We start from the raw sequence: 115,343 nt of genomic DNA on the forward strand, positions 1-115,343 counted from the left end.
GGCGGGAAACTTAACGCGTTTGCTTCGGCACGGCCCGGGTCGATACAGGCCACACCTAGTTTCCATCGTTTACCGCTAGGACTACTGGGGTATCTAATCCCATTCGCTCCCCTAGCTTTCGTCCCTCAGTGTCAGTTATAGCCCAGCAGAGCGCCTTCGCCACCGGTGTTCTTCCTGATCTCTACGCATTTCACCGCTACACCAGGAATTCCCTCTGCCCCTACTACACTCTAGTCTTCCAGTTTCCACTGCCTTTACGAGGTTAAGCCTCGCTCTTTAACAGCAGACTTGGATGACTACCTACGGACTCTTTACGCCCAATCATTCCGGATAACGCTTGCATCCCCCGTATTACCGCGGCTGCTGGCACGGAGTTAGCCGATGCTTTTTCCTCAGGTACCGTCATTGTGTTCTTCCCTGAGAAAAGGGGTTGACAATCCAAGAACCTTCCTCCCCCACGCGGTCTTGCTCCGTCAGGCTTTCGCCCATTGCGGAAAATTCCCCACTGCTGCCTCCCGTAGGAGTCTGGGCCGTGTCTCAGTCCCAGTGTGGCTGATCATCCTCTCAGACCAGCTACTGATCGTCGCCTTGGTGGGCTCTTACCTCACCAACTAGCTAATCAGACGCAAGCCCCTCTCTAGGCGATTAATCTTTTACCTTTCGGCTCATCCGGGTTTAGCAGTCGTTTCCAACTGTTGTCCCCGTCCTAGAGGCAGGTTCTTACGTGTTACTCACCCGTCCGCCACTAAATCCCGAAGGATTCCGTTCGACTTGCATGTGTTAAGCAGACCGCCAGCGTTCATCCTGAGCCAGGATCAAACTCTCCGTTTTGAAGAATCTGTTAGCTCTTCTGTTGACTAATTTAATTAGTCATGTTATTTTTGAGTCATCAACTTTACAGTTGACTCCTCGTTTAGTTTTTTGACTAGGAGTTTGTAAATTCGACTTTCAAACGTATTCTTTTTTCTAGGTTCGGTGCGCTCTCGTCGCTTTCGTTTCTCGAGCGCATTTACTAATTTATCTAATCTGCTCTGGTTTGTCAAGCTTTTTTTTGAGATTTTTTTGTTTTTTTTTGAAATCCTTGTATCATCAGGCTTTCAGACGATTGCTTCTTTCAATATTTATATGGAAAGGATGGAAATTTTTTTGAGACTGGTTTTGGCAGTTGACTTTTATAAGAAATGGTAGGGAGGTAGAGCATCCCCAAGGCTTAACTGCCAATGGTGGGACTGGCTTTGCCATTGGTTGAATTGGTCTTGCAGTTGGAGGGTTTGGGTTTGGTCAATCAATATATAGATGCGTTCTCGGTTGGGTTGGCTGTCGGCGAAACGGTTTTCTGGATAGGTTTGGCTAATGGTGCCAACTAGCTCTTGCCATTCTTGAGCTTGTTGCTGTTGATATTCCAGTTGACGCTGATGGAATTGTTTTTTGCCTAAGAAGTAGTCTCGCCCTCTCTGGGGGGACGAGTTTATGGGGTTGGGTTGAGTAAGAACTGGGGTGGGTTCGAGAGGAATTCCCTGTAAACAATACTCGGTCTTATGTTGGAATTGCTCTAGTTTTTGCAAGTAGTCCTGTTGATGTAGGGCTAAATGCTCGGAAAGTGCTATGTCAGAAGGAAAACAAATGCCAAAGCGTAGCGGTAAGAGGGTGGTTTGTTCGAAAACGGAACGGATAATTTGATCATGAATTAAAATAGCTTGTATTAATTGTTCATCGGTATCTGGGAGGTCTTGAGCTTTTAAATCAGTTTCTACCAAGGCGGATAATCCTTGAAAATTGATAATTTCTAAACAACCTCTGATCCCAGAAGAAAGTTTAAGGGGTGATATGGGTGTTTTGAAAAAAGCATAAGTGTACATTTCAGTCACCAGTTATGAGTGTAAAAGTTTCATTTGAAAGCTAATGACTATAAATTAAGTCTTAACTGTTTCAGGACTTACGCACAAGACCAAAGAAACCGGGTTTCTGACCCTGATTTTACGGATAAAATCGGTGATTTATCGTTCAAAAACCCGGTTTCTGCGTAAGTCCGATGTTTAAGAATCATTGATGATTAGAAATGACTTAAAACTGATTTTTCACTGATGACTGATTGGGAATCCATTCAAAATCAAAGCTGAGTTGGGCAAATCCAGATTTCCAAGGAATAGATAGTGTTAAATTTTCATGGGAATTACCCCAATCTATTTTGACTCCTTTGATCCAACTTTTAAGTTCAGGAGTGGTTTCTAATAAATTAATGATTTGCATTTTTAAAAATTCTAGTGATTGAGGAAATCGACACCATTCATGGTCATCTGACTGGATAATCGAGTTAGAGATAAGGAGATTTATGTCAAATTTCAGAGGTTGGCTGCTGGCAATATCTACTTCCCAAGAATCGTTTAGAAATTCGGCATTTAAAACTGCTAATAATCTCAAGTGTCCGGTTTGCCAAACCAATCCAGGTTGCAGGACTTTGGCTTTAATTCCACTAATAAGTTGCATAATATTATAACTGCTTTTAACCATCTGCCATAGCAATCTTAGGGATAATTCTGTTAGTGGTATTTCAGGTTGAAGACGCATCAAACTGGAAGGAGATTGGGGACTGTAAATAATATCAACTAATTCATCTGCAATTTCAATTAAGTCGATTAAAGAGGAATGTTCGGCTTGAAGATCAAGATTTGAAATGGGTTCGGCAGAAAGGTTCAGATTATAGGATTGTTTTTGTTGTTTAAGCCAGTGTAAACCATGATTTTGGATTTGGTTTTGAATATAAGGTTCAATGATTCCTGGGTCAGTTAGTCGAATTTGTGTTTTGAATAAAGACGCCTGAGAAACGGAAGCTAGGATCGAATATTCAACATTTTGAATGGGTGTATGGATAAAAAGTTCTTCGTCTTTTTGGTCATTTTCTAGCGAATAATAAAAGGGACTGACTTCTGATGTTTCAGGGTCAGCAATAAATTGAAATCCCATTTTTATGTGGATTTGACTTGATTCCCATTGACTTTTTGGATAAATAATTTCAGTGTTGATGGGATCATTAAAAAAATTAATTTGATTAAAACTATCTTGAAGGTTATGGGTAATTTGTGTTAATAAAGATTGAACTTCTAAAGGATGTTGACATAGGGAACAGTCATTAGATTGAACATAGGCTTCAGTCGGAATCAAGGGAGGAGGAAAAAAACTGGTTGCCAGATCGATTGAACTCTCTAGATTTTCTGTTTTAATAATTAAACTGGCAACTAATCTTAATTTTCCAGGTGTCCAATCTTGATTAGGTAATAAAATTTCAGCATTAATTCCGGTTAAAAGTCGCATAAATTGATAGGAAGTCTGGGATAAATTCCATAATAATTGAGGAACTAATGTATTAAGAAATAAAATAACTGGGGGCTGGAGCAGGGGAGCAGGGGAAGTAAAATATTCCCCATTCGTAATTCGTAATTCGCAATTCGTAATTCCCCTATAAGCTGTTAATACTTCAGAAACTTCTTCTATAACATAAGGAATGAGGTTTTCAGGGGTTTGGGGTAAATTGCTTGGCCAGGCTCCATTAGGAGATCGCAAATGAGCAAGAATTTGAATCAATTCTTGCATGGCTTGGACTAAATTAGCGGGAATTTCAGGAGAGTTAGAGATAGAATTAAAGGAAACTAAATCAATAAATTTAATTAGGGTTTGATCGAGAAAATCATCTAGGTTTTGAGGTTGGGTTGTTGATGATTTTTCAATAGTATTTATTGTGATTTCTACGGAATCAATTGATTCTATTAATGGATTGTTATTCATAGGTCTTGCTCAAGATTAATAGATTTTACAAAGTGTAAGTCACCCTGGGGTTCGGAAGCGGTGAGAATTGCTAAACCTGTTTTTCCCCAAGAGGTTATGGCTTGAGGATGAACAGGGCCAAGATAATCTCCTAACAATTTTCCTTCTAAATTAAAGAAGGTATATTTTCCCTGTTTATCTACTATAACATATCCCCAGGAGGTAGCGCAAGCGATGGTGGGCGGAGAGTTTAAGGAGATGCGAATAATACTTAAGGGCTTTAGGTGTAAAAGAATAAGCTGAGGTTGATCATCGCATCCAATACCCAATACAGTATAGGGTTGAGGAGTGGGAATGATTTGTTTTAAAGGAATGAATAATTTAAGGTTGCCAATGGGGGTTCCTCGGCGGGTATAAACCCTGAGCAACGTGCAGTTTTTTTGTTTGAAGTTTAGCCAAACTCCGAGTAAATATCTACGGTCTAAAAATATAAGTTCTGGAATTTGAGGAACAGAAAGAGATAATTTTTTAATAAGTTTTAAAGCGGGAGAACCCTGTTTATCCGTAAGGGAATAAAATCGTAATTGTCCCGAAAAAGCTAAAGCCATATAATGACCCTTTGGTTCAATGGCAACTCTATATAATAAATCTTTATGTGAAGCTATATTTAAAGGATTTAAAGGATGGTTTTTTTCTGCTTTAACTTGATTAGAGTCTTGTGATTCTTGATCATAAGATGTATGAGATTGAATCGCACTTAAATTCAATAAGGATTTAGGATTGTCTTGAAAATTAGTCGCATAATAAATTTTATTTTTGGTCATCACACAACACCCATTTCTCATCATTTGCATGGCTAAAATCGGTTCTGGGAAATGAATTGGATTTTGAGCAATAACCTGAGTTTCTTCAGGAGGGGGAGAAGACCAAATTTTTAATGTTTGACCAAACGCTGTATAAAGATAGGGAAAATTAGTAATACAATTTAGGGGGAATTTGGAATTTCCAACGGAATATAATGGAATAGAATGATCAACTGATAAAGTTAGATTAGAAATCTGAGCTTTGGAGAATTGTTCGTCTTCGGGGGAATCAGGAAATTTCCCCAAAATAATAGAGTTAGCTAGACTTTGAATTTGAGGATTAACTATGGCTGTTTGCAATGCTTCTGCCATCTCTGCTGCGGTTTTATAGCGACGGGCTGGGAGTTTTTCTAAGGCTTTTTGAATGATTGTTTGTAGGGCTTCAGGAATCTCTGTAGACATCTCTAACCGCTGATTTAAGTGGGCTGACATCAACTCACCGGGTAACCCATGAAAGGGGCGATCGCCCACCAATAGTTCAAATAAGACAACCCCCACCGCATAAATATCTGATCGAGGAGAATAAATACCATAAAATCTTTCTGGAGCCATGTAAGCAGGAGATCCTCCAGTAAAAGTGGAGGGCTTTTCTGAAGAGGACAGTTTTCCAGCTATGGGAAGACGGCGAGCAATGCCAAAGTCTGATAATTTTGGATGCCACCCTTGGGATTTGAGGGTGAGTAGGATATTTTCAGGTTTAATATCACAGTGAATAATACCCCGTTGATGGGCGTAGTCTAAACCCTCTAAAACGCCGATGATCAAGTTTAATGCTTCTTGTAGACGTAGAGAATTCTGTTGTTCGACAAGATGACGAAGTGTTCCTCCTTCACAATATTCCATGACTAAATAGCGTCCGGTCTGGATGTGTTCAAGACCTAGACAAGCGGCGATATTAGGATGTTGTAAACTGATAATAAACCATAGTTCTTGTAAAAATTGGTGAGTAGGGGCGCTTTGATGACTCAGTTCTTTGAGAGCTACGAGTTTTCCAGTACGGCGATCGCTGGCACAGTAAACTTTACCAAACTGGCCTTGTCCTACTAACCCTAAAATTCGGTATCGAGAAGCCTGCATGGTGTGTTTTAGACCGCCTCGTTAATGCCCTATCCTATAGTATATGGGTATTACTGACAAATTAACCTTATCCAGTAACCAGGGGTGTTTATGTTTTCGACCGTTGAATCAGACTCTACAACACCAGTTACAGGGCCAGCCCCAACTAAAATCATTCAATCTCAAAATCAGTATCGCACTTGTCGGATCAAGGTGCCGGATTTGGAGCAACCTGTTCCTGCGGTTTGTGTTGATCAGGAATACTACAGTTTTTTTAAGGCGGTAGAGAATGCTGAGAAAACTTTAGAAATCGTTGCTAAACTGGGAAAGGTCGGAGACAGCACTGTCATTACTAAAACTCCAAAAGGTTATGCAATTTGGGTGCAAGAGCCTAATGCTCAACTTCATCGCTCTTAAGGCTTGAATTTGTTATGAAAATAACAGGGGAGATGAAAAACGAGCCTGTCTAATGATACTGAAACTGTTAATGTGCCACAATAATGGGACGTTAATGTCCCTGAAATTTTGAATCTAAATGCTAACTTGTGCAATCTACATTTGATTCTCTAATCTAAACAAATGGCTAAAATACTTCGACTAGAACCGATTGCGGAAGAAATGGCAGTTCAGACTAATTCTAATTTGCTTTCGGCATTGATGACCAAGGAACTTCATGTTCTGAAAGAATGCGGGGGGCGGGGAATGTGTGCCACCTGTCATGTTTTTATTAAGGATGGCATGGATGGTTTATCTAAAGTCAGCCGCCGTGAACAAAGAACCTTAGAAGTGATTACAACGGCTAAACCTAATTCCCGTTTGGCCTGTCAAGCTCATGTTCTTGGGGAGGGTATTGTTGTTGAATTACCCTCTGGGATGTATATTGATGCCATCGAAGATATAGAATCTTTAGTCGGGCGACGAGCAGAACAGGAACTTCTACATCCTATTACTGGGGAAGTGGTTGTGGAAACTGGAAAACTAATCACTCGATCAATTCTGAATCAATTGAAAGAAACTCGTTTACAAGTGGGCGAATATTTAGCTCGAACTCGGAATGCGAAAGATGAGTAATAAACAGTTATAGCAGGGAACAGGGAACAGGCTGCGTCGTGAGCCGTGAGCCAGTCGAACGGTCGAACGAGAACAGGGAACGCCGGATCTGGGAGGAAAAGACTTCACCGTCTAGCTTTGCTGCATCACTCTTTGTCCTAATAGGTCTGGCGACTGCTATATCAGTTATCAGTCAACAGTTATCAGTATAAGATATGTTTACTAATTTAGAACGTTTGAGTGTGGAAGTTGATGGTCGTTATGCAACACCGGAAGAACTGGATTTTTTAAAATCCTATTTTGGTACGTTTAAATATCGGATCAGTGCCTATCAAAAAATCAAAAATAATGAATCGCTTATCATGAATCAAATTCAAGAGAATTTGGAAAAAATGAACCCTGATATTTTCATGCAAGGTTCAGTTAATTTAAAATCAAAATGGCATTTAGATACAGTTAGAGTTTTACGGTATTCAGCCATGGCGTTATTGATCGATGATCCCGAATATTTGCAACAACGCCTATTAATTTGGTTTTCGACAATTTTACAAGCCTTTAAAGTTCAAGCTCTAACTGAATTAACACATCAAACCATGTCCGATGTAATTAAAGGTTATTTAACCTCGGAAGAAAATAATCTATTTTTACCTATAATTGAAATGAATTACAATACTTTATGCAAAAAAAGACCTTCATAAAATTCCTTTACTTTTAAGAGTTATAAACTTTTCCATTCGGTAATGTAGCTCCATGTAACTTTGCACCCTTAATTTCGGCATTGGCTAGAATTGCCCCCTTTAAAATTGCCCCTCTTAAATCAGCCCCGCTCAAATTAGCTCCCATTAAATTCGCATCGGCTAAGTTAGCATTACCCAGATGACTATTTCTTAAATCGGCATTAATTAGACAAGATTTACTCAAATTAGCAGAACTTAAATTACTGGCATTTAAGTTAGCATCCATTAATAAAGCTCCTTCCAAGTTGGCTTCACTTAAATATGCCCCCGCTAAATTAATTCCCGTTAATAATTTTTGTCTTAAATCAATTCCGCCTAAATCAGCCCCACTTAAATTAATTCCACTTAAATGAGACCCATTTAAACAGACATTCCTCAGATAAGTTTTGCTCAAATTGGCTTTACTCAGATTAGCACGAGTTAAGTTAGCTTCATTGAGATCGGCTTCTAATAAAGTTGCAGAATTAAGAAAAGCATCGGTTAAATCAGCGTGTCTTAAATTAGTTTTTAACATTTGGGCCTTGGTTAAATCAGCCCCGGTGCAATTAGCTCCACTTAAATTAGCTCGGACAATAATAGCTTGAGTCAAATCTGCACCGGATAAGTCTACATCTTTCAAATTAGCCTGGGTTAAATCCGTGTTTTTCAAGATCGCTTGATGGAGATTTGCCTTAATTAAATAGGCCTTAACCAGAGAGGATTGAGTCAAAATAGCTTCTAGGAGAATTGCGGAACTAAAATCAGCACCTTTGAGATTGCCATGATTCAGATCCGCCTCTTGCAAATTTGCCCAATTCAGGTGAGAGCCTTCGAGGTTAACCCGACTCAGGTTCGCTCCGGTTAGAATCGTGCCACTGAGACTGGCTCCACTGAGATTAGCCCCGGTTAAATTGGCTCCAGTCAAATTAGCCTTACTGAGATTAACTAGACTGAGATGGGCTTCGCTTAAGTCAGCATTACTTAAATCGACACCAATTAAATGCGGTCGATTTTGGGGTTCTCGAATATTAGCCAAACCCATAGTTGGTATGGTATTGGGTCGATAAGAATTGGTACTTAGAATCATACCTCGCAGACTTACGCCCTTAAAATCCCGTTCTCCATCTCCATATCGACTCAGCAGTTCAATCGCATCCATGGGTTAAACCTAATACGAATTATGAATTACGAATTAATATTCTCGTAATTTGTAACTCTTAATTTTTAATTCTTAATTAATTAATATTTCATGCCAGTGATTTCAGAATAGTGTCATGATCTTTCCCCTGATCTACTAAGGCTTCGACTGATTGTAAACGATTACTCAAACCGAGAATAAATTGGTTAGAATCTGCACCCATGGACTCACAGGTTGTTTGAACACAATGGAGGTCTCGTCCGGTTAATCGACTAAAAAAGGAGCTAAAAATTCCAGCTTCCAAAAAACAAACTGGTCGATTCCAGTCCTTAGCAACACTAGCAAAGGGGGAATTTTTGGTAATCAGGATCAAAAATCCCGTGTTAGTATATTGGGCATCCAAATCAAATGTTCCCCAACCATGGGTTTTCCAACATTGTTGTAAACATTGAATGAATTCGATCATTTCCATTTGCGCCACAGTTTTGTCATAATATTCGCTGATTTCTTCACAAAAACGGACATAAAAATTTTTTCCCCACCAGCGACCACAATTGAATAAGACTAAGCGGGTGGCTTGACCTGTTTCTTGTTCTAATCCAGTGTAAATTGCTTCAAGTAAGGTTGAGGGAAGACCTAGTAAACGACCCCCAAGACGATTTTCTAGTAAGCCCAATTCCAGATCCCCTTTCACATAAGCATCATAAGCAAAATAGTTGCCCGGAAGTTGAGGTTTAATTAGTAAATTGTTGATTTCAATCATGATTTAAACAGGTGATATTGACGGTTGATAGTTAACCGAATCGCGGTTGTGATGAACAGATATTTTTTTACCAGGGTTTCCATAAAAGTGCTAATCAGAATCAATTAACTCTTTTTTATTCAAGGTTTTAGCAAGTAACTTTTAACTTGTTCTAGGAATGGTTGGATAAAAACCATTGCCTTTGCCGAGAGTAATTCATTTAAACGGGTATTAAGCAATTGGTAGACTTGAGTATCAATTGCTTGGGTATTATGGGCTTGAACTATACCTGATAACCAATCAATCACTCGTCGCTGAAGGTATTCTGAATCATTTAATAACATCGCCATTGCACTATGGCGCAAAATCAGAATCCATTGTTGTAAAACCTGTTCTAAGCGTTCTTGTTTTTCCTGGGGAAATATAACTGAAATTTGATCGGCAACAGGCTGAAAAATCACCACTTCTCGATCACGAAGAAATTCATAAATTTTTAATCGTTGGGCTAAAGTTTCTGAATAGCTCTTGAAACCCAGCAATTCTTCGGTTTGAAGATAGCGATTTTCCGCTTTGACTAATAATTGATTTAATTCAGCTTGCATAGTAATCAGTAATCAGTAATCAGTAATCAGTGTAAGAATTGAGTAATGGGTAATGAGTAATGGGTAATGGGTTTAAGAATTGAGTAATGGGTAATGAGTAATGGGTAATGGGTTTAAGAATTGATTGTTTACCTATTGCCGATTACCTACTACCCATTGCCTGTTTCTTTACCCATTACCCATTACCTGTTAAAATAAACCCATTAAATCGTCGATGGTAACATCAAGTTGATCCGGGGTATTAGAAGCAGCAGCAGGTATAATCGGCATAACTCCGACCTGGGGAACTCCTTCCCAATCAATCCGTTGAAAAAAATCAGCGACGGATAGGGTTAAATTTGACTGTGATGAAGTAGTCGGATGACTCTTTTCTACCCTCGCGGGTGTACCTAACCAGTTAAGATTACTGAAAAAGTCTTGAACAGATTCACTGAGCCAAACCGGGGGATTGTTCATCGCAACACCACTCCATCCTGTAATTTTCGCTGAATATCCCTGGCGGTGGCCCCTTCATTCAGCCAAAAACCCGCAGCATCGATCCGATCTGGGTTTCCCAAAAGAAACTTACAATAGGTTTCTCCCATGGAATAACATTGCAGTTCTATACAACTTAGGCTTTTTTTAACTAAATTGCTAAAAAATCCAGCAAATAATCCAGCATAGATATGACAAACGGGTTTGCCCACATCGCCTAACGTCCGGGCAACGGCTGAGTCAAATAGGTTAATAAAGATACAGCCATGTTTGCGATCGCTCATGTCCACTTCCCAGCGTCCCCAACCTTGGGCAGTAAAAGGCCACCACCAAGTTTCTAAGAGAAACATCAGGTTAGACTGTCGAATACTTTGGCCATATTCGGCCTCATACCACTGCTGGAAAAAGATAGCATCCTTAACGCCCCATTCTTTGCCAATGGTATACATGATTACCGAGGAGGCGCTACCGACTTCTTCCTCTAATCCTTCGACCAAACCGATGATAAAATCTTCACTGGTAAAGATATTTCGCATTTGATTCCAGTCTGTGACCGTACCCATAGACGGATCAAAGCTGAAAAAATCTTGAAATCGATAATGATTATGGGCTTTAGGATTACTTATTTTGAGTTTGGATTGATGCTCAACAGGATGTTGAGGGGCGGCGCTTGAAGCCATTAGCTGCATACTCCTTTTTAATCGACAGGGTTTAAAACTGGGGTCAAATTTCTCAACCTAGGACTGACAAATACTAGGAAACAGGGAACACCGGATCTGGGAATAGGGGGAAAAGACTTCATCTTTTGCCTCTTACCTCTTGCCCCTTTCTTCGGTCAATTCAAGTTATAGGGGATTAATTCTCCTGGCGGCGGTTCTGAGTCAATTTGATTAATGCACCTGTTGTATCTAATTTAACTCGATTCTTTGCCATGAAGCACTACATTTTTTGAAACTCACTGACAGATAGGGAAATCAACACCACTTTTGAGGGGAGTGGGTATCAGATTTTGGAATTGATTTTTGTTTAAGTCGCCTTATGTTCAAAAATTAAATCAAGAGGAAGTTGGCGATCGCTCACCCACTTCCTCTGAGCAATTAAACGTTGACATCCACCCCGCCGTAAACGGACGGGGATTCCTCACCACGCCACCTTTTTAGGATGGTCGCTGAATGGGGATAAGGTAGATTGCTATCAAGATATTGTAGTTGATACTCCCCAGGGCTGAAGCCACGGGGATTCTTGAATGAATCCGAAAACTCTCAAAGGCGCTATCAAATCACCTCTACACGCTCAAAACAACTACCCTTATAAAAGATATTGCAATTGCGCTTACTTTTAAATTGTGTTTGTTTTCATAGACCATCACAACGCCAGATAGGTACGCTTCACACTCTGCCATTACTTGTCAGTTATACAGGCTTACTACTCCTCAAGGAGTGTGGTGGCTCACTGTGCCGGGATTTCTCCGATACTAGAGTGTTTCAACACGCAGATGGTTGTTTTACTTACGATCTATTCTAACTCAACTTTTCAATCAGTTAGATCAGGAAATATTGAAGGCGGTTGAAACCGCAGCCACTTTCCTCCCCATGTCTAAAGCCAGGGGCTTCTCGCTCGTTTTTTGGTGAGCATCCCCAAAACTACTTGATCAGAACTGTCAATATCTTGCGATCGCGGTTGACAAGCCAATCCCAAAGCAAACAAACCAAAGCCAGCTACCCGACCTACCACAGTCCCGATACCAGAAACCCCATCCCCTAACAACAACATAGCGACATCCGAAGGAGCGATGATTAGGGCTAAACCTGTGAGTATTTCGAGAGCAGATGCTAGACCGAGCAGCTTTTTGATCATGATTTTTCTTGCTGATTAACGACTTGCAATACCAGAGGTAATTTTCTCCATCACCTGATCAACCGTAAAACTGGCTGCTTTTTGACGTGGGGGAAACTCTTGGAAAGTGGCGATAAATTTGGCAACGATAGGCTGGGCTGCTAATACTAAAGGAATGTGATCAAACATCCAATCCCAATAGGTATTTGAGGTAATATCTGCACGCTCATAGGGATCGGTACGGAGATTGAACAGTTTTGGAACCCGCAACACAACAAAGGGTTCTGCCCAAATCTGGCAAGTACCTGTTACCCGTTGTTCCATGAAAACCGTCTTCCAGTGGTCATAGCGCAGTGCCATCAAGTTGCCATCATCACTGAAGTAGAAATATTCCAGTCGTGGGCTTTTTTCCACCTCGCCTTTTAGGTAAGGCACTAGGTTATAGCCATCCAGATGTACCTTGAAGGTTTTATTACCCGCCTGATAGCCTGTGAGTAGTTTTTCCTTAATATCTGGATCACCTGCCATCGCCACAAAAGTTGGCAACCAATCCATGTGACTGACAATTTCATTCGAGATACTACCCGGTTCAATCACACCAGGCCAGCGCACCAACTTTGGTACACGGAATGCGCCTTCCCAGTTAGTATTCTTTTCACTCCGAAAAGGGGTCATCCCCGCATCGGGCCAGGAATTCATGTGGGGGCCGTTATCGGTGCTATACATGACAAAAGTATTATCCGTGATCCCAAGGGCATCCAGATAATTGAGTAATTCCCCAACGCACTTGTCGTGGTCAATCATAACGTCGTGGTATTCCGACTGCCAGCGTCCCGACTGCCCTAAACTCCCAGGCTTGGCGTGGGTACGGAAGTGCATGTGGGTCGTATTAAACCACAGAAAGAAGGGAATACCTGCCTTTACCTGACGATCAATAAAATCCTTGGCTTTGGCCAGCACTTCATCATCAATGGTTTCCATCCGCTTCTTGGTCAGCGCACCCGTATCGACAATAGTTTGAGTCCCGTCTGGGTTGGCTTTACAGTCGAGGACACCGCGCGGGCCAAACATTTTCTTGTAATTAGGAAAATCTGCTGCGGGAGGATAGTCTCGTAATTCGGGTTCTTCTTCTGCGTTGAGGTGATAGAGATTACCAAAAAACTCATCAAAGCCGTGGTTGGTGGGCAGCATTTCGTCTTTGTCGCCCAGGTGGTTTTTACCAAATTGTCCGGTGGCGTAACCCAAGGGCTTCAGGAGTTCGGCAATAGTCGGATCTTCAGCACGCATTCCTAGATTAGCTCCAGGCATCCCGACTTTACTTAAGCCTGTGCGAAAAACACATTGACCCGTGATAAATGCCGATCTCCCTGCTGTACAACTCTGCTCGGCGTAGGAGTCGGTAAATAGCATCCCCTCTTTGGCAATCCGATCAATATTAGGGGTTTTATAGCCCATTAAACCGTGAGTATAACAACTGAGGTTAGATTGACCAATATCATCACCCCAAATGATGACAATATTTGGTTTTTTATCGGTCATTTTTAATTTCTCCTAAAAGTTTAAAAAAGGGGTATAGACACCTGCTATTTTACAGCAATCTTAATTATTATGGTAGTATTTTTAAAATAATGTTATACTAAATTTGCAATCTTAATATATTGACATATATCCATTATTCAATTAGCTAGGTTTAAAAATTCCTCTATTGTAATTATTTTTACTCCTTGAAATAAATTTAAAATAAGTAAGTCCTGATCGCCAGTGATAATATATTCTGCTTTTCCACTCAAAGCTAAAGACAATATTTTATCATCTTTGGGATCACGACACATTTTAATTATTTCTCTGACTTCTACAAATTCAACAGTTTTTTAGACAGAACCGCACTGACTAGAATATTGGTATCTAAAACTAAATATTGTCTAGGTTTCATTAATAATTGATTCTAAAATTTCTGGTGTTAAGCCTCTCGCCATTGCCCTCAATTAGTCTATCAACGGCCTCTGTTTTAACCAACCAAAAATTTGAGAGACCGTTAAATTAATATCAATTGATTCTAAAATGGGTAACTTTTCTGCTGAATCAATCTTATAATTCTTCAAAATTTGATTGGGTTGAAATACAAAAATTGATCGTTCATCTGGATCAATTAACCATCCCAATTTACAACCATATTCTAAACAATGCAGAATATTATCGATGACTTTTGTTGGTTTTTGATTGGGTGATAAAATCTCAATAGTCCAGTCAGGGAAAGAATCAAATTGATTAGCAATTTCTTCTTCTGGGGTTAGGGGTATTCTATTCCATAAAAAGACAGCAATATCAGGTACAATGGAACGCCCGCCAAAAGTACAACGGAGTTCCGGTAAAGCATAAGCGATTTTAGAAGGTTCTGCTATTTGGTTAATCGTTTCACAGAATTTATATTGTAGTTTACTATGTTGTCCTTGAGGCATTGGTTTTTGTCTGATTTTACCATCAATATATTCCCAGGCAGGAGATTCATCAATATAATATTGTTGAAGAAAAGATTCTAGACTTAAGGATTTAAGTTGGGTAGTAGTCATGGCAAATTTAAGGTATTATTTTACATTTTATAGCAATTTTAGGATATTATCGGATAGTCTGATTATATCAAACCGTCTGCCTCAGTACGGGAAAGCATGGATTAAAATTTTAAAATTCCAATCCATAAGCTAAACTTTTAATCAGTTTCAGTGGGTTTGTGTTTAAACTAGAAAGACCAAGCTAATCCTAAACGCATTCCTTGTGCAGTCATCTTAACCGTTGAGGTGCCAATATTCCCGGCTTGTTCTACTTTTAATTGATATAAACGATAGCCTGTAGATAAGGTTAAATCCCGCGATATTTGCCAATCCAAAGCTACTAATAAATCCCAATTGGCTAGGGCTTCACTTCCCCCTGTGATTGCGGTTCCGCCTCTGGTTTTAATTTTAAGATTATCGGCTAAATTGAGTGTAATTTGCGCTCCGAAGGAAGGATCAAACCAATCCGGTCGATAGTTGATTTTGGGGCCAGGATTAAAATCAAAATCCGTATCGAGATAACCAAAACGAGTCCCACCATAGACTTCAAAATCAAGGGAAGGATAGACACTATTCGGTTTTGAGGTATCTTTAACCGTAGTTAAGGGAAGGGTTCCTAAATGCCATGCAAGTAAGACTTCTGCGACTAATAATTGAGTATTAAAATCAATATCAATCTCTGAACCTTTGTTAGTTAAACCGATTTCAGTATATGACCCCTGAAAGATTAATCCAATATCCCCATTCCATGCTTCTAAACGGGTTCCTAACTGTAAAATTTTGGTAAAATTAAGATCGAGAAGTTTTCCTATACCCAAATTAAAATCAACTTGAATCGGAACTTGACCGTAGGGAACTCGATTTACTATTGTTTGTACTCCTTCTCGAATTTGAGTTTCTAAGCGTGCTGTTAGGTCTTGTCCCCGTTCTTTTAAACGGTCTCTTACTCCTTGAGCAATGCGGTCTTCTAACCGAGTATTACTGCGATCAAAAGGCAGACGTTCCAAGACTCGATTAACGGTTTGTTCAATTATATCTTTGGGTAATTGATTTAAGATTCTATTCGTTATTTCAGCCGTAATTAAGTCAACTAAAACCACTCGATTTACACTTGCACCTTCTCCGACAATGGCATAACCCTGAATATTAAAAGGCACAAATAACATCGGTTCAACTTTAAATCTCCATCGGGATTTCTGTTCAGATGCTTCAACATCTGGAGTAGAATTAGGTATATCTTCAGCTAAGAATTCATTGACAATATTATTGGGATTTTGGCTGAGTGTATTTCCCTCAATATTAGGTTGAGTTAGAATAGTTGTTTCTGGGGCGATCGCATAATTAATTATTCCCTGTTGGGAGAATTGCAAATCAGCAGCATTAATGCTAGGATTTAAGAAGGTTGAAGTTAGTTGAGAGAGTTTATAATCTTCAGCATTTTTTTCAGTTAATTGTTCTGATGGAGAAGGAGCGATCGCAATTTTTTCAACGGAAATCGGATTAATTTCAACCGAATATTTATCTACGGGAAAATGCAGATCAGAATTAATCAAAAACTGACCTTGATCTTCAGAAAAAGCTGAGGATACTGTCGGTTCAGAATCCAGATTAACAGCACTAGCCCAAGCGGGAGCAGCGACCAGAAATGTTAATATACTTAAACCAGAACTTAAAGTTGATTTCATTTGATAATTGTTATTTATTTGAACGAGTTTCCTAAATTTAGATTATATCAAAAATTTATGGATTTAACTATCACTCCAATAAAACTAACTAACCCAATTACAAGCAAAGCAATTCCGATAATTTCCGCACTGTAAGAGGTTTCGTATGTATAGCGATCACTTTCAATTCGTTGAAGTAACCGACGGTGTTCTCTTAACCCTAAAGCCATTCCTACCATTCCCGTACTAAGAAAAGACAGTCCAACGATAACAGAAAATCTTACGGGGTCAATCTTAGGATGAAGGTGGGTTTGTTCAATTGTTCTAACAATAGTTGGAATCCCAAAACCAAAACCAATCAACGAGAGAGAGGTGCGTATCCAAGCCATTAAAGTGCGATCGGCGGCGGCTCGACTGCGGTATTTAGCCATTTCGGTACGATCTGTGGCTAATTCATCATTAGAAAGATGTTTAGGAGGTTCTGAATTGACGGGTGGCTGATTCATAATTGTTTAGTTTTCCTGGGGTAATGTAGCTAATTTGCGCTTATTCCAAATGGAGTAAGGAATACCTAAAATAGCTCCCAAAATTAAATAAGCTATCAGTGTCGGAATCACTTGCTGTTGTACATTATTCAAAATAGCAATAAATAGGGCTAAACCGACATTACGAGCAATACAGGAAATCGCTAGAATTGAACGATTATGATCATCTGGCCCCCCTAAAGTGTGTCCAATACCTAGAGATGTAATTACCATAATAGCGATCGCAATCATCGGTAATCCCCAAACTTTCAACAATAAAGGGAATCCCAATACACATAGTAATATGGCTAATACAAAAAACAAACCATTCGACATAAAAGTTAAAAATTTAGCGATAGCATCTACATATTTAGCCCCATATTTTTGTAATAAAAGACCAATAGTAACAGGTAAAAATTGCGCCACTGTTACTTGTTTAGCGACTTCTAAAATTGTTGTTCTTTCTGGAATTTCTTTAAATAAAATAGCGAAAATAGCTAAGGTTATAGGAGTAATGAAGACCGCCAGTAAAGCTAGGGTTAGCTGAAGACTCGCTGAGTAGGGAAATCTGGCTCCAGCCATTTGGGCTCGCATTGTGGTTAGAGGTGCGCCAGGAGATGCTGCTAACAGGACTAATCCTATTATTACTCCCGGCGGTAAATTAAACAGTTTGATCAGGATAATAACAACTAGGGGAACCAAGACAACAACGGCTAGAAGCGCACGGAATAGTAAAGCAGGTTTGCGCCAAAAGGAGAGCATTTTCTCAAAAGAAAGATTGAGTCCGATGGCTAACATCAGAGCAAAAATCGTGACTTTGACGAAAATCAGTAATAAAGGATATTGCATAACTTTAAAAGCTTACTTTTTGTGATGATTTGTGGCTATAAAAGATGCGCGATCGCAATTTAACAAAAACTTAACTAAAAATCCTGTCCCCTCCCCTTACCAAGAGGAGGGTTAGGGTAGGGTTTTATTATGTTTTAGAAGCAGAAACAGTAGTTTCTTTTTCGGAATTTGATCCCTGAGTTCCTAACTGAATTAACTCAATTTTATAACCATCGGGATCTTCCACAAACGCAATTACAGTGTTTCCATGTTTCATTGGGCCGGGTTCACGGGTAATTTTACCCCCGGCGGCTCTAATTTGTTCACAAGTGGCGTAAATATCATCAACACCGAGGGCTATATGACCATAACCTGTACCAATTTCATATTGTTCGACGCCCCAGTTATAGGTTAACTCAATCACGCTATGATCGGATTCATCACCATAACCGACAAAGGCTAAGGTAAATTCACCCCCTGGATAGTCTTTCTGGCGCAGTAGTTTCATTCCTAAAATATCACAGTAAAATTTTAAGGAATGGTCTAGGTTTCCCACCCGTAACATTGTGTGAAGTAGTCTCATTGTTGTTTTTTTTGGTGATGTATTTATATTAATATAACCCATTAAATCGTAGTAAGCCCTTTAGGGCTTTATCCTAGAAAGAGAGTCCTAAAGGACTCACTACGAGTTTTGTAGTAAGCCCTTTAGGGCTTTATCCTAGAAAGAGAGTCCTAAAGGACTCACTACGAGTTTTGTAGTAAGCCCTTTAGGGCTTTATCCTAGAAAGAGAGTCCTAAAGGACTCACTACTAGGCGCCCATTCCTGAATATTGTTTTAATCCCCGTTTCCATAGCCAACGGTTGATAATTAAAAACAAAATTCCCCAAAAGAACATGATCAATAAACCTCGAAATAAATCAACGGGAAATCCCACAATAATAGAAGCGGGAAAATAAATTAGGTAGGGAAAGGGAGTCCATAATGTTATTTCCCGAATCAAGGGAGGAAAGACTGTTAAAGGGGCAATTATTCCTGATAAAAATATATAGGGTAAATACCAAATTTTTTCAATAGCACTAGCTCTTTCTATCCAAAATGACAATAAAGCAAAGGTATATTGAATAATAAACCGTAGCATAAAAGCTAAAATTAATACTAATAAAAATAATAAGGTTTGTCCTAAACTGGGTATCCAAAAAGATTCAGGATAGAGGGCAAAAAATAAAAGAATTAGCCCAACAATAAAGGGAAAACGGGCAAATCGTTCGGCAATATGGCTAAGAAAATGATGCCAAACTGGATCAATGGGTTGTAATAATCGAGGGGAAAGTTTTCCTTGAATTACTTCTTTTTCAAACTCCCAAATTACCCAAACCACATTACTTTGTCGGACAATAAAAGCAGCCAAAAAATATCGAGCAAATTCAATAGAACTGAGTCCAATATTACCTGTTTCGGAGGCTTTTATCCAAATTCCCATTAAAATAAAAGGTAAGGAGCCAGACAATACCCAGAAAAATAATTCGGCTCGATATTCAACCATATAAGCATAGTAGGTTGATAGGAAAGTTCGAGCTATTTTTAAAATATGTTTCATAATATTATTCAATTAAAATTATTTTTTTGACGAAAAGTTCTGAAGTTTTATCTATTTTTAACATTTGTTTTAATTTTGACCATTGTTGTCTTCTATTTAAAAGAGAGGATATTAATAATTTCCAGCCTTGAGCAGAAAACAAAGATTTTGAGGAAAAACAAATAGCGTTTTTAACTTTAGCTCTTTTTAATGCCACCAGACTCCAATGCAGTTTCAGATAATCCCTAATATGTTCAAGTCTAGGGAGTTGGATCTGATATTTTTGATTAACCAATTTATAGATTTTTTCCTTAATTAAAATATTAGTATCTAATCGCTTTTTTAGGGATATTTTTTGATTAAAAGCTCCTGGCCAAATTGTACGATAGGCTAAACACTGATTAATAAAAATTGCATCTCCAAATTGAGAAATTTTAATCCAAGAATCAATATCATCACAATTAGTATCCAAACTCGAATCCCAGCCACCGGATTTGATAAATGCTTCTTTGGAATAGGCAACTTGAACAGGGGTTCCAAATGGCACTTGTTCCAATAACATTCCATAGTGAATATCTTCCTGGGGAATATAATAAACTTTGCCAGGGCCGGTTAAGCGAGTCCGACTTAATTCTGTACCATTCGGGTCTATTTGACTCGCTTGACAAGAACAAATTACCGCCTGGGAGGATGAATTTTGATTGACTTTAGTTTGATAGGTTTCAATAGCTTTATTCATTTCCTCGATGCAATTTAACGCCAAATAATCATCATCATCTACGGGTTTAATCCAGTCTCCAGAAGCGGCTTTAACTCCAGCATTCATTGTGGCAGAATGGCCGAGATTACTGGGGTTACGATGATAAACTAAACGGTGATCTCCCTGTTGAATTAAGGAGGAAGATAAACTACGAACATAGTCTTCTGTTTGATCAGAGGAAGCATCATCAGCAACAACAACTTCACAAGGAATTGTTTGTTTCAATGCGGAATCAATTGCCCGTTTCAGTAAAGCAATGCGGTTATAGGTTGTAATCACGATGCTAAACTTCATCGGACTTCCTCGCTTAATGGTCTGCTAATTCTGTTATTATTAGCCTAACATATTTAGGGATCTCCTATATTGTTGTTTTTAGGATCGTCGGAGGCTGAATATTAAAAGCTCACAAAGTTTCCATGCAAACCGTAGGGAATATGATGTTTTAAGTGTAATCGAGCGATCGCACCTTTGCTCAAATCACGACTATCCAAAATCACAATCTCGGAACGATGATTTTGGGAATCATACACCACCGTTAATACCCATCCATCATCTTCGGCGATCGCATTTTTACGCGGAACAAATATGGGTTCACTCACAAATCCTTCCGGTGCTGCACTCCATAATTGACGCTGATTTGTGTTTAAATCCACTTTCAAAATTGCCTGTAAGGGGGCATTTACTTCGGCGTCGTGGGCGGCTGCTAAATATAAATAACGATAGGGTCTACCGACATAATTCGGATGTAAAGTCGGAAATTCACAACAGCGAGATTCAATCAGTTGACGTTCTACTTTTCCCGTAGTTAAACCCAAGGAAAAACGCCATAATTGTCCGGGGTCTAATAGACTAAAATCCGTTTCTCGATAATCTTGATTTGGGCTAATTTGGGATAAGGATTTATAACAAATAGAATCCACAAAAATAGTATCATCTTGTTCATAAGCATTGGCATGATGAAACACAAATCCCAAGGGCATTTCAAAATATTGAATTTTGCCATTTTTACCCCTGGGAATTACAATAATTTTAGTCGGTTTTTTGGTTTGAAAGTTAATACATTCTCCCGCTCCCGATAATCCTAATAAATAGGGAATGGGATTAAACTGGACTGGATTTTGGAAGAAAATACAATAATTAGGAGTAATAGCAAAATCGTGAATAAAAGCAAATCCAGGTACAGAATGAACCTGTTTTCTGAGTAACTTTCCTTGAGTAGAAATTTCATAAATTGTAATGGTGGTTGATAACATCGGTTTAATCGAAAAATTGACTAAACAGGGTTCACCGCCATTCCATTCACAATTAGGATCAATTCGAGGATGGGCTGAAAAGGCATCTCCGGGTTCTAAAATTCCCTCTAAATTATCAATTCCAATGGTTTCTAAGGTATTTGCATCCAGATGATAGGGTTGGGCAGCTTCCCATAATGCTAATAGTTTTCCCGCCCAATAAATGACGCTTGTATTAGCAATATTTTTGATTTTTAAATCCATAAAATTTGCTAACCATCCCCCAGCTTTTTGGGTTCCAAATACACCTCGATAGAGAATTTTTCCGGCTTTTTGTTCTTCTAAATAACCTTGAGTTTTGACAAATTTATTACAATAGTGGGCAGTACCTTTGGTAAAGCGAATCGCAGAAATCATGCCATCACCATCAAAGGGATGACGAAAACTTTGTCCATTAACATCTAATAAGCCTGGGCCATTTCGATAGAGGGTTCCTTCTAGTTCAGTCGGAATTTCTCCTTCAATATCTTCAATCCAATAGTCGTATTCATTAGGTTGAGAAAGATATCCTTTTGCCCAATCTTGGGGACTATAGGATAAGGTTTTTGTGGAATTTTCTGGCTGAGAAATTATATTTTTCATGTCTCTTAATTAAGGATTTACGGTTAATTGATCAAGTTCTGAGGGTTGAATGCTGACCATTGGAGGTTCGATTTCTGCATTACTATTGGGCAACCAATGAATTAGGGGAATAGGTAATAAGCTACTTAGGTTAGTAATCATCACCAGTAACCATAATTGGTCAAAATTGGTTTCCGTAATTCCTAAATAATAGGTAAGGATACCACCTAATTGATAAGAAATTAAACCTGCTAAATTAGAAACCGACATTAATAGGGCAAATAATGTGGCTTCTACCCCGGGAGGACAGAGGCGAGCAGCTAATATCAAAACAGGCATATAGGCAATTTGTCCCATCACGGTTAGGATTAAACTATCCCCCAAACTAAACCAATGATCATCAATTCCTAGGGTTCGGTTAGTGTGGGTGACTAATAGTAACATGGTCATCCCTAATAAGGTGGAAATAATTGTTGACCAAAAAAAGATTGTCCGAAAGGGAACGGACTTAAAAAATCTTTGAAATAGCCAAATTCCGAGTAAGGAGGCAATACTTGTAACTAAACGAACTCGCCCTAAAAATTCGGGTTGAAATCCTAATTCATTAGTGGTAAAAAAGAAAAATGCAGAATCAGCCGTGGGTGTGGCTTGCCAAAGAAAAATAAAGGCTGTAGGCAACCAAATTGATTTTTGGGTGATGGCTTGACGCAGATTTTTAATTTGAGATTTAACCGTTTGCCAATTGGAGGGTTGACCCTGAAATTCTTCTGCAATTAATCCCGCCACCATGGAAGTAATTAAGGGAAAAGTTGCCGTAATTAAAAATATGGTTTGCGGGGGAAATTGCTCTAATAAAAACCCCCCTAAATAGGCGGTAATTAATCCGCCAATAGCCGACGCTCCCCAGGAAGCGGATTGCAGCGAACCAATATTATTAATTGATTCGTGACGGGCTCTTTCAACAACTAAGGAATCGACAATTACATCGCCAATGGCCACGGAAAGGGAACTCAAGGCAATCGCCCCCGTAGCGGCTAAAGGAGTATGAACAATTGTGGCCATAGCCACCCAGGATAAGGCCCCCAATATTCCTGATAGGATTAAATAGGGACGACGGCGATAACCGAAAATCGGCAGACCGTCGGAAATAAAGCCAAATAGGGGTTTAATAATCCAGGGAATCGCCACAATTCCCAGTAATATTGACACTTCCGCCGGACTCATTCCCAGTTCATCCTTGAGGAAAAAACTCACCCCTAAACGGGCCAGTCCTAAAATTCCCTGGACAAAGTACACCAGTAAAATGGCTATCAGTTCTGGGGTTGGCTCGTTGTCAAAAAATATGGTTTTCTTAAAGAATTGCTTGGTTTTGGCGATGCTTGTTGCAGTCATCAGGATTTTGTAAACAAAAATTAAGAAATATGAATATATTTATCATAACCTACGGATCTACACTCCTAATCAGTTAACAGTTAACAGTCATCAGTCATCAGTCATCAGTCATCAGTCATCAGTGAACAGTCATCAGTTAACAGTCATCTCTTTACTGTTAACTGACAACCGATAAATTTTTCGGTGATAACTGATAACTCTTGCACTGATAACTGATAACTGTTTACTGATAACTGATTTACAGTACCCTTAAAATACTAGGAATACTGTCAATTTCATCAAAACCTTTAATTTCACTTAAAGCTTGATTAAAATTACCCTCCAAAACATCATGGGTAACTACAACAATTTCTGCTAAATTTTCATGAAATCCCGTTTGTACAATTGATTCTATACTGACATGATGCTGACCAAAACAAGTTCCTAATTTTCCAATTACCCCAGGAGAATCCTTGGTTAGAAACCGAGTATAAAAACGGGTGACTAAATCCTCCATCGGCGCAATTTTACAGTAATGTTGATGGGTACAATTCATCATTTCATGGGGAATAATCGGATTAACAACTTCTGCTTCTTGCATTTGTAAAACAGCAACAATATTTAAAATATCAGAAACTACAGCACTCGCCGTAGGCCCCGATCCGGCTCCCCTGCCAAAAAACATCACCTGTCCAATCGGTTCCCCTTCAACTAAAATGGCATTATAAACATCATTAATACTGGCTAAAGGATGGGATAAGGTCACTAAAGTTGGATGAACTCGAACTGATAATAAATCCTGTTCGGGAGTCGCCTGGGGACTGCGGGATGCGATCGCTAATAACTTAATCACAAATCCCAATTTTTCCGCATAGGTGATATCCGTCGCCGTTACCTTTCTAATTCCTTCACAGTAAACCTGTTCTAACTTAATTCTGCCTCCAAAAGCTAGGGACGCCAGAATCGCAATTTTATCCCCCGCATCTAAGCCATCAATATCGGCGGTGGGGTCAGCTTCTGCATATCCTAACCGTTGAGCATCCGCTAAGACTTCGGAGAAATCTGCCCCTTCATTTTTCATCCGGGTCAAAATATAGTTAGTTGTGCCATTAATAATTCCGGTGACTGTTTGAATTCGATTCGCACCCAAGGATTGTTTTAACGGTTGAATCACCGGAATCCCACCCCCAACGGCGGCTTCTAACATCACATAAACCCCTTTTTTATTCGCCGCATCAAAAATTTCACTCCCATAACGGGAAATCACGGCTTTATTGGCGGTGACAATATGCTTGCCATTTTCAATCGCTTGGAGAATTAGCGATCGCGCTGGTTCCAAACCCCCGATTAATTCCACCACAATATCAATGGCTGGATCAATCACAATTGCTTCTAAATCCGTTGTCAGCATATCTTCCGGTATATTGACACTCCGGGGTTTAGAAAGCGATCGCACCCCTACCCGATGCAAACTTAACTCCGATAACAAGGGATGACGACCCTCCGGGTTGGACAGAATTTCAACCACTCCGGTTCCAACTGTTCCCAGTCCTAATAAACCAATTTTAAAAACCACGATTCTAAACCATCCCTAACGCAAGGCTACACTTCTCATTTTTACATTAGAGGTTGACAATCTTGATGAATATGATCACCTAATTGATCTTCTTTTTAACAGACCAGATACTAAATTACCCTATTTTGTTGATTAATTAATTAATTTTTTTCCCGATTAAGTGCTACTAAAACCGCTTGCTGGCTGACATTTTTGTAAACTGTTTCTAAATATTGCATCACAATATCTATGTCAGATAACGTAGAACGATTTGTAGATTTAATTCCTATTGTAGCTAAATTTATTGCCCCTAAAATATCAAGTACCGTTTCACTACTCGGAGGAGGTGTAATCACAACTAAAGCGGAATCTAGCTGTTGAGAGTAATTCCAAAATTGATCTAATTTCAAGGAATTAGGATTAGATTTTATAGTGATTTCTTCCGAGGTAGCAACGTTAATTTCATCTTGACTTTGACCTCGCAACTGTCGTAAAGAATTAATAATTTGTTCGGCACTTTTTCCCCTAAGTTGAAACAAAACAAAAGGATCTTCACTAAAGCGATCGCCTAACATATAATAAACTGCGGCAATATGTTTACAGGGATTAGCTTGATCTGGACAACTACATTCAGAATGAACATTCTCTAGGGAAAAAGGAAATAATCTTAACCCATTGGCGGCAAATACATCCTCAATATCCTGTGGCATTTCTCCCGCTAATAATTTAGCACTAAAAATTGCCCGTTGTGATAGAGTTGCAATAATATAATTCCATTCTTCATCACTAAATATATCCAACCACAAAGAAACGGTATAAGGTTCGATTTGAGTCCCCTGAACCTGTGCTAAAACTTTTTGATCTTTAAATTCAATCTTTAAAACATTACCTTCTCTAGCGTAATTTCTGGCTCGTTCCAAGCGTTTTTTGAACCGATATTTGTCCAATAAATCTAACCATTGTTGTGACCACCATTCCTGACTCATTTTGTCCTCCTTCTAGTTGTTGCGCTTTAGCGCAGATAGTTGTTGCGCTTTAGCGCAGATAGTTGTTGCGCTTTAGCGCAGATAGTTGTTGCGCTTTAGCGCAGATAATTGTTGCGCTTTAGCGCAGATAGTTGTTGCGCTTTAGCGCACATAATTGTTATAAGATAAGATGCGCTTAAGCGCAACAACGGTGCTACAACGGGGTTTCTTCATCAATAATTGAGTTCCGATCTAATATTAATAGATTTCTGAGTTGATCGGTATCTAAAGCTGTTAACCAATCTTCTCCCGCACTAACAACCTGTTCCGCCAACGCTTTTTTACTTTCAATTAAATCATGGATTTTTTCCTCTAAAGTTCCTGTACAAACAAATTTATGGACTTGTACATTTCGGGTTTGACCAATTCTAAAAACTCGATCTGTCGCTTGATTTTCCACTGCTGGATTCCACCATCGGTCAAAGTGAAAAACATGATTCGCCCGGGTTAAATTTAAACCTACTCCTCCAGCCTTTAACGATAATATCATAATCGGTGGAGCTTGGGGATCATTTTGAAACCGATCAATCATTTCTTCCCGTTTATTTTTTGAGGTACTTCCATATAAAAATAATATTTCTCGGTTGAAATAATCTTCTAAATAGGGTTGTAATACTTTTCCCCATTCAGCAAATTGAGTAAAAATTAAAGCCCGATCTCCTTCAGCTAAAACCTCATCTAACATTTCCGTCAAACGTTGTAATTTTCCCGAATATTGGGTTTTAATTATATCTGATTTTTTACTATTTTTAACTTTAGCTTCGATTAAAACCGGATGGTTGCAAAGTTGTTTAAGTTTCACTAATAAAGCTAAAATCATTCCTCGACGTTGAATTCCTTCCGCATCATCAATTTTTGCCAAGGAGTCATCGACAATTTTTTGATATAGGGTTGCTTGTTCAGTTGTTAAAGGACAAAATACTATATTTTCCTGTTTTTCGGGTAAATCTTGAATAATATCCTTATCGGTTTTTAACCGACGTAAAATAAAAGGTTGAACAAGCGATCGCAAAATCTTTAAAGAGTCCGTATCCCCATATTTTTCAATCGGAATTGCAAACCGTCGTTGAAAAAATAGCCGTTGTCCTAAATACCCTGGATTTAAAAAATCCATAATTGACCACAATTCCGATAGGCGATTTTCTACCGGAGTTCCAGTTAATGCTATTTTAAACGATGCGTTAATATTTTTAATAGTTTTTGATTGTTTAGCATCGGGATTTTTAATATTTTGGGCTTCATCTAATACCAATCCTTGCCAAGTTACTCCTTGCAATTCTTTCTGATCTCGGAAGGTTAAGGGATAACTGGTAATCACTAAATTTTTATCTTGAATAACCTTAGCAAAATTATTACCTTTGGCGCGTTTATCGCCATGATGAACTATTACATTTAAGGTCGGACTAAACTTTTTAACCTCCCGTTCCCAATTCCCTAAAACCGATGTTGGACAAACCAATAAAACCGGATTTTCTAAACTATTTTGTTCTTTTAAATGCAGTAAAAAAGCAATAAATTCTATGGTTTTTCCCAATCCCATATCATCAGCTAAACACGCACCTAAACCCCATTGTTCTAGGAAAGATAACCAACCTGCACCTCTAGCTTGATAGGGTCGTAATTCCCCTTTAAAATCTTTAGGATTTGGAATCGGTTCTAAGTTACGATTATTGGTTAAAGTATTCAATAATTCCTGTAATTTTCCTCCCGCTTCAAAGTTAACAACGGGTAATTTTTCAATCATTTGAGTATCTCCCGTTGATAACCTTAACGCATCTTCTAAAGAAAGAGTCATTTCATCTTTTCTTTGACTAAAAAATATCTTTGCCGATCTAATATCCGATTCCCGTAACTCCACCCATTCCCCATTAATTTCTACTAACGGACTTTCCTTAGCAACTAAGCGATCAAATTCCGCTTTAGTCATGGTTTGACCACCAATAGATAATTGCCATTTAAAGTTCAATAAACTTTTTAATCCTAATCTTTCATTGGTTTTTAATTTAGGCGTTTCTGCTTTAATACTTAATCCTAATCGACTCGCCCATCCCTCTCGATTTGCTAAACTCGGAGGTAATATTACCCCTAAACCACTATCAGTAAAACGCCAAGCATAGCTTTTCAAGAATTGATAAGCTTGTAAAGGATTTAAACTACAGCTTTGGGGGCGTGCTTGCTGTAAACTGGTTTCAATTACCGGATATAATTTTGAAGCCAATCCTAAGCCTTTTAACAGGGTTTCCTGGGGATGTTTAATCGTTCTCCCTCGATAATTAAACGAGTCAACGGGATGATTCCAAACAATATTGGAATTAACAATAAATTCAGGTTGATCAATAGCTTGTAGACAATATTCTAATTGCCAATTAGGATTATATTCTGTGGGAGGATGTAAATGAAAAGCCGTCGAAAATAGATTAGGTTCAGACAAGGAATATTGTAGGGGAGCAGTCCAATTTTTTAAAGTGGTTTCTAAGGATTCTATTTCTATTAATTCGGCATTAATAGTATTTTCCTGTTCCCCCAAACTTTGTAACCATTTCTGCCAAATTGGAAGTGATAAAATCGCTTTTTTATTAACTTCCTTGGCTACATTTCTCACCTGTTGATCAATCATTACCGATAAAAAATTAATAATAATATCCTGAGCAGATAGGGGCAAATTAATCGCTAAACTATCACCTGCTATTAACTCCTGATACACTCGACAAACCCTTGGCATTTGTTGGGCAAAACGCAATAATCGAGCTTGATCAATAGCACTATCAAGAAGCGGTTGCCATTGAGATATAATAGTTTGATCAGATTGTTGAATTAATCCAGGTAAAAATTTAGATCTAGCTAATAAATCCAAACTCCAACGAGCAATATGTGACCAAAAACGTAGATCTTCCCCCAGGTCGGAATCAGATGTTATAACGGTATTCAAGGGTAGGGATTGTAAAAATTGAAACGCTTGTTTAGGATTAAGAGAAATTCCCGTAATTTGCCAAGGATAAAGATAGGATTTAGGAATATTAGTTGTAGCAGAATAAATCGGAGTCAGGTCTCCAGATTCAGAAATATCTGTTGGTAACGCTATAATTTGTTGGGATAGAATATTTGATAACCCCATATTTTTTAACAAGGGTTGAGTCAATAATTCTGTATCATTTAAAGCAAAGGGATATGGAAAAATTTGTTCTGAAGAAAAGGACTCCGACGGGACTCGCCGCCAGGTTTCTCCCCAGAGGAAAAAACACCCCTTCGACGTCATGCACCAACTTCCATGTAAAATTGCCATATTGATCAGATTGTGATTGGAAAAAATATTGGGTTTTCTTGCGTTAACCCAACCGACGAGAAAAGATTGGAAAAATAGCCTTATTGCTAAACCACCAATATCAAACCCTAAATAATTTTAGTTTAAATATCCCTAAAAAAATATGAAAGCCTCGGAAACCAAGCTACAAAAGATTTTAGAAGGAACCCAACAATATCTCGTTCCCCTATTTCAACGTTTCTATAGCTGGGAACGTCAACAATGGGAAAATTTATGGGACGATCTGATAGATTTGACAGAACAGGAAACAATGAGACCTCATTTTATGGGTTCTATTGTGACTATGCAAACGGTTTCTGTCCCGGAAGGAGTGTCTAAATATTTATTAATTGATGGACAACAAAGACTGATAACTATATAGTAAAAGATTCTTAATAGGTAATGTTTAAGCTCTTTAATGTTAGCATAAATAGATGGAGCGCGTGAAGCGAAACTATCCCGAATCCCAAAGCGCTTAGGCTCCACCAGCCGCAGGCATCGCCCCTAAAAACTCAACTACTAACCAATAGCATTAGCCAAACTCTAATCCCTCGATAGTTGCTATAATATCCTTAACAAATAACTCAATAAATGTATGAAAATTAGAGCGATCATTCATCCATCAGCAGAAGGTGGCTATTGGGAAGAAGTTCCAGCACTTCCCGGCTGTATTACTGAAGGAGAAACCAAGGTTGGGTTTTAAAAAGAATTACTGGAAGTCATTATATCTATGAAAACCCATAATTAGAACAAATTTTGTCAATTCCTGTTCACCGCAATCAAGATTTGAAAGTTGGAACCTTGAGAGCTTTAATGAAAATAGCCGAGCTATCTGAGGAAGATTTACTCTGTCCGAACGAACCCTTACAACTCAAAAAGCAAGAAATAATACCATGATTACCCTAAATATAGATGACATTCAACACAATTTATCAGGATTTATCAAACTGATTCAAGAAGGTAATAGCTTGATCATTACTCAAGCTGATCAACCTATTGCTGAAATCAAACCAATACTAACAAAACCACCTCAAAAAGAACGCCGTCCTATTGGTTTATGTGAGGGTGAATTTGTTGTACCTGATGATTTTAATGATCCCCTCCCTGGAGAAATTATTAAATTATTTGAAAATCCATGAAAATTCTGTTAGATACTCATATATTTCTGTGGCTTATTACTAATAATAAACGACTTTACCCAAAAATTTGTGATGCTATTAGCAATCAAGATAACGAAATTTATCTCAGTGTAGTTTCTGTTTGGGAAGCTTGGACTGTGAATTCTCCCCGGATAAATGTCTTCTGGTAAACTACCTCTAATTATAAAATAAATTTTATTTTTCTAATATAACAGGTTCTATGGGAAAATTATAACTGTGTAATATTTTATTTATTGACTGGTTACTGGTGAGAGTTATGAACAAGACTTTATTGATTGCTGGAACGGATACAAATGTGGGGAAAACAGTATTAACAACGGCGTTAATTTCCTATTGGCAAACCTATTATTTATCTCGAACTTTAGGGGTATTTAAACCGATTCAAACGGGAGAGGGCGATCGGGAATTATATACTCAACTTTTTGATTTAGGTCAGTCGATTGAAGACATTAATCCTTTGCATTTTAAAGCCCCTCTTGCTCCTCCAATTGCAGCCGAACTGGAAGGAAAAATAGTCGATTTAAAGTTAGTTTGGTCGCATTTTTGTCAGTTGCAAGAGCGTCGGGATTTTGTATTAATAGAAGGGTTGGGGGGGTTGGGTTCTCCAGTGACTCATGAATTAATAGTTGCTGATTTGGCACGGGATTGGCATTTACCGACTATTTTAGTGGTTCCGGTTCGTTTAGGTGCGATCGCTCAGGCGGTGGCTAATGTGGCTTTAGCTCGACAAACGGGGGTATTTCTGAAAGGTTTGGTCTTAAATTGTGTCGAACCTGTTTCTGAACAGGATATTGAAAATTGGACTCCTACCCATCTGATAGAATCTTTAACCCAAATTCCAATTTTAGGAATTTTACCCCATCTTGATACACCAACGGATCGAGAAAAATTGACTCAAATTGCTGCAAATTTAGACATAGAAACTATTTTTAATTAATCACAAAGATGTAGGGGCGGGTTCTGTAATAATTTATGTTCAGCACAAATAATCTGAAAAACCCGCCCAAACCCAGCATTGATTTTCAGTTAATCTGGAATTTTATTGGACAATAGTTGGGGCGGGTTTAAGTAGGTTATTTGTGCAGATTAAAGATTAATTCGGAACCCGCCCCTACAAACATTAAAATAATGTTATAATTAATTTTAGATCCTTAAATAGATTTTTCAGATTTTCTGCACACCGATGGTTTCTACAATTCCCAGCTTAAATTCAGTCAATAACTCACAACTGCGACTAGATATCCGTAACTTACAGCCGCAGTTAATCGAATGGCGTCGCCACTTACATCAGTATCCTGAATTGGGATTTAAGGAAACCTTAACGGCGGAATTTGTTGCCGAAAAACTGAAAAAATGGGGAATTGAGCATGAAACCGGAATTGCTAAAACCGGAATTGTGGCTATTATTGATAGTGGAAAACCCGGGCCAGTTTTAGCGATTCGCGCCGATTTAGACGCCTTACCAATTCAAGAAGAAAATGATGTTTCTTATAAATCTCAACATCAGGGAATTATGCACGCCTGCGGCCATGATGGTCATACGGCGATTGCTTTAGGAACTGCCTATTATTTAGCCCATCATCGCCATAGTTTTCAAGGGTTAGTTAAAATTATTTTTCAACCCGCCGAAGAAGGGCCGGGGGGTGCTAAACCGATGATTGAAGCGGGGGTTTTAAAGAACCCTAATGTTGATGCTTTGATTGGACTCCACCTATGGAATAATTTACCCTTGGGAACTATTGGAGTCCGTAGTGGCGGGTTAATGGCGGCGGTAGAAAAATTTCAATGTACAATCTATGGAAAGGGCGGACATGGTGCGATTCCCCATCAAACTATTGATTCCATTGTGGTTGCTTCCCATATTGTTTTAGCCTTACAAACTATTGTTTCTCGGAATGTTAATCCCTTAGATGCAGCCGTTGTTAGTGTGGGTTCCCTTCATGCTGGAAATACCGATAATGTGATTGCGGATAGTGCTAAAATGTTGGGAACAGTGCGCTATTTTAATCCTAGCTATAAAGGGTTTTTTGGGAGTCGAGTTGAACAAATTATTGCCGGGGTTTGCCAAAGTCATGGGGCGAGTTATGAACTTAATTATGCCTCTTTATATCCTCCGGTGATTAATGATAAACGGATTACGGAGTTGGTACAAAGTGTGGCGGAAACTTTAGTTGAAACTCCCGCCGGAGTTGTGCCAGAATGCCAAACCATGGCGGCGGAAGATATTGCCTATTTTCTCCAAGAAGTTCCCGGTTGTTATTTCTTTTTGGGTTCGGCAAATGTGGATAAAAATTTGGATTTTCCCCATCATCATCCCCGTTTTGATTTTGATGAAACTGTCTTAGCAATGGGTGTGGAAATGTTTGTGCGCTGTGTGGAAAAATTCTGCGTTGGTAATCATTTAACAGTTAACAGCTAGTAGAGACGCGCCATGGCACGTCTCTACTTATATAGAGACGCGCCATGGCACGTCTCTACTTATATAGCAACCGTCAAGGCAGTTAGGATACCAGACGGATTTTAGAACCCAGACGGTGAAGTATTTTCCCCCCAAGCCCCCCGTGCACGGGGGGTTTGGGGGGGCTGTTCCCAGATCCGGCGTTCCCAGATCCGGCGTTCCCTGCTATAACTGAATTATTGGCAAAACTCAAATTTAGCAAGGTCTTTGGGTAAGGATGGAGCATAGGGAACTTTGACCCCTTTGGGTGCTAAAATACCAATTCCATAAACACATCCATCTTTGCGGCTACAACTGGTCATATTAAGATTAAGTTCATAAATATTAGCAGCCGGAGGTTTAAATGGCATCACAGATAAAGTATCTTTTTCTGATTGTAAAACCTTCCCATCCAGGGTTTTAATACTTAAATTTACATCGGTACAATTTTCGTCACAATAGCCAACAAATAAATATTCTATCGCAGGATCAAGTCTAATGGTTAGAGGAGCATTCGCCTTCGCCGGCCCCTTACGGACAATCGGCCAAAATGCCAATTCAAAACCGTCTCTCCCCGCATCCTTAACTACTTCTTTGAGTTTACAAACGACTGTTTTCTCATCTGCGGTGAGTTCCCTAGCAACCGCAGTCCCCAGGAACACTGTACCCAACAAAAGCGCAAATCCAGGCAAGATAAAATGTTTGCTGTTCATCGATAATTTTTGGGAAGGGATGGTATGTCGCAAAATTGAAAATACTCAGGAGGATATCATACTTTGGCACAATTGTTACTGGCATTATGGGCTTTTAAATCATCTATCGTAAATAGACTCTGAAATTCTAAGCCTTCCTGCTGATAGAGTTCCCCGCCCCCCTGTTGTCTGTCTACTAAAGCGATAATATGATGGGCCTGATATCCCGCATCCTGTAGGCGTTTGACCGCTTTCATTGCCGATTGTCCCGTAGTCACCACATCCTCAAGGACTACCACCTGGGCGTCAGGGGGTAAAGTTGGCCCCTCAATATAGGCCTGGGTTCCATGTCCTTTGGCTTCCTTGCGAACAATTAAGGCAAAAACTGGCCGATTTTGATAGGCAGAAACCACACTCACCGCCGAAACCATCGGGTCAGCACCGAGGGTTAATCCGGCCACCGCTTGGGTATCTTCGGGTAACATTGCTAATAATAAACGGCCAATAGCCAAAGCTCCATGGGGATGCAAAGTGACTTGTTTACCATTAATATAGTAGGAACTCTGTTGACCGGAAGAAAGTACAAAATCTCCTTCTTTATAGGCGAATTGACAAAATAAATCCAGTAGCCAATGGCGCAGGGTTGCTAAGTCCGTTGTGGCGACAGACTCATTCAGAATTACCGGATGTTGATGTTGATCCATTGATGATTAGACGGGATTGAGTGCATTTTCTTAGTTTACTATAGAAATTGATGAATTTATAAAGATTTATAATTTATTATCAAAATTAAGAGTTGCTATTTAGGAAAAACTGGCCTAGGATAGAGACAGGTTTCTCTGGATAGGTTAGAAATATGAATCGGAAACAAACGCGTCTCCTCAAATTGCAACCTTTTGCACAAATTCCGGTTCTATTCACTCCCCGGGTAGTCCTTCCATCGGTACTGTTAGTTTGCCTATTTCCCACTTCAATTGTGGCACAAACGATTATTCCGGCACAGGATGGAACCGGAACCCAAGTCATTCATCAGGGAAATCAGTTTAATATTAATGGCGGCAGTTTATCGGGAAATGGAGCAAATTTATTCCATAGTTTTGAAAAGTTAGGACTATCTCAGGGTCAAATTATTAACTTTATTTCTAATCCTAAAATTCAGAATATATTAGGACGAGTTACCGGGGGAGAAGCCTCTTTTGTTAATGGATTAATTCAAGTTACGGGCGGAAATTCTAACCTATTTTTAATCAACCCGGCGGGAATTGTTTTTGGAGAAAATGCCAGTTTAAATATTCCTGCCTCTTTTACCGCTACGACAGCAAGTTCGATTGGATTTGGGAATCAAAATTGGTTACAAGCTATCGGGGAAAATCAATGGCAAACCTTAGTCGGAACTCCTAGGGATTTTGTGTTTAATTCCGAAAATCCTGGGAGTTTAGTTAATTTCGGAAATCTCACGGTTTCCCCTGGAGAGAATATAACATTATTAGCAGGAACGGTTTTAAATACCGGAACAATATCCGCACCCGCCGGAAATATTACTATTGCGTCGGTGACTGGGGAAAATTTAGTTCGACTTTCCCAGGACGGACATTTATTAAATTTAGAATTAACTTCAGATATTCCTCAAAATAATTCTACCTTTACCGCCTTATCTTTACCGGAATTACTCACTGGAGGAAATTCAGTTAGTGCGAGTCAAGTTAAGGTTAATGAACAGGGTCAGGTTATTTTAACTGCTTCGGGAATTACAGTTCCCACCACACCTGGAACTACGATTTTATCAGGAACTATTGATGTCAGTTCACCCAATCAAAGCGGGGGAAATCTTCAGTTAACAGGGGATAGGATTGGCTTAATTAATAGTACCTTAAACGCATCGGGATTAACCGGAGGAGGAACAATTTTAATCGGGGGAGACTATAAAGGATTAGGGGATTTTCCCCATGCCCAAAAAACCTTTATTAGTCCAGATTCTTTTATTAATGCTAATGCTTTAGACACGGGAAATGGCGGTCGAGTTATTATTTGGTCTGAAGATTTAACTCAAGTTTATGGTAATATTCAGGTGCGGGGAGGAATCCAAAATGGCAATGGCGGATTTGTTGAAACCAGTAGTCGCGGTATTTTAGATATTAACACCGCCCCCGATATTTCAGCCCCTGTCGGGTTAGGAGGAACCTGGTTACTTGACCCAAATAATATTGATATTGTTGATGATACGAGGGGAAATACAAACCTGAATCAAAATCCTTTACCCACGGGTGAATTACTATTTAATACCAGCGATGATAATGGAAGATTAAGTGTTTTTGTATTGAAGTCGGCGCTAAGTGAAGGTAATGTTGTTGTAGAAACCGGGGATGTGGGAACCAATTCCCAAGATGGGAATATTACCTTTCAAACTTCCTTTGATTTTGATGGAATTGGGGGGGAAAGAAGTTTAACCTTAAATGCGGCGGGGAATATTATTCTGAATGGACAAACTATTAGGGATAGTATCCCGAATGATAGTGATAAATTAAACCTGAATTTTAATGCAGATTTTGAGAATAATAATAATGGTGCTATTTATATTAAAAACGCTACCCTCGATACAAAGGGAGGAGATTTTACCGCAACGGGTCGAGGAAATGTCCTATTCCATTCTGGAGTTTGGATTGATAATAGTCAAATTAATACCTTGGGGGGAAACATCACCCTAGATGGCATTGCGGTTAATAACCAACCCTTTAATCATGGGATTCTATTAACGAATAGTAGCTTAAATTCTGGCAATGGAAATGTTAATTTAACTGGAACCAGTGGTCTACAAACCGAGACTAATATAGGAGTTTGGTTAGAACAATCTACTATTAATTCAGAGGCAGGAAATATTAGTATTATTGGCAATAGTCAAGGTAGTCAAAGCAGTAATATCGGGATTTTACTCAATAATAATTCTAGCGTGCAAACCCAAACAGGGAATATTACCTTAACAGGAAGTAGTGAGAATGGATTAAATGGTTTTGGTGTGAATTTGAACCAAAGTAATATTTCAACCGTTGATGGTACAATTAAAATCACAGGAACTCCCGCCGGAATCAATAATAGCGTGGCAGTTTATATTAGTGATAGTAATATTGCTTCAACCGGAACTGGAAATATTGATTTAAACGGAAATAATAACGCCACAGGAAATAATAATGACGGAATTTCTATATTAAATAACTCCCTAATTTCTTCCACAGGAACCGGAAATATTACCTTATCGGGGGTTAGTGGTCAGGGTAATATTAGCGAGGGAATTTTTATCGCGAATGGAAAAATACAAACCCTAAATAGTGATATTAAAATTAACGGTTTGGGACAGGGTTTAACCTCAAGTATAGGAATTTTTATTGGGGATGGAGGTGAAATTGTTTCTACTGGAATTGGGAATATTAATTTAGATGGACTTAGTAGTGCTACGGGGAATAGTAGTCATGGAATTGCCCTATTTGGAGGTGCAAATATTACCGCGACAGCAACGGGAAATATTAATTTAGTGGGAAGTAGTAGTCAAACTCCCGATAGTCATGGGATTTTGATTTTAGATAACCCTATTATTGGGGTTATTAATGGAAATCTGAATTTAACTGGAGTGAGTTCATCTTCTTTAGGTGGACAGGGTATTTTATTGGGAAATAGTCTAATTCAATCGTCAGGAACAGGGAGCATTAATTTAACTGGAACTGGCAATAGTACGGGGAGTGAGAGTAATGGGATTATTTTAATTAATACCGCAGAAATTAATAGTTTAGCGAGTGGGAATATTAATATTCAAGGTCGTAGTGCGGCAGTTGCTAATAGTCAGGCGGTGGGAATATTTGGAGAGAGTAAAATTCAAAGTAATACGGGGTCAATTTTAATCGATGGCGTGAATAATGGCGAGAATGGCGAGAATACAAATAGTGTAATTATTGGAGAAAATACCCCCATTACTACCACAGGTTCAGGAAGTATCACCATATCAGGAAATCGAGATTTATTAATTAATTCCGTGACTAATACCGGGGGTGAAATTAATCTCCAAAGTAGTGAAGGAAATATCAATAGTAGTTTTGGAATTATTGATAGTAGTTCTATTCAGGGAAGTGGGGGAAATATTGCGATTAATGCGGCGGGTAATATTAGGGTTGCCGGAATTAATGCCCGTGGAAACACCCAAGGAGGAAGTGTTAGTTTAACTTCTGCTAATAATATTATTACGGTAACTGATAATATTAATACTTCCGCCACCACAGGTCAGGGTAATACAATTACGGTTTCTGCTACCAATGGGGAAATTAATACCCAAGCTGGCATTTTAGATAGTAGTTCTTCTGATAATGATGGCGGCAACCAAACCCTCAACGCTTCGGGAACGATTACTTTAGGAGGAATTAATACCAGTACCGCCTCTAATTCTAGCAATAGTCAAGCAGGAACCCTGAATATTTCATCGGGAAATAATACTATTAATTTAACCGGAGATATTAATACATCTGCTACCCAAGGTCAGGGAAGTAATGTTAATTTTAATGCTAATGTTATTCTACCTAAACCCAATATTACTATCAATACAACGGGAAATAATAGCGGGGGGAATGTTACCTTTAATGGAACAATTAACGGGGGTATTGACCCCACCCCTACCCTCCCCTTGCTAATGGGAGGACGTAATAGTTTAACCCTAGAAACTGGAACGGGAGATGCAACTTTTAGTCAAGCAATAGGGGATAGTCTGCCGCTACAAAACTTAATCATTAATAGCGGAAATGTGGTTACTCAGTCTGCGGTAACGGTAGAGAATGGGGGAATTAATGTTAATGCAACTCAAAATATTAATTTAGGTGATACCATAACAGCTAATAATAGTCCTATTGATGTTAGTGCTACTGGAGATATTACAACGGCGGATATTATTAGTAATGGGTCAAGAATTTCTCTCACCAGTAATACCGGAAATATTAATACCGCATCGGGTATTCTTAATAGTAGTTCAACCACCGAAAACGGAGGAGAAATCAACCTAAATGCGGCTGAAAATTTAACTATAGGCGCAGTAATTACCCGCACAGAATCTAATTTAGGAACCAGTCAAGCCGGAACCCTAACTCTCTCTGGAAATACAATTAATTTAACTAATAATATTGATACTTCTGCTACTATTGGTTCAGGGAATAATATTATCTTTAATTCTCCGGTGATTTTAGATGCAGATATCGTTACTTTAAACACATCGGGAACCGCCAGAAGTGGAAATGTTACCTTTAATAATACCGTTGATAGTAATACTCCAGGGACTGCTAATTTAACCCTGGAAGCGGGGACGGGAACGGTTAATATTAATCAAGCAATAGGAGCAACAAATCCCTTAAATACTTTAAATCTAACCAGTGGAGATGTCAATAGTAATGGGGGAATTAATCTTGAGGGAGAAGGAATTAATATCAATAGCAGTGGTACGGTTAATTTAACCCAACCCATCACCGCCACGAATACCGCCACTATTAATATTAATGCCGAAAATAATATCACTACCGCCAACCTAACTACCCAAGGTCAAGCTATTATATTAAATAGCAATACGGGAAATATTGATAGTAGTGGCGGAATTATTAATAGCAGTTCCACTAATAGCAATGGTGGTGATATTACTATTACAACCCCCGCTAATATTACCCTAGGGGAAATTAATACCAGTACCCAAACTAACCAAGCGGGAACTCTAACGGTTACAGGAGAAAAGATTGCGTTAACTGGAAATATTAATACCTCTGGAAATAGCGGGACAGGTAGCAATTCAACCTTTAATAACCCCGTTGAATTAAATCAACCTATTACCGTTAATACCTCTGGAACATCGGGAAGCGGAAATATAATTTTTAATAATACTATTAATAGTATTCCCGCCAATAATAACGGTTTAACTATACAAGCGGGAAATGGCAATATTCAATTTAATAATACGGTCAACCTGGGAGGGTTAGAAATTAATGCCCAAACCGTTAATAGTAATTCTCCTATTAACCTTGATACCGGAAATTTAAAGATTAATTCTAGTGATACTGTCACCCTTCCCCAAGATATTAATACAACCAATGGTAGTAACGTTGAAATCACCGCAACCAATAATATTATTACCGGAAATATTACTACCAACGGTCAACCCATCACCCTGAATAGTTCCAATGGAAATATTACGACAAACCCCGGTATTCTGAATACCAGTTCCCCGAATAATGGGGGAAATATTACTATTATTACCCCCCAAACCCTGAATTTAGGTGGGGTTAATACCAGTACCTCCAACGGTCAAGCGGGAAATGTTACTTTAAACACTGGAAATAATCCAATTATTTTAAATGGTGATATTAATACCTCTAGCAATAATGGGGTCGGAAGTCAACAACAATATAATAGTCCCCTACAACTCGCATCCCCTAATATTACCCTAACTTCATCGGGAACTAATAATAGTGGTGATATTATTTTCAATAATTCTATCAATGGAAATAGTAACTTAACCCTGAATGCGGGTAGCGGTAATATTACTTTTTCTACTGTGGGTGATAGTAACCCCCTGTCTAGTTTGCAAGTTAATACCACCGGACTCACGACCCTAAAAGGCAATTTAACTACAAATAATAATATTGATTTTAGTAATGCTTCTGGGGGAACTCAACTCGAAAATCCTATTATTATTAATACCACCGGAAATAATGGTAATATTCTATTTAATAATAGTCCGATAACAGGTTCCCAAACCCTAACACTCAACGCCGGAAATGGAACAATTTCCCTGAATACCGTTGGTAATAATAATAACCCCATAAACGGATTAATTTTTCAACAAGCGAGCGCCCTTAACCTGTTTGGAGATATCTACACCAGCGCCGGACTTAACTTTTCCTCCGTAAATACCGTTAATGTTTCTGGAAATTCAGTTACATTAGACACCAGTATTGGAAATGGAGCAATTGACTTTATTGGTTCAACCCTTGCTGGACAAGGAAATAGTAACTTAACCCTGAATGCGGGTAGCGGTAATATTACTTTTTCTACTGTGGGTGATAGTAACCCCCTGTCTAGTTTGCAAGTTAATACCACCGGACTCACGACCCTAAAAGGCAATTTAACTACAAATAATAATATTGATTTTAGTAATGCTTCTGGGGGAACTCAACTCGAAAATCCTATTATTATTAATACCACCGGAAATAATGGTAATATCCTATTTAATAATAGTCCGATAACAGGTTCCCAAACCCTAACACTCAACGCCGGAAATGGAACAATTTCCCTGAATACCGTTGGTAATAATAATAACCCCATAAACGGATTAATTTTCCAACAAGCGAGCGCCCTTAACCTGTTTGGAGATATCTACACCAGCGCCGGACTTAACTTTTCCTCCGTAAATACCGTTAATGTTTCTGGAAATTCAGTTACATTAGACACCAGTATTGGAAACGGAGTAATTGACTTTATTGGTTCAACCCTTGCCGGACAAGGAAAGTTAACCCTTAATGCGGGGAATAATGATGTAAATTTAGATACCTTTACCACCGAATCTTCCCTGAACGGTTTAGGGATTACCGCCGGAACCGTCCAAGCTAACGCCCCCATCACCCTAGGGTCAGGGGGACTGAATATTAATGCCAGTAATATTGTTAACCTTAATGCTAATATTGTCAGTAATGGTACGGTTGCAGTCACCGCCAATAATGATATTACCACCCGTGATATTACCGCATCCCCTGGTATTACCCTCAATAGCCGTAACGGGAATATTACGGTTAACTCCCTGAATAGTTCATCCCCTAATGCTAACGGTGGGGGTATTTCCCTAAGTACCCCCCAGGGAAATATTACTACTAACACCCTGAATAGCTCATCCCCAGGTAATGCGGGCGGAAATATCTCCCTAGAAGCGAATACCGGAAATGTTACAACCGGAAATATACTGACATCCGGTTCGACAGGCGGTAATGTTACGGTTAAAGCCCAAACCAGCATTACCACCGGACAAATTGATACCCAAGGTCAAACCCAGGGCGGTAACGTCTTCCTCGACCCGATTAATGATGTTCAGGTCGAATTTATTAACGCTGAATCCCCCAATGGTCTCGGGGGTAACGTTTTTGCCGAATCAACTCAAGGCTACTTCCGTGCTACCAACTCCTTCCCCACCCAATTTTCCCCCACGGGAACCGCCAGTATCTCCACCGCAGGACGTCTGGGCGGGGGTTCGATTACGATTCGTCAGGCTGGAGGGCCACTGAATCCCCCTGTTGCTCCCTTTGAAATCGGAGGTAACTTAGCAATGAATGGAACAGCCTCCGTCATTACTACAGGAGACTTTAATATTCTGCCACTCCAAAGTTTTGAAGGTTCATTCACATCAGGAAATATTGTTATTTCCACCGATGACGCGCCTAATATTCCCCCCAATGTAAATCAACCCTTAATTGATACCGAAGTTATCCTACAAGAAGATGTATTAATTCGTCCTGACCAAGAACAAAAAATAGAAGAAACTTCTCCTGAAATTATTATTAATGATAACAATACTACAGGAGACTTTAATATTCTGCCACCCCAAAGTCCTGAAGGTTCATTCACATCAGGAAATATTGTTATTTCCACCGATGACGCGCCTAATATTCCCCCCAAGAAAATTTTATCAACGGTAGATATTGCTTTTGGTTTTGATAACTTAGATTCGACATTTTTAGCATTAGAACAGTCAAGAAATCAAGAATTTAAACAACATTTAGGAGTCCAAGGAACCCAATTAAATCGTTCAGAAGTTCAACAATTGTTAAAAGAATTAGAGATAAAAACTAAACAGGCTTATGCGATTGTTTATATTGTTTCCAGGGAAGAGCAACTAGAAATCATTGTGGTTCCTTCCTTCGGTGAACCCATAAGACATAGCGTTCCTGAAGCCACTAAAGAAAAATTATTCCCCGTTGTTCGACAATTACAAAGTGAAATTACCAACCCCCGAAAACGGGATACAGTCAGTTATCAAGCTCCGGCGGAACAACTTTATCAATGGATGATTCAACCGATAGAAGATGATTTGAAAAGATTAGGAATTTCGACAATTCTATTCTCCCTGGATGCAGGTTTACGGAGTTTACCGATGGCAGTTTTATGGGATGGTCAACAATTCTTAACCGAAAAATATGGGATTAGTTTAATTCCGAGTACCAGCTTAATTGACTTTCGATATCAACCCATTGGTCAAGCGCAAGTCCTAGCCATGGGAGCCAGTCAATTTCAACAACAAAATCCACTTCCGGCGGTTCCAATTGAACTCCAAAATATTACTGAAATTTGGCCTGGGGAAAAATTCTTAAACGAACGATTTACCCTGGAAAATCTGAAATCCCAACGGCGTATATCTGATTTTCAAGTGATTCATTTAGCCACCCACGCTGATTTTAAAACCGGATCTCCGAGTAATTCTTTTATTCAATTATGGAATGAAAAATTACCCTTAACAGAACTTCCTAATTTGGGTTGGGATAATCCCATAGTGGAATTATTAACTTTAAGTGCTTGTCGAACAGCATTAGGAGATCGACGGTCAGAATTAGGATTTGCTGGGTTAGCGGTGCAGGCTGGAGTTAAATCAGCTTTAGCGAGTTTATGGTATGTTAGTGATCAAGGAACCTTGGGATTAATGAGTGAATTTTATGAATCTTTAAAGCAAGATCCGATTAAAGCGATCGCTTTACAAGAGGCACAAATTGACATGATTCAAGGAAAAACTCGGATCGAAAATGATCAATTGATAACCACCTTTGGCGCTATTCCTCTCCCTGAGAATCTGACAGAATCTAATATTACCAGCCTATCCCATCCCTATTACTGGTCAGGATTTACAATGATTGGAAGCCCTTGGTAAACTTAGGGAGCGGTTTTTTAAAAATAACCTTTAAGGTTGCAATTGCTAAAATTTCTACCTTGTTGTATAGTCAATTTATTTTTTCAAAAGATGTTTTAAACTATGATCTAGTAGATTTTTTTCAACGAAATTCTTTGTTGATCCGAAAGGACAGTTATCTATTATAGCAACCGCCAAGGCAGTTAGGATACCAGACGGTGAAGTATTTTCTCCCCTGTTCCCTGCTATACCTAGCAACCTAAAAAGCAAAGCCTCCATCACTTATTCCCCAAGTCAGGGAAATAGGGAAAGGAGGCTTTAAGCGATTATTTCAGTAAGCGTTGGCGAGCAGTCATCCGCCAAGCCAGCAATTCAGGTAAACGCCAGGTAACACCATTAGATTTTTGATCTAATTCGTCCTGTTCTAAGGCCGTTTTCCAAAACGCTAAGGCTTGTTTATGACGGTTTTGGGCTTCTAAAACCTGAGCTAAAAGATAGTAAGCCACCACATTAGATTCTTTTAATTCTAAGGATTGACGTAACTCAACTTCAGCCTGTTTTGGATTATTTTCTAGGAAATAAGCCCAGCCTAAATTCTTATATAAGGCGGCTCGGATTCCTTTATCCTTAACTTGTACCAAGGTTTTTTCTAATTTATCAATAGCTTCCTCGGTTTTGCCATCTAAAATTTCCAATCGTGCTAAATTATTCACCGCCGCCTGTGCTGCGCGGTTATTATCCACATCGACTAGAATTTGATAATGTTTTCTGGCTTCTTCAAACTGATCGAGCTTTTCATAGGTCGAACCTAAATTATAATGACCTGCACTTAAAGCCGAATGATAGCGAATTGCTTGCAATAAATTGATTTTAGCCGATTGAAACTCCCCTTCTAAGTAGTGTTTATAACCCAGTTCATTAAAGGATTTACCCATTAACTGATACCAGACGGCTTTTCTGAAGTTACTATTAACCGTGTAAGCCATAGGAGCGCTAAAATTAGTTGTTTCTAACAGCGATCGCTCAACTAAAAATTCTAAGGAAGTCTGGACTTCGGCTTCAGTTTCCGAGAGAATTAAATCCGTTGCTAACTCACTCAAGGTTGCCGCTTTTTGATTTACTGCCAACCAACAGACTAAACGAATTTCTAGGTCGGACAATTCCTGTTCTGCTCGCAGGGATTGACGTACCAATTCTTCAATAACCAAGGTATTTTGCTTGATTAATTTCGTCAGATTTCTAATTGTAAAATCAGGAATCTTAGCCGCCCATAATTTTAAAATTAAGGGGTTGCCACCACATAAATGAATCAATTCTGATAGGAATTTTTCATCTAAATAGAGGGATTCTTGACCGGATAAAACCATTTGTTGAGAGTCTTGTTCCGATAACCCAGTTAACTGTACTGAGGTTTTAGACGCGAACTGTTGCCACGAAAGCGGAAATTCCCAACCGATTAATAAAACACTGCTACGATGGGAAGACTCACTAATCTGTTGAAATAAAGATTCATAACTTTTGAAAGCCGCATCTTTACTCCCGAGTTGTGAGATATATTCTATCTCATCAATTACTAACAAATACCGAGAATCCGATAAGGTTTTCAACAATTGGGCGATTTGTTCCGAATCATCCCAACCTAAAGGGGCTTGAGATTGTTCAGGAAAAGTTGAGGCGATAAACTCACTCGGAGAAGGTTTATCTCGGAGTGAGCGCCAAATCACTTTGTCAAAGTCCGGGGCAATTTCCTGAACTAATTTAACCGCCAAAGCCGTTTTCCCAATACCGCCCATGCCCTCCAACATCATCAGGTGAGCACGTTCGGTGACTAATCCTTGTTTTAAGGTAGCCATAGCTTCCAAACGGCCATAAAAGGCTGCCAATTTGGGTGCATTCCCCCAATCGATTTGAACATTACTACTGAAACCTTGGGGGTCAAGGCTACTCATCGACCGCTTTTTGCGACCGGATTGACCATTGATTTGGCCCCCTTGATTAGTACCATCGGTTTGATATTCTGACAGTAACTTTTGCTGCAATTTTGCTAATTTTCCCGGCCCTGCACCGCTAATATTTAGTTTCCTATAAACCTCACCCAAGCGTTTCTGCAAGGCATCCTTGCGAACCCCTAATTGCTTAGAAATCGCAGTCATCGGTTCTCCTTGGATTGCCCGCGCCATCACTTCGAGTTCATTGTCGGAAATTCCAACTCTCGTAGCTACAGTCTTTAAAAATTCTCTCGGTACCATATCAAATTTAACCTAATAAATCAACTGTGAATTCAATATTGATGCTCAATTCTAATTCTGTCAATAGGTGTTAATTTCTATTGATTTCTATTCAGAATCAAGGATCAATCCCATCTGATCTTCGGTGAAGGTACAACCCAGCTATAACAATTTTCAGTTATACATCAGAGTCGGCTCCACCCCTTCAAAAATCGCTCAGTTCTAGCTTGAGCAATTAGTCCAAGAAACTAAAAACCTCTAATTTTTGATTTTATCATACATTCTCGGTTTTATGAGTTATTTTTTGCAATTTTGGGTTTCCCCCCCTCTACTGCTGAAAACCAGGTTGACACCGAATCCGCTTTTGATCTGCGAAGACCCTACCTAGACCAATTTTAAGTCTAGCAGGGAGAACAGTCTTAGGGTGAAAATGAGAACTTGGGATGATTTTGGGAATAATCGTTTGTAATCAGATAGGTGCTTCTAGGTTAAAAGTGAACGACATTGACCGTCCTAAATTATAGGGTAGGAAAAATTTTGGACAACAGAGTTGAGCAACATTTTGGCAAAAGATCGGATTAGACAATTGACCTAAATCAAAATTTATTAAACTAGAATCTTGCCTCAAAATGAGTAACCCCAGAGAATCTAAATTGAATCTTTAAATTGTTCTCAATGTCAAAAAAATGATGCTAAGATTTACCAATATTTCCAAAATCAAGAAAAATATGGTGATTAATCGTACCCACCCTCAAGATCCCCACCATTTAAGGACAGAAACCCTTGAACCTTGCTCCTCGCCTCAAAACTTAGCACAAGTCAGAAAAGTAAAACTATTAGCAACAGGAAAATACTTGCCCAAAAATAAGGAGGGTGGCTTTGAATTTATTCAACGCCGAGATCCCTCCTAAGCAGAAGTCAATGAGTTTTCAAACTGATATAGCAGGGAACACCGGAACAGCCCCCCAAACCCCCCGTGCACGGGGGGCTTGGGGGCAGGGAACAGGGGGGAAATACTTCACCGTCTGGGTTCTAAGATCCGTCAGGTGTCCTAACTGCCTTGGCGGTTGCTATAACTAATAACTGATTAAAACACTTGGGACTCAAAGGCTCCGATATCAATAATGTTATTGATGATCCGGTTAAAGCCTGCCCCCCGTTGATCAAATTGTCCAGGGTCAGTATAGGGGGCAATAAAGCTATTACTTCCCTTGTTAATAGCAAGACTGGTACTAGCTAGAGCCAAGGTTGGTGTAGTGCCGCCGTTATTTTGTAAGGGACTGAGTAAGGGATCGATTGGGGCGATCGTACTGCCGACAATATCATTTTTAACCCCATCTACTAAACCCTCTCCCCCAGTTCCGTTTCCAATTAGGTTATTGCCGCCACTCTTGAAGGCAAATTCAATGGAGGCTCCCACGTCCGGGTCAAGGGGGGAGGTATTACTGGCAATAATTGTGTTTTTCAGGTTGGCTACCCCCCCAATATTCCTTACCCCGCCACTGTTTCCGCTCGCATTATTGAAGGCAATTGTGCTATTAGTAATCGTCAAGTCCGCAACGGAGTTAAATATTCCTCCGCCGATGTTGCCTTGATTGTTAGCAATCGTACTATTAATAATTTGGACTTGACCATCAATCACAATAATTCCACCACCGTTACTGCCTTTATTATTGCTGATGGTGCTGTTTTGAATGATAAGTTGGCCAGAGTTGGCGATCGCCCCCCCATTATTCGCCTGGTTTGCATCTAGCCAACTATCGATCACCTTCACGTTACTGGTAGAAGACGTAATATTAATCGCCCCGCCCCGACTTCCTGTGGTGGTACTACTGGTATTGGGTATAGTTCCGGCGGGGAAACCATTGGTCAGTTTCAAGTCCTCAAAAGTCACATTCCCACCATTAACAGTGAAAACATTGTAGTCCCCCCCCGTATCTCGACGAATAGTCAGCTTATCGGCTCCTGGCCCATCAAAAATTACATCGCTACCGATACCGGGTAAAGCCCCTGCCAGATTAATCACCCCAGAAGCGGCTTTGTCAACAAAGGTAATCGTATCTTCTCCGGGTAGAATTCCAGCATTGAGAATCGCCTGACGTAATGAACCTTCTAGGGTGGCATAGTCTTCGGGGGCTTGACTCTTAGTATCCCCTAGTTGAGTCACGGCGGTATCATTGGCCAGAATCGTCACCTGTGCCGTATTTTCTTTGGGATTAATCTTATAGTTCCCGTCCGCTAAGACTAGGGTTAAAGATTCATCAGCTTCGGCTTGGACATCATTAATGGGAGTCAAGATGATATCCATACTGGCTTGATTGTTGGGAAGGGTAACAGTAGCGGTGGAGTTACCTGTGACCGCTACGGTTTGACCCGTTGAGGTGCTCAGGGTATAGTCCGCCGGGCTAATTTTATCGGGTTCTAGGGTGAGGTTGATGGTTAAATCCCCAAAGGTATCCGGGGCGCGACTAATCCGATAAATACCGTTTTTGGGCTGTTCATTGGGGACTTTTGTGGTGACAGGTTCCGTGGCTATTGCTTCTACCGTGGTTAAACTGAGGGTGGCTTTGTCGTCATCTTTGATGGTAACGGTACTGGTAGGGATATTATTTCCATCTTGTCCGTTTTTGTTAAAATTGGCAAAGGAGAGTCCAAAGCTGCGGTCAGGTTGCACCAGGGTGTTCCCGATAATACCAAGGGGGACAATTTGTTTGTCTTGGTTAATAGCAAATTGAATTCTTTGTGGCCCTGGTGTAAAGTCCGTATTAGCGATCGCGGTATCACTGGTAAATACCACATCCACACTAGAGGTTTGAGTAATATCTCCTGAGCGAAGCACCTGAACTTCATTAAACAGGTTCGTGATGTCTCCTTCATCTAAGCTGTAGTTATTCTGGGTAAAGTTATAGGTTGGTGGGGAATCATCATCTTCAATGATTAGAGCCGCCTGCGGGACTGTGGTTCCAGATTGTCCATCGTTATCGAAGCCAGAAAAGGACAGAACTACAGTTTCGGTAGATTCGGATATTTGATCCCCTTTAATCGTAACTGGTATCGTTTTGCTAATTTCTCCCGGTGCAAATTGCACAGGGATGGTACTCGGAGTAAAATCCTCTCCCGGGGTCGCTCCATTTTGGGCAGCCGGGTTTAAGTCCACCGTCACCGAGGAGTTAATATCAACCTTTCCTGAGCGAATAATAGTAATTTCACTGTAGGTAATATCATTATTCCCTTCCCGAATCCGATAAGTATTAGTGGTGAAGTCGTAGGTCGGAACATTATCATCATCAATCACCAGTAACTCTGAGGTGGGATGGATATTTCCCACTAAAGCCCCTAGGGGGGGATTGAGGGAGAGATTCAGGGTTCGGTTTTGATTGGGTGTGAGGTTGCCCAGAATAGTGATCGGGACGGTTTGGGTGATTTGTCCCGGGGTGAAGTTCACGGTGATTGGCCCGGGAACAAAATCTACATTGGGGATAGCATTGACCCCAGTGACATTGACTGAGACGGAGGAGTTGACATTAATATCCCCAGAACGATCAATTTCTACCAGTTGGGTAATATTAGTTGAGTTACCTTCAAGGGTTTTGAATAGGGGTTCTTTGAAATCATAAGTAGTGGGGCCATCGTCGTCATTAATAATTAAGTTGGTTGTAGGATAAAGGGTTCCAGCCTGTCCGATGGGTAGAAAACCGTCCGGTGCAAAAGAGAGGATAATTATTTCTGAAGGTTCAATAACATCATCACCAATGATCGGGATTTGGAAGGTATTCTCGGTCTGACCGGGGGCAAATTGGAGGACGATTTCCGTGGGTTCAACATCAACTCCAGGTGTTCCGCCATTCTGTCCGGCGGGGGTGAGGAGAATCTTGACACTTGATTGCTGACTGGTATCAAAAGTACGATTAACCGTAATAGTAGCTTGCCCAGGATTGCCAGGATCACCCTCAAAGATGGAAAATTTAGATTGACTAAAGTTATAAACCGGGGGTTTGGGCGGGAGATCTTCGCTCTGGATACTGGCTACGGCGGTGGATTGTTGAGGATTAGCGGTGTATAAAAAGCCGGATTCTCTTAAGGTGATATCGATAGTTAGGGGGTCTTCTTCAAATTTATCGTTGTTGATCGGGGCGAGTTTGAGGGTGGCGATGGTACTATTTGCTGGGAAGGAAACGCTACCCCCTGTATTCGTAAAGGTTTCGTTATCAATAACGGTATAGTTTTCCCCTAGTTTTGCTGTTCCTCCAACGGTGAAGTTAACGTTAATGGGTAGGTCGAGGGAACCTCCCGCCCGTGTAAAGGTATAAACAAAGTTTTCTTGGCTATTTTCCAGAATAGTAGAGGGAGCAACCGACAGACTAATCGCGGAGGGAAAGGGCCCGATGGGAAAAACGATCGGCGGTTTTGAATCTACGGGCGGGACAGTTCCCTGTGAACTACTATCATTGTCTTGTAGGGTAATAACAATTGCCTGAGATTCTCCTAGGGTAGCTCCTCCCGTGGGATTGGCTAGGGTTAATTTAAAGATTTCATTCGGTTCGGCTTCCCGATCATCAATAACGGTGAGGGGAATAGGAACAATTTTGAAAGTTTCGTAAGGTTTGAAAATGACTTCTATGGGTTCTACGCTAACGTCACTAGCCGTGGCGGTATCGAGTTGTAGTTCCAGTTTGGCACTTACCGTATTAAAGGGAGAACCTGCTCGTTGAACGTTGACAAATAGGGCTGGTGTTTCGCCTTCTTTGACTACCAAGGAATTATTATTGGTAAACTCAATAACGGGTGTAAGGCTTTCGATTGATTGGGTAAAGTTGGCTTGATTATTAAGGGTTGTAGCTTGAGTTTCCTGAATAATAATTAGTTTTTGATTGCTGATCTTATCTTCAGTTACGGTATCATTTCCCACTTGAACAAACCGCAAATCAGCAAATTTTAATTCCTTAGTTAATCCAATTAAATCGACTCCAACTCTAAAATCAGTAATACTATCAACTTCAGTATCTATCAGTTCTCGACCAATTACAAATACATCGGAACCTCCGCCTCCGGTGAGTTCATTTTTCCCGCTTCCGCTATAAAGTAGGTCGTTTCCTCTATCTCCAAATAGTTGATCATTTCCACTACTATCAAATAGGGTATCGTTACCCTGTCCACCATAAAGGAGGTCGTCACCGTCACCGCCATTGAGTTGATCATCCCCATTATTGCCATAGGCAATATCATTCCCTGCTTCTCCTTCGAGGGTATCATTTCCCAGATCCCCAAACATCAGATCATTCCCATTACCCCCAGACAGTAAATCCTGATCCTGACCTCCATTTAGAGTATCGTTTTCGCCTAATCCATTCAGGGTATCGTTTCCAGCAAATCCTAAGATTTCATCGGGTTCGGGTGTCCCAGCTAGGAAATCATCGCTCGCGGTGCCAATAAGTTGTGCCATATCTAAAAATCTAATTTAAGTGAGCAATTGATTTTAGGCTTTAACTGGGTCAAGTATCATTTTTCTGTATTTCATGATACAAAATACGAATTAACTCCAGTCTGGTGCATCCTGTCCCTAGGTTAGTGAGTCCTGTGCTGAAATATTTCCCTCTAATAGAAATTTTGTTAACACTACAGAGCTTACCCATAAGTGCCATCTTTGTTAACAAATCTCAATATTGCAATGATTAGCGGTTAGTCGTTTAGTTGCCTCCCATCTTCCTCGATCTGTAACGAACTGTAAAGATTATCCCCAAAACCGTTAAACTTCGTTGCGGGATCATACAGTGTGGCAAAAGACGTGATACCTTCTACCTAGTGACGAAAAAACACAGTTAAGCGTAAAGGGAGAAAAACCTGTGAAGTTAGAGATGGGATACTCAACGGTTTCTGATCAGCAAGGCGTAAGTGCCTATGTGGCAGATTTACAACTGCACATGACGTTACAAGCTCGTAATTTAGTTCCCAACCTGACGATAGCTCGTGATTCTCGTGAGCAAATGCTACAACAAACTCAGGCGGACTTGGAAAAATTTGTTTCTCGCCAAACTCTCTAGTCGGTTTGGAATATCCGCGTTTAGATAAGTTGGGGGATTTCGATTGACTGATCTGGAGGGAGAACCTCTGATATTAGGTTATTGCGGATGGAGATTAAATCGCAATAATCGAAATCCTGTTGTCCTAATGTTTTTAGGGTGATTTTTTCTAGGGTATCTCCAGGTTTAACTTTATAGGAAACCCAACGGTAGGACTGTCCATTTAAGGGAAGTTCTGATGATTTTTGTAACCATTTTTGATAGTTATGATCTCGATTTTTGGATAGGCGAGACTCGGTTTGTTTGAGGGCAAATTGCCAAACTTTGTAACCTTCTGGACTCAGGTGTAAACCATCGGTTGTTAATTCAGAGCGGATATTTCCCTGGGTATTGGTAAATCGTTGATGAAAGTCTAAATAGATGCTTCCCTGGTCGTTAACTTGTTGGGCTAACTTTTGATTTAGTTCTTTAATTAAAGAATTTGGAATCGAAAAACTTAGAGTTTCTGTTGGTAATTGAGTCGGAAAAATAGATTGAACTAAAATTTGAGTTTCAGGATAATTTTTTTGTAAATAATCTAAGATTTTTTGATGGTTTTCTAATATCTCTACAACGGGAACTTGCCTTTTTAAATCATTAATTCCAGCTAAAATATAAATATTATTAGGATTATTCTTAGCAAAAATATCCAGACGTTTTAAAATTCCGCTTGTCGTATCTCCTGAAATCCCTTGATTTAACCATAATGCTTCCGATGGTAATAAATTATTAGGAAACCACATACTTAGGGAATCTCCTAATAAAATATTCAGACGAGATGAATCAGAATTTTTGGCAATTTTATCTTGGATTAAATCAGATTCTTGCTTTAATATATCCAGCCAATCTTGATAATTTGGCTGATCAATTTCATCATCTAAATTAGTATAAATTTGACTTTTATGCAGAGCAAAAAGTCGCTTTTGGTACATTGCAATGCCAGTTTTTGGAATCATAAAATAATCATTCATCATTCATCATTCATCAGTTATCAGTTATCAGTTATCAGTCATCAGTCATCAGTCATCAGTTATTAGTTATTAGTTATTATAGTAAATAATTGATTTTGATTTGTCAGTTAACAGTTGTCATTGAATAACTATTTTTAAGTTAACTGCTTATTGTAGTTAACTTAAAACAGTTAAGAACCAGTTTATAATCGGTGATTTTCAACTTAAATAAATTATTAACCTGGCAACTGATAACTGGTAACTGATAACTGGTAACTGATAACTGATAACTGATAACTGATTTAGTAGGTTTCAACGTGCCAACGATGTCCCTTTTTGAGTGTTTTCTGGTAATCACTCCAGTTAACATCGGATTTACCCGCAGCAACTGTCATGCCTTCGTCAATACCGCCTTCCATACCTTTGAGACCACAAATATAGGTATGGGTATTATCTTTCTGAACTAATTTCCACAGTTCATCGGCGTTTTCCTTAATCCGATCTTGAATATACATTCTGCCACCTTCGGGATTTTGTTCTTCACGACTGATGGCATAGGTCAAGCGGAAGTTATCAGGAAATTCCCGTTGTAACTGTTCCAATTCTTCTTTATACAGAATATTGGCGGTGTAGGGAATACCAAAGAATAGCCAAGCTAAACCCTTGAATTTGTAGTCTTCATGTTGTTCTTTGAACATCCGCCATAGGAAAGCCCGGAAAGGTGCAATACCCGTACCCGTTGCCATCATCACCACCGTAGCTTCTTCGTCATCAGGGAGTAACATTTCCTTACCCACTGGCCCGGTAATCGTCACATCTGCTCCCATTTCTAAATTGCACAGATGGGTCGAACAAACGCCATAGACGGTTTCTCCGGTTTCAGGATGTTTGTATTCCAGTTGACGAACACACAGGGAAACGGTTTTATCATCGAGTTTGTCACCATGACGAGTCGAGGCAATGGAATACAGTCTTAACTTATGGGATTTGCCTTTGTTATCTTTTCCGGGAGGAATAATCCCAATACTTTGACCTTCAACATAGCGCAAGTCGCCACCGGAAAGGTCAAAGGTGAGGTGACGGACAGTGCCCGCACCCCCTTCGCCCACGAGTTCATAGTTCTCGATACATTTCCCAATATAGGGATTGTTCGGACGATAGATATTAACGGGAATTTCCGTTTTAGCTTTGGTTTCAGTCATGGGCTTGCTTTTTTCTTCAGATGGTTGACTCTGCTGTCCATGGACGGTAGTTTCGGTGGTTGCAGCTTGAGGTTCACCTGCGGGGCGAATATTGACAATTTTCCCCCCCAATCGAGCAATCCGACGCATTTCTTGATTCATGCGCTCGTAGGGGACAGTGATATAAACGACACCACTGCGACGAATCGGGAAGTTGAGTTTGTCTGTATTTTCCCCTTGTCGGAGTCCCTCCACTTCAAAGATAAAGACACGGCCGTTAGCTCCTGTCTTGGTTGCAACACCAGTTCCACTCTTGAGATACATTCGTTGGTTCTCCCTTATAATACCTAAGCTCTTAACTAACAAAATGTGACGAATACATCACTTGCCAGTTTTTTTAACGTGCGATGGACAGAAACAGTTAAATATTACTTTTCCCTCTCAAACTGGCTTGAGGGCCGTCACTGTTGTCAATTTGCACTTTGCACTATTTTACAGCTTAGTGTTCATCGGCTAATCGGAATTAATCACAGTTTGGGAGAAGCGTGCTTTGAAAATTTGTGCCACAATACATTCGGCCTATTGCTTGAAACTGGATATTTTTTGATGATCATGGGGATTCTACCTTGGGTATTATTAGCAATATTGGGACTAGCCGCGGGAACAACGGCCGGATTACTCGGTATTGGTGGGGGAATGTTAGTTGTCCCTGGGTTATTTTATATTTTTAATTTAATGGACTTTCCGCCCGATTTCGTGATGCACAGTGCGATCGCCACTTCGATGAGTATAATGACTTTTACGGCGACTGCTTCGATTGTGGCACACCATTCTAAAGGAGATGTGCAATGGGGAGTTTTTTGGAAAATTATTCCGGGGATTTTATTAGGTGTTTTATTAGGTGCTTTATTAGATCATACTTTATCTAGTGCTTTACTTAAAATTATTTTCGGATTATTTTTATTATTGATTTCTGTTAAACTATTGTTAGATTTTAAACCTCAAGTACAATCAGAATCCTTACCAAGATTAGCTATAATCAACGCCGTTGGGTTGGGAATCGGTTTTAAGTCAGGACTCCTAGGAGTTGGAGGTGGCGCAATTAGTGTTCCTTTTTTAATTTATTGTGGATTACCTATGTATGAAGTCGTGGGAACATCTTCATCCTTTAGTTTACCAATTTCTATTTTAGGAACTCTGGCTTTTCTATTATCTTCCCATGGTGATTCTTTTCTACCTGGATTTATTGGATATATTTACTGGCCAGCATTATTATTAATCGCCCCATTTACAATTTTAGGAGCTTTTTTAGGGACATCACTTTCCCATTTAATTTCAGGGGAAAAATTACGGATGGCTTTTGCTTTATTTTTATTATTCATTAGTTTAAATATGTTATTGACTTAAACCCAGAGACTGAAGCACCCGATAAGTTTTTATTCGTTGATAAATTCAGCTTCACAGATAGTTGATTCCCTTTATAAAAAACCCCCAAACCGGAAAAGTTTGGAGGCATCTTAAAGTATTTTAACCATTCTAGGTTAAACGACCACAAAATTAACTAATTTTCCTGGGACAACAATCACTTTTTTAATGGTTTTATCCCCAATATGACGTTGACTAACTTCAGAATTTCGGGCATATTCTTCTAAAGTTTGGTGATTGGCGGTTGCTGGTACTTGCAGCGTGCCGCGGGTTTTTCCATTAATTTGAATCACTAAGGTAATTTCATCAACTACCAAGGCTTCTGGCTCATGCTCAGGCCATATTTGAGTATGAATTGAACCCGTTTTTCCAATCAATTGCCATAATTCCTCCGCGATATGGGGAGCAAAAGGTGCTAATAATTTTAACAGGGTTTCAATGCCTTCAGAATAAACGATAGACTCCTGACAATTCGCTTCTGATAAAGCATTACTGAGTTTCATCAATTCAGATACCGCCGTATTAAATTGATAGTCTCCGTTTAAATCCTCGCTGACCTCCTTAATAGCGGTATGAATTGCCCGCTTTAAGTCTTTTTCAACTTTACTTAATTCCCGATTCTTAGGTTTAAAAGTGGTAATTTCAGTAAACTCCGTGACAATTCGCCAAACCCGATTTAAGAAGCGAAATTGTCCTTCAACATCGGCATCATCCCATTCTAAATCCTTCTCAGGAGGAGCTTTAAATAGAATAAACATTCGAGCGGTATCGGCCCCATATTTGCCCATCACTTCTAATGGATCAACCCCATTATATTTAGATTTAGACATCTTCTCATAAAAGACTTCTAACTTTTCTCCCGTGGTCGGATCTTGGGGATTACTCGGACTAACTTGGGAAGCGGAAAAATACTTACCTGTGGTGCGGTTTTTATAGGTAATTCCCTGTACCATGCCTTGAGTTAATAACTTTTCAAAGGGCTCTTTACAATGTAATAATCCGCGATCGCGCACAACTTTTGTGAAGAATCGAGAATATAATAAATGTAAAATTGCGTGTTCAATTCCGCCCACATATTGATCTACCCCCATCCAATCATTAGTAATAGCTGGATTGAAGACTTGTTGATCATTTTTGGCATCAGGATAACGCAAATAATACCAAGAAGAATCAATAAAAGTATCCATGGTATCGGTTTCCCGTTTAGCAGGAGTTCCACAACTAGGACAAGGCACATTAATCCAATCTTCTAATTGGGCTAAAGGAGATAAACCTCGACCACTAAATTTTACATTTTCCGGCAATTTTACAGGTAAATCTTGATCGGGAACAGCCACCGCCCCACAATTCGGACAGTGAATAATTGGGATCGGAGTTCCCCAATAGCGTTGACGGGAAATCAACCAATCTCTGAGGCGATATTGAATAATTCCTTTGCCATATCCTTCATCTTCTGCATAGTTAATAATTGCTTGTTTTCCGTGTTCGGAATTTTCCCCACTAAAATTACAGGATTCGACTAAAATTCCTGTCCCCGTATAGGCCGTTGTGATCCGATCATTTTCCTCATTATCATTATCCGCATCATCGGGAACAATCACCTGTTTGATGGGTAAATCGTATTGAGTGGCAAATTGAAAATCACGCAGATCATGGGCCGGAACTCCCATGACCGCGCCTGTTCCATATCCATATAAAACATAATCCGCAATCCAAATCGGAATTTCTTCTTCATTAAAAGGATTAAGGGCTTTTCCCCCCGTAGGAACGCCGCGTTTCGGTTTATCTTCTGAGGTGCGATCGGTTTGACTTTCGTTTTTTACCTCTTGAATAAATGCTTCTACGGCGGCTTTTTGTTCCGGGGTTGTCACCTGAGCAACTAAGGGATGTTCCGGGGCTAATACGAGATAGGAAACCCCATAAACCGTATCGGGACGAGTAGTAAAAACGGCGATATTTTCATCTAACCCGATGATCGGAAATTCTAACTGTGCCCCAATGGATTGTCCGATCCAGTTAGCCTGCATTAATTTAACCCGTTCCGGCCAGCCGTTTAAATGCTCTAAATCGTTGAGCAATTCGTTAGCATAATCGGTAATTTTTAGGAACCATTGACGCAATAATTTCTGTTCAACAATAGCGCCAGACCGCCAAGATCTTCCCTCATTATCGACTTGTTCATTAGCAAGCACCGTTTGATCAATTGGGTCCCAATTAACCGCCGCTTCTTTTTGATAGGCGAGTCCACACTTATAGAATTGTAAAAACAGCCATTGTGTCCAACGGTAATATTCCGGGGAACAGGTGGTAACTTCCTTTTCCCAATCAATGGAGAATCCTAACTTTTGCAGTTGTTCCCGCATTTGGGCAATATTTTGATATGTCCATTCCGCCGGAGGAATTCCTCGGTCAATGGCGGCATTTTCGGCAGGGAGTCCAAAGGCGTCCCACCCCATCGGATGTAAGACACGATAGCCTTGCATCCGTTTGAGTCGGGCGATCACGTCGGTAATGGTATAATTGCGAACGTGACCCATGTGTAGACTCCCCGACGGATAGGGGAACATGGATAGGGCGTAAAATTTGGGCTTGTCTTTATCGGTTGGGGTTTTGTACAACCCCTGTTGTGCCCAGGTTTGTTGCCACTTTTGTTCGAGGGATGCAGGATGATATCGAGACTCCACAGCCATACTTTGTGCCGGATACGTTTTCTTATTTGTTTATTATTTTTACATATTGGTGAGGTTATACCCCCACCGATTTCGCCTGATTATCAAACCTAAGTCGCGGGTTTCCAAGTTCCATGAAATCCATTCGGAACTACATGGGGTAATCCTAACCGACAAACAGGTTCCGTGTTTAAAGATTGGGCATCAAATATCCAAACTTCGCTGGAATTTTGCTGAGCATCATAAACAATGGTTAAAACCCAACCCTGTTGAGGATGATCGAGATCTTGAACAAATAAAGGTTCCATCGGATAACGATTTTCTCCTAAATTAGCGGTGGTTAAGGTTTGGGTTTGATGATTAAAACGTCCAATTGTGCCAAACATTTCGACCGCCGGATTAATACCGGATTTATGAAGGGATAAATAGGTAAATTGAGCTTTTTTTCCCACTTCTTGGGGGTTGACCGAGGGAAATTCACAATGGCGATCGCAGAGTTCTTCCAATTGTAGTAATTTACCCGTTTGAGGTTGCAATACCATCCGCCATAAGGTCGATTTTGCTAAGGTTTGAGTGTTTCCGGTGGCAACTTCTTTTAAATATTGATTGGTTTGGAAATCTTGATATCGGACAAAATCAACAATAACCGTTCCATCTGTTGCAACATAACCATTGCTAAAATGCCACTGAAACCAAGGTTCAGTTTCAATCCGATTAACTAAGGTTAAATTATGACGATCAATTATTAAAATTTGGGTGGGGGTTTGGGGTTGCCAGGATAGGGCTTCACTAAAGGATTTCAACTGAAGAAATACGGGTAAAAGTTTTAACCGCAGTGGGGGAATTACAAAAATTAAATATTCACCCGCTAGGACAAAATCATGCAGGGCAGAAATTCCATCCAGAGGAATTTTATTTTGTTGTTTGATGTTACCCGTGCGATCGCTCCGATATAAAATTAACTCAGGAGTCGGCCCCAAAATTTGCCCAAAATTAAAAATATCCCCGGTTTCGGGATCAATTTTAGGGTGAGCAGAATAGGGGGTATTTTCAGCTAAACCCTGGAGGTTGTCCAGTCCCTGGGTTTCTAAGGTTTCTAAATCTAAACTATGGGGTTGTCCCCCTTCCCACAACGCCAATAATTTATCGGGTAAAGCTAAAACTGAAGTATTCGCCGCATTTTTTAGGGGTTTACGAAAACGTTCCCAAAGGTTTCCCGAGGCTTTCATTCCATAGCCACCATAGATAAAACGGTTTTTTTGTTCTTCCTCTTGATAGCCTGCGGTTTGAACATAACGATAGACCCCGGTTGCCCCTTTTTCGGTGAAATGAACCGCTAAAATCGCCCCATCTCCATCAAACCAATGTCCAACTCGGTGTCCTCCCCGTGCCAATCGTCCTGGGCCATTACGATACAGAGAACCCCTTAACCCTGGGGGGATTTTTCCCGACAAAATCCGTAGGGGCGTGGGCGAGAATTCGGTGCCGGGGGTGGTAAACTGTTGATTCCAGGTCGGTTGGGCGGTTGTTGCTGTCATAACAATCACAGTCAATGAAATTAGATAAAAACTTTAGTTGCACTCAGAATAATTGTCGCTGAATTTGCTAAAATCTACAGGATTGTCCTGATTATATTTTGTAATTATCCTTGAACCAATCTATCAATCTGCCGAAAGTAGATGACTTTTTAGAAGAATTGGCAGCCATTCAACAAACTGGCTCCAAGCGTCTTGCTTTGTTGGGTTCCCGCCATATTCCCCTAACCCATCAAAACTTGATCGAGATGATGAGTTATGCCTTGGTTTTAGAAGGCAATCATTTGATTACATCGGGTTCAACGGGAACGAACGCGGCGGCGATTCGAGGCGCAATGCGGGCTAACCCCAATTTGTTGACGGTAATTTTGCCCCAAAGCATGAAACGTCAGCCTAGGGAGTCCCGCCAGCAGTTAGAACAGGTGATTCATGTGGTGGAAAATGCTAAGGGTGACGATTTATCCCTAGCTGAAGCTAGTGGGTTTTGCAACCAACAGATTATTTCTCGGTGTCAACAGTTAATCTGTTTTGCCTACCATGATAGTGTCACCCTCCTAAGTACCTGTGAGGAAGCTGAAAATCAGCGCAAAATTGTGACGCTATTCTATTTGGATTAGTAGTTAATACCAATGTTGAATCAGTCACTCGTACAGACGCGCTCTTGGCACGTCTCTACGCTGATAATTTTCTTATTAAATAATTACAATTGACTATGGCTTCTACTTATTCATTTGATATTGTTAGTGATTTTGACCGCCAGGAATTAGTTAATGCTGTTGATCAAACCGAACGGGAAATTAAAAGCCGTTATGATTTGAAAGATACTAAGACTACCCTAGAATTAGGGGAAACTGCGATTATAGTTAATACAGATAGCGAGTTTACCCTCGATGCAATTCATACAATTTTGCAAACTAAATCCGCTAAACGGAATCTTTCTTTGAAGATTTTTGATTATGGGAAAGTAGAATCTTCCAGTGGTAATCGAGTCAGACAGGAAATTAAACTCAGAAAAGGTTTAACTCAAGAAGTATCAAAACAAATCACTAAATTAATTAAAGATGAATTTAAAAAATTACAAGCATCTATTCAGGGGGATTCTGTTAGGATTTCAGCTAAATCTAAAGATGATTTACAATTAGTAATTCAGCGTCTGAAAGAAGAAGATTATCCAGCTGCATTACAGTTTACAAACTATAGGTAAAATATACACAGTTATCTTTGATTGATACTCCACTACCTAAAGGCTAGTGGATTCTTAGTTTATTCTATTTCAACTAGGACAATTAGTTTCTAACCAACTGGATAAATCACCTACACTAGAAAAGTCGAAAATAGCTTCAGCCAAAGCCGATAACTGCTCTGATGATAGCTGTGATAAACTATCTTCTATTGATTGATTTAGTTCACCTAATTGCCGTTTTAATTGGCGTTTAATCAGATTTATTTGACCAATTTCAATACCTTCAGCACGCCCTTCAGCACGCCCTTCAGCACGCCCTTCAGCACGCCCTTGAGTCAACCCTTCAGTTCGCCCTTGAGCCTTACCCAACTCAATAGCACCTATTCTTTCCCGTTCAAACTGTTCTCGTTTCTCCAAATCATCTACTTCCTCTAAACTTAAGTTTACCCGATCGGCGATCGCAAAAGCCTTCTCAATTTCCGGTACAATTAACATAGATTCTGGCACTACTTCTAAATCCGGTGCTTTGCGTAAAAAATAAAGCCATTTATCCGTAATAGTTGTTAATTCTTCCAGAGTTTTATTAAATTTGGGTAACTCCACAAATACTAATTTTAACGGACTATGTTGATAATTTACTTGTAACTCATCTTCCTTGAGCGTAAATTGTGAAATGACTTTATTATGTTCATTAAACATAATAAAATCCGTCACCGCTACACCAATTGCTGCTCTTAATTCTGGATAAACTTCCCCTAATTTTAGTTGATTAACATACATTTTTGCCGTATTATAAAGAATCCTTTTGCCAAAAGCTGGGACATTAAACGCCTGCATTTCAATTAATACATTTTCGCCGTTATTCAGTTGAGCCTTAACATCAAAATAAGTGGTTTTTAAACCAGAAATTCTGCCGGGGGCGTAGGGATCAATAATTTCTAAAGAAGTGATGAAAGTCTCACCTTGATAGACAATTGCATTCAGAAAACTAATTAAAATATCTTGACTTTGATCCGAACCAAAGATTTTTTTAAAGGCGTAGTCTGTTTTGGGATTAATGAATTTCATAGTGTTAGTGGAAAATAATATAGGTAGGGACTTAGATAATACCTCAGTCCTGTTCAACTAGGGCAATTAGTTTCTAGCCAACTGGATAAATCACCTACACTAGAAAAATCAAAAATAGCTTCAGCCAAAGCTGATAATTGCTCTGAAGTTAGTTGTGATAAACTATCTTCTATTGATTGATTTAGTTCACCTAATTGCCGTTGTAATAGGCGTTTAATCAGATTTATTTTACCCCTTTGTTCACCAATTTGTTCACCAATTTGTATCCCTTCAGTTCGCCCTTCAGTTCGCCCTTGAGCTTTACCTAACTCAATAGCACCTATTCTTTCCCGTTCAAACTGTTCCCGCTTCTCCAAATCATCTATTTCCTCTAAACTTAAGTTTACCCGATCCGCGATCGCAAAAGCCTTCTCAATTTCCGGTACAATTAACATAGATTCTGGCACTACTTCTAAATCCGGTGCTTTGCGTAAAAAATAAAGCCATTTATCCGTAATAGTTGTTAATTCTTCCAGAGTTTTATTAAATTTGGGTAACTCCACAAATACTAATTTTAACGGACTATGTTGATAATTTAGCAGTAACTCATCTTCCTTGAGCGTAAATTGTGAAATGACTTTATTATGTTCATTAAACATAATAAAATCCGTCACCGCTACACCAATTGCTGCTCTTAATTCTGGATAAACTTCCCCTAATTTTAGTTGATTAACATACATTTTTGCCGTATTATAAAGAATCCTTTTGCCAAAAGCTGGGACATTAAACGCCTGCATTTCAATTAATACATTTTCGCCGTTATTCAGTTGAGCCTTAACATCAAAATAAGTGGTTTTTAAACCAGAAATTCTGCCGGGGGCGTAGGGATCAATAATTTCTAAAGAAGTGATGAAAGTCTCACCTTGATAGACAATTGCATTCAGAAAACTAATTAAAATATCTTGACTTTGATCCGAACCAAAGATTTTTTTAAAGGCGTAGTCTGTTTTGGGATTAATGAATTTCATAGTGTTAGTGGAAAATAATATAGGTAGGGACTTAGATAATACCTCAGTCCTGTTCAACTAGGGCAATTAGTTTCTAGCCAACTGGATAAATCACCTACACTAGAAAAATCAAAAATAGCTTCAGCCAAAGCTGATAATTGCTCTGAAGTTAGTTGTGATAAACTATCTTCTATTGATTGATTTAGTTCACCTAATTGCCGTTGTAATAGGCGTTTAATCAGATTTATTTTACCCCTTTGTTCACCAATTTGTTCACCAATTTGTATCCCTTCAGTTCGCCCTTCAGTTCGCCCTTGAGCTTTACCTAACTCAATAGCACCTATTCTTTCCCGTTCAAACTGTTCCCGCTTCTCCAAATCATCTATTTCCTCTAAACTTAAGTTTACCCGATCCGCGATCGCAAAAGCCTTCTCAATTTCCGGTACAATTAACATAGATTCTGGCACTACTTCTAAATCCGGTGCTTTGCGTAAAAAATAAAGCCATTTATCCGTAATAGTTGTTAATTCTTCCAGAGTTTTATTAAATTTGGGTAACTCCACAAATACTAATTTTAACGGACTATGTTGATAATTTAGCAGTAACTCATCTTCCTTGAGCGTAAATTGTGAAATGACTTTATTATGTTCATTAAACATAATAAAATCTGTCACCGCTACACCAATTGCTGCTCTTAATTCTGGATAAACTTCCCCTAATTTTAGTTGATTAACATACATTTTTGCCGTATTATAAAGAATCCTTTTGCCAAAAGCTGGGACATTAAACGCCTGCATTTCAATTAACACATTTTCGCCGTTATTCAGTTGAGCCTTAACATCAAAATAAGTTGTTTTCAAACCAGAAATTCTGCCGGGGGCGTAGGGATCAATAATTTCTAAAGAAGTGATGAAAGTCTCACCTTGATAGACAATTGCATTCAGAAAACTAATTAAAATATCTTGACTTTGATCCGAACCAAAGATTTTTTTAAAGGCGTAGTCTGTTTTAGGATTAATAAATTTCATAGTATCACCTGGAAATAATATAGTAAAGATTAACGCAGATGGTTATTTATATTTACTTTTTTTGACTATAACACAAACACATAAAATTAATAATATCATAAACCTGCCCCATGCCCACGTCAAATCGCTGCGACTTTTTTATGATTTCTGTAAAATAACCCAGAGAAATATAAAGATTTGTCATTGAGCGGCTAAACCATTGACAACCGAAAAGAACCTTGTTAGGTTATTTATATTGAAAGTGTCGCGTGTCATCTGTCCAAAGGTATAAATACCGCCTTTTAACTTAATTCGATTTATTCACGACAAATTTGCTAAAGATTACCTAGAAGAATTACTAATATTAGGTATGTAAATCTACCTTTCGATAGATTTACAATATCATGGTTAGGGTTCTCACGCAGTTGGGGTGCATTGAACAATAGGTACATAGTTGAACTTGGGCGCTTCTTAAGAGCGCTGAAGCGCAACTACATACCTAAGAATCAAATCCCTTCTCAAAAAAATCGGCTAATCCACTATGACTAAGCAAATCATTTTTGTTGACTCCTCAGTACAAGACTATCAAAGCTTAATTAATAACGCCGATGATACTCAAATCGTCATTTTAAATAAAAATTTGAGCGGTATCGAACAAATTACCAATACCTTAGCCAATCAAAAAGACATTTCAGCCCTACACATCCTTTCACACGGTAGCGAAGGCAGCCTCAACCTCAGCACCGAAGCCCTCAATAGCAATAATATAGAAAAATTCAGCCCCCAAATCAAACAATGGGGAAAAGCCCTCACCCAAAACGCCGACATCCTATTATATGGATGCGAAGTCGCCAAAGGAGAAACCGGCCAAAACTTCCTCAAACGACTCAGTGAAATCACCGAAGCCAACATCGCCGCCTCAGCCACCCCCACCGGTAGCACCGAATTAGGCGGAGACTGGAAACTAGAAGTCCAAACAGGCGACATCAAAGCCACCATACCCTTTAACGCCAAAGCCCTCAACACTTACAGCGGCATACTAGGCTTCGCCCCCAAAGTTGACTTCTCAACTGGCTTTAACCCCCAGTCCGTCAGCATCGGTGACTTCAACGGCGACGGCAAACTGGACTTAGCAACGGCGAACTTCAACGACAACACCGCCTCCATCCTGCTAAACACCACCGCCAACGGAGCCACCACCCCCACTTTCGCCACCAAAGTTAACTTCACAACTGGCAGTACCCCCCGCTCCGTCAGCATCGGCGACTTCAACGGCGACGGCAAACTGGACTTAGCAGTGGCGAACTACACCAACAGCAACAACGCCTCCATCCTGCTCAACACCACCGCAACAGGAGCCACCACCCCCACCTTCAACCCTAAAGTTGACTTCACAACTGGCTCTGGCTCCACCTCCGTCAGTATCGGCGACTTCAACAGCGACAACAAACCCGACTTAGCCGTGTCGAACCAGAACGGCGCCAGCGTCTCCATCCTGCTCAACACCACCACCAACGCCACCACCCCCACCTTCGCCACCAAAGTAGACTTCACAGTTGGCTCACAGGCCACCTCCGTCAGCATCGGTGACTTCAACGGCGACGGCAAACTGGACTTAGCAACGGCGAACACCAACAGCAGCACCGTCTCCATCCTGCTAAACACCACCGCCAACGGAGCCACCACCCCCACTTTCGCCCCCAAAGTTGACTTCTCAACTGGCTTTAACCCCCAGTCCGTCAGCATCGGCGACATCAACGGCGACGGTAAACCCGACTTAGCTGTGGCGAACAGTCTCAGCGCCACCGTCTCCATCCTGCTAAACACCACCGCCAACGGAGCCACCACCCCCACTTTCGCCACCAAAGTTGACTTCACAACTGGCAGTCGCCCCTTATCCGTCAGTATCGGCGATCTCAACGGCGACGGAAAACCGGACTTAGCAGTGGCGAACTACTCCAGCAGCACCGTCTCCATCCTGCTAAACACCACCGCCAACGGAGCCACCACCCCCACTTTCGCCCCCAAAGTTGACTCCACAACTGGCAGTCGCCCCACCTCCGTCAGCATCGGCGACATCAACGGCGACGGAAAACCGGACTTAGCAGTGGCGAACTACTCCAGCTACACCGCCTCCATCTTCCTCAACACCGCTCCCAAGGTTACGGCTGTCACTGCCACCACTGCTGACGGTAGCTACAAAGCAGGTGATACTATCGCCATCACCGCCACCTTCGATGCTGCTGTGAATGTCACTGGCACACCTCAACTGCAATTAGAAACAGGTACAACTGACCAATTTGCCACTTATGCTAGTGGTAGCGGTGGTACAGCCCTCACCTTCAATTATGTAGTCCAAGCCGGGGATTCTGCTGCTGATTTAGAATATCTTGCCACAACTGCCCTTACTCTCAACGGCGGCACAATTAAAGATAATTTGGCTACGAATGCTGTTTTAACCCTCCCCGCCTTAGCCACAGCTAATTCCCTCGGTGGTAGTAAAGCCATAGTTGTTGATACCGTTGCACCAACTGTTGCCTTAACCTCCCCATCCGCCACCACCGTTAACGGTTTATTTAACGTCATTGCCACCTTTAGCGAAGATGTCACAGGATTTGATAATACTGATATCACCGTAGCCAATGCAACTGTTGGTAACTTTGCCACAGTTAATGCTAAAACCTACACCTTTGATGTGACTCCAACTGCGGATGGAAAGTGCGATTCGTTTAACCTAAAGTAAGTTAAAAGACTTACGGGACGGTTAACCCAGTTGATGAAACTGGTGATAACTGATTACATTTATGGGTGAAACTCTGTGAGTTAAGTCCCATCCCTCAAGTGCTGAGGTGAAAGCATAACCCCTAGTTTGTTCGGGTAGCAACCAACAGATTAAAGCGGGGTTAAAAGGTAGAACTACTGGTAGCCAAATCCGGTAACTATCGAGCAAGAAGTCCATGCGTAGCGTAAGCAAAGATGTGTCCGAACCACCGTTATGTAGAATGGTGAAATGGCTAAATCAAGATTTTTATCTTGATTAACACCAAGCCAAAAGGCAAGGATAGGGCATAAGCAATTTTTGCATTGACTTATAAGCACCGCCCAATAAACCCGGTGGAAAGCATCACGCTAAAGACTTCAAACAAATGTGTAATCGGAACGAAATAACCCCTATATATCTCTGGAAAAGGTCGAAAATCCAGTAAGTAGCTAACGAATGATATATAGGGACGGGATGGCGTTAAAAGCGAATGCCCTTGGTAATACAAGGGATATGCTAACAAACGCTCGGTAATTCCAAAGAAATAGAACAAGTAGCAATGAATATATCTAAAACGCAGAATAATCTGACGGTGGAGTGGAAAGACCTTAACTGGCGCAAGCTAGAAAAGGTAACTTTTAAGTTGCAAAAGCGCATATTTCAAGCGAGTGAACGAGGCGATGTTAAAGCAGTTCGCAAACTTCAGAAAACCCTGATTAATTCCTGGAGTGCAAAATGTATCGCGGTTCGACGGGTAACACAAGATAATCAAGGTAAAAATACGGCGGGTGTGGATGGAGTTAAATCTCTGACCCCAAAGCAACGTATGAGCCTTGTAGGACGACTAAAGTTAACCGGAAAGGTAAAACCAACTCGTAGAGTTAACATTCCCAAATCCGGAACAACCGAAACCCGTCCATTAGGAATACCCACAATAAACGACCGTGCATTACAAGCGTTAGTCAAACTAGCGTTAGAACCCGAATGGGAGGCTAAATTCGAGCCAAACAGTTACGGTTTTAGACCAGGACGTTCCTGTCACGACGCAATCGAAGCAATATATACCAGTATCAATAAAAAACCCAAATATGTACTTGATGCTGATATCTCAAAATGCTTCGACCGTATAAACCACAAAGCACTAATCTCCAAAATACACACATATCCCACATTAAGCCGAATAATAAAAAAATGGCTCAAAGCAGGATACTGTGACGGAAAAGAACTTTTTCCTACCCAAGAAGGTACACCACAAGGAGGGGTTATATCACCCTTACTTGCTAATATTGCCCTACATGGTATGGAAGAAAGAGTTAAGCAATATGCAGAAACTCTAAAAGGGAAAAAACGGGATAACCGCCAAACCCTAAGTCTAATCCGATACGCCGATGATTTCGTAATAATCCATAAGGATTTATACGTAGTCAAGGAATGTCAAGAGATAATAGCTGATTGGTTAAGTGATATGGGATTGGAATTAAAACCAAGTAAAACAAAACTAACTCACACCCTCAATGAAATTGATGGAAATGTTGGGTTTGAGTTTCTAGGATTCCATACTCAACAACACAAAGTAGGAAACTACAGAGGGGCTTATAGCTCTGAAGGAATCCCGTTAGGTTTTAAAACATTAATTACACCCTCAAAAACCAAAACCAAAGCTCATCTTGTCAAAATAGCTGAAGTAATAGACAACCATAAAAATTCACCTCAAGCTGCCTTAATTAGCAAGCTGAATCCAATTATTAGAGGTTGGGCAAATTATTACTCAACAGTGATTAGCAAAGAATGCTTCTCAAAAGTAGATAATCTAATCTACGACAAACTAAGAGCATGGGCAAGAACGAGGGGAAAAGGGAACATCAATAAAGACAAATACTGGAGAGCAGTAGGCGACAAAAATTGGTGTTTCAGTACAGAAAACGGAATGGAATTACTCACCCATGCTAGTACGCCAATCGTAAGGCATATAAAGGTTAAGGGCGAAGTTAGTCCGTTTGATGGTAACTGGATTTACTGGAGTAAACGACGTGGAGAATACCCAGGAACTTCTACAAGAGTTTCCAAATTAATCAATAAACAAAAGGGTATTTGTCCTCACTGTGGTTTGTATTTCACAAGTACAGACATTGTAGAAGTTGACCATATCAAACCAACATCATTAGGTGGGAAAGACACTTATGACAACCTACAACTTCTACACAAACATTGTCACGACACAAAGACGGCAAACGATGGTTCTCTAATGAAAAGTAAGCAATTACCAATAGTTGAGAATTATGAAAATAACCCGTTTTGAATCGTACCTATAACAAAGGTGGAGTTATCAAGGAGCCGTGTGAAGCGAAAGTTTCATGCACGGTTCTGAAGGAGAGGTTAGGGGGGTAACTCCCTAATCGACTCTAACTGTCACCGTAGATATTCCGGCTGCTAAAGCTATTGATACTGCGGGTAATAATAATACCGCAGCAACTCAACTAACTCGTATTGTTGATATTACTCCGACACCAAGTCCTACGGTTGCTCCGACACCAAGTCCTACGGTAACTCCTACCCCAGTTCCAACCGTAACTCCAACCCCAGTTCCAACGGTAACTCCGACACCGGAACCAACGGTAACTCCGACCCCAGTTCCAACAGTTGCACCGACACCGGAACCAACGGTAACTCCGACCCCAGTTCCAACAGTTGCACCGACACCGGAACCAACGGTAACTCCGACACCAGTTCCAACAGTTGCACCTACCCCAGTTCCAACCGTAGCACCGACCCCGGAACCAACGGTAACTCCAACCCCAATTCCAACAGTTGCACCGACACCAATTCCAACAGTTGCACCGACACCAGTTCCAACAGTTGCACCTACCCCAGTTCCAACAGTTGCACCTACCCCAGTTCCAACAGTTGCACCGACCCCAGTTCCAACAGTTGCACCTACCCCAGTTCCAACAGTTGCACCGACACCAGTTCCAACCGTAACTCCAACACCGGAACCAATACCGAGTCCCACACCGGAACGAATTCCCGAAACTCCGGTATTCAATGGCAGTGTGGATATCTATGACTCCACCAATTTTATAACAACCATCGAATTTCCTACCCAAGAAGTCAAGGTTCCTGGCGATGAACCCATATCAGGTAAAGCAGAAGCCGATGTCATCTTTGCCTTAGAAGGTAACGATACCGTCCTCGGTGGCAAAGATAACGACCAAATCATCGTAAATGATGGAGCAGATGAACTCTACGGGAACCTGGGTAACGATATCATTACGGGTAATGGCGGGAATGATTGGATTAACGGCAACCTAGGAGAAGACCTGATTGATGGAGGTGATGGAGAGGATGAACTCTTTGGAGGTCAAGAGAATGACTTAATTAAAGGTGGCAACGGAGATGATACTATCTTGGGAAACAAAGGAGAAGACATAACAGAAGGAAACGAAGGTGATGATCTTCTCTCTGGTAACGAAGCCAATGACACCATTTCGGGTAACTCAGGAGACGACATGATTTATGGCGGTCAGGGCAATGACCTTCTCGACGGCAGCGAAGGCAATGATTTGCTCTCGGGTGATCAAGGTGATGATACCCTCGATGGCGGAGAAGGCAACGATATCTTAACCGGAGGTCAGGGTAATGACTGGTTAGTTGGAGCCGAGGGCGATGACACCCTAACTGGTGGTGCGGGTAATGACCGCTTCTATCTGGCCAGTAGTTTTGGGAATGAGCTAATTACCGACTTTACTAACGGAGCGGATATTATCGCTTTAACCGGAGGTTTAACTTTTGAACAGTTACAAATCACCTCTTTTAACGACTCCACCCTAATTAAAATAGCCAGTAGTCAACAACAGTTGGCTGAACTGTTGGGAGTCGATAGTAGATTGATAGGTAAGAGTAATTTTGTTCTAGGATAACAGTCATTATTGTAGAGACGTGCCACGGCGCGTCTCTCTAATACTGATCTTTCCCGATGCAGTCCAACCTTGCTCAATCCCCTCATCAACATATCAACAGCTAACACCTGTACGCTTCAAAAACTGTTATGATGGAGTTTTAAGGTCTTTTTTATCAAACTGCGAATTGTATGTCATCTTCGTCGGAATTTGCGAGTATTACTTCCTCTGAGTCCGATTTAATCACGGTCGATTTGGCTAATAAGGTACAGACTTTAGGATTAAATCAAATTGAACGTCATATTTTTATTTGTGCGGATCAGACTAAGCCCCTCTGTTGTTCCAAAGAACAAAGTTTAGAGGCGTGGGACTATTTAAAAAAACGATTGACTGAGTTAAAACTAGATCAGGTGACTGAGGGTAAACCCAGTTGTACCTTTAGAACCAAGGCAAATTGTCTGCGTGTTTGTACTCATGGCCCTATTTTAGTAGTTTATCCCGATGGGGTTTGGTATCATTCTGCAACATCGGAGGTGATTGAACGAATTCTTCAAGAACATATTTTAGGTTCTCAAGTAGTGCAAGAGTATGTGTTTTTAACCCCTCCTCTAACCCATCCATTACAAATTACGAATGACAAATTGCTTAATTCTTAATTAATTGTTGGGTAATCTATTATACTTGCTGATATATCTATATTTTGGTGAAAACTGTTTGTCTAAATAAACCTATAAAGAGATATCACCGAACTAGATATAAAAAATTGACCTTGATGTTGTTACGCCGATTCCCCATTGGAACAGATTTTAAAATGAAGGATAGAAACGGAGATCAAAAACGACTGATGCTTGTGGATGATGACCCTAACCTGATTTTATTGGTCAGGGACTATTTGGAATTTCGGGGATATGATGTGGTCACGGCAGAAAACGGTGTAATTGCGTTGGAGATTCTCGAAGATGAACTTCCTGATCTGATGATCTGCGATATTATGATGCCAGAAATGGACGGTTATAGTCTGGTGAAAAAAATTCGAGAAGACCCCCGCACCGGATGGATTCCTGTTCTATTTCTATCGGCTAAAGGTCAAAGTCAGGATAAAGTTAAAGGCTTAAATACCGGAGCCGATGTCTATATTGTCAAACCCTTTGAGCCAGAAGAATTAGTGGCTCAAGTCGAGTCTTCCCTGCGCCAAGCATCCCGTTTGACCAACGGCCACAGTGCCAATCTTAATAGTAATGGCCCTAAGTTGCGGGTGCGTCGGAATGTACAACTAACTCCAACGGAGTTAAAGGTTGTCCGCCTAGTTACTCAAGGTTTAGCTAACCGTGATATTGCTCGGATTATGAAAATCAGTCAACGCACGATTGAAAGTCATATCAGTAATATTTTGGGAAAAACCGGCCTCCATAATCGGACAGAACTGGCCCGATGGGCACTAGAAAGCAAAAAATTTTAGCCCCGTCAGTCACCAGATCGAGGTCTTGAGTTCAGAAAAATGTCAGATGAGTTTCTCCATCAGGGATATAGACTTTGAGGGTTTTCAAGAGATTTTCCCAAAATGGCTGGGATTATTGTAAATTTTCGTTAAACTTATAATTAAATATAATCATATATGGTATTTTATAAACATAAAATTATATGAATAACCAAGATATATTAGTGTTGAGTGCCAAATTAATGCAGTAGGATCAAATTATATCTTTACATCTATCGAATAAAATATTTATGGCGAGACAACAGCCTTTGTTGATGCCTATACTTTATTTGATTATGGATGTTAAGATAGAATATTTAGATTAAATTCATTTCTACAAATATTAGGTCTTAATTTTCTATGCCTAACGTAAAAAACCGTCTTTCTATTTTTGTGGACGGTAACAATATGTTCTATGCTCAACAAAAAAATGGTTGGTTTTTTGATCCCCGTAGGGTTTTGACCTATTTCAAAACAGAACAAGTGGATATCACCCTAGTCAATGCCTTCTGGTATACAGGACTCAAAGACCCCCAAGATCAACGAGGATTCCGGGATGCTCTGATCAGTTTAGGTTATACAGTTCGCACTAAAATTCTCAAGGAATATTACGATGATAGTTCCGGTCGGTATTCCCAAAAAGCTAATTTAGATATTGAAATTGTTGTAGATATGTTTAATACCGTAGAACAATATGATCGGGTCGTCCTCTTTAGTGGAGATGGGGACTTTGAACGAGCGATTGAACTGTTACGATCTAAAAATACTCATATTACCGTTGTTTCTACAGAAGGAATGATCGCTAGAGAACTGCGGAATGCCACCGATCGTTATATCGATCTCAACGATATTCGAGAACAGATTGAAAAAACAGACTATTAACGATTAGGGAACACCGGAACACCGGAACACCGAAACACCGGAACAGCCAAAAGTCAACAGTCAACAGTCAACACTCAACAGTCAACAGTTAACGCTTACAAGGAGATTTTCCCGCGATGAAATTTCAACCTAACCCCGACCGAATTATTATTTTTGATACTACTTTGCGCGATGGCGAACAATGTCCGGGGGCTACCCTGAATGTAGATGAGAAGTTGGTAATTGCTCGACAATTAGCCCGTTTAGGGGTGGATGTAATTGAGGCAGGATTTGCGATCGCCAGTCATGGGGATTTTGATGCGGTTTCTCGAATTGCAGAAGCAGTAGGTACGGAAGATGGCCCGGTGATTTGTAGTTTAGCCCGATCTGTGAAAGGGGATATTGAAGCAGCGGCTAAGGCGGTTTCTCCGGCTTTCCATCGCCGAATTCATACTTTTATTGCTACCAGCGATATCCATTTGCAATATAAATTGAAAAAAACCCGGTCTGAGGTCTTGGATATTACCTCAGAAATGGTCGCCTATGCCAAATCCTTTGTCGATGATATTGAGTTTTCCCCTGAAGATGCGGGACGGTCTGACCCAGAATTTTTGTATCAAGTTTTGGAGCGAGCGATCGCAGCCGGGGCGACAACGGTTAATATACCTGATACCGTCGGTTATACCACCCCGGCGGAATTTGGGGCGATCATTAGAGGGATTAAGGAAAATGTCCCCAATATCGACCAAGCGATTATTTCCGTCCATGGCCATAATGATTTGGGTTTGGCCGTTGCTAACTTCTTAGAAGCGGTAAAAAATGGGGCGCGACAGTTGGAATGCACGATTAATGGCATCGGAGAACGGGCTGGAAATGCCGCCTTAGAAGAACTGGTGATGGCTTTGCACGTCCGTCGGCAGTATTTTAATCCTTTTTTGGGTCGAGAGCCAGAATCAGAAGCCTCCTTGACCAATATTGATACCCGCCAAATCTATAAAACCTCTCGCTTGGTTTCTAACTTGACGGGAATGTTAGTGCAACCGAATAAGGCGATTGTCGGGGCGAATGCTTTTGCCCATGAGTCGGGAATTCATCAAGATGGGATATTAAAGCATAAACGCACCTATGAAATTATGGATGCTCAATCTATTGGGTTGAATGATAACCTGATTGTCTTGGGCAAACATTCCGGGCGTCATGCGTTTCAATCTCGGATGCGGGAGTTGGGATTTGAGTTAACCGACCCGGAGGTGAATAAGGCGTTTGTCCGGTTTAAGGAATTGGCCGATAAGAAAAAAGAAATCACCGATTGGGATTTGGAAGCCATTGTTAAGGATGAAATTCAACAAACCCCGGAATTATTTCACTTGGAATTTGTCCAGGTGTCCTGTGGAAATCAAGCCCGTCCCACGGCCACGGTGACAGTCCGCACCCCCGATGGTCAGGAATTAACCGATGCCGCGATTGGGACTGGCCCAGTGGATGCGGTCTATCAGGCGATTAACCGGGTCGCCAATGTGCCTAATGAGTTAATTGAGTTTTCTGTACAGTCGGTGACGGCGGGAATTGATGCGATTGGAGAAGTTACTATTCGGTTACGTTATCAAGACCGGGTATTTTCCGGTCATGCGGTTAATACCGATATTATTGTAGCCTCGGCTCAGGCCTATTTGAACGCTCTGAATCGTTTGTATGCTTCTATGCAGACCGAAAGTATACCCCAGTCTCAAGAGGTTGTCCAAAGTTCGGTGAGTTAATTAGAAGGTAGTTGGCGGTTAATGTTTAACCGTCAACTTTCAACCCATAATACTAAATTCCATGAATCCAGAACCTTCGGAACAAGAGAAAAAAATTAAACAGGAAATGTTGTTGCAATATGAAGCAGCAACGATGAAAACCAAAAAAGTCTTTATTGTGGTGATGGCAATTTTGACTTTATTTTTGGCTGGGTTAGGATTATTGACTTTTAAAAAGGCTAAAACGATCAATACCCCGGTAGAAAGAATACAAAATTAATTGCTAGGTCTGCTGGTTATGTAGGGAAGTTCTGAGATTAACCCAGGGTTTACTTATGAATCTGATTAAAAATTTAAACCAATGGGAAATTAGTTAATGTTAAACTGGAGGGTAGAATAAATGATAGGTAAATCATAAAAAGCCGTCATAAGTGGGTAATAGGTAATGGGTAATGGGTAATAGGTAATGGGTAATAAAAAGAGTTTACCCCCCCTGCTCCCCTGCTTCCCCTGCTTCCCCAAAAGACGGAGCTTTATAATGAATTTTTTGGTAAGGACGAACCATGTTACCCCAACCGATATCTGATGATCGTGTGCTAAGTCAGTCTTTGCATCAGGCGTTAATTAAACGTTTCTCTGACGCTCTCACTCCCTTAAACCAGTCTCAACTTTCTGAATGTAGCTTTGGTTTTGCTCCTAGTCCCACCGGAGTCAAAACCTTTTTTATTGTTACCCCTTCTTTGTTAGCGGCGGAAACATTACTCGTGGATCTCGATCAAATTCTTGAACGAGTGCAAACCTTAATGATTGGAGTTGGACAGGTGGCTGTTTGTATTCAACCTCAAAACAATCCGGCAGAAACCCCTTCCTCCTCATTGGTTTGTCACCCGTCCGGCCCCCACAAACCCCCTGTGCACGGAGAGCTTGGGGAGGGGTTTCACCCTGAATATATGATGTGTAAAGTTTTTCCTGTCAACAGTACCATCCCCTGTTTAGAAGATTAATGGGCTTTTGAGTTATTGCTCTTACCATTAGATTCGATCACTTCACGAACTCGATAGATCGGTCGATCTTGGGATTCGTGATAGGTTCGCATTGAGAGTTCGGCTAATAGACCAAAACAAAAGAGTTGAATTCCGGTAAGGGTCATGAGTACCGCCAGGGTAAGTAAGGGACGAGCGGCAATCTCTTGGCCTAAGACCAGGCGAATAAAACTCAAATAAGCACCAACAACAATTCCAACCCCAAAAGCTGATATTCCCAACAGACCAAAAACGTGCATGGGTCGAGTTAGGAATTTTTTGATAAAAGAAATCGTTAACAGATCCATCACCACCCTAAAGGTGCGATCTAAACCATACTTACTCTGACCAAAACGACGAGCATGATGGTTAACTGGAATTTCAGTAATTTTTGCCCCTTCAATAAATGCTAAAGCGGGTAAAAATCGGTGTAATTCTCCATAGAGGTTCATATCGGCGATTAACTCAGTCCGGTAGGCTTTGAGGGAACAGCCATAGTCATGTAACTGCACTCCGGTCATTTTGCTAATCAGCCAGTTCGCAATGCGGGAGGGAAGCAAACGGCTCAATTTATCATCCTGTCGATTTTTCCGCCAACCACTGACGACATCATACCCCTTACCTAATTCCCTCAGCAGGAGTGCAATATCCTGGGGATCGTTTTGTAAATCACCATCCAGGGTAATGATCACCTGACCCTGGGAATACTTAAACCCCGCCGCCATGGCTGCGGTCTGACCATAATTACGCCGGAGAACAATGGCTTTAAGATTAGGATTAATTTCGGCTTGTTGTTTCAGGAGTTCCGTAGACCCATCGCTTGACCCATCATCAACACAAATCAATTCATAGGTTAAACCCAAATCGGCCATATTTGTATCAATCGCTGCAATCAGTCGGGGTAAACTTTCTACTTCATTGTAAATAGGTACAACGATTGAAATAGCTAAGGTGTGGGAATCAAAAATCAAATCTCCATATTCAGGTTCTGGAGTTTTTAAAATTGGTGCTTGTGAAATATCCATTTTTATCTTTTTAAATCAATTATCAAATCCCAGTCCTGAATGCTTACACAGCTTTAGACTGTTTTATTGTAGAGGTTTGAAGACAAAATTCCTATGTTTTTTTCACAGAAGATTTGGGATTGCTATATACTGGTGATATTTTCGCGGAAACGGGTAGGTTACAGTTTTTCACTTATTCTAAATTTTCAATGTCAAAATTGACTTCTTCCCAGGTTCAATTACACAATCGTCAAAAGTTGCTGCTTCAAGTCCAAAATGAAGTGAGACAGTATCGCTTACAATCTTTACATCGAGGGGTATTAACTTATTTAGCTCAAGAAACGCCACCCTTGAAAATGCGACGAATCTGGGATGTGGAGTTAAAAGTTAGTCATCATCCGAGTGTTCGTTTAACGAATGATACGGGAATTATTCAAGTTTTTGATCGTTTAAATGGCAGATTATTAATTTTAGGATCGACCGGTTCGGGAAAAACTACAACCTTAATCGGATTAGCTAAAGTATTAGTTAGTCGCGCTCAAACTGATGTTGAAGAACCTATCCCTGTTTTACTGGATTTATCAACTTGGAAGAATCCCGATCAATTGATTATGGATTGGATTGTTGAACAGCTACATATTAAGTATGGAATTTCTATTGCTGTGGTTCAAAATTGGATTCAACAGCTTCAGATTTTACCATTAATTGATGGATTAGATAAACTTTCTTTGAATCAACAAGTTAAATATATTCAACAAATTAATCAAATGTTGAATGGGGATGTTTCACCTTTACATTTGGTGATCTGTGCTAATGTTATAAGTTATCAAAAATTATCGGAACGCTTGGATTTGAATGGAGCTATTTTTTTACGTCCTTTAACGATTCCACAAATTAAAGATTATTTAATTAATTCTCGTAGTCGAGAACTTTGGCACAATATTGAAACGGATAAACCGTTATTAAATTTAGCAAAAACACCGCTATATTTAACGATGATGACATTAGCCTATGAAGAAATTTTAATCATGTCTTGGAAACATCTTAATTCCTTTGAGGAACAGCGTGATTATTTATTTAATGCTTATATTCGTCGTCAACTAAATCAGGATATTCATAAATCCCAATATCTCCCCGGAAAAGCTCCTAAATCCGAAGGTTTTAGACGATGGTTAGGATGGTTAGCGACTCGACTAATAACCGATGAAGTCACAGAATTTTCAGTAGAAAAAATACCGATTCATTGGTTAGATGAGAATGAACAAAAACAGCGTTATAAGTTAATATTAAAGTTAATTCTAGGTTTGATTTGGGGAATTATTCTAATATTAATATTAGCAGGAGTTATTCTCAGAACAACTCCACTTTTAATCCTGGGGATGGGATTGGGATTATTATGGGCAATTTTATTAGAAAAATCGGGTTTAAAGCAAAAAATAGAACAGTTTGTAATTCGATGGATTTTGTGGAAAGATGGGAATATTCCTTGGAATTATCAACGATTTTTGAATGATGCTACGGATAAGTTATTATTACAAAAAAATGGCGATCGCTATCGTTTTATTAATCGTTTATTACGGGATCATTTTTATAATAAAATTTAATAGTTAAACTAGAATAATTGCACTCTTTGTCATGCTGAGTGAGCGGAAAAATCAAGATAAAATTCCAAATAATGCAACCCCAGAAACCCCAGATATTTGATTTATGGGGTTATTTGGGGTAGAGTAGTGATCGCACATTATCTAATAAACAAATTCTATGGAATACAATCACATCCCTCTTGATTCTGTTGAAAAGATAAGTTCATTAGGAGGGTTGCTTTCTGAATATTATCAGTATCGGGTAATTTCCGAACAAGGTAATTACTACGAACGAGCAATACCTCGCCTGGAAGAAGGTAAGCAAGGGGTCTGTAAAGAAAATATTGTTTATGATTTTGAAAAAATCCATCCGCGTATTTATAACATGAAGATGCCTTATTCTGTACACGAAATTAGAAGGCAGAAAGAAAAGCAGAAATAGTTTTAGCGATCGCAACTCCCTCTCTTGTCACGATTTAATAGAAATTAGCAATTGATTTATTGAGTAATTTAGGATAAAATCAAGCAAACAACAAGGAGTTAACGATGCAAATTAATCCACAGGAAATCGTTTCAAATGCTTTGGATGAGACTTTCAACTAATAGAATCCCGTTCGCGGGACTGAAACATAACAGGGAGTTATTTCACACCATTTGGAGAATACTTTCAACTAATAGAATCCCGTTCGCGGGACTGAAAAAAATCTAGTATTTTATATCAAAATCATTGTTCATTACAAGAACATTTTGCTGATAAAATTTAAACAGGAAATTATTCAATATTCAATAATTGTTCAAGGGTGTAGGGACATTCTAAAGGAAAATCAACAGAATTTTGAGTTTTAATTTTCACAAATCCTAACGCATCTTGATAGATAGAGTCAAATTCTGAATCTAAATAATTACGGAGATTTGTGGTAATTTTTCGTCTCAACTGAACTCTAAAACTATAGATTTCTTCTTCCGGGTGAACTCTATTATACTCAACTTCCCCTGTCCAATATTGCAGTAATAATAAATGACGGATAATCTGTTCCAAAAGACTCACTACCGCGTTTTTCTTTTCCCTACCCAAATCCTCTAATTCCTCAATTAAATTTTCTAAATCTAGCTGTTCAAATTGGTGATTTTTAATCAATTTAACCGTTTCTTGTAACCATTCAACATCATCGGTTTCATAGAGTGTTTTTAAATCCATGATCATCAATCATTCACCTCCCTAAATTGGATAAAATTGTGCTTAATCTTCCTTTGTTTTGCGTTTTCCCCCCGGAGTCATTCCCCGACGTCCGGGATCGTTTTGAGAACGTTTAATAAACTGGCGTAAATGTTGAATCGCCGCATGATCCGGTAATAAATCTAACTGTTCTAATCCTTGGGTAAAAGAATATTCAGAACGATATAATAACCGAAAGGCTTTCTTTAATAAAGAAAAATCATCGGAAGTAAATCCCGCCCGTTTTAACCCGACTAAATTAAGCGATCGCACCCGAGAAGGATTCCCCTCAACTAACACAAACGGAGGTACATCTCGATCAATCCTGGTCATGCCGCCAATCATGGCTAATTGCCCAATATGCACAAATTGATGCACCCCTAAAACCCCACTTAATCGGGCTTTTGATTCAATATAAACATGACCCGCTAGGGCGACAGAATTGGCAATTACCACCTGATCTTCAATCACACAATTATGGGCCACATGAACATAGGCCATTAATAGATTTTGATTCCCAATAATCGTAGCGTCCCCGGCATTTGTAGCGCGATTAATTGTGACATATTCCCGAATCAGATTATCATTACCAATTTTAACTAAACTCAAAGAACCATCATATTTGAGATCTTGAGGTTCCGAACCAATTACCGCCCCCGGAAAAAATTGATTGCGATCGCCAATTTCCGTGCGGCCATGAATCACAACATGGGAACCAATGACCGTATCCGCACCGACCTTAACATATTCCCCAATTACAGCATAAGCGCCAACTTGAACTGTAGGATGGAGTTCTGCACCAGGATGAATCACAGCAGTGGGGTGAATTAAGGTCGTCATAGAAATTAAAATGGGTTAAAACCTAACAAGGTATAAGAATTCAGTCTACAAGAGAGAACATTAGTTCTCCTTCACAGGCCAGTTTACCATCGACTTCGGCGCGAGCTTGCATTTTACCGAAACGGCGTTGTTTCACGACCAATAATTCTGTAGTCATGATCAATTGATCCCCCGGAACTACGGGACGACGGAATCGGACTTTATCAATTCCCGCAAATAAAAACAAACTACCTTTTAAATCAGGAAGTTGAGTTAAAACCACTCCTCCGACTTGGGCCATGGCTTCCACAATTAAAACTCCGGGCATAATTGGACGTCCGGGGAAGTGGCCTTGAAAATGGGGTTCATTAATGGTGACATTTTTGAGGCCCACGGCCTTTTTACCCGGGACATATTCAATAATTCGATCCACCAACGCAAAGGGATAGCGATGGGGTAATAGATTTTGAATCTCCTCAATCATCAATACTGTTTCAGCGTTCAACACAGGGGCGTCGTCCATATCCGATGAATTTAAGTTAACGTTAGTGGTAGAAAGAAGCCCTAAAGGGCTTACTACTTTGATATTTCCTGAACCAGTTGAACATGGAGATGGTGTCCGGCTTTGTATGCTAAGTAATGAGCTTGAGGCAGAAAACCCAATAAACTCAAATCCCCTACTAAGTCTAAAATTTTATGACGCACGGGTTCATTTGCATATCTCAAAGGTGGATTTAACCATCCTGATTTTCCGCACACAATCGCATTATCCAGACTACCTCCTTGAATCAGTCCCGCTCTTGCTAACTGTTCCACCTGTGCTTCTAGGGTGAAGGTTCTGGCCGGAGCAATTTCCCGCGCAAAGATTTCAGGATCAGCCGTGTAACTATACCATTGATTGCCAATGGCTGGAACTGAAAAATCAATCCCGTAGGTAAATCGGGTTTCGGATGCGGGAAAGGCGGCGACAAAACCATCGCCCTGCTGGACGGATAGGGGTTTGGTAATTTGAACAGTAGGGACGTCCTGGGAGGGAATATCGAGGGGTTGACGTCCAACGGTTGCGATCGCCTCTACCCAATTTTGAGCCGAACCATCTAATAAGGGGACTTCTGGGCCATCAATTTCAATTCTAACGTGATCAATTCCCATTCCAGTTAAGGCGGCCAACAAATGTTCAACGGTTCTAACTTTAGCGTTTTTAGTGCCTAATTCTGTGGATAAAGTGGTGGATAATACCGATTCTAATCTAGCCGGAATTTGAGGATTTTCCGGTAAATCAACTCGCACAAAATAGCGTCCTTCCCCTGGATTTGCAGGTAAAACTCTAACCGTTGTATTCACACCAGTATGTAATCCTACCCCAGAACAACTAAACCCTGCTTTTAGGGTATATTCGCTGTGATTAATCAATGTTCAATTCTCCTAATTTTTATGGATTTGTATGTTTAATTATGGCATCGTTTTTGTTATAACTTATTTTTAGTTTAATCCCCTTTGAGAATTTTTTTTGACTTGGGGGAGCAAAATTAAGTATAATCTTGGTAAGTTCGTTGTTGGGCTTTAGCCCCAACAAAAATTGGCTAAAGCCCAACAACCCTAATTAATCATTCTATCAAAACTTTAATCTATGCCAGAAAAATCATCTCCAATGTTATCTAATATGGAAGAAAATCAAGACTATAATAGCAATTTTGATCAGATTTTAAACCAAGCCTTAGATATTGTCAAATCCAGTCTAAATCAACCGGACATCACCTACGAACAAAGGCTAAATGCCGCATTAAAAATATTAGAAATAGGAATATTATCTCAGCAGAAAGATTTTAATTCAAATTTATCAGAAGTTATTCCATCTCCTGATAATTCGTCTAATATTACCGAACCAAAAGCAATTATTATAAATCCTGATTATGTCCAAATTGATAACTTTTTCTCAGAAGAAGATTATCAAAAACTTTTAAATTCAACCCTTGCTAATCAAAATAATTTCTTTTCCTCGGAAGTGATTAATAATGAATCAGAATATCGTCAATCCTATATTTTACTTCCTGAACACTTTGCCGAATTTCATGAACTTATCACCCATAAACTTCTCACCGCTAGACCGCAGGTGATGGAACAATTACAAATACAAATGTTTTTAGTTGCTTATTTAGAAATCCAAATTACGGCTCATTTACATGGAGGATATTATAAAATTCATCAAGATGTGGATGGGGGAAAAGCAGCTAATCGTAAATTAACCTATGTGTACTATTTTTATCAAGAACCTCAAGGTTTTTATGGTGGAGATTTGAGATTATATCAAACAAAAATTCAAGGAGAAGAAGCCATCATTTACGAAAATTTTACTCAGATTAAACCGCTTAATAATAGTATTATATTTTTTGATAGTCGGTGTAAACATGAAGTTTTACCCGTGTATTGTCCCTCTGAAAAGTTTACTGATAGTCGATTTACTCTCAATGGTTGGATTCATGGTTAACTAAGATTTTTGGATTATATTTTCCAAGACATTAAAAATTAAATCGAACCTAAAATGATTCACCCAATATTCTAATTCTTCCGATAACGCGATTATAAATAGGTTCTAAGGCGCTTATGAGTAAACTCGGTTCTAAAAAGGAAATAAACACATCACTCCAAGATGATTTTCCTGATTTAACTGCTTTCTGATAACTGGGATGTTGACGCAGATCATAATTTTTGACAATCAAATTTCCCGTGGTACGAGTGATCTTGCATAATTTTCCCTTATTAATATTGCTTATTCCCTGTTTTTAGACAAAGACACACCCCCTCTATACCATTCGGTTAGAGGGGGAAATTGTTGCAATTAGTGAGAAAACTTCTCATCTAAATCACTTTGATTAATGATTAGGTATCATAGAACCGAGCTTCTGCCGCGTCGGGATTTTCTTCACAGTACAAATCAAAGGCACTTTTTTCTAAACGTTCGGCTTTTTGGTGAGCCGCTTCTGCTTCTAATTCCTCTACAATATCCCAAGCCGCGGCACATTCTTTTGAGGTTGCTCCTTTCTCAGCACAAATCGCCCGGGCTTCATCAATCGACTCTTGAATCCGTTCTTCTAATAGAATGCTTTTAGGATTTTCTACAAAGTCTCCCTTAGTCAGAATATCAGTTACAGAAATAATTCCTAGGAGTTGATCCTGAATCACAGGAGCGCGACGAATTTTAGTTTGAGCAAAAAGTCGAGCTACATATTCCACACCCAGGTCAGGATTGACGGAAATACAAGGTTTAGTCATAATTTCATAAACCCGGATTTTTTTAGGATCTTTGCCGTAGGCGGTGACTTTATAAACAATATCGGTCTCGGTGACGATTCCATAAGCATCCTGTGGATAACGGCGTTCAACAATCAAGGCGCGTAAACACAGAGTACTCATTTGTTCAAAGGCTTCGGCAACGGTGGCGGAACCCTTGATGGTGACCACCTCGGCGGTCATAATATCTCTAGCTTTCAGCATCATAGTGGCTAATTCACAAAAAACTCTATACTTCTATTTTACCTTGAATTGGCAATAAAAAAAAGGGTTGTTTTATTTATTCTAAAATGTTGAAATATGGAAATTTAAAACCTTAAAAAACTAGGATTTAAGGAGATTCAGAAAGTCTGACTGGGAACAGTTCATGAAGTATAGCCCTAGTTAAATCTGCCCGATCTAAGGAGGCTCCGATTAAATTAGCCCCAACCAAATTGACTTGACATAGATGGGCACCAATCAAGTTAATATGGTTAAAATCTCGTTCTCCAGCTAAATAACGACGCAACAGTTCTTGAGAATCAATGGTTGATTGTATTTGCACAGAACCTATCCATTATTTATTCGGTAAAATTGCACCTCGGGTATCCGCATCTCTCAAATTTGCTTGATCTAATTTAGTATCAATCATAATCGCTTCAATCAGATTAACACCACTCAAATTAGACCAGGATAATTTAGTGCGGTAGAGTCTAGCTCGGCTCATATTAGCCCCGCGTAAAGTTGTCCAAGTTACATTTGCCCCTCGAAAGTTGGCTTCACTCAGGTTAGCTTCGCTTAAATCAGCCCCAATCATCGTGACTCGGGTTAAATCCGCTTCATGAAAATTAGCCCCAATCATCATTCCCCCACTCAGGGTCGCATTCGTTAAATTTGCCCCTTCTAGGATGCTTTCTCGCATAATCACGTTGGTTAGGTTAGCGCTTTCTAAAATCGCTCCGGTGAGATTAGCTTTCATCAAATTAGTTCGGACTAGGGTAGCGTGGGTTAAATTCGCGCCCACAAAATTAGCACTGGCAAAATTCGATTCCGTCAGGTTAGCTTCGGTGAGATTAGCTTGAGTGAAGCTAACATTTTTGGAAGAAGACCCGCGCAAACTCGACCCGCTTAAGTTGGCTCGATTGAACTTGGTATCGCCTAAATAGCTCCCAATTAAGTTAACATCGCTTAAATCCGCATCGGTGAAGTCAACACCCGTAAACTTAGTTTCTCGAAAATTTACCCCAATTAAGTTCGCCCCCACGAAGGAGGTATTTTCCAAGTTAGCCCGAGCAATTGTGGCTTCCCGGAGGTCAACACCCCTTAAATCCACTCCGACGAGGCTAACGGCTCGAAATAGGCGCTCTCCTTCTGCATAGCGTTTTAATAATTCATCAACCTCCATATCATTAGCCTCACGAATAGTCCCAGTATTAATTTAGAATGACACAGCCACAGAATACTCCCTCCATCATCCCAGATTACTTAGGTTTTGGGGAGTCTGTCTTTAATCTCAATCTCTAGGAAATGGGCATCACAGGCCATAATACCCTAATTGTTCATTGCTAAATTCAGTAAAAACTAAATCTTCAGGACGATCAATATCTAATAATACAGGTAATTTACCGACGGATAAATTCAAGGTTTCACAAATATTGAGGGTGATATCACAAACCGTTGCTGTACCCCAAGGAATATCTTTAAATAATTCAGGAATATAACTCTTTAAACCAATTAAATAATATCCCCCATCTTTAGCAGGGCCGACCACAATATCATGATCTTGCAATAGCTTAAATCCTTGATATAAAATATCAACAGTTAATTCTGGGCAATCGGTGCCAATCATCATAATCTGGGTTTTTTCCTCATAAAATGCCATTTGAAATGCCTTTCCCATCCGATTTCCCAAATCCCCAAAACTTTGGGCATCATAAATTAAATCTGCCCCTAACCAATTTTGCATCACATCTAAATTGCCTCCAGTAAATCTAATTTCAATAGATAAAGGCTCTATTTTTTGTAATTTTCGGACTGTATTTAGGGTTTTTTCCGTCATTTGACGATGTAAATTTGCCGCTCCAATTTCTCCCACAACCGGAATTAATCTGGTTTTTGTTTTTCCTGGTTCGGGATAACGGGTGAAAATAATTAAATGTTTATCCATGATAAATTTATCCGTTTGATCTTAAGAAAGAGATTTTTGATCTAGGTTTTATATTGCAATCATAAGTGATTCCTGAAAAAAAATGTAGGAGTTCACTCTCTAAACTAGACCTCAAATCGGGTTTAGAGAACAAACTCCTACCATAGAATATTACAATTTTGACAAAAATTGTAATTTTGCTGACTCCTTCCTATCCTTTGGAAACATTAATATTTTGACTCATTTCTAACATTCTTTGAATCGGACGTAAAGCCGCGATTCTGATTTCTTCGGAAAGGATAATTTCGGGAGAACAATTTTTCATCGCTAAATAAAGTTTTTCTAAGGTATTTAACCTCATGTGCGGGCATTCATTACAAGCACAATTACTCATGGGCGGGGCAGGAATAAAAGATTTTCCCTGGGTTTCTTTCTCCATTTGATGAATAATTCCCGGCTCCGTTGCCACAATAAAACTTAACTTAGGACTACTTTTGACATAGTTTAATAATGCCGTAGTCGAACCAATATAATCCGCCTGGTCTAAAACCGGAAGTTCACATTCAGGATGGGCAATAATTTCCGCTTCAGGATGTTCAATTTTTAGCTGCACTAACTTCTTCTGGGAAAAGTTTTCATGCACCATACAAGCCCCTTCCCATAATACCATTTCCCGCCCCGTTTCTGCCATCACATATCGGCCCAAATTGCGATCGGGCGCAAAAATAATCGGCTGATTTTCAGGAATTTGCCGAACAAGCTCCACCGCATTAGAACTGGTGCAAATAATATCACTCATCGCCTTAATTTCGGCGGTACAATTAATATAAGACACCACAATATGATCGGGATATTGGGCTTTAAATTGAGCAAAAGCATCGGGGGGACAACTTTCGGCCAAGGAACACCCCGCATCCAAATCCGGTAACAACACCAACTTATCAGGATTCAAAATTTTAGCTGTTTCTGCCATAAAGTGAACCCCAGCAAAAACAATCACATCGGCATCGGTCTGGGCCGCTTGTCGCGCTAGTCCCAGGGAATCTCCAATATAATCAGCAATATCTTGAATATCAGGATCTTGATAGTAATGCGCCAAAATAACCGCGTTCAATTTTTGCTTAAGCTCTTGAATAGCTGCAAACAAATCTTCGGGTAAATCGGTAACAGTCGAACGGTTTGTCGCGGAAAGGGTGGATGTAAACATAGGAACAACCTTATCGGAACTCTCAATATTGTTCAGGGTAGTTTAATTATAGTTGAATTCACCAAAAACGGGTATTCACGATCGCCCCCAAAATTGCTTATTCTTAGGTTAGGAACCTTTGAAACCATGACCATTGTGAATACCAAACCCCTGAAAATTGCTGTTGTTGGAGATATTCATGATCAATGGGAACAGGCCGACGCCCTAGCATTGAAGTCTTTAGAGGTCGATTTAGTTCTATTTGTCGGGGATTTTGGCAATGAAGCGGTAGACGTCGTGAAAACCATCGCCGCCGTAGATACTCCCAAAGCCGTCGTTTTCGGCAACCATGACGCCTGGTACACCGCCACCGAATGGGGGCGTCAAAAATGTCCCTATAATCGCAAAATAGAAGATCGCGTCCAAGAGCAACTGGAAATCATCGGGGAAGATCATGTTGGCTACGGAAAACGGGATTTTCCCGATTTACAATTAACCGTAGTCGGAGGGCGTCCCTTTAGTTGGGGGGGGCCAGAATGGAAATATCACGATTTTTATACGGAGCGATTTGGTGTGGATGGTTTTGCAGCATCCGCCCAACGCATGATTCAGGCGGTAGAAACGGCAACTTATGATCGGATTCTGTTTTTAAGTCACAACGGCCCCACGGGTTTAGGAGAGGCAGCAGAGGCCCCTTGCGGGAAGGATTGGAACCCGATCGGTGGGGATTATGGTGATCCAGATTTGGCTGAAGCGATCGCCCACGCCCGCACCCTGGGTAAAACCATTCCCTTAGTCGCTTTTGGCCATATGCACCATCACCTGCGTCATACTAAAAGCCGTGAGCGTCAACGGTTAGTAACCAGTCCAGAAGGGACGGTGTATCTGAATTCAGCCTGCGTTAATCGGATTAGAACAACCCCCCAAGGGAAGCAACGGAATTTTTCGATTGCGAGTTTGGAACAAAATCAAGTATCGGAAGTGTCGTTAGTTTGGATAGGTGAGGACTTCCAGGTCGTTGAAACAGAATTATTGTCTCAGCACTTGGCACAATCATCATTCATGTTATAATTGTTTAGCTCAACAATGAGCAACTGGAGAGGTGGCAGAGTGGTCGAATGCGCCTGACTTGAAATCAGGTGAGCCGCAAGGTTCCGGGGGTTCGAATCCCCCCCTCTCCGTTCTGAAGAAGATAGAAACCTTCACTGGTATGGATGTGTCCCGATAATTTTCCTTCAACTTAGGTTGGGGGAATTTTTTTTTGAGAATATCCCGATCAGAAATAATCCTAAAGGAATAAACAAAAATAGATGCACCCTGATGGTTTTCCTTCAACTTAGGTTGGGGGAATTTTTTTTTGAGAATATCCTGATTATAAATAATCCTCAAGGAATAAACAAAAGTAGATGCACCCTGATGGTTTCCTTCAACTTAGGTTGGGGGAATTTTTTTTTAAGAATATCCCGATCAGAATTATGCGTTAAAATTTAATGATGTTCAAAAATACCATTAAATTGTAACAAATCCAAGGTCACAAGCACAGGTAAACAGGAAAAACATTGTTGTGCGAGTTCTAAACGGTCTTCTCGCGCTAACATAGAAACCAGCTTTTTCTGTACATTCAATAAATAGCGAACATCATTGGCGGCATAATTTAATTGATTTTCCGATAAGTTACTCGCATTTCCCCAGTCGGAACTTTGGGAAGTTTTATCTAGTTCGACTTTTTCCAATTCCTGAACTAACTCTTTCAGTCCGTGTTTTCCGGTATAAGTTCTAACTAATTTACTAGCAATTTTAGTACAAAAAATCGGATTAACTTCAATCCCTAAATAATAACGAATTGTAGCAATATCAAATCGAGCAAAATGGAATACCTTCAGAATATTAGGAGCTTCTAGGAGTTGTTTTAAATTAGGAGCTTCTTTTTGACCCTTGGCAATTCTAATGGCGGTCACTTGACCATTGGGGTCGCAAATTTGAATTAAGCAAAGGCGATCGCGCCAAGGTAATAACCCCATTGTTTCCGTATCTACCGCTAAAGCATCTGCGGTCAGATATTCAGATAATAATGCTTCGGAAATATCCCCATCACAAACTTGAAAGTTAGACATATTATTTTAAAACAGTTTTAATTAATTTTACCCTATTGAGGATTAGGCAGATTAACACAGATTAAAATCCGTGAAATCCGTGAAATCCTCTTAAATCCGTGATCCCCATTCCCAACTATCTTTTCCTAACAAAAATCTGAGTAAAATAATACTCTCCCTTGGCATTTTTAACAATACCTACTCCAGTTAAGTCAAAATTTCCCACCATATTTCGTTGATGACCCGGACTTTCTATCCATCCTTCAACTGCTTCTTTTCCTGGGTTAGAATAACCAGAATTAAAAGCCACATTCTCGGCAATTTCTCGCCATGGAGCAAACTTACTAATGTTTTGAAACCGAGCTTCTGCACCCCCATGACCAAAAGCAACTTTCCCATTAGCCATTGAATAGCTATGAATTCGGGACTGTTCACTAATATTAGGGTCAAGTTTTAACGGAAGTAAATTCTTGGATTTGCGATATTCATTGACTTGCTGATAAACCGATAATTCTAATTGCTCAATATTAGAAGAATTTGAAGCTAAAATAGGTTTTACCTCCGGTAATGATGGGGAGATTAAGTTAGTTTTCGATAAAAATGTACACCCTCCCAATAATAAGACTATTCCCATTACAGGTAACTTAAACATAGTTTATTCTGGCTATATTGTTGACGCGGTATTGTTGCGAGAGGTCTGGGAAATTGCGATCGCTTTTTTTGGCATACATCACAAATTTTGATTTTTGTCAAGACCCTTATTTGTGGCTTCCGGTTTCGTTGCTAAAATTTGTTTCTGATCAAGCTAAAATTTCGTCAGAAAACCCTAATATTTTAGGAAAGAATAAGAGCTTTAGCTTAATTTTTTGCCTTTAGATAAAGTAACCCCTTGAGAGATACTTCTCTAAGTGTACCAGAACCCCCATAATCTCGTCAACTATGAATTTCGGGAGTTTTATACAGAAGTTTTCCGTATATAGCAGTCGCCAGACCTATTAGGACAAAGAGTGATGCAGCAAAGCTAGACGGTGAAGTCTTTTCCTCCGGTGTTCCCTGTTCCCTGTTCCCCGCTATAATGTGTAGTTAGACCTCAGTTTTAATTTCCTCCTCTGACCACAAGGTATTGAATTTGCTAGTATAAATTTTGCAAATAGGTTTTATATCCGATAAAGAAATGACCGAAAAAACTCTCCTAGATGAAATTGTTAATTGCTCCCATGCACAACAATGCTTAGGGGATTCTGCTGCTGAAAACCCTTGTCGTGCAATTGTTGAGTATCAAAATACCCTCAGCTTAAAAAAATTCCAAGTTCCTGAACCGTGGAGTGGGCAAATAGAGGAAGCACCCATTCTATTTCTCAGTTCCAATCCATCAATTGGTGGTGATGAGGTGTATCCTACTTGGGATTGGTCATCGAAAGAAGTCCATGATTATTTTAATCATCGTTTTGGAGGCGGACATAAAACCTGGATTCGGGATGGGACAAAATCGTTGCGAACAGATGGAACTTATAGTCGCGTTACTCAATTTTGGGCAGCAGTGAGGAAACGTGCGATTGAACTTCTTCAACGAGATGTTATCCCAGGATTCGATTATGCGCTGACAGAAATTGTGCATTGCAAATCCCATCACGAATTCGGTGTGGAACAAGCGCAAGAGCAATGTGTACAAGCCTATTTAATGAGAATTTTAGAACTAGCAAAAGCAAGGGTGATAGTCGTCTTAGGAGCACGTGCAAGACAATTTATTCAAAGGGAATTTAAAATTCCCCCAGAAAAATTGCTATCTGAATTGATTGAAATAGGGCGGAATCAAAGATTGTTTACATTTCTTCCCCATCCAAATGCGCGAGCTAATCGTTCTTTTGCTAAGTGTTTACAAAACGATGAACTTGAAAGGCTACGTTCTGCTTTGCGACATAACCAATAAAGTTCTAGTATCACCCATCCTTCCTACAAACGATTTTGCTTTTATTGCTGAATTTAACTGTTAGGATGATTCAAGAATTTTTGTACCGTTTGAACATCTTTATCCCCCCGTCCTGAACAATTTAAAATAATCCGAGGACTACCTTTTAATTGAGGACAAAGGGTTTCTAAATAGGCGATCGCATGGGCTGTTTCCAAGGCTGGAATAATCCCTTCTAAACGGGATAACCGTTGAAACGCATCCAAGGCTTGCTGGTCAGTCACACTATAATATTCCGCCCGACCCAAATCCTTTAAATAACTATGTTCTGGCCCCACCCCCGGATAATCTAACCCGGCACTAATCGAATGGGCTTCCATAATTTGGCCATCATCATCTTGTAAAAGATAACTCATCGCCCCGTGTAACACTCCCACCCGGCCATGGGTAAGGGTAGCAGCGTGTTTTCCCGTTTCCACCCCCGACCCGGCGGCTTCGACTCCAATGAGGCGAAGGTCAGTTTCCTGAATAAACTCATTAAACAGCCCCATGGCGTTAGAACCACCTCCGACACAGGCTAATAAAATATCAGGTAAACCACCCCATTTTTCTAAACATTGGGCGCGGGTTTCTACCCCAATCACATTATGGAAATCCCGAACAATCATGGGATAGGGATGAGGGCCAGCAACGGAACCGAGAATATAATGGGTTGTTTCAACATTAGTTACCCAGTCGCGGATGGCTTCAGAGGTGGCATCTTTTAAGGTTCCCGTACCCGCTTCCACCGGGCGAACTTCCGCCCCTAATAGTCGCATTCTAAAAACATTTAGGGCTTGACGTTCCATGTCATGAATACCCATATAAATCACACAGTCTAAGCCATAGCGGGCGCAAACCGTCGCCGTGGCTACCCCATGTTGACCCGCCCCGGTTTCGGCAATAATGCGCTGTTTGCCCATTTTTTTGGCTAATAGGGCTTGGGCGAGGGCGTTATTAATTTTATGGGCGCCAGTGTGGTTGAGGTCTTCCCGTTTCAGATAAATTTGTGGGCCCGTGCCGTCGGGTCTGGCATAATATTGGGTCAGGCGTTCGGCAAAATATAGGGGGCTAGGTCGTCCCACATAGTCTTTCAGCAGGCTTTGTAGTTCGGCTTGGAATTCAGGATCTTGACGATAATGATTATAGGCTGTTTCCAGTTCAGCTAAGGCGGGCATTAGGGTTTCTGGGACATATTTGCCCCCAAATTGTCCGAAGCGTCCGAGCAGGTCTGGGCGTTGTGTGGCGGGGCGTTGGGGGTTGGGAGGTAAGGGAGTGGTAGTCACGGCGATTGGGAAATAATTACTGAAGAACAATTTTATAATTATAGATCGACCCACCCTGTTTTTTCGATATAGAAATTGACATCCTCCCCGGCGTAAACGGGCAGGGATTCCATCTATAATTTAGCAGGTCAAAAAATAATTATAACCTCAGCACGGATTGCTATAAATTTCTATTAATCTTTAAAAGAGATCTAAAAAATTACTTCGAGATGCTTGATCAGTTGCTAGTCATGTTCTCAAAACGAAAGCTGATCTTAGGGTTTAAATCATTATCAATTAGTCAATCCTTGCTCCAGGGAATTGTGGGGTTGATTGTAAAGTCTTAACAGAATCTAATATTTTCCTTAAATTTTGGAAAATTTGTCCAACTTCAGGCATTTTAGTGTTTATATATTCCTAAATTGTGAGATAATTAATTTCGATATTGAATTGCTGAAATGGCTGTATCCATGAGTTTAGGAGGGAATACCAATGAAAATTATAAAAACTCAAACCTTATCAGGGCCTAATTATTGGAGTATTGATGTTCACAATCTGATTATTATTCACCTCGATTTAGAAAAGGATAATCGCTACACCAATGAAATTCCAGATTTCTGCGATGGACTTTGTGAAATTTTACCCAATTTAACTCAACCAAAATATCAAGATTTCCTGACAAATCTAAAGACCGGAATCTTGATGAGTGATGTAGTTCTACAAGTTGCCTTAGAATTGCAAAGATTAGTCGGAATGCCCGTAGACTTTGGCTGTACTCGTCCGAGTTCCCAACCCGGAGTCTATCGAGTGATCTTTGAATATAAAATAGCCAAAGCTGGACGCTATGTATCCAGGTCGGCACTGCGGTTATGCCATCGTTTAATTGATCATGGATTTTATCGGGAAACCGAACTGCGGCAGGATTTAGAAGACTTACAAGAAATTTTCTCAGAGGCTCAACTTGGCCCGACAACGGAGGCAATTGTTCAAGAAGCTGAAGCTCGTGGAATTCCCTGGAAAGAATTACCCGCCCGCCATGTAATTCAACTTGGTTATGGCAAAAAACAACGACGAATTCAATCTTCCCAAACCGACGGCACCAGTATTTTAGGAATTGAATTTGCTGGAGATAAAGAAGGCACAAAAACCCTTTTGGATGCAGCCCGTTTACCCGTTCCCAAAGGAACCGTTATTGATAGTTTAGATGATTTAGAAAAAGCTATTGATGATATTGGTGGATTTCCGATTGTTTTAAAACCCCTAGATGGGAATCATGGTCGAGGTATTACCCTAGACATTCAAACCTGGAGTGAGGCGGAAAACGCCTACGAAATGGCTAAAAGTGAATCAAAAATTGGCACTATAATTGTTGAAAGGTACTATCAAGGAAATGATTATCGGGTGTTAGTTGTGGATGGAAAAGTTGTGGCGGTAGCTCAACGGGTTCCGGCCCATGTTATTGGAGATGGTCGCTCAAATTTAGTAGAATTAGTCGAAGAAACAAACCTTGATCCTCGTCGAGGTAGTGGTCACGAAAATATGTTAACTCGGATTGAAATTGATCGCAATAGTATTGATATTTTAAAACAACAAGGCTATCGGTTAGAAAGTATTCCCAAAAAAGGAGATATTTGTTATCTAAAGGCAACTGCTAATTTAAGTACGGGTGGCATTGCCATTGATAAAACCGATGAAATTCACCCGGAAAATATTTGGATTGCCGAACGCGCCGCCCAAATTATTGGCTTAGATATTGCCGGAATTGATATTACCGCCCCCGATATTAGTCGCCCCCTGCGAGAAGTGGACGGGGTGATTGTGGAAGTGAATGCCGCCCCTGGGTTACGGATGCACATTCACCCCAATGAAGGCAAACCCCGAAACGTTGCAGTTCCGATTGTGAATATGCTGTATCCCCCTGGAACTTCCAGCCAGATTCCGATTACCGCCATTACCGGAACTAACGGTAAAACTACTACCACCCGCTTAATCGCCCATATCCTTAAAAAAACTAAAAAAGTTGTGGGTTTTACTACCACTGATGGTACTTATATCGGAGATTTTTTAGCAGAAGCCGGAGATAATACCGGGCCTCAAAGTGCCGCCTTAATTTTAAATGATCCCACCGTGGAACTAGCCGTATTAGAAGCCGCCCGGGGGGGGATTCTCCGGTCTGGGTTGGGGTTTAATCGCTGTGATGTCGGAGTGGTGTTGAATGTTTCCGAAGACCATCTGGGGTTACAGGATATTAACACCGTGGAGGAGATGGCAGAGGTGAAAAGCGTTGTGGCAAAGGCGGCTAGTGAATATGCGGTGTTAAATGCCGATGATCCTTTAGTTGTAGCCATGGCATCACAGGTAAAAGCAAAAGTGGCTTATTTTTCACTAAATGCTGATAACCCAATTATTAGTGAGCACGTTGCTCAGGGAGGAGTTGCCGCGATTTATGAATCGGGTTATTTATCCTTTTTAAAAGCAGATCAAATGATTCGGGTGGAACAGATGGCGAATGTTCCCCTCACCTTACGGGGGTTAGCTCCCTTTATGATTGCTAATGCTCTGGCCGCTAGTTTAGCGGCCTATGTCCAGGGAGTCACCATTGAGGAGATTAGTCAGGCTTTGCGGACATTCCAGATGTCGGTGGAACAAACCCCCGGACGGATGAATTTAATTCCCTACCAGTCTTTCCATGTTTTATTGGATTATGCCCATAACCGTGCGAGTTTTCAAGCAATTCTGGAGTTTGTTCGCAATTGGCCCGATGGGAAACGAATTGGGGTGGTCTGTGCACCCGGAGACCGTCGCCCGGAGGATTTTATCGAATTAGGACGATTATCAGCCCAAATGTTCGAGCGGATTATTATTAAGGAAGATGAGGATAACCGAGGATCTCAACGGGGAGAAGTCGCTAAATATATTGAAATTGGGGTTAAACAGGAAAATCCTGATTTTGATTATGAGATTATTCTCGAAGAAGTGCAAGCTATTCAAACTGCTCTGGGTGAAGCAACTCCGGGTAGTTTGGTGGTGATTTTCCCCGAAGGTGTGAAGAAAGTTTTAGCTCTGCTTCAGTCACATAATTGCCCTTAATTCGTTGTTGGGCTTTAGCCCGCCTAAATTCTTGGGCTTTAGCAGCAACAACAAATTAAGATTAAAGACAATTTCTGATAAAATGTTATAAAACTTAAAATTATTCACAACTCAAATTAGCGGGAGAGTCAGATGGCATTATTTGGTTTGTTTGGCAGAAAAGGGGATTCTAAACCCCAGGAAGAAACGGGAAGTGGTTTCTATCTCGACGGTAATGCAGCCCAAGGTCTGGGGGATATGGACAGATTCAAGGATTTACCTCCAGTCAAGAAGACTTTCCCCGTTGAAGTTGAGGCTCCTAAATCTACAACGCCAAAAGCACAGGTATCTTTTAATCCTGTGGCTGAGGAATCTTCTAGCAAAACTGAACGCCGTCGAGCCGATAGCAGCATGGATATGTACCGAAATCTGGCCAAGGAAATCAAAAAACCGTAACCTCTAGCCAAAAATAATTTAACGATTCATCGGGTTGAGAATTGTAGTAGAGACGTTAAAAACTCGTCTAGTAGCTACTGTTCTTAACCCTATTTTAATTTTATGGGAGAGAAATACCCCCTATAGCAGTGTAATAATAGATACAAATAATAGATCAATAAGTTTAGACAATTGAGATATAGGGAATCAGGATTAGTCTTTGTTGATTAATTCAAGGACGTAACCAATTATGAGCAAGTGGGGGATACCGATGATTAAGCTTGATGATTATTTTAATCTCGATGAAATTCATGCTGTTCAAAATATTAGTGCAGCGATCATTAATCTCAGTGGTCGTCAACGAATGTTATCCCAACGAATTGCTTTATTTTGTTTGAGGTTAGTTAATCATAAAAGTTTGGCAGAACGAGAGCAGATTATCAGGATTTTACAAGATAATCTCCTCAGTTTTGAGGAATCTCATCAAATGTTAATTTTGGGTCAGTTTAATCACGGTTTAAAATCTACTCTATCCTCAGACATTCATAAAATATATTATTTACCTCCCTATCATCTGGATCAACAGGTTCGCGATTATATAGCTGCGGTTAAATCCTTGTTAAATACACCGGATCATAATTTAGGACTGGATAATTTGGATCTAAACTTGATTTTAAGCTCGGCTTCAGATCAATTATTAGATGCTTTAGATGCCGTTGTTAGTCAATATCAGCTTGAAAGTGAGGAAGAACAATTAGAAGTAGAAAAACAGCAAATTTTATTGTATAAAAAAAGCTGTGAAACCACTGCGATCACCTATGCTCAAGCCCAACAACTATCTCATACCTTAAAACAACTCAAAGAAACCCAAGCCCAAATGTTCCATCAGGAAAAAATGGCTTCTTTGGGTCAACTGATTGCCAGTTTAGCCCATGAAATCAATAATCCTGTTAACTGTATTTACGGAAATATTAATTGTATTGATAACTATATTCAAGATTTGATTTATCTCCTGCGACTCTATCAAAAACAATGTCCTCAACCCATTCCAGAGATTACAAGCTATATGCAAGGGGTGAGTTTGGATTTTGTGATTGAGGATTTACCGGAAGTTTTTAAGTCAGTAAAAATATCTGCGGATCAGATTTTTGAAATTTCCCGATCGCTGAGAAATTTTTCACGAAAAGATGAATTGACGGTGCAACCTAGTAATTTACATGAAGGCTTAGAAAGTACATTATTAATTTTAAAAAATCGGTTGAAGGCAAAATCTAATCGCCCGGAAATTATGATTCAAAAAGACTATGGAAATTTACCTTTAGTTGAATGTTATGGCGGCAAAATCAATCAGGTGTTTATGAATGTTTTAGGTAATGCTATTGATGCTTTGGAAGAATCAACAGAAAAATGGGAAAAGGGTCAGGAAACCCCCATAATTCATATTAAAACAGAGGTAATTCAAACTAATACCGTTCGGGTACGAATCACCGATAATGGGTTAGGAATGGATGCGGATGTAAAAATGCGACTGTTTGAAAAGTTTTTTACAACAAAAGTAATCGGAAAAGGTACGGGACTTGGACTCGTTATTAGTCGCGAAATTGTTGAAGATTATCACGAAGGGATGCTATCCTTTGAATCTGAATTTGGACAAGGAACCGAATTTATGATTACTATTCCGATTCAATATCATTCCTCTGTATCCCTCAATCCTTGCTTAGATTCTATGACCTGTTCTTAACTGAAATGGAATAATTGTTTAACGGATTGGCGATCGCCCAATTCCGCGACGTGGGTTTGGGGTTGACCGATGATCAGCTAAAGAAATTACCTGGGCTTGATTTTCTTCTCTAGCTACCCGAATTAATAACCCAGCTAAAGCTAAACTAGCAATCATGGAACTTCCCCCATAACTAAATAGGGGTAAAGGTAAACCTGTAGTTGGTAAAACCCCCGTGGCTACCCCAATATTTAATAAAGATTGTCCCACCATCACTACCATCACTCCCACCGCTACTAATTGATGTTCAATTTGTTGTGCTTTCATCGCCACTCTTAGGGCTAGGGTTGCATAAATTGTTAACAATAATAACAATAATATCCCCCCAATAAAGCCAAATTCTTCCGCATAAACCGAGAAAATAAAATCACTATATTGAATCGGTAAATAATATAATTTTTGGTGAGATAATCCTAATCCCGTTCCCCAAAACCCTCCAGAACCTACCGCTAAAAGACTTTGAACTAACTGATATCCGTCTCCCATTGCATCAGACCAAGGATTTAAAAAAGATAAAATTCGTCGTCTTTGATATTCTTTAATAGTAACACTTAAAATAGCTAAAAGTACCCCGCCTAAAGCTGTTCCTCCTAAATAAGAAAAAGGCAGTCCCGCCGCTAAAGCCACTAACCAAAGAGTCATCCCACAAAGGGCGGTGGTACTGAGGTTTGGTTGGGTAAGAATAGATAATAAAACTATCCCAAAAATTCCTAACCAAATTAACCGAACTTGCCAATTTAAACGATACCAATTGCCAAAAAAACGAGCACTTTGTAAGACCAAAAAAGGCTTCATTAACTCCGAAGGTTGAATCGGAATCGGCCCAATTGAAATCCAGCGTGTAGCTCCATTAATAGTAGTTCCTAATCCGGGAACTAAAGTCAGAAATAATAATCCCAGAACAATTAAAACCCCCCATTGGGCAATTTTTAACCAAAATCTCAGGGAAGATTGAACAATAAAACTAAATCCGACTAATCCTACGGCTGTCCAAATTAATTGACGTTTAAAATAATATAATCCATCTCCTTGTTCAGCATAGGCGATGGGATAGGAAGCAGAAAACATCACAATTAAGCCTACAAATAACCAGAGAAAGGTTATCCAGTGTAACCATCTTGCTTCCGTTGACCAATGGGTCAAAAAAGAGGTAGAAAAAGGGAAAATTTGTTTTAAGTTCATCAGCAAGAAAATTAATGAGTTAGGCTTAGGGTTAATAATTTAGGATTTGGCGTTCAGGACAATTAAAATAATATCGAACTCAGGATAGCCAGTGGATATGTTCACTCGCAGAAGTCATCCTGATCAACCCCTGATGGTTCAGCATAGTCCCAATTGTCGCACAATTCGGTTAATTGCGGGCCCAGAAGAATTTGTTCCTAGAGATCAAATCCGGGCTTTAGTGATGGAGAAGAAAACAAGTAGAAACTCAATTTAGTTGGCAAGGTGTCGCCTTAAAATTAAGCGATCTTTATACTCAAATTCTGAGGTGAATCTGCATAACTCTTAAAAACAGGAAATGAGACTTCTGTAACTTTTGATACTGTCTTTCGATTCAGAACTTGTTAATTTCAGGACAAGTTTTAACTCAAATTAATTGCTTCTAGGGTTCCGGTTTGCTGCAAATTGCTGAAAACGACAGGTCCGAGAGAAGCAAGCTATCCTGGATTCAGATTTTAGGAATCCGTTCTTCAAAGAGGGTAGCTACACGGCGGGAAAAAAGCCCGGGAGAAGTTTGTGAGTGGACGTACCTCGCAACGGCTCTCGGCTTTTTGCATGGTACGGATTGATCTGCATCTAACAGGAGTTATTCCATGAGTGAGCAATCTGTTTTTCAACCTCCCGATGAAAATTTCAATGGATTTTCAACTGAAGCTCAACGCGCATTAGAACGGGAAAATCGCTTACCTTTAACAGGTTGGCAACAGGAAGTAGATCGCGGTTTAGAATACGGTTTAGAAGCCGCAGAAAGTATCAAAGATCGCAGAATTCCGACGTTTTCCAGAGGAGAATTACCCCATTATGCGGGGATTAATACGTTTCTAAAAGCTCCTTATTTAGAAGATGTTCGTTTAGTCGGAAATTATGATGTTGCGATTATTGGAGTTCCCCATGATTCGGGTACAACCTATCGCCCCGGAACTCGTTTTGGCCCCCAAGGAATTCGCCGAATTTCTGCTCTTTATACCCCCTACAATTTTGAATTAGGGGTTGATTTACGCGAACAAATTACGGTTTGTGATGTCGGGGATATTTTTACGATTCCCGCTAATAATGAAAAATCCTTTGATCAGATTTCTAAAGGCATTGCTCATGTTTTTAGTTCCGGTGCATTTCCGATTATTTTAGGCGGAGATCATTCCATTGGTTTCCCCACTGTTCGGGGTATTTGTCGGCATTTAGGCGATAAAAAAGTTGGGATTATTCATTTTGATCGTCACGTTGATACCCAGGAAACCGACTTAGATGAACGGATGCACACTTGTCCCTGGTTTCATGCCACAAATATGAAGAATGCCCCAGCTAAAAATTTAGTTCAATTGGGCATTGGTGGTTGGCAAGTTCCCCGTGAAGGCGTTAAGGTTTGTCGAGAACGAGCAACTAATATTCTCACGGTAACTGATATTATGGAAATGGGGTTAGATGCGGCGGCAAACTTTGCTTTAGAACGGGCATTAGATGGCACGGATTGTGTGTATATTAGTTTCGATATTGACTGTATTGATGCGGGTTTTGTCCCTGGGACAGGATGGCCGGAACCTGGGGGTTTATTACCTCGTGAAGTCTTACATTTACTCAAAAAAATTGTTCAAAATGCTCCCGTTTGTGGCTTAGAAGTTGTTGAAGTTTCGCCCCCTTACGATATCAGCGATATTACTTCTTTAATGGCAACTCGCGTCATTTGCGATACCCTCGCTCATTTAGTGGTTTCAGGTCAATTACCCCGCAAACAAAAATCCTCCTATATTTACCCCGAATCTCAACCCGAACTCGTTCAATGGTCATAGTTGACGGTTGACAGTTGACAGTTGACAGTTGACGGTTGACGGTTGACGGTTGACGGTTGACTGCAAGCGAGGGAGGACGCTCCCACTCTCCCCCTGCCTCCTGCCCTGCTCCCCCTGCTCCCCTAATTATGCACGAAACTGACATGACAAAGGCGTTAATTCTAACCGTAAAAGACTGGTGGAATTCACAGCCTGAACCTTATAAAATTGATAAAATTCATTTGATTGTGGGCAAATTTACCTGTGTTGAACCTGTTAGTTTGCAGTTTGCTTTTGAAGTGCAAACCCGCAATACTTTTTTAGAAGGGGTAATCCTAGAAATTCAAGAAACTCCATTAATTGCCTATTGTCATACTTGTCAAACGGAATATTCCCCAGAAATCGGTTTACATTATGCTTGTCCGACCTGTCAGTCACCGATGGAAGATATTTGTTCAGGACGAGAATTAAAAATTGATCGCATTGAATATTCTATAGCAGGGAACAGGGAACAGGGAACAGGGAACAGGGAGGAAAAGAGTTTACCTTCTGGTTTGTGCCCTTAGTCTCTGTCCTAACTGCCAGCACAACTTTAATTAACAATAGGAGAACAAAATGCACCAAACCTTTGATGTTAGTTTAGGAATTAATTTACTCCATGCGAATCAACATTTAGCCGATGATAACCGTTCCCATTTTGATCAATGGGGAATCACCTGTTTAAATATTATGAGTAGTCCAGGGGCGGGAAAAACGGTATTATTAGAAAAAACCCTAGAAGCTTTAAATTTAGAGTTAAAATTTGCGGTCATAGAAGGAGATATGACCACAGAATTAGATGCAGAACGATTGCGTCAATATAACGTTCCCGTGATTGCAATTAATACCGGGCGTTCCTGTCATTTAGATGCTAAAATGGTCTGGGGTGGAATTCATAAATTAGAACAAGATTATGATCCTCAAAGCTTTGATTTAGTCTTTGTGGAAAATGTGGGAAATTTAGTTTGTCCGGCCGAATTTGAAGTTGGAGAACACGCTAAAATTGCGTTATTAAGTATCACAGAAGGAGAAGATAAACCCTTGAAATATCCCATTATGTTTCAGGAAGCCGATTGTTTATTAATCACAAAAATGGACTTAGCCCCCTATTTAGAGATTGATGTTGAACGCATCGCTGCTAATGTTCGACAAATGAATCCTCACGTTAAAATTATTCCGGTTTCTGCGAAAACGGGAGAAGGGTTAGAAACTTGGTTTGCATGGGTAAGAACACAAGTCAAAGCCAAGCAAACCCTAACCCCAGAAGCCTTAAATCTTCAGTCCATTTAACCCTCAAAACTTAACCACTCAATCATCTGGTAAAAATCGATGAAACGCAGAAAAATTTTATCCTTATTTGGGGTATTTGTAGCGAGTTTAGCGTTAATTGTAAGTTGTAATCAAGCCCAAAATTCCACACCGAATAATAACGCTTCAACTCCGACAACACCCCCCCTAATTATAGGATATAGTAATTGGTCTGGATGGTGGCCTTGGGCGATCGCAGAATCTGAAGGATTATTTAAAGCCAATGGCTTGAACGTTGAATTAAAATGGTTTGATGGCTATTTAGAATCCTTACAAGCAATGGCGGCGGGACAATTAGATGGGAATTGTCAAACCTTAAATGATACGATTGCCTTTGTAGGTGATTCTAAAAATGGTCAAGTGGCGGTTTTAATTAATGATAACTCTGCCGGAAATGATAAGATTATTGTAGCAGAAAATATCAATAAAATTCAAGATTTAAAAGCCAAAAAAGTCGCCGTTGAAGAAGGTTTAGTGGATGATTTCTTATTGGCGTTAGCTTTAGAAAAAGAGGGAATGTCTCGTCAAGATGTAGAAATTGTTAACTTAGAAACGGGGGCTGCATCTGCCGCCTTCGTAGCGGGACAAGTTGATGCAGTGGGGGCATTTCCTCCCTTTTGGTTAACAGCATTACAACGAAAAGGCAGTAAAGAGTTAATCAGTTCTAAAGAATTTCCGGGGGCTATTCCCGATTTATTAGTGGTGAGTCAAAAATTGATTCAAGACCGTCCTGAACAGGTGCAAGGATTAGTTAAAACTTGGTTTGATATTCGAGAATTTATGGCAAAAAATCCTGAAAAAGCCAATGAAATTATGGCAAAACGGGCGGGAGTTTCTGGTGAGGAGTTCAAAATGTTTAATGATGGGACTAAATTTTTTACCATTCAAGACAATTTAGAAGCCTTTAATTCTGGAAATTCCATGAAACATTTACCCTTTGCCGCCAAAAAAATGAGTGACTTTATGTTACAAGTGGGACTCCTCAAAACCAAACCCAATTTAGAACCCATTTTAGATGCTCAATTTGTTAAAAAATATGCAGAAGCTCTCAAACAATAATTCAATGGAACCCAAACCTCGCCAAGCTTTAAAACCCACTGTTTTTTGGCGTATTGCTGAAAACATTCCTCCCGCTCTCAATTGGGTATTAGTCACCCTTTCCATTGTTATTCCTTTCTGTTTATGGTGGGTCTTAGCGTTAATTCTTAATTCTCGCTTTCTTCCCACTCCTCCCCAAGTTTTACAAGCGGGTTTTGGACTCTGGGAAAAAGGGTATTTAGTACAGGATACCGTAGCCAGTATTACACGGGTGACGTTGGGATTTTTCTTGGGGGCAATGTTAGCAATTCCGTTAGGAATTTCGATGGGATCTTTTGCCAGTATTCGGGCATTAACTGAACCCTTAATTGGGATTTTACGCTATATGCCCGCCCCGGCATTTATTCCCCTTTTAGTTTTATATCTCGGTATTAATGAAGCTCCGAAAATCATGTTAATTTTTATCGGAACATTGTTTTTCAATACCTTGATGGTTATGGATGCGGTGAAATTCGTTCCCAAGGATTTAATTGAAACCACCTATACTTTAGGAGGAAATCGTCAACAGGTGTTAACGCAAGTGATTATTCCTGCCATTATTCCTAATATTATTGATGCCTTACGAATTAATATGGCAGCAGGTTGGAATTTAGTCGTTGTAGCCGAATTAATTGCCGCCGAAGTGGGGTTAGGCAAACGCATTGTTATTGCTCAAAAATTCCTGAGAACCGATGAAATTTTTGCCTGTTTAATCATTCTAGGTTTAATTGGGTTTGCCATTGATTTATCTTTTCGACTCCTATTAAAAACAACCTGCAAATGGGCTGTTGATTAATCAACTGTATTCTAACCGTAGGATGGGCTTTGCCCATTATCTAAAATAATGTATCCTACTTAACAGTTCATGAATTAACTGTTAGTTACAATTAACTCTCAGTTAGAAAGAATTGCCATAGAATTTATAAAAATTTAATTGATACTAACGATAGTATAATTCAGTTTGGACTCAAAAAAATGCACCTAGAAATAAATAATCTTCATAAACAATTTCCCACCCGAACAGGGTTTTTAGTCGCCTTACAAAATATTAATCTGCACGTTGAAACCGGAGAATTAGTCTGTGCTGTTGGCGCATCCGGTTCAGGAAAATCCACCCTATTAAGAATGATTGCCGGGTTAGATTATCCCACTTCGGGTAAAATTATCGTGGATGGAATGGAAGTCACCGGGCCTGGAGCAGACCGGGGAATGGTATTTCAACGCTATACCTTATATCCCTGGTTAACCGTCCAAAAAAATGTAGAATTTGGCTTAAAATTACAGGGGGTTTCCCATCAACAACGCCGAGAACAAACCTCCTATTATTTAGATGTTGTTAGCTTAACTCCCTTTGCCCAATGTTATCCCAAACAACTCTCAGGAGGTATGAAACAACGGGTAGCCATTGCCCGTGCTTTAGCCACACAACCGAAAATTTTGTTAATGGATGAACCCTTTGGGGCGTTAGATATTCAAAGCAAAGAAACCATGCAACAATTTTTACGGCAACTGTGGCAAAAAACAGGTTGTACAATTTTAATGATTACCCACGACGTTGAAGAAGCGGTATTTCTATCCCAAAGAATTTATGTATTAAGTACCAGACCCGGACAAATCCAAGATGAATTTATAATTAATTTACCCGAAGAACGTAATTATAAAATCAAACGTCAATTAGAATTTCAAAAATATGTCGGTGATATTATGGATTTACTGCGGGGAAGCAAAGAAGAATCTGTTATAGCAGGGAACACCGGAACAGCCCCCCCCAATCCCCCGTGCACGAGGGGCTAGGGCAGGGCTGTTTCATGTTTGAAAATTATAGCCTACTTTTGGGTCATAATTCTCAAACATGATAGCTATTTTCCGAATAATTAATATTTCATATAATTGCTATATTAATATTAATTATAGGAGGTATTATCTAAGCAGCATAAATATTCTTATTCCCTATGGAGTAAGACTTACATTCCCGATTTTTATCTATTTTTCCTAAATTAATTGCTCTATTTTTTCATTTTTAACCTTCGGATTAAGAGATAGCCACTAATTTCTCCCAATGATTTCCTAACCACCTTCTTCCCTCTGTTATTGACAAAAATCCTAAACCTCTGAAAATATTCAATCCTAGGGTGTTGAGCAGTGCCCAATTAGTCGCGGCTTGTACTTGATGAATTTTCATACTATCCTCTTTAAATAACACATCTTTTACCCAATGAACTTGATTCTCAATCCCCCAATGCCCTTTAATTTTTTTGGAAAAAAAATCCGCCTTTTCCCAGATACTACTTATATAATAAACCGTTTCTCTATAAGGCTTTTTTCCTCTGTATCCCCACCTTTCTACCTGAATTATACTTTGAATATGTTCCCAAGGGCTTTCAATTTTTATCGAATTTTTAAACACTGATACCCGACGAGTTATTTCTCGTCCATGACCCCTCTCTTTTTGAGTATCTATACTTTCAGCTTTCGTCGTTTTTGTAATTTTTTCAATTTGATTATACAGTTTGATTTGATTCTTTTTAACCGCGATTAAATAATCGTTTTCACTCTCGATAATCTTTCGGACTGTGGTGACATTACAATGTAACGCATCCGCAGTTATTAACTTTCCTTTTAGACCACATTCTTCTATTATCCCTTGGGCTACAGCTTGTTCTGAACCGGTTTTACTCTCGAACTTTTCCGTCGCTAATACTAATCCGGTTTCTTGACTAAATAGAGATACCATTATTACCATGTTTTGCTGCTGATTGCCTGGGTCTTTTACCGTACTTCTTAAACTTTTTCCATCTATTGCTAATCCCTCTATTCCCTTTAATTTAGGAGAATTCTCTCTTGACCATTCTTTTACTATTTTGCTTAAATCCTTCTCGTCTACTCCTCTCATCACCCTCCTTATTGTTGAATAAGATGGCATTCCTTGGCTATAGATATTGAATGTTCTTTTCAGGATAACTTCGTTGGCTTTGACAAAATATTCCATCTCTCGATATCCTTGATGCCCTGACATCACCCCTAAAACTACTACTAATAGCACTTCCCATAAACTATACCTTTTTCCCTGATTTTTTCGGAAATCCTTGACTTCTTTTAAATTTTCTATTAAACTTGTTAGCATCTTTATTTTAGAAAAAAATGGTGATCGCTCTCCATTTTATCAGGTGGCGATCGCTCTTTCTTTACTCTTTTTCACCTGACTTTGAAACAGCCCTGGGGGCTAGGGGGGGAGGAAACAGGGGGGAAAATACTTCACCGTCTGGGTTCTAAGATCCGTCTGGTGTCCTAACTACCTTGGCGGTTGCTATACTGTTTATGTAGTTACACAAGACGGAAAAAGGTGGGTCTAGCCCACCTCAATCAATCTAATTGATTTCTGGCTTAACCCAATAACGCTTTCGCCTTAGCCAAAACATTATCAACGGTGTAACCGAATTTCTCCATCAACACACCACCCGGAGCCGAGGCACCAAAGGTATCAATGCTGATGCTGTCGCCTTCGCTACCCGTGTAACGTTGCCAACCAAAACTACAACCCGCTTCCACAGCTAGACGTTTGGTAACAGCTTTAGGTAACACAGACTCTTTATAAGCAGCATCTTGTTCTTCAAACAGTTCCCAACAAGGCATAGAAACCACCCGAACTTTTTTCCCAACCTGGGTTAATTTTTCGGCGACTTCCACACACAGAGAAACCTCGCTTCCAGTTCCGATTAGAATTAAATCGGGAGTTCCTTCGCTATCGGACAGAACATAAGCCCCTTTGCCGACCACATCAATAGAACTACCGTTTAAGTTCGGTAATGCTTGGCGAGTTAAGGCTATCAATGTGGGACGATGACGGTTTTCCACAGCGATTTTATACGCACCAGACGTTTCGTTACCATCCGCCGGACGCATCACCAACAAGTTAGGAATCACCCGCAAGGAGGCAATGGTTTCCACAGGTTGGTGGGTAGGGCCATCTTCCCCAAGGGCAATCGAGTCATGGGTCATCACATAGATCACACCAATTTCCGATAAAGCAGCTAAACGAATCGCCGCCCGCATATAGTCGGCAAAGACTAGGAAGGTAGCACAATAGGGAACTAACCCCGAACCATGCAAGCCAATACCATTACAAATTGCCCCCATTCCGTGTTCCCGAACACCGAAACGCAGGTTACGATTTTGATATTGTCCTTTTTGGAAATTACCAAAACCCTTGATCTCCGTTAAGTTGGAGTGGGTTAAGTCCGCCGAACCCCCAATTAATTCGGGAATAGCCGGAGCTAAGGCATTCAGACATCCTTCGGAATATTGGCGAGTGGCTTTACCTTTTTCATCGGGAGTGAATGTCGGTAAGGATTTTTCCCAACCTTCGGGGAGTATTCCACTGGTGCGGCGTTCAAATTCCGCAGCTTCTTGGGGATATTTGGCTTTATAGTCAGCCCAAGTTTTATTCCATTCAGTTTCCAGATTAGCCCCACGTTCAACGGCTTTGCGGGTATGGGCTAAGGCATCTTCAGGAATTTCAAAGGGTTCATAGTTCCAACCCAGGTTTTTCCGAGTCGCGGCCACTTCATCTGCGCCCAAAGCGGCTCCGTGAACTCCAGCAGTATTTTGTCTGTTGGGAGAACCGTAACCAATGATGGTGGTAACTTTAATGAAAGTGGGTTTATCGGTGACAGCCTTGGCTTTAGCAATGGCGTCGGCGATACCATCTAAGTCGGTATTCCCATTTTCAACGTGCAGAACGTGCCAGCCGTAGGCTTCAAACCGTTTGCTCACATCTTCGGTAAAGGAAATCTCGGTATTTCCATCAATAGAAATATGATTATCGTCATAAAGGGCAATTAATTTACCCAGTCCCAGATGTCCCGCTAAGGAACAGGCTTCACCAGAAACCCCTTCCATGTTGCAACCATCACCCAGGATCACATAGGTATAGTGGTCTACCAGTGCAGCATCGGGTTTATTGAAGGTCGCCGCGTCATGAGCTTCGGCCATCGCTAACCCAACGCCATTGGCAATCCCTTGACCTAAAGGGCCAGTGGTAACTTCCACACCCTCAGTTTCAAAGTTTTCTGGGTGGCCAGGAGTCCGAGAACCCCACTGACGGAATTGTTTAATATCATCTAAGGTGACGCTATCATATCCCGTTAAATAAAGGAGGGCATACTGCAACATACAGCCATGACCTGCGGATAGGACGAAGCGATCGCGGTTATACCATTTAGGATTTTTGGGATTGAACCGCATAAACCGATCCCACAACACAAAGGCCATGGGCGCGGCACCCATTGGTAATCCTGGGTGGCCGGATTTAGCTTTTTCTACCGCATCAATGGCTAGGAAGCGAATCGAATTAATGCAAAGTTCTTCAAGTGATTGGGCTGGATCAACCATAATTATTGTTATCTGTAAACTTTAGTGAGTGCGTGAGCGCTCATTTTATAGAATCTCAACAAGTGATTCTCTGCCATAAGTCGCTCTGGAATTACCCTTAGACCGCATCACAATCATCTCATCACTTGAGACACGCAAGCAACCCAATTCTTGATTTTTGGTCAAAGTTTATTTTCTTGCCTATGCACAAATTGTCAATTTTGTCAATACCCTACCCGTTACTTGCCATTTTCCCCAATTTAAGATTGCTATATCTTTAAAAATGTTTATCAATTAACACTGGAATTTGTTTTGATTCAACTTTGCTATAATGGATTTTATCGGGTAACATCACAAGATTAGGGCCAGATTTACATTTTTTCAGACATCCTGTTTTTTGAATCGTGACTTGATCTTCTAATCCCCGTTGGGCTAACTCTTTTTCTAATAACGAACAAACCCGATCTCCTCCCCGTTTGCGACAATCGGATTTTTGACAAATTAGGATTTTTGCAGGTTTAACAGGAATAACTGAAGGTTGAGTTAAGGGAATTTCGCCGTCTTGATCAATCTGAGAATTAAAAGAAACTGATGGAGTTAAAGTTGATATCGGTTTTGAACTTGAAAGCACTTGCGTTGCTTTTAGCTTAATTTTTCCGGTTTTAAAATCTTGTTTTTTCTGGCCTGTAACCTTGACTTGATAACCCGGAGCTAAATCAGAAATTCCAATAATTCTGACTTGTTTGGAAATTTTAATCAATAATAATCCCAAAGAAGTCATCAAGGTAATTACTTTAGGTCTTCCATCTTTAATCCCCACATTTTGGATTGTTCCAGTGAGATTGAATTCCATATTTAATGAATGGGATGATTGAACTCTATTTTGAATCATGGGGACAAACCAGCCCACAGATCAAGCCCTAGACTCTGATCGGTGAACCTCTATAGACTAGGATACCTCAAATGAAAATTATTCTCAATAGATCAAATAAAATTTTTCTCAATTCTGACGAGATGGCGATCGCCAGTTGTGGCCAGGGATAAACCCCGATCTTAAATACTGAGAAATGCTAAGTTTATAAAAATTTCTGTTACTTAGGATACATTTTGCTAAAAATATGTAAAAATTTTAGATAGAGAAATCATGGAGTCGATTAATATGAATCTGGAAGACAAAGCCCGGGAACTCTTGGTACAAGATCGCCAACACCAAGAACACATCAGTGAAAATATGCTCAACCGAGTAGCCGAAGAAGAACAAGCGGTGGAACAAACCCACGAACAAGCGCGAGAGTTATTAGCTCAAGATCGTCTACATGACGACCATCTCCAAGAAGCGATGTTGACTCGGGCTGAGGAAAAATCAAGTCATTTTCCGGTGTTCCTTCCTATACTTTCAACTTTCCCCAGTTAAGACCAAAAGCAATATTGAGATTTTCCAAAGATTCCACTAGCCAAAATACTTTATCTCGGGGAAAAGTGGCATAATGGTTAAATAGAATCGAGAACCGTTTTTCTAAATCTGATTTAACCTTCCGACAAATTAAGACAATTTTTAAGAGTAACCCAATTGAACGAGTCACACCCAAGTTACTGCTTAAATCTAAAAACACAAAGTGATGGGGTTGTTGGGGACTTTCTACGACTAGGAAATTTAATAACTTGCGACAGGTTCCCGCTATCAGAGTATCATTCACTTTCTGACTATCATTGTGTGAGAGCGTCCCTTGAAGTTCTCGGTACAAGCGATTATTAAAATGTTTTTTTGCATATTTAGTATCAACTGCATCCGTTAAATATTCATACAATTCTTCTTTAAACGTCCGATAAGTACGAGCGTTTTGAATTTGATTGACAAAAATTTTGGCTAAATCATCATAGGTATGATAACCGTCAATTCTCCCCGTAAAATGTTTGAGGGAAAAATTCAATTTTTTATCCGTTAATAGGGTAGGGTTTTCCACAGTTGGTAAGATTAACCGTTGTTCCCGATGAATATTTTTAAAGGTGAGATATTGAGATAAATCATGTTCAAAAGTTTCTTGAGCCTGCGTCCGCATATCCCGAATTTCCTGGCGTTGTTCATCGGGACTATCATCGGTTAAAAAACAATGATCATATAAATAGGGATAGGGATAACGACTAATTAAACCCTCGACATTATCACTTTTTTTATCTTCTTCCGCTTTGATTTTTTCTTCAAAAACCATACTCAAACGGCGCAGAGCTTGGTATTGTTCGGTTTGAGTAAATCGTTTAACTAATGAACGGAGGCGTTTTGCTGTCCAACAGGAGGGTAAACCCGAGGGTGTTTGTTCAAAACTATGAATCAGTTCAGGAATCGCCCACTGATCCCTGGGATGTTTGCGCCATCGGTTAATTAAAATATAGCAACTGCGGTTCAGAACATACTGAAATTCTATATTAGCTAAATCGGAATCAACAATCCGACCGACGGCTAAATTAACTCCTAAATCGGGGTATTCCCCACCTTGGATAAACAGATTAAAGAAACGCTGAATCAGTTGTCGGGGTGCTTCAAGATCAACACAGCATTGCAGATGAACATAAATGACTTGCTCATCTGACGAATGGTAATACTGGCTGAACCCCAAACTATTCACGGTACAACCCCTCTTTTTCTAGGGACAGATCGAACACAACAAGAAAACTATTACAACCCCAAACTGTCACCCAACATCATAACCTGCTTGAGTCCGTTTTCCTAACCGTCCCAATGTTCGAACAAGTGAGATTTCAATTTTCCCTCCCGTCTCTTTCGGAGTATGCTCCTACTGGTATCGAGGCAAGTACAACGTCCAGTTATCTTTAACCCACTTCTTCTGTAACAACAAAAGAAATTTGAATAAGAATCAACCAAGGATGACTGAAAACTTGAGGCAGAGTGTGGCTTACGTAAGAATACATATATTCTATAGATAAATCATTACAACTTCTATAAAGATTTAGCAAAAATCAACGATAAATTGTAAAGATTCGGTAAAGCTATTTCTTATCAGCTTTGATCACGGTTAAGATCGATGGCTCCCAGGGCTTTAAGTGTAACTTTTTGTGCCGTTGTGATTCCGGTCACACCTGTAATATTTAAGCCATTGTAGGGCTTATCAGCGCGTAAGGTTTTTAAACATTCATTAGTGTGTAAATCCCACACCTTAATCCCTTGATCATGACTTCCACTCGCCAAAAAATTTCCTTGAGGATCACCATGAACTGACCAAACGGGGTGATCATGACCCTTGAGGTTTTTCACACATTCCCCGGTGGCAATATCCCACAATTTAACATTATGATCATAGCTGCCACTTACCCAAACTTCTTTCTGAAGATAGAATAAAATTCCTTGGACTCGTTCAAGTTCACCTCGCCAGGTTTGCAGACATTCACCAGTTTCAACATTCCAACATTTCACCGAACGATCATAACTCCCACTGACTAAAACAGAACCCTTGTCCGTAAACCCCAAAACATGAACCCGATCACTGTGACCTTCGAGAACCGCCAAACATTCTCCCGTTAGTACATTCCAAACTCGGATCTGATGGTCATTACTCCCACTGGCTAAAATCCGATCCCGGGGACTAAAAGCCACCGAACCCACCCAACGCCGATGACCTTCTAAGGTTTGTAACAGTTCTCCGGTCTGTACATCCCAGACTTTCACCGTTTGGTCATCACTAGCACTGGCGAGTAGCATACCTTCGGAACTAAAGGTCACAGCTTGAATCCGATCGCTATGACCATGTAAGGTTTTGAGACATTCCCCCGTCTGTGCATCCCAAACTTTGACCGTTTGGTCATAACTCCCAGTGGCGATTAACCCGCCATCGGGACTAAAGACCACTGACCATACCCAATCCCGATGACCGGGTAAATGCTTGAGACAACGACCTGTCCCCACATCCCACAGTCGCACCTTATTGTCATCACTACCAATAGCCAAACGCCGACCATCAGGACTCACAACAAACGACCAAACCTGATGACGATGACCCCGTAAGGTTCGTAACCGTTGCCCAGTTTGCACATCCCATAACTGCACTATCCGATCTACACTTCCAGTGGCGAGGGTTTGACCATCGGGACTAAAGGCTAAGGAACAGACCTGACTTTCCAGTCCGGTTAAAGTCTTTAAACACATTCCCGTTCGGATATTCCAGAGTTTCACGGTTTGGTCATCGCTGCTACTGGCTAATAGTTCTCCATCGGGACTAAAAACCACGATCCAAACCGAGTCTTGATGACCTTCAAAGGTATGGAAACTGTTACCAGTATTGGCATCCCATAGATGAACTGTTTTTTCCTGGGTACTACTGGCGATCAAATGAATTTTACCAGGAGTTAATCCCGAAGCAACGAAGGTAACGGCCCAATTCCAGGCCTCATTGCCATAGAAAGTGTGTACACAGGTTGCGGTTTGAATATCCCAGAGTTTGACCGTCTGATCCTCACTGGTGCTGGCGATCTGTTCACCATTGGGACTCCAGGTGAGGGTGGATAGACGGTCAGTATGACCGATGAACTGATGCACAGATTGTCCCGAATCAATATCCCAGATCCGAATCTTTTGGTCATCGCTACCACTGGCTAATAAATCCCCTTGGGGGCTAAAACCCACGCAATTTACCGTTCCTTGATGGTCTGACCAACGGTTTAGGCATTCTCCGGTTGAGACTTTCCACAGTCGCACAGTTCGATCCTCACTACCACTGGCGAGTAAAGTACCATCAGAATTGAAACTGAGGGACTTGACGCTTCCGGTTTGACCTTGACAGACTAATAATAGTTGACCTTCTTCGACTGTCCATAAAATAATTTTGCCTTCTGTATCTCCGGTGGCTAGAATTCCGTTATTTCCCAGGGCGACGGTGAGGGAATTTCCTAGGGTTTTGGCAAACACTGATCGAGATAAATCGGAACCGGAAAAGTTAACGTTTTGTAAGTTAGCATCTTGTAAATAGGCTTGCCAGAGTGTTAATTGAGAAAAGTCATACTCTGCTAAATCGAGATCTAAGTGGTGACAAAGATTCAGAATATTCCCGCCTCCATAACCGGAGGAATGACGGTCTTGTTTTAACCGTTCAATTAGGGTTTTAAATTTTTGATTGAGTTCTCCTGAAATTCGATAACGGTTGAGGAGTTTTTGAACAATCGGTTGCAGGATTAAACGGGTTTGACTTTCTCTAATATAATCTTTGGCTTGGGATTTTATTATGGGATATTGATTAAGAATATTAATGGTTTCTGTTTCGATTTCTTCGATAACTTTTTCAATCAATTTTTCAATTATATATTCCATGACTACGGGTTGTTGGGTGAAACTCCCACTACTTTTTTCAATTAGCGATCGCCGACTCAAGGATTCTAGGGCTTCGATCAGTTTTACGGGGGAAATAATTGATAACAAATCTTTCCTTAAATCCACTATTGTAGAAGGTTCTCGATTAATCGCTAACCAGTACATGGTTTCTAATTCCAGTTCAGAAATTCGCCCCAATTGTTGTTCTAATAAATCCCTAATATCCCCAAATATCGCCGTTCCTTCCCGGATTTGGTCTAAAAAATCACTAACATTCCCAGCAAATAAATCATAAATAGTAGTGGTGACAATTTTCAATGCTAGGGGATTTCCGGCATAGCGTTCAATTAATTCTTGCCATTGTTCTAAGTAACTATAAACTCCTTTAGCTTGAATGATTTCTTGGCAATTTTTTGTATCTAATCCCGGTAAAGGTAAACAACGAACTTTCAGAGTTTGACCTTCTAATGCTGATATTTCTCTGGGTTTTTCTCGACTGGTAATCAATAGACAACTTTTGTGTTGGGTTTCTCCTAAACGTTTAAATAGATCCCCGTAATTTTCATAACCTGGATAGTAGCGTCCAACTCGATTTCCTTCTTGTAAAATTGATTCTAAATTATCTAAAATAATTAAGCATTGAGAGGTTCTTAATAATTCCATCAATTGAGAAATTTGACGGGCAGGATCGGTCGACAAGTTATATTCAGTCTTATTAGCAAAAAATTGAATTAAATCGATTAAAATTTCAGTTAATGGCGGTGCATTTCTGAGCGATCGCCAAATCACATAATCAAAATTAGGATGAATTTGTTGAGCAAATTTTACTGATAAAGAGGTTTTTCCCATTCCCCCCATTCCTAATAACGCAATCACCCGACAATCTTCCTGCAAAGTCCACTGTTCAAGTTGAGCGAGTTCTTGAAGGCGTCCATAGAACTGAGACACATCCGGTGCTTCTCCCCAGTCCACATTTGAGGGGGTTGACTTTTGAGGATTAAGGTTTGAGGGTTGAGGGTTGACGGTTAAGAGCAAACTAGGGAGAACAATTGTACTACTGACTTCTCCATCTTCCTCTAATAAAGCGTCTAAGGAACGACGTTCAATGACGGCGCGAAAATTCTTTTTCCCAACTTTTTCACCTAACTCATCTGATAATAACTTCCATAATTTTGGCCCTACGTCCTGCTTCAGATATTCAGGAGTACAGCGATATTCTAAAGCAATTTCATGATATTTCTGACAGTACCAAGTTCCTTGAATAACGGCGGTTTGTGCGTCAGTCAAGTGTTTTCCGGTTTTGTTAAAAACCAATGTATCGGTAATTGCAAGTGCCTGTTCAAAGTTCATCATGACCAACAGATACAACCGAGTTTGTTTTTGCTGTTTATCCCGCACCTTTACTATACCGTCGCAGGAATTGTAACAGAAAGTGGTTATATCGGAACTTATCTTTGATCTTCTCAAGGTCAGAATTTTATTTTTTATATAGAAGATATCATATCCATTAACATCAATGAACTTTGAAAGTTTTCTTTTTGAGGCGGTTGTAATTCTTAACTAAAATTAAAGTCAGCCTTGTATTAAAGCTGACTTAGTAATTATTGAATTGAGATTGTGGTCGTTGAAATCTTCTAATTAAACATCGTGACATAGACAGAATTTAAAAAATGGGATTTAAGACATTTTCTCAAAATAGTTTAAGCCAGAGGAAACTACGCTGCCAGCGAAACAGAGATATGTATAGTTTCATCCATTGAAGACTGGGAATAATCAGGATAAGAATACATGACGGATTTCGCTTCCATGATGCTTCCAAATCGTTCCAACCAATCAAAAATTCGATCCAGTTGTTCTAGTGTAATTAATCCATACTGCCATAGGATCATCGGTAACTGACCTGAATCGTTTTCAGGGTGGCGCAAAGCTGTAGCAATTGAGGACGCGGGGA

General features: G+C 40.1%; 95 protein-coding genes, 1 tRNA gene, 1 rRNA gene, 2 pseudogenes and 1 riboswitch (2 of these 100 cut by a window edge). Of the genes and pseudogenes, 42 read left to right on the forward strand and 57 right to left on the reverse strand.

The features are described 5' to 3' along the window. The 4 genes from NMG86_RS03890 to NMG86_RS03905 all read right to left on the reverse strand — a co-directional run. A 16S ribosomal RNA gene (locus NMG86_RS03890) occupies positions 1–831 on the reverse strand; it reaches 660 nt to the left of the window's first position. Between the two features lie 341 nt (positions 832–1,172). Further along, positions 1,173–1,859 carry a GvpL/GvpF family gas vesicle protein gene (locus NMG86_RS03895; protein WP_036832386.1) on the reverse strand — a complete coding sequence of 229 codons (687 nt, stop codon included), beginning with the start codon at positions 1,857–1,859 and terminating at the stop codon, positions 1,173–1,175. A gap of 205 nt (positions 1,860–2,064) precedes the next feature. Further along, complete coding sequence (locus NMG86_RS03900) at positions 2,065–3,783, reverse strand: hypothetical protein (RefSeq protein ID WP_026797055.1); 1,719 nt, start codon at positions 3,781–3,783, stop codon at positions 2,065–2,067. Beyond that, positions 3,780–5,702: a serine/threonine protein kinase gene (locus NMG86_RS03905; RefSeq protein WP_026797056.1), complete on the reverse strand. Its 1,923-nt coding sequence runs from the start codon at positions 5,700–5,702 to the stop codon at positions 3,780–3,782. The genes NMG86_RS03900 and NMG86_RS03905 overlap by 4 nt, the downstream gene beginning before the upstream one ends. A gap of 90 nt (positions 5,703–5,792) precedes the next feature. Between NMG86_RS03905 and NMG86_RS03910 the strand changes: the two genes are divergently transcribed. The 3 genes from NMG86_RS03910 (at position 5,793) to NMG86_RS03920 (ending at position 7,429) form a co-directional block, all read left to right on the forward strand. After that, positions 5,793–6,098, forward strand: a complete 306-nt coding sequence (locus NMG86_RS03910; RefSeq protein WP_026788752.1) for a hypothetical protein — start codon at positions 5,793–5,795, stop codon at positions 6,096–6,098. 162 nt (positions 6,099–6,260) lie between these two features. Then, complete coding sequence (locus tag NMG86_RS03915; protein ID WP_026788753.1) at positions 6,261–6,752, forward strand: 2Fe-2S iron-sulfur cluster-binding protein; 492 nt, start codon at positions 6,261–6,263, stop codon at positions 6,750–6,752. 194 nt (positions 6,753–6,946) lie between these two features. Continuing rightward, a complete protein-coding gene (locus tag NMG86_RS03920) occupies positions 6,947–7,429 on the forward strand; it encodes a bilin-binding protein (RefSeq protein WP_026788754.1) in 483 nt (160 codons plus the stop codon). Positions 7,430–7,442: 13 nt separating this feature from the next. Here the strand turns inward: NMG86_RS03920 and NMG86_RS03925 are convergent, their stop codons facing one another. The 5 genes from NMG86_RS03925 to NMG86_RS03945 all read right to left on the reverse strand — a co-directional run bounded on the left by NMG86_RS03925 (position 7,443) and on the right by NMG86_RS03945 (position 11,083). Beyond that, on the reverse strand, positions 7,443–8,606 hold the full coding sequence (locus tag NMG86_RS03925; RefSeq protein ID WP_026797057.1) for a pentapeptide repeat-containing protein: 1,164 nt from the start codon (positions 8,604–8,606) through the stop codon (positions 7,443–7,445). Between the two features lie 88 nt (positions 8,607–8,694). After that, on the reverse strand, positions 8,695–9,348 hold the full coding sequence (locus NMG86_RS03930; protein ID WP_026788756.1) for a V4R domain-containing protein: 654 nt from the start codon (positions 9,346–9,348) through the stop codon (positions 8,695–8,697). A gap of 119 nt (positions 9,349–9,467) precedes the next feature. Beyond that, positions 9,468–9,929 (reverse strand): bilin-binding protein, encoded by a 462-nt coding sequence (locus NMG86_RS03935; RefSeq protein WP_026794598.1) that lies wholly within the window; start codon positions 9,927–9,929, stop codon positions 9,468–9,470. 189 nt (positions 9,930–10,118) lie between these two features. Beyond that, positions 10,119–10,385, reverse strand: coding sequence for a hypothetical protein (locus NMG86_RS03940; RefSeq protein WP_026797058.1), 267 nt, complete (start codon positions 10,383–10,385; stop codon positions 10,119–10,121). Further along, positions 10,382–11,083 carry a V4R domain-containing protein gene (locus NMG86_RS03945; protein WP_026788759.1) on the reverse strand — a complete coding sequence of 234 codons (702 nt, stop codon included), beginning with the start codon at positions 11,081–11,083 and terminating at the stop codon, positions 10,382–10,384. The genes NMG86_RS03940 and NMG86_RS03945 overlap by 4 nt, the downstream gene beginning before the upstream one ends. 342 nt (positions 11,084–11,425) lie before the next feature. On the opposite strand from NMG86_RS03945, the gene NMG86_RS03950 reads away from it, so the two are divergent. Further along, entirely contained in the window at positions 11,426–11,563 is a 138-nt protein-coding gene (locus tag NMG86_RS03950) for a hypothetical protein (RefSeq protein ID WP_158442140.1), read from the forward strand. Between the two features lie 436 nt (positions 11,564–11,999). Here NMG86_RS03950 and NMG86_RS03955 read toward each other — a convergent pair whose 3' ends face one another. The 15 genes and pseudogenes from NMG86_RS03955 to NMG86_RS04025 form a co-directional block, all read right to left on the reverse strand. Continuing rightward, positions 12,000–12,260, reverse strand: a complete 261-nt coding sequence (locus NMG86_RS03955; RefSeq protein ID WP_043938854.1) for a hypothetical protein — start codon at positions 12,258–12,260, stop codon at positions 12,000–12,002. Positions 12,261–12,275: 15 nt separating this feature from the next. After that, positions 12,276–13,778, reverse strand: coding sequence for an arylsulfatase (locus tag NMG86_RS03960; RefSeq protein ID WP_026797059.1), 1,503 nt, complete (start codon positions 13,776–13,778; stop codon positions 12,276–12,278). A gap of 137 nt (positions 13,779–13,915) precedes the next feature. Continuing rightward, a pseudogene (locus NMG86_RS03965) lies at positions 13,916–14,095 on the reverse strand (putative toxin-antitoxin system toxin component, PIN family); the annotation flags it as partial. 129 nt (positions 14,096–14,224) lie between these two features. After that, complete coding sequence (locus tag NMG86_RS03970; RefSeq protein ID WP_026788763.1) at positions 14,225–14,809, reverse strand: Uma2 family endonuclease; 585 nt, start codon at positions 14,807–14,809, stop codon at positions 14,225–14,227. A gap of 167 nt (positions 14,810–14,976) precedes the next feature. After that, positions 14,977–16,473: a hypothetical protein gene (locus NMG86_RS03975; protein ID WP_026797060.1), complete on the reverse strand. Its 1,497-nt coding sequence runs from the start codon at positions 16,471–16,473 to the stop codon at positions 14,977–14,979. Between the two features lie 47 nt (positions 16,474–16,520). Continuing rightward, on the reverse strand, positions 16,521–16,958 hold the full coding sequence (locus tag NMG86_RS03980; protein WP_026797061.1) for a YidH family protein: 438 nt from the start codon (positions 16,956–16,958) through the stop codon (positions 16,521–16,523). 6 nt (positions 16,959–16,964) lie between these two features. Continuing rightward, positions 16,965–17,825 carry a bile acid:sodium symporter family protein gene (locus NMG86_RS03985; protein WP_026797062.1) on the reverse strand — a complete coding sequence of 287 codons (861 nt, stop codon included), beginning with the start codon at positions 17,823–17,825 and terminating at the stop codon, positions 16,965–16,967. 127 nt (positions 17,826–17,952) lie between these two features. Then, positions 17,953–18,387, reverse strand: coding sequence for a lactoylglutathione lyase (gene gloA, locus NMG86_RS03990; RefSeq protein WP_026788770.1), 435 nt, complete (start codon positions 18,385–18,387; stop codon positions 17,953–17,955). Positions 18,388–18,613: 226 nt separating this feature from the next. Further along, positions 18,614–19,402, reverse strand: a complete 789-nt coding sequence (locus NMG86_RS03995; protein WP_026797063.1) for an ABC transporter permease — start codon at positions 19,400–19,402, stop codon at positions 18,614–18,616. 4 nt (positions 19,403–19,406) lie between these two features. Then, complete coding sequence (locus NMG86_RS04000) at positions 19,407–20,435, reverse strand: glycosyltransferase family 2 protein (RefSeq protein WP_026797064.1); 1,029 nt, start codon at positions 20,433–20,435, stop codon at positions 19,407–19,409. Positions 20,436–20,536: 101 nt separating this feature from the next. Next, complete coding sequence (locus tag NMG86_RS04005) at positions 20,537–22,015, reverse strand: carotenoid oxygenase family protein (protein WP_026797065.1); 1,479 nt, start codon at positions 22,013–22,015, stop codon at positions 20,537–20,539. 9 nt (positions 22,016–22,024) lie between these two features. Next, positions 22,025–23,386 carry a folate/biopterin family MFS transporter gene (locus NMG86_RS04010; protein ID WP_087882133.1) on the reverse strand — a complete coding sequence of 454 codons (1,362 nt, stop codon included), beginning with the start codon at positions 23,384–23,386 and terminating at the stop codon, positions 22,025–22,027. 238 nt (positions 23,387–23,624) lie between these two features. Continuing rightward, positions 23,625–24,941, reverse strand: coding sequence for a homoserine dehydrogenase (locus tag NMG86_RS04015; RefSeq protein WP_026797066.1), 1,317 nt, complete (start codon positions 24,939–24,941; stop codon positions 23,625–23,627). Between the two features lie 140 nt (positions 24,942–25,081). After that, positions 25,082–25,906, reverse strand: a complete 825-nt coding sequence (locus tag NMG86_RS04020) for an SWIM zinc finger family protein (protein WP_026797067.1) — start codon at positions 25,904–25,906, stop codon at positions 25,082–25,084. A 193-nt stretch (positions 25,907–26,099) separates the two neighbouring features. Next, positions 26,100–29,228, reverse strand: coding sequence for a sll1366 family intein-prone helicase (locus tag NMG86_RS04025; RefSeq protein WP_026797068.1), 3,129 nt, complete (start codon positions 29,226–29,228; stop codon positions 26,100–26,102). A 142-nt stretch (positions 29,229–29,370) separates the two neighbouring features. Between NMG86_RS04025 and NMG86_RS04030 the strand changes: the two genes are divergently transcribed. The 6 genes and pseudogenes from NMG86_RS04030 to NMG86_RS04055 all read left to right on the forward strand — a co-directional run bounded on the left by NMG86_RS04030 (position 29,371) and on the right by NMG86_RS04055 (position 32,825). Continuing rightward, the gene (locus NMG86_RS04030) at positions 29,371–29,628 is read left to right on the forward strand and encodes a DUF262 domain-containing protein (protein WP_026788777.1); all 258 of its coding nucleotides are present in this window, start codon (positions 29,371–29,373) and stop codon (positions 29,626–29,628) included. A gap of 213 nt (positions 29,629–29,841) precedes the next feature. Continuing rightward, positions 29,842–29,934 (forward strand): annotated as a pseudogene (locus NMG86_RS04035) (type II toxin-antitoxin system HicB family antitoxin); the annotation flags it as partial. A 68-nt stretch (positions 29,935–30,002) separates the two neighbouring features. After that, complete coding sequence (locus NMG86_RS04040; RefSeq protein WP_237157257.1) at positions 30,003–30,143, forward strand: type II toxin-antitoxin system HicA family toxin; 141 nt, start codon at positions 30,003–30,005, stop codon at positions 30,141–30,143. Further along, positions 30,140–30,385: a type II toxin-antitoxin system Phd/YefM family antitoxin gene (locus NMG86_RS04045; protein ID WP_026788778.1), complete on the forward strand. Its 246-nt coding sequence runs from the start codon at positions 30,140–30,142 to the stop codon at positions 30,383–30,385. The genes NMG86_RS04040 and NMG86_RS04045 overlap by 4 nt, the downstream gene beginning before the upstream one ends. 277 nt (positions 30,386–30,662) lie before the next feature. After that, on the forward strand, positions 30,663–31,343 hold the full coding sequence (gene bioD / locus NMG86_RS04050; RefSeq protein WP_026788779.1) for a dethiobiotin synthase: 681 nt from the start codon (positions 30,663–30,665) through the stop codon (positions 31,341–31,343). A 246-nt stretch (positions 31,344–31,589) separates the two neighbouring features. Next, positions 31,590–32,825: a M20 family metallopeptidase gene (locus tag NMG86_RS04055; protein ID WP_026788780.1), complete on the forward strand. Its 1,236-nt coding sequence runs from the start codon at positions 31,590–31,592 to the stop codon at positions 32,823–32,825. Positions 32,826–33,040: 215 nt separating this feature from the next. On the opposite strand, the gene NMG86_RS04060 is transcribed toward NMG86_RS04055, so the two are convergent. Together NMG86_RS04060 and pyrE are read right to left on the reverse strand one after the other, a co-directional pair. Then, on the reverse strand, positions 33,041–33,556 hold the full coding sequence (locus NMG86_RS04060; RefSeq protein WP_026788781.1) for a hypothetical protein: 516 nt from the start codon (positions 33,554–33,556) through the stop codon (positions 33,041–33,043). A gap of 56 nt (positions 33,557–33,612) precedes the next feature. Beyond that, the gene (gene pyrE, locus NMG86_RS04065; RefSeq protein ID WP_043937933.1) at positions 33,613–34,239 is read right to left on the reverse strand and encodes an orotate phosphoribosyltransferase; all 627 of its coding nucleotides are present in this window, start codon (positions 34,237–34,239) and stop codon (positions 33,613–33,615) included. Positions 34,240–34,391: 152 nt separating this feature from the next. On the opposite strand from pyrE, the gene NMG86_RS04070 reads away from it, so the two are divergent. Further along, positions 34,392–43,457: a CHAT domain-containing protein gene (locus tag NMG86_RS04070; protein ID WP_087882132.1), complete on the forward strand. Its 9,066-nt coding sequence runs from the start codon at positions 34,392–34,394 to the stop codon at positions 43,455–43,457. Between the two features lie 305 nt (positions 43,458–43,762). Here NMG86_RS04070 and NMG86_RS04075 read toward each other — a convergent pair whose 3' ends face one another. Beyond that, positions 43,763–45,685, reverse strand: coding sequence for a tetratricopeptide repeat protein (locus tag NMG86_RS04075; protein ID WP_026797069.1), 1,923 nt, complete (start codon positions 45,683–45,685; stop codon positions 43,763–43,765). 665 nt (positions 45,686–46,350) lie between these two features. On the opposite strand from NMG86_RS04075, the gene NMG86_RS04080 reads away from it, so the two are divergent. Continuing rightward, positions 46,351–46,575 (forward strand): hypothetical protein, encoded by a 225-nt coding sequence (locus NMG86_RS04080; RefSeq protein ID WP_141295399.1) that lies wholly within the window; start codon positions 46,351–46,353, stop codon positions 46,573–46,575. A gap of 176 nt (positions 46,576–46,751) precedes the next feature. On the opposite strand, the gene NMG86_RS04085 is transcribed toward NMG86_RS04080, so the two are convergent. Beyond that, a complete protein-coding gene (locus NMG86_RS04085) occupies positions 46,752–51,107 on the reverse strand; it encodes a Calx-beta domain-containing protein (protein ID WP_026797070.1) in 4,356 nt (1,451 codons plus the stop codon). Between the two features lie 412 nt (positions 51,108–51,519). Here NMG86_RS04085 and NMG86_RS04090 point away from each other — a divergent pair, with 412 nt between their 5' ends. Then, complete coding sequence (locus NMG86_RS04090) at positions 51,520–51,705, forward strand: hypothetical protein (protein ID WP_036832366.1); 186 nt, start codon at positions 51,520–51,522, stop codon at positions 51,703–51,705. A gap of 20 nt (positions 51,706–51,725) precedes the next feature. On the opposite strand, the gene NMG86_RS04095 is transcribed toward NMG86_RS04090, so the two are convergent. Further along, positions 51,726–52,679, reverse strand: coding sequence for a GDSL-type esterase/lipase family protein (locus NMG86_RS04095; RefSeq protein WP_043939402.1), 954 nt, complete (start codon positions 52,677–52,679; stop codon positions 51,726–51,728). A gap of 296 nt (positions 52,680–52,975) precedes the next feature. Beyond that, positions 52,976–54,178, reverse strand: coding sequence for a bifunctional rod-capping linker CpcD/ferredoxin--NADP reductase PetH (gene cpcD/petH, locus NMG86_RS04100; RefSeq protein ID WP_026797072.1), 1,203 nt, complete (start codon positions 54,176–54,178; stop codon positions 52,976–52,978). A 45-nt stretch (positions 54,179–54,223) separates the two neighbouring features. Between cpcD/petH and NMG86_RS04105 the strand changes: the two genes are divergently transcribed. Next, on the forward strand, positions 54,224–55,261 hold the full coding sequence (locus NMG86_RS04105; RefSeq protein WP_199918707.1) for a sulfite exporter TauE/SafE family protein: 1,038 nt from the start codon (positions 54,224–54,226) through the stop codon (positions 55,259–55,261). A gap of 134 nt (positions 55,262–55,395) precedes the next feature. Here NMG86_RS04105 and leuS read toward each other — a convergent pair whose 3' ends face one another. Together leuS and NMG86_RS04115 are read right to left on the reverse strand one after the other, a co-directional pair. After that, positions 55,396–57,963 carry a leucine--tRNA ligase gene (gene leuS / locus NMG86_RS04110; RefSeq protein ID WP_026797074.1) on the reverse strand — a complete coding sequence of 856 codons (2,568 nt, stop codon included), beginning with the start codon at positions 57,961–57,963 and terminating at the stop codon, positions 55,396–55,398. 95 nt (positions 57,964–58,058) lie between these two features. Continuing rightward, positions 58,059–59,486 (reverse strand): carotenoid oxygenase family protein, encoded by a 1,428-nt coding sequence (locus tag NMG86_RS04115; RefSeq protein WP_026797075.1) that lies wholly within the window; start codon positions 59,484–59,486, stop codon positions 58,059–58,061. 110 nt (positions 59,487–59,596) lie between these two features. On the opposite strand from NMG86_RS04115, the gene NMG86_RS04120 reads away from it, so the two are divergent. Together NMG86_RS04120 and NMG86_RS04125 are read left to right on the forward strand one after the other, a co-directional pair. Then, positions 59,597–60,100, forward strand: coding sequence for a hypothetical protein (locus NMG86_RS04120; protein ID WP_026797076.1), 504 nt, complete (start codon positions 59,597–59,599; stop codon positions 60,098–60,100). A gap of 95 nt (positions 60,101–60,195) precedes the next feature. Beyond that, positions 60,196–60,687 (forward strand): YajQ family cyclic di-GMP-binding protein, encoded by a 492-nt coding sequence (locus NMG86_RS04125; RefSeq protein ID WP_026788794.1) that lies wholly within the window; start codon positions 60,196–60,198, stop codon positions 60,685–60,687. Between the two features lie 69 nt (positions 60,688–60,756). On the opposite strand, the gene NMG86_RS04130 is transcribed toward NMG86_RS04125, so the two are convergent. The 3 genes from NMG86_RS04130 to NMG86_RS04140 are packed head-to-tail and all read right to left on the reverse strand — an operon-like array spanning position 60,757 to position 63,748. Continuing rightward, positions 60,757–61,734, reverse strand: coding sequence for an Rpn family recombination-promoting nuclease/putative transposase (locus NMG86_RS04130; protein WP_254033316.1), 978 nt, complete (start codon positions 61,732–61,734; stop codon positions 60,757–60,759). A 53-nt stretch (positions 61,735–61,787) separates the two neighbouring features. Beyond that, positions 61,788–62,741: an Rpn family recombination-promoting nuclease/putative transposase gene (locus tag NMG86_RS04135; protein WP_199918705.1), complete on the reverse strand. Its 954-nt coding sequence runs from the start codon at positions 62,739–62,741 to the stop codon at positions 61,788–61,790. A 53-nt stretch (positions 62,742–62,794) separates the two neighbouring features. Beyond that, complete coding sequence (locus NMG86_RS04140) at positions 62,795–63,748, reverse strand: Rpn family recombination-promoting nuclease/putative transposase (RefSeq protein WP_199918705.1); 954 nt, start codon at positions 63,746–63,748, stop codon at positions 62,795–62,797. Positions 63,749–64,268: 520 nt separating this feature from the next. Between NMG86_RS04140 and NMG86_RS04145 the strand changes: the two genes are divergently transcribed. Together NMG86_RS04145 and ltrA are read left to right on the forward strand one after the other, a co-directional pair. Beyond that, the gene (locus NMG86_RS04145; protein WP_199918704.1) at positions 64,269–66,470 is read left to right on the forward strand and encodes an FG-GAP-like repeat-containing protein; all 2,202 of its coding nucleotides are present in this window, start codon (positions 64,269–64,271) and stop codon (positions 66,468–66,470) included. A gap of 577 nt (positions 66,471–67,047) precedes the next feature. Further along, positions 67,048–68,787, forward strand: coding sequence for a group II intron reverse transcriptase/maturase (gene ltrA, locus NMG86_RS04150; RefSeq protein ID WP_026797077.1), 1,740 nt, complete (start codon positions 67,048–67,050; stop codon positions 68,785–68,787). A gap of 174 nt (positions 68,788–68,961) precedes the next feature. On the opposite strand, the gene NMG86_RS04155 is transcribed toward ltrA, so the two are convergent. Further along, positions 68,962–69,531, reverse strand: coding sequence for a hypothetical protein (locus NMG86_RS04155; RefSeq protein WP_193372465.1), 570 nt, complete (start codon positions 69,529–69,531; stop codon positions 68,962–68,964). 7 nt (positions 69,532–69,538) lie between these two features. Here NMG86_RS04155 and NMG86_RS04160 point away from each other — a divergent pair, with 7 nt between their 5' ends. The 7 genes from NMG86_RS04160 (at position 69,539) to NMG86_RS04190 (ending at position 75,462) form a co-directional block, all read left to right on the forward strand. Beyond that, positions 69,539–70,405, forward strand: a complete 867-nt coding sequence (locus tag NMG86_RS04160) for a calcium-binding protein (protein ID WP_052338627.1) — start codon at positions 69,539–69,541, stop codon at positions 70,403–70,405. A 170-nt stretch (positions 70,406–70,575) separates the two neighbouring features. Further along, complete coding sequence (locus tag NMG86_RS04165; protein ID WP_036833738.1) at positions 70,576–71,040, forward strand: (2Fe-2S) ferredoxin domain-containing protein; 465 nt, start codon at positions 70,576–70,578, stop codon at positions 71,038–71,040. A 155-nt stretch (positions 71,041–71,195) separates the two neighbouring features. Next, the gene (locus NMG86_RS04170; RefSeq protein ID WP_026788798.1) at positions 71,196–71,843 is read left to right on the forward strand and encodes a response regulator transcription factor; all 648 of its coding nucleotides are present in this window, start codon (positions 71,196–71,198) and stop codon (positions 71,841–71,843) included. A gap of 378 nt (positions 71,844–72,221) precedes the next feature. Then, positions 72,222–72,743, forward strand: a complete 522-nt coding sequence (locus tag NMG86_RS04175; RefSeq protein WP_026788799.1) for a LabA-like NYN domain-containing protein — start codon at positions 72,222–72,224, stop codon at positions 72,741–72,743. A 116-nt stretch (positions 72,744–72,859) separates the two neighbouring features. Then, positions 72,860–74,479 (forward strand): 2-isopropylmalate synthase, encoded by a 1,620-nt coding sequence (locus NMG86_RS04180; protein WP_026797078.1) that lies wholly within the window; start codon positions 72,860–72,862, stop codon positions 74,477–74,479. A 61-nt stretch (positions 74,480–74,540) separates the two neighbouring features. Further along, positions 74,541–74,738 carry a hypothetical protein gene (locus NMG86_RS04185; protein WP_026797079.1) on the forward strand — a complete coding sequence of 66 codons (198 nt, stop codon included), beginning with the start codon at positions 74,541–74,543 and terminating at the stop codon, positions 74,736–74,738. 283 nt (positions 74,739–75,021) lie between these two features. Continuing rightward, the gene (locus NMG86_RS04190) at positions 75,022–75,462 is read left to right on the forward strand and encodes a hypothetical protein (protein WP_026797080.1); all 441 of its coding nucleotides are present in this window, start codon (positions 75,022–75,024) and stop codon (positions 75,460–75,462) included. On the opposite strand, the gene NMG86_RS04195 is transcribed toward NMG86_RS04190, so the two are convergent. After that, complete coding sequence (locus NMG86_RS04195) at positions 75,459–76,505, reverse strand: glycosyltransferase family 2 protein (RefSeq protein ID WP_026797081.1); 1,047 nt, start codon at positions 76,503–76,505, stop codon at positions 75,459–75,461. The genes NMG86_RS04190 and NMG86_RS04195 overlap by 4 nt on opposite strands. Before the next feature lie 188 nt (positions 76,506–76,693). Between NMG86_RS04195 and NMG86_RS04200 the strand changes: the two genes are divergently transcribed. Together NMG86_RS04200 and NMG86_RS04205 are read left to right on the forward strand one after the other, a co-directional pair. Continuing rightward, on the forward strand, positions 76,694–78,088 hold the full coding sequence (locus tag NMG86_RS04200) for an NACHT domain-containing protein (protein ID WP_026797082.1): 1,395 nt from the start codon (positions 76,694–76,696) through the stop codon (positions 78,086–78,088). A 157-nt stretch (positions 78,089–78,245) separates the two neighbouring features. Further along, complete coding sequence (locus NMG86_RS04205; protein WP_026788806.1) at positions 78,246–78,509, forward strand: hypothetical protein; 264 nt, start codon at positions 78,246–78,248, stop codon at positions 78,507–78,509. 330 nt (positions 78,510–78,839) lie between these two features. On the opposite strand, the gene NMG86_RS04210 is transcribed toward NMG86_RS04205, so the two are convergent. From NMG86_RS04210 to lpxC, 4 genes are read right to left on the reverse strand one after another with little or no spacing between them, the layout of a single operon-like run. Further along, on the reverse strand, positions 78,840–79,271 hold the full coding sequence (locus NMG86_RS04210; protein WP_043938851.1) for a DUF29 domain-containing protein: 432 nt from the start codon (positions 79,269–79,271) through the stop codon (positions 78,840–78,842). A gap of 36 nt (positions 79,272–79,307) precedes the next feature. Continuing rightward, a complete protein-coding gene (gene lpxA, locus NMG86_RS04215; RefSeq protein ID WP_026788808.1) occupies positions 79,308–80,123 on the reverse strand; it encodes an acyl-ACP--UDP-N-acetylglucosamine O-acyltransferase in 816 nt (271 codons plus the stop codon). A gap of 40 nt (positions 80,124–80,163) precedes the next feature. After that, positions 80,164–80,625 carry a 3-hydroxyacyl-ACP dehydratase FabZ gene (gene fabZ / locus NMG86_RS04220; RefSeq protein WP_042153372.1) on the reverse strand — a complete coding sequence of 154 codons (462 nt, stop codon included), beginning with the start codon at positions 80,623–80,625 and terminating at the stop codon, positions 80,164–80,166. Between the two features lie 53 nt (positions 80,626–80,678). Then, positions 80,679–81,515, reverse strand: coding sequence for a UDP-3-O-acyl-N-acetylglucosamine deacetylase (gene lpxC, locus NMG86_RS04225; protein WP_026788809.1), 837 nt, complete (start codon positions 81,513–81,515; stop codon positions 80,679–80,681). A gap of 217 nt (positions 81,516–81,732) precedes the next feature. Here lpxC and NMG86_RS04230 point away from each other — a divergent pair, with 217 nt between their 5' ends. Beyond that, positions 81,733–82,590, forward strand: a complete 858-nt coding sequence (locus NMG86_RS04230) for a 2OG-Fe(II) oxygenase (RefSeq protein WP_026788810.1) — start codon at positions 81,733–81,735, stop codon at positions 82,588–82,590. A gap of 49 nt (positions 82,591–82,639) precedes the next feature. On the opposite strand, the gene NMG86_RS04235 is transcribed toward NMG86_RS04230, so the two are convergent. The 6 genes from NMG86_RS04235 to nadA all read right to left on the reverse strand — a co-directional run bounded on the left by NMG86_RS04235 (position 82,640) and on the right by nadA (position 86,725). Beyond that, a complete protein-coding gene (locus NMG86_RS04235; RefSeq protein ID WP_026788811.1) occupies positions 82,640–82,822 on the reverse strand; it encodes a PDC sensor domain-containing protein in 183 nt (60 codons plus the stop codon). 160 nt (positions 82,823–82,982) lie between these two features. Beyond that, complete coding sequence (locus NMG86_RS04240; RefSeq protein ID WP_026797084.1) at positions 82,983–83,600, reverse strand: CP12 domain-containing protein; 618 nt, start codon at positions 83,598–83,600, stop codon at positions 82,983–82,985. A 124-nt stretch (positions 83,601–83,724) separates the two neighbouring features. After that, on the reverse strand, positions 83,725–83,937 hold the full coding sequence (locus NMG86_RS04245; protein WP_026797085.1) for a pentapeptide repeat-containing protein: 213 nt from the start codon (positions 83,935–83,937) through the stop codon (positions 83,725–83,727). A 12-nt stretch (positions 83,938–83,949) separates the two neighbouring features. Further along, positions 83,950–84,777 carry a pentapeptide repeat-containing protein gene (locus NMG86_RS04250; RefSeq protein ID WP_026788814.1) on the reverse strand — a complete coding sequence of 276 codons (828 nt, stop codon included), beginning with the start codon at positions 84,775–84,777 and terminating at the stop codon, positions 83,950–83,952. 129 nt (positions 84,778–84,906) lie between these two features. After that, entirely contained in the window at positions 84,907–85,539 is a 633-nt protein-coding gene (locus NMG86_RS04255) for a TIGR04282 family arsenosugar biosynthesis glycosyltransferase (protein ID WP_026788815.1), read from the reverse strand. Positions 85,540–85,729: 190 nt separating this feature from the next. Then, the gene (nadA, locus tag NMG86_RS04260; RefSeq protein WP_026788816.1) at positions 85,730–86,725 is read right to left on the reverse strand and encodes a quinolinate synthase NadA; all 996 of its coding nucleotides are present in this window, start codon (positions 86,723–86,725) and stop codon (positions 85,730–85,732) included. Positions 86,726–86,851: 126 nt separating this feature from the next. On the opposite strand from nadA, the gene NMG86_RS04265 reads away from it, so the two are divergent. Together NMG86_RS04265 and NMG86_RS04270 are read left to right on the forward strand one after the other, a co-directional pair. Next, positions 86,852–87,775, forward strand: coding sequence for a TIGR04168 family protein (locus NMG86_RS04265; RefSeq protein WP_026797086.1), 924 nt, complete (start codon positions 86,852–86,854; stop codon positions 87,773–87,775). A 25-nt stretch (positions 87,776–87,800) separates the two neighbouring features. Continuing rightward, positions 87,801–87,885 (forward strand) — tRNA-Ser (locus NMG86_RS04270). 306 nt (positions 87,886–88,191) lie between these two features. Here the strand turns inward: NMG86_RS04270 and NMG86_RS04275 are convergent. Both NMG86_RS04275 and NMG86_RS04280 read right to left on the reverse strand, forming a co-directional pair. Then, entirely contained in the window at positions 88,192–88,818 is a 627-nt protein-coding gene (locus NMG86_RS04275; protein WP_026788818.1) for a ribonuclease D, read from the reverse strand. Positions 88,819–88,933: 115 nt separating this feature from the next. After that, positions 88,934–89,449, reverse strand: a complete 516-nt coding sequence (locus tag NMG86_RS04280) for a CAP domain-containing protein (protein ID WP_026797087.1) — start codon at positions 89,447–89,449, stop codon at positions 88,934–88,936. Positions 89,450–89,971: 522 nt separating this feature from the next. On the opposite strand from NMG86_RS04280, the gene NMG86_RS04285 reads away from it, so the two are divergent. Then, the gene (locus NMG86_RS04285) at positions 89,972–90,727 is read left to right on the forward strand and encodes a uracil-DNA glycosylase family protein (protein ID WP_052338628.1); all 756 of its coding nucleotides are present in this window, start codon (positions 89,972–89,974) and stop codon (positions 90,725–90,727) included. 53 nt (positions 90,728–90,780) lie between these two features. Here the strand turns inward: NMG86_RS04285 and trpB are convergent, their stop codons facing one another. Continuing rightward, a complete protein-coding gene (trpB, locus tag NMG86_RS04290; RefSeq protein WP_026788820.1) occupies positions 90,781–92,031 on the reverse strand; it encodes a tryptophan synthase subunit beta in 1,251 nt (416 codons plus the stop codon). Between the two features lie 471 nt (positions 92,032–92,502). Here trpB and cphA point away from each other — a divergent pair, with 471 nt between their 5' ends. The 3 genes from cphA (at position 92,503) to NMG86_RS04305 (ending at position 97,255) form a co-directional block, all read left to right on the forward strand. Further along, on the forward strand, positions 92,503–95,100 hold the full coding sequence (cphA, locus tag NMG86_RS04295; RefSeq protein ID WP_026788821.1) for a cyanophycin synthetase: 2,598 nt from the start codon (positions 92,503–92,505) through the stop codon (positions 95,098–95,100). 132 nt (positions 95,101–95,232) lie between these two features. After that, complete coding sequence (locus NMG86_RS04300; protein ID WP_026788822.1) at positions 95,233–95,535, forward strand: hypothetical protein; 303 nt, start codon at positions 95,233–95,235, stop codon at positions 95,533–95,535. Positions 95,536–95,785: 250 nt separating this feature from the next. Continuing rightward, positions 95,786–97,255, forward strand: a complete 1,470-nt coding sequence (locus NMG86_RS04305) for an ATP-binding protein (RefSeq protein WP_040957558.1) — start codon at positions 95,786–95,788, stop codon at positions 97,253–97,255. Positions 97,256–97,273: 18 nt separating this feature from the next. Here NMG86_RS04305 and ftsW read toward each other — a convergent pair whose 3' ends face one another. After that, positions 97,274–98,476, reverse strand: coding sequence for a putative lipid II flippase FtsW (gene ftsW / locus NMG86_RS04310; RefSeq protein ID WP_026797088.1), 1,203 nt, complete (start codon positions 98,474–98,476; stop codon positions 97,274–97,276). Positions 98,477–98,573: 97 nt separating this feature from the next. On the opposite strand from ftsW, the gene NMG86_RS04315 reads away from it, so the two are divergent. The 7 genes from NMG86_RS04315 to NMG86_RS04345 all read left to right on the forward strand — a co-directional run bounded on the left by NMG86_RS04315 (position 98,574) and on the right by NMG86_RS04345 (position 104,499). After that, positions 98,574–98,732, forward strand: a complete 159-nt coding sequence (locus tag NMG86_RS04315; RefSeq protein ID WP_174235985.1) for a hypothetical protein — start codon at positions 98,574–98,576, stop codon at positions 98,730–98,732. A gap of 154 nt (positions 98,733–98,886) precedes the next feature. Beyond that, positions 98,887–99,027, forward strand: a riboswitch (guanidine-I (ykkC/yxkD leader). A gap of 81 nt (positions 99,028–99,108) precedes the next feature. Further along, complete coding sequence (gene speB, locus NMG86_RS04320; protein WP_026788825.1) at positions 99,109–100,302, forward strand: agmatinase; 1,194 nt, start codon at positions 99,109–99,111, stop codon at positions 100,300–100,302. Positions 100,303–100,430: 128 nt separating this feature from the next. After that, positions 100,431–100,847, forward strand: coding sequence for a hydrogenase maturation nickel metallochaperone HypA (hypA, locus tag NMG86_RS04325; protein ID WP_026788826.1), 417 nt, complete (start codon positions 100,431–100,433; stop codon positions 100,845–100,847). Positions 100,848–100,896: 49 nt separating this feature from the next. Continuing rightward, positions 100,897–101,610 carry a hydrogenase nickel incorporation protein HypB gene (hypB, locus tag NMG86_RS04330; RefSeq protein WP_040957557.1) on the forward strand — a complete coding sequence of 238 codons (714 nt, stop codon included), beginning with the start codon at positions 100,897–100,899 and terminating at the stop codon, positions 101,608–101,610. A gap of 39 nt (positions 101,611–101,649) precedes the next feature. After that, a complete protein-coding gene (locus NMG86_RS04335; RefSeq protein ID WP_026797089.1) occupies positions 101,650–102,687 on the forward strand; it encodes an ABC transporter substrate-binding protein in 1,038 nt (345 codons plus the stop codon). Positions 102,688–102,691: 4 nt separating this feature from the next. Beyond that, positions 102,692–103,501: an ABC transporter permease gene (locus NMG86_RS04340; protein WP_026788828.1), complete on the forward strand. Its 810-nt coding sequence runs from the start codon at positions 102,692–102,694 to the stop codon at positions 103,499–103,501. A gap of 179 nt (positions 103,502–103,680) precedes the next feature. Beyond that, positions 103,681–104,499, forward strand: a complete 819-nt coding sequence (locus tag NMG86_RS04345; RefSeq protein WP_043939655.1) for an ABC transporter ATP-binding protein — start codon at positions 103,681–103,683, stop codon at positions 104,497–104,499. A gap of 238 nt (positions 104,500–104,737) precedes the next feature. On the opposite strand, the gene NMG86_RS04350 is transcribed toward NMG86_RS04345, so the two are convergent. The 3 genes from NMG86_RS04350 to NMG86_RS04360 form a co-directional block, all read right to left on the reverse strand. Beyond that, positions 104,738–105,829, reverse strand: a complete 1,092-nt coding sequence (locus NMG86_RS04350; RefSeq protein WP_026795269.1) for an ISAs1-like element ISPlr1 family transposase — start codon at positions 105,827–105,829, stop codon at positions 104,738–104,740. A 260-nt stretch (positions 105,830–106,089) separates the two neighbouring features. Then, positions 106,090–108,096 carry a transketolase gene (gene tkt, locus NMG86_RS04355; RefSeq protein ID WP_026797090.1) on the reverse strand — a complete coding sequence of 669 codons (2,007 nt, stop codon included), beginning with the start codon at positions 108,094–108,096 and terminating at the stop codon, positions 106,090–106,092. A 256-nt stretch (positions 108,097–108,352) separates the two neighbouring features. Continuing rightward, positions 108,353–108,928, reverse strand: a complete 576-nt coding sequence (locus NMG86_RS04360; protein ID WP_026788830.1) for a (2Fe-2S) ferredoxin domain-containing protein — start codon at positions 108,926–108,928, stop codon at positions 108,353–108,355. A 306-nt stretch (positions 108,929–109,234) separates the two neighbouring features. Between NMG86_RS04360 and NMG86_RS04365 the strand changes: the two genes are divergently transcribed. Further along, positions 109,235–109,489: a hypothetical protein gene (locus tag NMG86_RS04365; protein ID WP_043937948.1), complete on the forward strand. Its 255-nt coding sequence runs from the start codon at positions 109,235–109,237 to the stop codon at positions 109,487–109,489. Here NMG86_RS04365 and NMG86_RS04370 read toward each other — a convergent pair. From NMG86_RS04370 to NMG86_RS04380, 3 genes are all read right to left on the reverse strand, one after another. Then, entirely contained in the window at positions 109,464–110,699 is a 1,236-nt protein-coding gene (locus NMG86_RS04370) for a Sll1247 family protein (protein ID WP_043938847.1), read from the reverse strand. The genes NMG86_RS04365 and NMG86_RS04370 overlap by 26 nt on opposite strands. A gap of 392 nt (positions 110,700–111,091) precedes the next feature. Then, on the reverse strand, positions 111,092–114,790 hold the full coding sequence (locus tag NMG86_RS04375; RefSeq protein ID WP_144018165.1) for a WD40 domain-containing protein: 3,699 nt from the start codon (positions 114,788–114,790) through the stop codon (positions 111,092–111,094). A 317-nt stretch (positions 114,791–115,107) separates the two neighbouring features. Continuing rightward, positions 115,108–115,343, reverse strand: partial view of a DUF2949 domain-containing protein gene (locus NMG86_RS04380; protein WP_081692362.1) — the 3' portion only. It continues 55 nt past the right edge of the window; 236 of the gene's 291 nt are visible here — the last part of the coding sequence; the start codon falls outside the window, past its right edge — the gene reads right to left on this strand; it ends in the stop codon at positions 115,108–115,110.

The organism is Planktothrix rubescens CCAP 1459/22 (genome assembly GCA_904830895.1).
In the GTDB taxonomy this organism is placed as follows: Bacteria; Cyanobacteriota; Cyanobacteriia; order Cyanobacteriales; family Microcoleaceae; genus Planktothrix; species Planktothrix agardhii.

What these genes read in the sequence shown, in the direction of transcription:
- NMG86_RS03895 (WP_036832386.1), bottom strand. Translation starts at nt 1,859, where the DNA reads ATGTACACTTATGCTTTTTTCAAAACACCCATATCACCCCTTAAACTT.
- NMG86_RS03900 (WP_026797055.1), bottom strand. Translation starts at nt 3,783, where the DNA reads ATGAATAACAATCCATTAATAGAATCAATTGATTCCGTAGAAATCACA.
- NMG86_RS03905 (WP_026797056.1), bottom strand. Translation starts at nt 5,702, where the DNA reads ATGCAGGCTTCTCGATACCGAATTTTAGGGTTAGTAGGACAAGGCCAG.
- NMG86_RS03910 (WP_026788752.1), top strand. Translation starts at nt 5,793, where the DNA reads ATGTTTTCGACCGTTGAATCAGACTCTACAACACCAGTTACAGGGCCA.
- NMG86_RS03915 (WP_026788753.1), top strand. Translation starts at nt 6,261, where the DNA reads ATGGCTAAAATACTTCGACTAGAACCGATTGCGGAAGAAATGGCAGTT.
- NMG86_RS03920 (WP_026788754.1), top strand. Translation starts at nt 6,947, where the DNA reads ATGTTTACTAATTTAGAACGTTTGAGTGTGGAAGTTGATGGTCGTTAT.
- NMG86_RS03925 (WP_026797057.1), bottom strand. Translation starts at nt 8,606, where the DNA reads ATGGATGCGATTGAACTGCTGAGTCGATATGGAGATGGAGAACGGGAT.
- NMG86_RS03930 (WP_026788756.1), bottom strand. Translation starts at nt 9,348, where the DNA reads ATGATTGAAATCAACAATTTACTAATTAAACCTCAACTTCCGGGCAAC.
- NMG86_RS03935 (WP_026794598.1), bottom strand. Translation starts at nt 9,929, where the DNA reads ATGCAAGCTGAATTAAATCAATTATTAGTCAAAGCGGAAAATCGCTAT.
- NMG86_RS03940 (WP_026797058.1), bottom strand. Translation starts at nt 10,385, where the DNA reads ATGAACAATCCCCCGGTTTGGCTCAGTGAATCTGTTCAAGACTTTTTC.
- NMG86_RS03945 (WP_026788759.1), bottom strand. Translation starts at nt 11,083, where the DNA reads ATGGCTTCAAGCGCCGCCCCTCAACATCCTGTTGAGCATCAATCCAAA.
- NMG86_RS03955 (WP_043938854.1), bottom strand. Translation starts at nt 12,260, where the DNA reads ATGATCAAAAAGCTGCTCGGTCTAGCATCTGCTCTCGAAATACTCACA.
- NMG86_RS03960 (WP_026797059.1), bottom strand. Translation starts at nt 13,778, where the DNA reads ATGACCGATAAAAAACCAAATATTGTCATCATTTGGGGTGATGATATT.
- NMG86_RS03970 (WP_026788763.1), bottom strand. Translation starts at nt 14,809, where the DNA reads ATGACTACTACCCAACTTAAATCCTTAAGTCTAGAATCTTTTCTTCAA.
- NMG86_RS03975 (WP_026797060.1), bottom strand. Translation starts at nt 16,473, where the DNA reads ATGAAATCAACTTTAAGTTCTGGTTTAAGTATATTAACATTTCTGGTC.
- NMG86_RS03980 (WP_026797061.1), bottom strand. Translation starts at nt 16,958, where the DNA reads ATGAATCAGCCACCCGTCAATTCAGAACCTCCTAAACATCTTTCTAAT.
- NMG86_RS03985 (WP_026797062.1), bottom strand. Translation starts at nt 17,825, where the DNA reads ATGCAATATCCTTTATTACTGATTTTCGTCAAAGTCACGATTTTTGCT.
- gloA (WP_026788770.1), bottom strand. Translation starts at nt 18,387, where the DNA reads ATGAGACTACTTCACACAATGTTACGGGTGGGAAACCTAGACCATTCC.
- NMG86_RS03995 (WP_026797063.1), bottom strand. Translation starts at nt 19,402, where the DNA reads ATGAAACATATTTTAAAAATAGCTCGAACTTTCCTATCAACCTACTAT.
- NMG86_RS04000 (WP_026797064.1), bottom strand. Translation starts at nt 20,435, where the DNA reads ATGAAGTTTAGCATCGTGATTACAACCTATAACCGCATTGCTTTACTG.
- NMG86_RS04005 (WP_026797065.1), bottom strand. Translation starts at nt 22,015, where the DNA reads ATGAAAAATATAATTTCTCAGCCAGAAAATTCCACAAAAACCTTATCC.
- NMG86_RS04010 (WP_087882133.1), bottom strand. Translation starts at nt 23,386, where the DNA reads ATGACTGCAACAAGCATCGCCAAAACCAAGCAATTCTTTAAGAAAACC.
- NMG86_RS04020 (WP_026797067.1), bottom strand. Translation starts at nt 25,906, where the DNA reads ATGAGTCAGGAATGGTGGTCACAACAATGGTTAGATTTATTGGACAAA.
- NMG86_RS04025 (WP_026797068.1), bottom strand. Translation starts at nt 29,228, where the DNA reads ATGGCAATTTTACATGGAAGTTGGTGCATGACGTCGAAGGGGTGTTTT.
- NMG86_RS04030 (WP_026788777.1), top strand. Translation starts at nt 29,371, where the DNA reads ATGAAAGCCTCGGAAACCAAGCTACAAAAGATTTTAGAAGGAACCCAA.
- NMG86_RS04045 (WP_026788778.1), top strand. Translation starts at nt 30,140, where the DNA reads ATGATTACCCTAAATATAGATGACATTCAACACAATTTATCAGGATTT.
- bioD (WP_026788779.1), top strand. Translation starts at nt 30,663, where the DNA reads ATGAACAAGACTTTATTGATTGCTGGAACGGATACAAATGTGGGGAAA.
- NMG86_RS04055 (WP_026788780.1), top strand. Translation starts at nt 31,590, where the DNA reads ATGGTTTCTACAATTCCCAGCTTAAATTCAGTCAATAACTCACAACTG.
- NMG86_RS04060 (WP_026788781.1), bottom strand. Translation starts at nt 33,556, where the DNA reads ATGAACAGCAAACATTTTATCTTGCCTGGATTTGCGCTTTTGTTGGGT.
- pyrE (WP_043937933.1), bottom strand. Translation starts at nt 34,239, where the DNA reads ATGGATCAACATCAACATCCGGTAATTCTGAATGAGTCTGTCGCCACA.
- NMG86_RS04070 (WP_087882132.1), top strand. Translation starts at nt 34,392, where the DNA reads ATGAATCGGAAACAAACGCGTCTCCTCAAATTGCAACCTTTTGCACAA.
- NMG86_RS04075 (WP_026797069.1), bottom strand. Translation starts at nt 45,685, where the DNA reads ATGGTACCGAGAGAATTTTTAAAGACTGTAGCTACGAGAGTTGGAATT.
- NMG86_RS04080 (WP_141295399.1), top strand. Translation starts at nt 46,351, where the DNA reads ATGATGCTAAGATTTACCAATATTTCCAAAATCAAGAAAAATATGGTG.
- NMG86_RS04085 (WP_026797070.1), bottom strand. Translation starts at nt 51,107, where the DNA reads ATGGCACAACTTATTGGCACCGCGAGCGATGATTTCCTAGCTGGGACA.
- NMG86_RS04090 (WP_036832366.1), top strand. Translation starts at nt 51,520, where the DNA reads ATGGGATACTCAACGGTTTCTGATCAGCAAGGCGTAAGTGCCTATGTG.
- NMG86_RS04095 (WP_043939402.1), bottom strand. Translation starts at nt 52,679, where the DNA reads ATGATTCCAAAAACTGGCATTGCAATGTACCAAAAGCGACTTTTTGCT.
- cpcD/petH (WP_026797072.1), bottom strand. Translation starts at nt 54,178, where the DNA reads ATGTATCTCAAGAGTGGAACTGGTGTTGCAACCAAGACAGGAGCTAAC.
- NMG86_RS04115 (WP_026797075.1), bottom strand. Translation starts at nt 59,486, where the DNA reads ATGACAGCAACAACCGCCCAACCGACCTGGAATCAACAGTTTACCACC.
- NMG86_RS04125 (WP_026788794.1), top strand. Translation starts at nt 60,196, where the DNA reads ATGGCTTCTACTTATTCATTTGATATTGTTAGTGATTTTGACCGCCAG.
- NMG86_RS04130 (WP_254033316.1), bottom strand. Translation starts at nt 61,734, where the DNA reads ATGAAATTCATTAATCCCAAAACAGACTACGCCTTTAAAAAAATCTTT.
- NMG86_RS04135 (WP_199918705.1), bottom strand. Translation starts at nt 62,741, where the DNA reads ATGAAATTCATTAATCCCAAAACAGACTACGCCTTTAAAAAAATCTTT.
- NMG86_RS04140 (WP_199918705.1), bottom strand. Translation starts at nt 63,748, where the DNA reads ATGAAATTTATTAATCCTAAAACAGACTACGCCTTTAAAAAAATCTTT.
- NMG86_RS04145 (WP_199918704.1), top strand. Translation starts at nt 64,269, where the DNA reads ATGACTAAGCAAATCATTTTTGTTGACTCCTCAGTACAAGACTATCAA.
- ltrA (WP_026797077.1), top strand. Translation starts at nt 67,048, where the DNA reads ATGAATATATCTAAAACGCAGAATAATCTGACGGTGGAGTGGAAAGAC.
- NMG86_RS04165 (WP_036833738.1), top strand. Translation starts at nt 70,576, where the DNA reads ATGTCATCTTCGTCGGAATTTGCGAGTATTACTTCCTCTGAGTCCGAT.
- NMG86_RS04170 (WP_026788798.1), top strand. Translation starts at nt 71,196, where the DNA reads ATGAAGGATAGAAACGGAGATCAAAAACGACTGATGCTTGTGGATGAT.
- NMG86_RS04175 (WP_026788799.1), top strand. Translation starts at nt 72,222, where the DNA reads ATGCCTAACGTAAAAAACCGTCTTTCTATTTTTGTGGACGGTAACAAT.
- NMG86_RS04180 (WP_026797078.1), top strand. Translation starts at nt 72,860, where the DNA reads ATGAAATTTCAACCTAACCCCGACCGAATTATTATTTTTGATACTACT.
- NMG86_RS04185 (WP_026797079.1), top strand. Translation starts at nt 74,541, where the DNA reads ATGAATCCAGAACCTTCGGAACAAGAGAAAAAAATTAAACAGGAAATG.
- NMG86_RS04190 (WP_026797080.1), top strand. Translation starts at nt 75,022, where the DNA reads ATGTTACCCCAACCGATATCTGATGATCGTGTGCTAAGTCAGTCTTTG.
- NMG86_RS04195 (WP_026797081.1), bottom strand. Translation starts at nt 76,505, where the DNA reads ATGGATATTTCACAAGCACCAATTTTAAAAACTCCAGAACCTGAATAT.
- NMG86_RS04200 (WP_026797082.1), top strand. Translation starts at nt 76,694, where the DNA reads ATGTCAAAATTGACTTCTTCCCAGGTTCAATTACACAATCGTCAAAAG.
- NMG86_RS04205 (WP_026788806.1), top strand. Translation starts at nt 78,246, where the DNA reads ATGGAATACAATCACATCCCTCTTGATTCTGTTGAAAAGATAAGTTCA.
- NMG86_RS04210 (WP_043938851.1), bottom strand. Translation starts at nt 79,271, where the DNA reads ATGATCATGGATTTAAAAACACTCTATGAAACCGATGATGTTGAATGG.
- lpxA (WP_026788808.1), bottom strand. Translation starts at nt 80,123, where the DNA reads ATGACGACCTTAATTCACCCCACTGCTGTGATTCATCCTGGTGCAGAA.
- fabZ (WP_042153372.1), bottom strand. Translation starts at nt 80,625, where the DNA reads ATGGACGACGCCCCTGTGTTGAACGCTGAAACAGTATTGATGATTGAG.
- NMG86_RS04230 (WP_026788810.1), top strand. Translation starts at nt 81,733, where the DNA reads ATGCCAGAAAAATCATCTCCAATGTTATCTAATATGGAAGAAAATCAA.
- NMG86_RS04240 (WP_026797084.1), bottom strand. Translation starts at nt 83,600, where the DNA reads ATGATGCTGAAAGCTAGAGATATTATGACCGCCGAGGTGGTCACCATC.
- NMG86_RS04250 (WP_026788814.1), bottom strand. Translation starts at nt 84,777, where the DNA reads ATGGAGGTTGATGAATTATTAAAACGCTATGCAGAAGGAGAGCGCCTA.
- NMG86_RS04255 (WP_026788815.1), bottom strand. Translation starts at nt 85,539, where the DNA reads ATGGATAAACATTTAATTATTTTCACCCGTTATCCCGAACCAGGAAAA.
- nadA (WP_026788816.1), bottom strand. Translation starts at nt 86,725, where the DNA reads ATGTTTACATCCACCCTTTCCGCGACAAACCGTTCGACTGTTACCGAT.
- NMG86_RS04265 (WP_026797086.1), top strand. Translation starts at nt 86,852, where the DNA reads ATGACCATTGTGAATACCAAACCCCTGAAAATTGCTGTTGTTGGAGAT.
- NMG86_RS04275 (WP_026788818.1), bottom strand. Translation starts at nt 88,818, where the DNA reads ATGTCTAACTTTCAAGTTTGTGATGGGGATATTTCCGAAGCATTATTA.
- NMG86_RS04280 (WP_026797087.1), bottom strand. Translation starts at nt 89,449, where the DNA reads ATGTTTAAGTTACCTGTAATGGGAATAGTCTTATTATTGGGAGGGTGT.
- NMG86_RS04285 (WP_052338628.1), top strand. Translation starts at nt 89,972, where the DNA reads ATGACCGAAAAAACTCTCCTAGATGAAATTGTTAATTGCTCCCATGCA.
- cphA (WP_026788821.1), top strand. Translation starts at nt 92,503, where the DNA reads ATGAAAATTATAAAAACTCAAACCTTATCAGGGCCTAATTATTGGAGT.
- NMG86_RS04300 (WP_026788822.1), top strand. Translation starts at nt 95,233, where the DNA reads ATGGCATTATTTGGTTTGTTTGGCAGAAAAGGGGATTCTAAACCCCAG.
- NMG86_RS04305 (WP_040957558.1), top strand. Translation starts at nt 95,786, where the DNA reads ATGATTAAGCTTGATGATTATTTTAATCTCGATGAAATTCATGCTGTT.
- ftsW (WP_026797088.1), bottom strand. Translation starts at nt 98,476, where the DNA reads ATGAACTTAAAACAAATTTTCCCTTTTTCTACCTCTTTTTTGACCCAT.
- NMG86_RS04315 (WP_174235985.1), top strand. Translation starts at nt 98,574, where the DNA reads ATGTTCACTCGCAGAAGTCATCCTGATCAACCCCTGATGGTTCAGCAT.
- speB (WP_026788825.1), top strand. Translation starts at nt 99,109, where the DNA reads ATGAGTGAGCAATCTGTTTTTCAACCTCCCGATGAAAATTTCAATGGA.
- hypA (WP_026788826.1), top strand. Translation starts at nt 100,431, where the DNA reads ATGCACGAAACTGACATGACAAAGGCGTTAATTCTAACCGTAAAAGAC.
- hypB (WP_040957557.1), top strand. Translation starts at nt 100,897, where the DNA reads ATGCACCAAACCTTTGATGTTAGTTTAGGAATTAATTTACTCCATGCG.
- NMG86_RS04335 (WP_026797089.1), top strand. Translation starts at nt 101,650, where the DNA reads ATGAAACGCAGAAAAATTTTATCCTTATTTGGGGTATTTGTAGCGAGT.
- NMG86_RS04340 (WP_026788828.1), top strand. Translation starts at nt 102,692, where the DNA reads ATGGAACCCAAACCTCGCCAAGCTTTAAAACCCACTGTTTTTTGGCGT.
- NMG86_RS04345 (WP_043939655.1), top strand. Translation starts at nt 103,681, where the DNA reads ATGCACCTAGAAATAAATAATCTTCATAAACAATTTCCCACCCGAACA.
- NMG86_RS04350 (WP_026795269.1), bottom strand. Translation starts at nt 105,829, where the DNA reads ATGCTAACAAGTTTAATAGAAAATTTAAAAGAAGTCAAGGATTTCCGA.
- tkt (WP_026797090.1), bottom strand. Translation starts at nt 108,096, where the DNA reads ATGGTTGATCCAGCCCAATCACTTGAAGAACTTTGCATTAATTCGATT.
- NMG86_RS04360 (WP_026788830.1), bottom strand. Translation starts at nt 108,928, where the DNA reads ATGGAATTCAATCTCACTGGAACAATCCAAAATGTGGGGATTAAAGAT.
- NMG86_RS04365 (WP_043937948.1), top strand. Translation starts at nt 109,235, where the DNA reads ATGAATCTGGAAGACAAAGCCCGGGAACTCTTGGTACAAGATCGCCAA.